A 115,343-nucleotide genomic window follows, 5' to 3' on the forward strand; every position below is an offset into this window, starting at 1 on the left:
CTTGATTCCTTCTTCTACATATGAAACAAATAATCAAACTGTAAGTTTATTTGATCATTTAAAACTTACAACAGCTATTGCAAGCTGTTTATCACAAAATAATTGTAATAACTTTTATATGTTAGAATTTGATGTCTCTGGTATTCAAAGTTTTATTTATAAAATTACCGAAGGATCTAAAACTAAAACTAATATTGCCAAATCTTTAAGAGGACGTTCAGCATTTGTTACTCTTATTACTAATGCCATTACATATACAATATTAGATAAATTTAAACTTACACAAGCTAATATCATTTTCAATACTGGTGGAGGAGCATTACTCTTATTACCTTATTTAGATGATACTGAAAAAATCATTCATAATACATTCAATACTATAACAAAAGAACTTTATAAAAGATTTAATACTTCATTATCTGTTGTTTACGCAATTGAGAAAGTTGATAAGTTTGAATTAAGTAATTTCAAAACAGAAAAGGCCCTTGCATTAAAAACAAAATTAGAGGAATATAAATTAAAAAAATTCTATCCTTTAATTAATAATGATTTCTGTGTTGAACATTTAGAAGATAAAGAAATTTGTGAATTATGTGGTCAAAATTATGTAAAAAAAGATCATAAATGTCAAAATTGCTTAGACATTCTAAATATATCTGATTATTACACAAAACACGATAAATTCACTATCCTATACTCTAATTTAGATTATAATAATTGTTTAATGGATTTAGGTTTTATAAAAATTTACTTTTTTGAAAAAATACCTCATGAATTAATTAATAAAAATGACTTTTATTATATAGATGCTGTTAATCATTTTGAAGCTGGAAATGTTAAACTTCTTGCTAACCTTGTTCCAAAAGAAAATAATACTATTTTAAATTTTGAAAATATTACAAAAACATTAGATAAATCTTATGGTGATGAAAAATTAGGAGTTCTTAAAATGGATGTCGATAATCTTGGAGCAATCTTTGCTTTTGGACTTAAACAAGGAAAAAATAATGATGTAACATTGCAACGTTCTTTATCAAAATATTTAACTTTAAGTAGATTTATAGAATTATTCTTTGGATACAAATTAAAACAAATTTGTCTTGATTTAAGTAAAAAACTACAAAATAAAAACGAAAACATCTTTTATATTAATTATGCTGGAGGAGATGATCTTGTTATTTTAGGACCAATTTATGGAATTCTACAATTAGCCAATAAAATACATATTGAATTTAAAGAATTTGTTCAAAATCCTAATATAACATTATCAGCTGGTATACATATTCAAAATCCTAAAAAACCTATACGTTTTGGAATTAAAATGGCAGATAATGCATTAGAAGCCTCAAAATCTTATGTAAAAGATAACCGCTCAAAAAATGCTATTACAATTATGAACAGTACTTTTTCATTCGAAGAATTACCAAATATTTTAAATAAAATAGAGACTTATCGTGGTTATTTAAATGATAAAACAAATCCATTATCTCGTACTGGATTTTATAACATTATGTCCCATATGGATAATAAAACACTAGATGAATACTATTCAACAATTCCTATTATTCAATATTCACTATATAGACAAATCGATAATAGCCATGAGACTTTAAGAAAAAAAATATTACAAGATTTAACAACTCTAAAAACAGACGAAGAAATTAACAAACAAGTAACTATTATGAAACTCGTTATCTTATTTACAAGGGAGGTTAATTAAATGAGTTATAACACTAAACAACATAGATTACCAAACAAACCACCAAAAGAAAGAAATAATATGCCCGAAAAAATAACTATCCCATTATCAGAAAAATACACTAATCCTGCTGAAATATTTCTTGATACTGGAATAGCCTACAAAATAGCAAATAAAATGGGAGATATAGCACCACATCAATTAAGAAAAATTCTAAATGTCTTAAAAGAATCTGTAACAATCGTAAAACGTAATCCAAATAAATTTATTGATGCTAGAAATAAACTTTATTACATTGTTCCCTTAACTGCTTATAACACAGGTAGAAATAAAGGACTTCAAGAATTATATAATTTTGTCTATCAACATATTAATGAAAAAGCTATTCAATCACCAAAAGATATTGAAATATTAGACCAAATTTTTACAAGTATTATTGCTTACCATAAAGTATTAAATCAAAATAAAAAGGAGAAATAAAAATGTTAAAAAAGACTCATAGAATACAACTAAAAATTGAATTATTGTCAGGAATGCATATAACTGGTGGAGATGATACTTTTGATATTGGAGGTGCAGATTCACAAGTTATTAAAAATCCTCTAACTGGTGAACCCTATATACCTGGCAGTACTTTAAAAGGAAAAATTCGCTCTCTTTTAGAATTTAAATATGGAACATTTATAAATAACGAATTAAAACCTGTACCTGAGCATAATCAATTATTAAGCTTATTTGAGCCAAATACAAATGACATTCCACAAATGACTAGAGCTATCTTTAGAGATGCTGTTTTAACAGAATCTAGTAAAATCGAATTACAAACATATTTAGGTGAGCATACATATACTGAAATTAAAGCTGAAAATAAAATTAATAGATTTAAAGGGACGGCTGATGCTCCACGATTTATTGAACGTGTTCCTGCTGGTAGTAAATTTATTGGTTACATAGATTTGCTTGAATTTGATAACGATGATTATCAAACACTTTATAAATATTTAGAAACTGGTGTAAATTTACTTAATTATAATTATATTGGTGGTAGTGGATCACGAGGATATGGGCGTATCCAAATAGAAATGGAAGAGTTGAATAACAATGAAGGAATATAAGTTAGTTTTTAAACCATTATCAACTATTACCAATATTCCAAATGCTCAAACTATTTTTGGAGCAATATGTAATATTATAGTAAATACACAAGGAGAAGAAGCTTTAAATAATTATATTAGTTCATTTAATAATCAACCTCTTTTTATACATTCATCCATGTTTCCATTGAATATGTTACCAATGGTTCACTATAACATTTTTGATATAGATTATATAAATCATAATATTTTAAAAGAAAAAAGTATTGATCAATTATCTTATTTACAAACATTAAAAAATTATAAAAAAATAAATTATACTACAGAATCTATTTTTAATGACTATATTATTAAATCTGATTTCAATAAAATGCGTAATGATTTACTTAATAAAAAAATAAACATTAAAAACTATTGTCTTCAAAAAGCTAGTGAAAATATATTATTTGAACAAACCAAACAACTCAATACACATGTAAGAAAAAAAGATTACTACAACACTTCTATAGGGGATGATAATGCTTTGTATTACGATGATACTATATATACTAATGGATTATTTTATATATTAGTTAAAACAAATGAAAATATTAAAAAAATAAAAGATATATTTTCTTATTCTCATTTTTTCGGTTTTGGACCTCGCCACTCTGTTGGAAAAAACAGTTTTAAATTAATTTCTATAGAAGAAATAAAAAGAAAACCTAATTTAAATAATAAACTTTTGCTTTCTCAATCAGTTTTCGATGAATGCATCAATTTAAGTGAATCAAACTATCAAATTATTTCTAAACAATATCATCCTTCTAAAACATATATAAATAAAGCAACTCATAAAATGAATTTATTTAATGAAGGAAGCTATTTAAAACTAACACAAGATAAAGAATGGATAGGTAAAATTCTATCATTCAATATTGATAAAAAACCATTATACTACTATGGCATTGGCTACATTATATAGGAGGTTAAAAACATGACTTATAAAATATCTATATTAACACCTGTTCATATATCATCAGGCAATAAAAATGCTTGTTTCTTATATCATCCTGATAAAAATGATCACTTTAATTGTTATAGAATAGAAGATTTATTACAATTTATTCCACCTCAAAAATTATTAGAATTACAACCAGATAATGCTAGTAATAATGGTAAAAAAGATATTATCAAGCTATTTAATAATTATGTAAATTATAATCAATTAAAACCTCAGTACTTCTTATTTTATAAATTTAAATCTTTTTCTAAAGATGTCACTGAGCAAGTCAAATCATTAAATAAACCCTATATACCAGGTAGCAGTATAAAGGGTGCAATTATGAATGCAATTATATTTAATCTATTAAATGATAATAAAGAAAAAATAAAAGAATTTCTTATTAATTTTAATAGAAATTTATCTAAAAACTTTGAAAAAGAACTATTGTCTTATCTTTTTGGAAAAGATTTTGAAGAGATATTTAAATTATTTTCTTCTTGTATTTGTTGTGAAGATATATTTTTTGAAACTATGATTCTTTGTGATAGTGATCGCTTAAATATGAAAAAAAGTAATCATAAAAAATCCCAAGAATTTAGTAAATTTGAATGTATTGATAACTTACAAGAAAAAGAAACAAAACTGTTTATGATAGATCAAACTAGACAAAAAGTATTTTTAAATAAATATAGCAACAAAGAAATAATTAAAAAGTTACGTATATTCTTTAATAAAAGAAATATAATTATTGCTTGTAGAAATTATTTTCGAACTATAATAAAAGATGATAAAAAATATTTTATTGAAGATCAATTTGATTATTTCAAAAAATCTGATTTTGAAGGAAGAGGTCAAATTATTGAATTTTTAAATAGTATATCTTTTGATAATAAAGATATATGTTACTTAAGAGTAGGAAATAGCACGAATTACTTTTATAAATCAATTTCTATATTTATTAAAAATAATTTTAATGAATTTTATGATAATAATTTCAGCTTATTCGCTCCAATTAGATTAGGGAAAAAGAATTCTCCTAAAGCAGATACTATGCCTAAAACAAGAATTATTTTTAAATATGATAGTGAATGTTATCTACCAGGATTTATTAAGGTTGAACCCTATGAAGAAAATTGAAATAGAGCTTATTTTACCACAAGGAGCACTTTTTTATCAAAATATTAATTTATTTATCTATAAACAATATATCAACTTTTTATATAAATTGAATTGTTTTGCAGTAGACCAAAAATGTTGCTCCTGTCCTCTTTCTAAAGAGTGTTATTATTATCATTGCACTGGGGAAAATTTTAAATATTATCCTAATATTTTAATAGAAAACCCTATTTTTACACAAGCTATTTTTCAAAAAGAAGAAGTATTAAAAATATCATTTTTTATAATTGGTGAAGATATTAAACATATGAATTATATTAAACTCTTTTTTCAATCCTATCTTAATCAAAAAATTCAAGGATATTTCTTTTATTTAAAAAATATAAACATGATAGATTGTAATCAAAAAAATATCAGTTTAAATCATATAATGATTTCTTCTTGCATTAAAACAACTCATTTTACTGATGAATATAATCAAATGATCAATTATTACAATAAACATTATTTAACTCAATACAATAATTTATCTAATTATATGGTAGATATTAAAAACATTAAACATAGTCAACAAGAAGGTATTCAATTTAAAACAAAGAAAATAGTACCTAGAGGATTTACATATCATATATCGTTTAATGAAGATATTAATATACCTTTAGATATTTTATATATTGGTATTGGACATTTCAATTTTATAGGAGGTGGAGAACTTGAGACTTAAAATACAACTATCTTATAATAATTTTACGGTTCCTATGAGTTATCAAAGCATTCTACAAGGTGTTATTTATTCATTATTATCTAAAGATGAATTAGGAGATTTTTACCATAATGATGGATATCATTATGATAAAAAAACATTTAAATGTTTTACATTTAGTCAACTATTTGGAAAATATAAAATTGAAAATAAACATTTAATTTTTGATGATGATTTTTATTTCTATATTAGTTCTTTAGATGAAAAATTTTTAAAACATATATATAAAACAATTCTTTTAAATAACTCATTATTAATTAATAAACAACAAGTAAAAATTAAAAATATATCTATTCTTAATTTACAACCTTTTATAGGAACAAAAAAAATATGTATTGAAACATTATCTCCTATGCTTATCTATTCAACAAAAGATAATTATTCAACATATTACAGACCTTCAGATAAAGAAAGTCTTAATTTTATTATTAACAATATTCAAGATAAGTGCCTTGCTTACCATTATCCAATAAAAGAATTAGTATTTAAAATTGATTATATAATATATGAAAAAAGAAGAATGATGAAATTTAAAAACTGCTTCTATGAATGTTTTATGACAAAATTAGAAATTGAAACAAATTTTGAAACATTATCACTTATTTATAACTGTGGGCTTTCAAGTAAAAATTCATGTGGTTTTGGCATGATAGATATTGCACATGAAAAAAGTAATATATCTTTATAAAAGTGGCCAATTATTATGTAAAGATTATTCCTTAATATTAAAAGATAAAAAAGATTATGTCTCTTACATTCCTATTGAACAAATAGATACGCTTATTTGTTTTGGAGAGATTTCAATAAATAAACGCACTTTGTCATTATTAAATAAACATAATATAGTTATTCTATTTTTTAATTTTTATGGTCAATATATTGGAAGATTTACACCTAAACAATATTTAGATGGCAAAATACTAATTAATCAAATTCACATCTTTGAAAATGAAACAATACGATACCATATAGCAAGAACTATGATTATCTCATCATTAAAAAATTGTTTGGCCCTGTTGAAATATTATAATAAAAAGCAATTTCCTTTATTAGACAATATTATTGAAATAGAATCTATTATCAAAGAATGTAATAATAAATCAGTAACTGAACTTCTATTATTAGAAGCTCAAGCAAAGAAAATATATTTTAATAGCTTTGATATTATTCTAGAAAAAGAAAAGTATCATTTTATAAAAAGAACAAAGAATCCTCCTCTAAATGAAATAAATGCTTTATTGAGCTATGGATATTCTTTACTTTACGCTAATTATATATCTGTTATAGATAGGAGTCGTCTTTACTCACAAATTTCATTTGTTCACAGTTTAACTAAATGTAGTGAGTCTTTACAATTTGATTTAGCCGATATATTAAAACCAGTATTGGTTGATAGACTTGTTCTTAGTCTTTGTAGACATAAATTATTAAAAGATGAATATTTTGATTACAAAAGTGATAGATGTTATCTCAACAAAGAAGGTGTTAAATTCTTTGTTGAAAAATATGAAAATTATCTTTTAAAAACAATTAAAATAAACAATAAATACTATTCATATAGAAATCTTATATCTCGTGAAGTTCACTTGCTTTCTAATTACATCGCTAATGAATCAAATGATTATAAATCATATATTATGAAGTGGTAAAATGTATATTATTTGTACTTATGATGTAAAAAGCAAGAACTGTCCGAAGTTTATGAAGTTATTAAGAAGATATCTTTTTCATGTTCAAGAATCTGTATTTGAAGGTGAACTTACACCAGCAGCATATAAAAAATTAACTAAAGAATTAGAAAAAATTATTACAGATGATGATCATGTAGCAATCTATTATTCATATAATTCTAAAATGATTAAGAAACAAGAAATCGGTAATTCTATTGATAAAACACGTTTCATAATAGATTAATATCGACTATCCCCTAATTACTATAAGAATTTCATTACAAAAAACTTATATTTTTGATAGATAGTCGATATTTTTAATCATTTTTCTTCTTATTTTTACATATTTTTAGTATATTAACAAATCAATTTATATTATTCATTAAATATGTTAATATTTCATTGTTAGATATCATACTTATTAAGGATTAACGCTCATCATATATAAGTTGTTCGTTAATTACCTTGTTTTCGTTAGATATCATACTTATTAAGGATTAACGCCATATAAAGCCCCTGCAAATCCTATACTTGCTAAAATTGTTAGATATCATACTTATTAAGGATTAACGCTTATGCCCCTTTCTCAATTCTTTCTTGATTTGTTCTAGTTAGATATCATACTTATTAAGGATTAACGCTGTTGCTAATAATATTTCCTTATTTAAGTTTGCTTCGTTAGATATCATACTTATTAAGGATTAACGCATTATCGGCGCTTGATTGTACTTTTCTTAATTTCTTTTGTTAGATATCATACTTATTAAGGATTAACGCTATTTTTACTTTTCATATATTCATACTCTTTTTCTTTGTTAGATATCATACTTATTAAGGATTGACGCAATTTCTATTGAGCCGTCGAATTCATCAATAACTTCAGTTAGATATCATACTTATTAAGGATTAACGCACTGGTTCAAGAGCTTGTTTTAATTTACTTATTGTTCGTTAGATATCATACTTATTAAGGATTAACGCCAATTTTATTTTCATCTCAGATGTTTCTCCTTACATTCGTTAGATATCATACTTATTAAGGATTAACGCTCACCATCATTGACTAGCTGCTTTACTTCTTCTAGCGGTTAGATATCATACTTATTAAGGCTTATTTTTATTTCTATCTAATAATGAAAAAACTATATTTTATGTTCTTCTTTTAGTACAATGAAGTTATAAGAAAAAGGAGAAAAGTATGAGTAAAATTGTATTTTTAGATGTTGATGGAACTTTAATTGACTATGAAACAAAGTTACCTGATTCAGCAAGAAAAGCTGTTGATCAAGCCAGAGCTCATGGACATAAAGTCTATATTTGTACAGGTTGTTCTAAAGATGAAATCTTACAAAGAAATCTATGCGAGCTAGATGGGATGATTTTAGGAAATGGAACATACGTGGAAGATCATGATCATGTTATTATGCATCAAGCGATGCCTTTAGAAGAAGTAAAAAAGGTGGTTCATTGGTGTCAAGAAAGAAATCTTGCTTTTTACTTAGAAACAAATAGTGGGGTTTATTGTAATGATCAAATGATTAAAGATGGACCAGCTGTCATGATTAAATACGGTCAAGGTAAAGGTGCAGATCTTTCAAATGCAACAGAAAAGGCAAAAAGCTTTATTGATTCTTTTACGTTAATTCATGGAGATGAATTTTATCGTGAAGATGTTAATAAAATAGACTTTATTATTCGTGATTATCAAGATCATTTAGATGCAATTACTGCCTTTCCTCATTTAGCACATAATACTTGGGGAGGAAAAGGGGAACTTGCATTATTTAGTGATTTGGGTCCTACAGGAATTAATAAAAAACATGCCATCGAAGTGTTGTTGGATTATTTAAAATTGGGTAAAGAAGATACGATTTCTTTTGGTGATGCTAAAGTTGATTTATCGATGTTTGAATGTTGTGGTTTCAATGTTGCTATGGGTAATGGTGGACCAGAGATCAAAGAGGCCGCTGATTATATTACCGATGATGTAAATGATGATGGTTTATATAATGCTTTTAAATATTTAAAATTAATTTAAGGAGAGAACTTATGAGTAAAATTGTATTTTTAGATGTCGATGGGACATTAATTGATTATGAAGCAAAATTACCTGCTTCAGCCGCAAAAGCTGTTGATCAAGCTAGAGCCAATGGACATAAAGTGTATATTTGTACAGGTTGTTCGAAAGCTGAAATTCTACAAAGAAATTTGTGTGATTTAGATGGTATGATTGGTGGAAATGGTGCTTATGTTGAAGATAACGGACATGTTGTTATGCATCAAGGATTATCTAAAGAAGATGTAAAAAATATTGTTGATTGGTGTAATGAAAGACATATTGGTTTTTATTTAGAAGCTAATAGTGGTATGTATTGTAATGATTATATGTTAGAACAAGGACCTGAAACCATGGTAAAATACGCTAAAGGCAAAGGGGCAAGCTTAGAGAATGCCAAAAGTTCTGCTCAACATTTTATTGATGGTTTCATTCATTTACAAGGGGATGAGTTATACCGTGACGATGTTAATAAAATCAGTTTCATTTTAAGAACATATCAAGATCATTTAGATTCTAAAGTAGACTTCCCTCATTTAGTTGCGAATACTTGGGGAGGTAAAGGAGAAGTTGCATTATTTGGTGATTTAGGACCTACAGGTATTACTAAAAGACATGCTATTGAAGTTCTATTAGATTATTTACATGCAGATGCTAAAGATACGATTTCTTTTGGTGATGCTAAAATTGACTTATCGATGTTTGAATGTTGCGCTTATAATGTTGCGATGGGTAATGGTGGCTTTGAAATTAAAGAAGCCGCTGATTATATTACTGATGATGTAAATGAAGATGGTTTATACAATGCCTTTAAATATTTAAAATTAATTTAAAGTTGCTTAAATTAATTTTATTTGATAGAATGACCTCATAAAAGGGAGTAGCTTGCCAAGCACTTGGTTCACTTCTTCGTCAGTACAGTTATAAAATTTATAACTCGGAAAGTGATTGAATAGCGAGACTTTTACTGCAATGCAGTAGGAGTCCGCTTTTTTTATACCTACTGCAAAATATAAGGAAGGAGTAATCGTTATGATTCAACAAGTTATTATTTTATTAGTAGGTTTTATTTTTCTAGTAAAAGGAGCTGATTGGTTTGTAGAAGGGGCGGCAAGCATTGCTAGAAAACTGGGTATTCCCCAACTAATCATCGGTCTTACAATTGTTGCTATGGGAACCAGTATGCCTGAAGCTGCTGTAAGTATTACGGCTGCCTTACAACAAAATGCAGGGATTACTATTGGGAATGTGGTAGGTAGTAATATCTTAAATATTTTTATTATTTTAGGAATTACAGCCTTGATCACCAATGTAAAAATACAAAAATCAACCATTCGTTATGAAATTCCCTTTATGATTTTTATAACAATCATTCTCATGATCTGTGGTATGACGGATATGAAAATTACTTTTATTGAAGGTATTTTCCTTTGGATTCTTTTTATTGCTTATCTTGTTTATTTATTTATCATGGCAAAAAATGGTGAAACTCAAGAAGAAGAAAAAGATATTCCTGTTTGGAAATGTCTTATATTCATCCTTATTGGAGGAATCTTAGCTGTTAAAGGAAGTGATTTTGCAGTAAGTGGAGCTAGTGCTATTGCTCGTTATTTTGGGATGAGTGAACGATTTATTGGTTTAACTATTGTTGCTTTTGGAACTTCACTGCCCGAACTTGTTACATCAGTCACTGCAGCAAAACGTGGTAATGCTGGAATTGCGATTGGTAATATTGTAGGAAGTAATATTTTTAATATTCTTTTTGTTATTGGGACAACTTCTCTAATTTGTAATGTTCCTTTTGAAAGTAAATTTTTGGTTGATACAATCATTGCAATTATTGCTGGTTTAATTCTATGGTTTGGTACAATGAAACATCAAGAATTAAGGAAACCTTGTGGTATTGTTATGCTTCTTTGTTATATGTTTTATTTCATTTACTTATGCCTTATGTAAATCTTATTTACAAAAAAATAAATTAAATATTTCTTAAATGTAAATGGTGCTCCATTTACATTTTTTTATATTTCAAAAACAAATAAAATCAATAAACTAGTAAACGAGGTGAGAAGTGATGAGTCAAAGAGAAGAAAAAGTATTATCTTTACATACGCATGGTTATAACTGTGCTCAAGCTTTAATTTGTAGCTATCAAGATATTTTACCCTTTGAAGAAAAAGAACTCTTCAAACTTACAGAAGGACTTGGAAGAGGCGTTGCTGGTTTAGAAGAAATGTGTTGTATTCCTATTTTAATTGCTATGATCTATTCTTGTTTGAAAACATGTGATGGAAATGTAGAAAATCCTCAGTCTAAACTTAAAAGTTATGCTTGTGGTAAATGTTTAGCTATGGATTTTAAAGAACAGGCAGGAAGTTTATGTTGCCATACTCTTTTAAAGGAAAATAAAGAGAAGAAAAGATGCTGTAGTGATTTATTAAAAATGGGAATTGCTATTTTGGATGATTGTTTGAAATAAAAAAGAAGAACTAATCTTCTTTAAGTTCTTCAATAATTTCATTATCTATTTTACGATTTGTTTCTACTCTTCTAGCAACCTTAATTTTATAGTCTAAATTTGCTTGATAATTCAAAGAAAACAAACATGAATAAAGAATATTTAAAACAATATTCATAGATTCCAAAGAAGTAAATCCTGCAATTTTAGAAAATGATTTTTCTCGAGTAGAAATATTTAAAGAAACATCCGCTAAATCAGAAAGTCTATTTTTACCAAGACTTGTAATAGCGATAATAGGTACATTATTCTCCTTTAAATATTGTGCAGTTTTTAAAAGAGTAGGGGTTTCTCCTGAATAAGATAAACAAATAGCACATTCATTACTGGTTGTCATAATAGCATCTTGAAATTGATTATCTTGAACAGGTTCAATATAGGCTCTTTTATGAATACGATTAAGTTTGAATACAAATTCTTCACCAATAAAATTTAAATTAGCTACCGCAAATACTTTAATAACATCTGCTTTTGCCATAATACGCAAAGCTTTTTGTAAAGTATCATGTTGAATAAGTGATGCCGTATCTTTAGCACTTTCAATATGTAATTGTGTTATTTTATGAGCAATTTGCATCATTGTATCTTGATTTGTAAAAGGAAAGTTAGGATCTATTTCTTGAAAATGATTATTTAAATAGATGACTTCATCTAAAAAAGATTCTTTAAAATCTGACCATCCTTGAAAACCTAGTTTATGGGCAATTCGAATGATGGTAGAAGGGGCTGTATAGGTTTCATCACCTATCATTTTAGTAGAATAGTCTTTTATTTGTTCTTGTTTTTCTAATATGAAATCAATGATTGTTTTTTCATTATACGAGAAAATATCTTGTTTCATTTGTTCTTGTAAAAGCATGTCATCACCTCTTTATTTATTATATAAAAAATTAAGGGAGGAAAAAATGGATTTATTAAAACATTATAAAAATAGTTATTTAAGTTATTTCTTAATGTATTTTTTCTTTTTTTTCAGTCTTGCTTTCTTTTCAGGATTTCTATCTGTTTATTTAATGGATCAAGGCTTTAGTGCTTCACAAGTAAGTTTTGTTGTTTCTTGTTCATTTATTTTATCTGTGATCGTTCAACCTTTTATTGGTAAATTAAATGATGTTTATGAATCAAAATATGTTAATGGTGTTTTATTATTAATTGCAGGCCTTTTAGGAATTGTCTTTATGTTCTTAAAAAATATTTATTTAATTGCACTTGTTTATAGTCTTGTTTTATCAATTACCAATGGAACAAATCCAATCATTGAAAGAATGGCTGTTCTATCAAGATTCAAATATGGTTCTATTCGTGTGTGGGCTACCATTGGCTATGCCGTTGCGACAATTATATCAGGATATATTTATAAAAACATTGGAGCTTATAGTCTTTATGTTTTCTTTGCGATAGGAGAACTTTTATGTGTTATAGGTCTATTAGGTACGCAAAGTATTCTACCTCCTGTTGAAAAGATAAATGAAAAGATTTCGATGTCATCCGTTTTTAAGATTAAACATATTCCTTATTATTTAATTATTGTTTGCTTATTTTATGGTATTACCAATGTTCATCATCTTTATTTACCAGCTATGTTAAAACAGAGTGGATTACCAATCAATAACGTCTCAAATGTTATCTTTGTTTCTACTTTATCAGAAGTTCCTGTAACCTTATTATCTCATTTTTATATGAATCGTTTTTCAAATAAACAATTATTAATGAGTGTTTTTATTTTACTATGCATTCAATTTTTTACTTTTAGTTTTCTATCATCACTTATTATCCAAATCATGATTGTTTTTCTTACAAAAACAGTTGCTACTATGGCTTTTGTAATGATTAATTTAAGAATTATTTCAACCATTGTTGATAATGCTAGACAAAACACCGCTTTGTCTCTTGTTTCAGCTTGTAAAAGCTTTGCATCTATTGTCTTTCAAATGCTTGCTGGTTATTTGATTGATTTTACAGGTTATCAAATGTTTTATTTTGTTTTATTTATTTGTAGTGTTATTGGTATTGTCCTTGTTTTCTTTTTTAAAGTACCAACCAATAAAGATTTAAAAGTATTTCATTAGGAGGATTTTATGTTAGAACGTTATAAAAATAGTTATTTATGTTATTTTCTCATGTATAATTTCTATTATTTATCATGGGCTATCTTCTCTGCTTTAATTTCTATTTATTTATTAGATAAAGGTTTTAAAGCAAGTGAAGTTTCTTTAGTTGTTTCTACTTCTTTTTTAACATCTATGATATTTCAACCAGTGATTGGTATGTTTAGTGATCGTTATGATGTTAAAAAAGTCAACTTTGTTTTATTTACTTTAGCAGGTATTGGTGGTCTTGCCTTTATGTTTGCTTCTTCTTTAATAACCATTACAATTGGTTATAGTTTTGTATTAACTTTAATTAATGGTACAAATCCTGTTATGGAAAAGATTGCATCCTCTTCTCCATATCAATATGGAAAAATAAGAATTTGGGGAACCATTGGATATGCTACTGGTTCATGGCTTGCAGGAATGATTTATCAACTTATTTCACCATCAGCCATCTTTATTTGTTTTATCATTACAATGATTCTTTGTATCATTGGCCTACTAGGTACCCAAACACCTAGTGAACTTGGTCAAAACAATGAAGAAAAAACAAAAACAAGTACACTCTTTCATAACTATAAATACCTATATTATTTAATCATTGCTGCTATTTTCCAAGGAATTACAAATATGGCTAATACTTATATTCCAGCTATGTTTCAAAATGATGGTTTAAAAGTAAGTCTTGTTTCTACTATTTTATCTTTTGCTGTCTTATGTGAAGCACCTCTAGTTTTATTTTCACATAAATTCATGGATAAACTTACTAACAAAAGATTACTTATCATTGCTTATAGTATGATTACTATTCAATTTTTATGTTATGCCTTAAATGTTTGGTTACCACTTAAAGTCATTATTACTTTAATTACAAAACATCCTTCAGGTATGTTATTTATTATGATTAATTTAAAAATTGTTAGTACACTTGTTCCTAAAGAACATCAAATTACAGCACTTGCTTTTGTACAAACTTTAAGAAATCTAAGTTCTATTATTTTTCAAAACATTGCAGGACAAATACTTGATATTTCTTCTTATCAAATCCTATTTGCTTTATCATTAATTGTTATTGTAGTAAGTTTTGTTCTTGTTATCCTCTTTAAAGTTCCTTCTGGAAAAGATCAAAAACTCTTTAATTAAAAATCGAGGACAATGCTTAGCATTGTCCCCTTTATTCAAATAATTTAATTCTTATTCTTTAAATCATTATTAAATACATCTTCTAATTCTAATTCTAATACTTCATCTTCAGGAATTTCTAAAAAAGCTATCGCTTCTTTAAAAGACATTTTGAGTTTTGTCATAATACTTTTGATATTTCTAACTCTCTCACTTTTTATTGCTTCTAATTCTAAAATTTCACCTAAATTACACATATCCACTCTCATAAAACATGCACTATGCTTGAAAATAAGGCATAATTTCTTGTCTTTCTTTTTCTGTTAGTTTTAAAATATCCATGGCTTTTTCAAGTGAACAATGAAATTCATCAATAATATTTCTTACATGTTCTACATCCTTTCTTTTGCTTTCTTCTTGTCTTGCTTCTAATTCCAATGCTTCTCCTAAATTACACATATCTCTCATCCTTTCTTTAAATTCTTCATCATCTAAGCCATATTCTTTTATTACTTCATTCTTTTCTTGATAATTCAATGTATTATTCAATAATGCACCTATAGGCATTAGTATTTCATCATAGCTTTCATACTTATCATTAGGACTATGCCCTTTGCTTAAGTATATCATAAGTTGTTCTTCTTTATCATAACTTTCTCTTTTTTCTTGATAATTTCCACTTAAATGATTTTCTGCTATTTTGAGTTGATTGATGCAGCCATCTTTACTCTTTGTAGCTTGTGGCATGATCCAAAATGAATACACTTTTTTTCATTCCATCATAGTTTTCGCTATCATATTCTCTTCCCCATTGACTGGAAATCATTCTTGAACTATAGGCAATGCTTCTTGTGACAAGATGATATTTTGTATAAGGATTGTTTTGGATTTCAATATTGATGTAGACTCTTTTGGTTGATTGATCTATTTGTGGTAAATCGATATAGAAATAAATATCATAGCACATTAAGCCCTCATCCTTGATAAAAGCTTCTTTATCCATTAAATAAAAATGAGGATTGCCGATTTTATCACCAATACGAACTCCTTTAATCAATTTTTTTATTTCATCTAATGAAAGATACTTTGCTTCTTCAACAAAATAAGAAATGATTCTTGCAAGCATATACGGATGTCCTATCAGCATTTTACAATACTGATCATACATGATTGTTTTATTAGAGCTTGTTATAAAATTTAATTGTTGCATAAGTAGTTCCTCCTACTATATATATCGTTTATTTTTTTACTTTTTTCTTCAAAAAAATAAAAAAACTTACGAATTTTTTATTTCGTAAGTTCTTCTTTAAGTTTTAATATTTTCTCTTCGATTTCATGAATCACTTTTATAAATTCTTGATCCTCTTTTCCCGTTGGATCATCAAGTTGCCAATTATCATCAAATTCTTTACCAACAAAAGGACAACCAACATTACATCCCATTGATATTAGCATATCTGCTTGAGGTATTTCATTGATCAACTTTGGATGTTGTGTCTTTTCCATATCTATTCCATACAAATTTTTCATTAAACGAACAGCGTCTAGATTTATTTGATTTTTGATTTCACTTCCTGCTGAATAGCTTTCAAAAACATCACTTGCAAGATGTTTTCCTAAAGCTTCAGCAATTTGACTTCTACAAGAATTGTGAACACATATAAATGCAACTTTTTTCATTACTTTAAATCCTCTTATTTAATACTTTTAACTAATTGAATAACTTCACCTAATTTTGAAGATTCTTTTATACTTCCTTTATCTTCCATATTAGGAACACAAATAATACCAAGATCTTCCCATTTTAAATAAGATGTCATGGCTTTATATTGACTTATCGCTGCATCAAAAACATGATCAGCTCCAGCATCTAATAATAAAGCTGTTTGGTGGAAATGAAACCCTGTGCTTCCACCTGCATACATACGATCAATGACAGTTTTTAATTGAGCAGTCATATCAAACCAATAGATGGTGATGCAAAAATCATAATATCTGCTTCTTTTAAATGTGTCCATACTTGTTCCATATCATCTTTTTGAACACATTCTCCTTGATGTGACCAACAATACTTACATCCTAAGCATCATTGATACAATATTTAATTTAACAACATCATGACCTTTAACATTTTCCATAAATGTATTAATCATAATTTCTGTATTTCCACCTCTACGTGGACTTACATTTAATAAAACAATTTTCACATTTACTTCTTCCTTTTCCTTAAATAATACTAACATAAATTGATTATCTTTCATTCATTTTTTATAATAAATTAAAGGAAAAGGAATGATCATTATGAATGAAGAATTAATTTATCAAGTATTAGAAACAGTAGGAGAAATACCTAAAGGATGTGTGGCAACATATAAACAAATTGCTTGTTTAATTGGTAGAGAAAAAAATAGTCGTTTAGTAGGTAAAATACTAGCAAATGCCTCATATTATGGACATTATCCTTGTCATCGTGTCGTTAATTTTCAAGGAAGACTTGTTCCTGGTTGGTTTGAACAAAAAGAATTATTAAAAAAAGAAGGAATTACTTTTAAAGATGATCATCATGTTGATTTAAAAAAACATCAATGGAAAATAAAATAAAAATCTAATATTTGATGAAATTCATCAAATATTAGATTTTTATATACAAAATTATTTTTAATCATATATAATTGTATTGCACCTTTTCTTTTAATTTAGCTTGAACAACTTTATTAAAAAAGGTGCTTTTTTTATACCCTAAATACTTTCCTTATATTCCTTTCCCCATTGTTCCATTACAGAAATCACAGGTCTCATTGATTCTCCTAAATCTGTTAAACTATATTCTACACGTGGTGGTACTTCAGGATAAGCCACACGTTCTACAATTCCATCATCAACCATTGATTTTAAAGACTCCGTCAATACCTTTTGAGAAATATCAGGTAATGATTTCTTTAACTGTCCAAAACGTTTTGTCCCCGTTAATAAATCTCTTAAAATCAACAATTTCCATTTACTTCCTATCAAAGAAACAGTTGTTGCTACAGGACATTCAGGTAAGTTTTCTTTCTTAATCATAAACTCATCTCCTCATCGCATTGTTAATGATTTACTACTTTTATTGTAACATAGATATACATTTCTAGAAAGTTTAGCAGTTTTAAATAAAATATTCTAGTAAGTTAACAATCGTAATCTATAGAAGTTAAGTAAAATGTAGGAATAACAAATTTAATGCTTTAATTATAATTAGAAAAAACAGATGATTCCATGTGTAGTCATCTGTTTTTAATATTCCTTACTTAATAAGAAATCTGTTATATGCATTGTTTTAATTCCTTGATAATTACCACCTGCAAAATCATCTGTTAAAACCACATATTTAGGATAATTATCTTTAATTTCTAATAATTGTTCATATTCCCTTTTTTGTGTTTTTTCAGATTTAATTTCTTGTGTCACTTGAACATAAATTTTCTCATTTTGTTTTGTTGCAACAAAATCAATTTCTTTATCTTTATACTTTCCAATACAAACATCATACCCTCTTCTTTTAAGTTCTAAATAAACAATATTTTCCAATGATGATGCTACGCTATCTATTGTATATCCTAAAACAGCATATCTTAAAGAAATATCAGCTAAATAAAATTTCTCTTGTGTTTTTAAAATAGATTTCCCTTGTAAATCATAACGTGAACATCTATGAAGAATATAAGCTTTTTGCAGTTTTTCTAAATATCTATAAACTGTTTCGTTATCTATTTTTCTTTGCTCAGACTTTAAATAATTTGAAATTGACTTAGCAGAAAAAGTATTACCAACGTTATTAAAAGTATATTTTACCACTCTTTCTAACTGATCTATTTTCTTTACCTGATTTCGACGAACGATATCTGAAAATATTGTGGAATTATAAATATCTCTAACAATCGTATAGACTTCATCTTGTGAGTATTCTTGTAAATGTGTCGCAGGGAAACCACCTAAACGTACATATTGATTAAACTCTTGTTTAATATCATAAATTGTTGAATAGCTTTTTTTAAACGTTAAATATTCATCAAAAGATAATGTATAAATATGAAATGTAACATACCTTCCTGTTAAATATGTTGATATTTCTGAAGACATCATTCTAGAATTTGAACCTGTTATATAAATATCAACATCATAATCAGAAGCGAGTGTATTTACTACTTTTTCCCAACCATTTATTTCTTGAATTTCATCTAAGAATAAATATGTTTTTTTAGTATTTAAAATCTTTGTTTTTAATTCTTGATAAAGCTCTTTTGATGTCATATCTTCATATTCCATTGAATCAAAACGATAACTCAAAATTTGTTCATCAGTAATATGGTGTTCTTCTTTTAATTTTTTTTGGATCATCTTTAATATTGTTGATTTACCACATCTTCTTACACCTGTTAATATCTTAACAAAAGGTGTATCAACAAAAGGCATTATTTTATTTAAATAAAGCGGTCTTTCTATCATATTATCACCTCATTTTATATAGATTTTATCGCAAAAATACATAGTGTTCAATGGTTTTGCGGTTTTAAACCGCAAAACTATATTATTTTATAAATTATTGCAGTTATATTATAGATTTTATTATTATGATTATTAAATTATTACTTATTTTTTTACAACTTTAATTTTCTATATGCATATATTTGATAAATATTCACAAATATCCAACCGATGCCACAACCTAAAGCCACAGAATTGATGAATAAGTAAATAAGATAAAATAACACGTAATGTAACATGCATCGTTGTTCCTTTAAAAGGGACATCTACTTTACCGATTCCTCGATAGAATCCTACAAAAGCATTTCCTATAAAGCAGAAAATATAGAAAAGACAAACTACAAACATATAATTAGTTAATGGATAATGCAAAGAAATATAATCACTATTCTTTAATAAAGTATCCAATGATACATAATGAATTCCATCATGATCTTCTCTAGACGTTCTTGTATACACCATAATATCCATATCTAACGCCTGAGCAATTTTTATCACATTTTTCCTATATGCCCAGCTCCTACCCAATATTAAAAGAAAGCAATTCCTTTTTTTTACGCCTATAATAAATTAATCCTATTAAATCTGCAAGTGCCCATCCAATAGGAACAGACCACCAAATACCAGTAACACCAATCGCTGGAATTGCGGATAAAACATAAGCTAACACAACACGTGTCCCTAAAGAAAATATTGTAAGAATGACACTCATACCAGGTTTACCTAAAGCACGATACAAACCATACAACAAAAACAAACAACCAATTCCACAATAAAAAGCACCTTCAATTTTTAAATACTTGACACCTTCCATAATAATTTCTGTTTCTTTTGCATCTATAAAAATAGTCATTAAATTTTTAGCAAAAATACATACAATAGTTGAAATAATTATGCAAAATCCCATAGAAAGACAAACTGCTGATTTTAATCCTGATTGAATACGCATTTTTTCTTTTGCACCATAGTTTTGAGCAATAAAAGTAGAAAATGCATTCCCAAAATCTTGTACTGGCATATATGCAAAAGCATCAATTTTAACAGCAGCAGCAAATGCTGCCATAACCACAGTTCCAAAACTATTTACTAACCCTTGTACCATTAAAATACCTAAATTCATTACTGATTGTTGAATACATGTAAGAACTGAAAATGAGATTACTTTATGAACCCTCTTTAAATGAAAATATTGTAATTTTGTAATTGCTCGTACCTGTATATTTTTTATAAGTGAGTAAATACTGATGCCAATACCTGAAAGATATTGGGAAATCACCGTAGCAATAGCTGCACCTTCAACTCCTAATTTTAATACAATGACAAAAAATAAATCTAATGCAATATTAAGTATTGCCGAAACAGCTAAAAATATAAGTGGCGTCATTGAATTACCAATAGCTCTTAAATAAGAAGCAAAATAGTTATATAAAAAAATAGCTGGTATTCCTATAAAAATAACAATAAGATAGCCTTTCATATCTTCCCACACTTCATATGGAACATGTAAAAAAACAGAAAGCTGATTAAGAAAAATATAAGATATTACTGTTAGTATAAACGTGATGAGTGCAATAAAGAAAAATGATGCACATACATCTTCCTGTAATCCTTTTTCATCTTTTTGTCCATATCTAATTGAAAACAACGCTCCACTTCCCATACATAAACCAAGGATTATAGATGTTATAAATGTCATTAAGGTAAACGATGAGCCAACACTTGCTAGAGCATTTTTTCCAAGAAATTGACCAACAATCAATGTATCAACAATGTTATAACATTGTTGAAGTAAATCACCTAAAATCATTGGAATTGAAAAAAGAAGCATAGACTTTAAAACTGAACCTTTTGTTAAATCTCTATTCATCTTTTATATTCCTTTCGTAATATTCATCTTACGTTTTGTAAGTATTATAATTAAATATTTATTTTCAGTCAATATCTCTAATTTTTAAAAGATTTACTTATAATAAGGAGCATGATAGTATTAAATAAATGATTAACGGGGGAATGATTATGTATTTAAATGGACTTGATGAAATAGATCAAAAAATTGTTCAATTATTAATAAAAAATGCACGTTTTTCTTACTCTGATATCGGAAAAGAGGTAGGGATTTCTAGAGTTGCTGTAAAAGCTAGAATTCAAGCATTAGAAAAAAAAGGGGTTATTGAAGAATATACGACAATTATCAATCCTCAAAAAATAAGTGGCGCTATATCTTGTTATTTTGAAATTGAAACATTGTCAAATTCGTTTACTGATGTTATAAAAATATTAAACCAAAATAATATTGTTACTCAAATTTATCGTGTTACAGGAAAAAACAAATTACATGTACACGCTGTTGCTGCTTCTAATAGTGAGATGGAGGATTTCTTACATACTACTATTGATACATTACCAGGGGTTATTAGTTGTAGTTGTAATATTATTCTTTCACGTATTAAAGATATTAAAGGATTACGTTTATAATTATATATCATCTTTTTTAATAAAGGAGTTATTTGAAAATCTATCAAGCTCTAGAAATAGTCATTTAGTAGGTTTTTCCAACACATCATATTATGTCAATCATCCATGTCATCGTATTATCAGAAAACTTGTGCCAATGCGAGAATAAAAAAAGCTGTAAAGAAATATCATTAAGTTAAGGATAGACATATTTCTATGTTCTGTTCTTTTTCACAAATATATGACACTGTTAATACATTTTTTGGTGAATTTAACGTTCTATCAATAAGTTCATATTTTTCTCTTACTGTTTGTTTTTCAATTGTTTTGTAATTTGTTTTCTGTTGATAGATCTCACTCTTTTTAAAAAATCATTCTCCTGTTGGAGAACTTTGTTCTTATTCCAGTTGTTCTTCTAAAGATAAGTCTTTGGTAGATGGTCTACTACAATTTTTGCTTCTTGTGTCTTTGAAGCCATCTTCTCTTACAACCTTTTTAACGATTCGTAAAATTATTTCGTCTTCTTAATCCCAAAGCATAGGGATCAAATCCATATTTTTTAAATATCTCTATTGGCTGCATCCTATTTTGATAATCAATCCAATTCAAGCAGAAGTTCTTTAAATTCTTCTGAATAGGTTATGCTTTTATTACATAGGGATTTTCTTCTGATAAACTAAGCTGTTCATCTGTCAAATAATTAACTCCCATAAATACACCACCATTTCTCTAATAATCATAATACACAAAATAAAAGCCCTGTAAAACAGGACTAAGTACCAAAGTACTTTTTTTCTTGTGTCCGTTTTACAGGGTCCATTTTAAAAATTTCTCTCTTTTTTTTAAAAGATTTGATTATATTAAACAATTAAAATGTTAATATATACAAGGAAGGAAAATCACATTTTCATCATGTTAATTAATAACAAATCCATATTTTAACGGATCATCTTCATCTATTAAAAATGTACTATATCCATCAATATAGGCTACTCCCGTAATACTTGGTATAATAGCTTTATATTTATCTATTTTAGTTTCTTCTATTACTCTTCCTTTAAAAGAAACCCCGGTAAAGCTTTGATTAATAAATGTTTCATTTAACTTTAATTTATTTGTGTTATACATATATGCAAGTTTTGCACAAGTTCCTGTACCACATGGGGAACGATCAATCATGCCTTCTTCACTAATAACAATATTTTTTTGTCCATCATCTGTCTTATGATAAAATTCTACATTAACCACTCGATTTATCGGTAAAGTAGGGTGTTTCACATCATATTTTTCGTTAATTTGTCTCAATAAATTTACTCCAAGTTCTTTAAATTTATTTGCATTATTAATATTGATTTCTATGCCTAATTGATCAGCATCTACCAAAGCAAAAAATGATCCTGAATAACTAATATCAAAGTGGATATTATTTACGAGACAATTTTCTTCAAATAAGAAAGAAGGAATATTTTCAAAAGAAACACTTTTTGTCTTTCCATCTTCAACTTCTACATCTACATGAATAAGTCCAGCTGGCATTTCTAAAGTTAAATGAGTTACAGGTTCTACAACTTTAACTAGATTTTCATTAACCAATGTCATAGATACTCCGATAGTAGCATGCCCACACATATTTATTCATCGATTAGCATCCATGTAAATGATACCTATATCCGCTTTTTTTTGAAATTGGTTCTACAAGAAGTGCTCCATCCATATCTTTATGACCTCTAGGTTCACACATGTGTGCTGAACGATATTGGTCATAATTATTTTCTAAATACTCTTTATATTCCATCATACTTTTTGCTGCATACTTAGGAAAGCCTTCAGTAACGATACGTGTAGGCTCTCCTAAAGTATGTGTTTCAATCGTCTTAAAACAAATTGCTTTTTTATTCATCAAAAACACACACTCCATTTGATTCAATTAATTTTTTATAATAATAAAATGAATCTTTTCTTTTTCTTTCTAACGTTCCATTTCCAGTATTATCCAAATCTACATAGATGAATCCGTAACGTTTTTTCATTTCTCCTGTTGAAGAACTTACTAAATCAATAGGTCCCCACCAAGTATAACCAAACAAATCTACTCCATTATCAATTGCACCTAAACCATTTTCTGCAATAAATAATGGAATATGGTAACGTCCATAGATTTCATTTAATACCCAACGTAGTCCATTAGGACAAAAGCCCAACCCCATTCTGATTTTTTTATTAATTAAATTCTATAACCACTTAAAAGCAAAACTCTAACGTTTTGCTTCTATTTTTCCTTCTTTAATTCTTAAAGACACATCACACATCTTTGCTAGAGTAGGTGAATGGGTTACCAAAATAACACATTTATGATGAATATGTGCTAAATCTAAGAAAGTATTCATGATCTCTATTGAATTCTTTTCATCAAGATTACCCGTGGGTTCATCACAAAGAATCAAATCGACTTCTCTTGCAATAGCACGTGCAATTGCAACTCTTTGTTGTTGTCCTCCTGATAATTGTCGAATATCTCTTTTACATTCATCTTTGGAAAGTCCAAGTTGTTCAAGAATAGATAAACAATATTCTTTTTTATCTTTTCTTTTGATTCCCGCAATTTCTAAAGCAGACATAACTTCTTTCATATAATAAATAAGATTATAAGATTGAAAGACAATTGAAATATCTTCTCGACGATATTTATTCAAACCTATTTCTTGAATATCTTTTCCTTTGAACAAAACTTTTCCATCATCAGGTTTATCTAAACCAGAGGCAAGAGAAAGAGTTGTTGTTTTCCCGCTTCCACTCGCACCAACAACTGCATAGATTTTACCTTTTTCAAACAAATAAGAAGCATGATCTAAAATTTGATTTTTTTCTTTGCCATCTTGATAACTATAGCTTACATTTTCTAATTCTAATAACTTTTCCATCTTAACCTTCCTTTCTAGATAAGATTTGTCTAGGTGTAAGTCTTAATACATAGGCTGCAGGTACAGCAATAGAAACAATACAGATTGCTGCTGTAACACCAGCAAGTTGAATGACAGTTTCACCTGTAATCGAAACATCTAATTCCTGATTTGATGGTCCTTGCATCATATTTCCTAAGAAATTTTCTTTTGTTTGTGTATTGTTTTTTTGTTGATTACTATCTGATTGATTTTGATTGTCATTTGGTTGATCTCCTTTTTGACCCATTTGCATGACATTTGAAGAAGGACTACTTTCTAACATATTTCCCATATAATGAGATGTTAATTGTCCTGTACCTAAAGAAATCACAAAAACAACTACTGCAATTAACCCTACTTCAATAAGTTGTTGAGCAATAATTTTAACTTTACTTTGTCCAAGTGATAAAAGAACACCAATTTCATAATATCTATTTCTAATTGTTAGAGCTAAGATTAAACAAAGAATTGCACTACCAGCAATCACTACGATCCATACAAACATCTTTGCAAATGATTGCATACTTTCAAGAGAAGAAGCATTTTGTTGATAAAGACGATTATTGGCATCTAATGAGAACGTATCAAAATCAATATCACTTTTCTTTTTCGCAAGTTCTACAAAAGCTTCTGCGTTTTCTGGATCATCTAAATAATAAATTGCTGATGTAATATTTTCACTACTTCCAGTAAGTGTTTGTCCAATTGATAAATCAGTATAAATTGTGTTTACTGGATTATTGAAATGAGCACTACCAATTTCATTTGTTGATTGAATTTCATAAATACCTACAATTGTAAGTTCTTGAGTAATTGTTTCATCATTAACCGTTGTTGTAATAGTAAAAGTATCACCAACACTTAAATCATTATCACTTGCAAGATTGGTTTCAATAACACAATTATTTGTATTTTGATCTTTTGTTGTAAGTAAACGCCCTTTTGTAAGTTTATAATTGTTATTGGTAAAAGAATCTAAATACTTCATTGTGGTGTTGGCACTGATTGTAAAATCAACTTGATTTGAAGCTTGTTCTGGTTGATTATTACTATTATCTGATGCAGTTTCTACCGCTGAAATAGAATTACTGTTAGCTGATGTAGATATTTGATAATTATAATTTTTTACATACTTTAAATCTTTTAAACTATCTGCCATGGTTGTTGTTAATGATGTCTCATTACTTACGGCTTCACTAGGTTTTCTGTTTTTTATCATATTTCTAAAATCAACAGAAAGAGTTACATCGTTTCCTAAACTACTACGAATTTGATCCATTGATTTTTTTGTTGCTGATTGAATAGATAAACCAGCAATAACGAGATTTGTAATTACAACAATAATTACAAATAATAAAATCGTTTTTCCTATATTTTTCTTTAAACTTAATAGTGCATTTTTTATCATACATTTCTACCTCCGACTTTAATATACCGAGATACTTTAACAATAAAATGGAATAATTATGTTAAAAAAAGTGTTTCATCATTGCAACTCTTTTATTAAAAAGTTATCCTTATAAAGGAAAGAAGGAAAATTATGAAATTAGAGGAATTGGCTATTGGAAAAAGTGCTGTTATTCTCTCTGTTGGAGGAGAAGGAGCATTAAGACAACACTTTTTAGATATGGGATTAATTCAAGGTACAGAGGTTACCATGGTAAAGTATGCACCGATGGGTGATCCTATGGAAATTAAAATACATGATTATGAGCTTACTTTAAGGAAAGAAGATGCTCATAAAATTGAAATTAAAGAAATAACTAAACAAACAGAAAATAAAAATGATTCATTCATTTTTCAACATAAAGATCACCCTGGCTATGGTGAATCTAGTTATCATAAAATGAATGATCATCAAATCTATCATGAAAGTGATTTACTCACATTTGCTTTAGTAGGAAATCAAAACTGTGGTAAAACCACACTATTCAATCAACTTACAGGTTCAAATCAACATGTTGGTAACTTTCCTGGAGTTACTGTTGATCGTAAAGATGGAAGAATTAAAGGGTATCAAAATACTCTGATTACTGATTTACCAGGTATTTATTCAATGTCACCTTATAGTAGTGAAGAAATCGTCACAAGAAACTTCTTATTAAGAGAAAGACCTAAAGCTATTATTAATATTGTAGATGCTACAAACATTGAAAGAAATCTTTATCTTACAATGCAACTTCTAGAACTTAATATGCCAATGGTTGTCGCTTTAAATATGATGGATGAAATGTTAGGTAATGGAGGAACTGTATTAATCAATGATTTAGAAGAATATCTCGGTGTTCCTGTTATTCCTATTTCTGCAGCAAAAGGAGAAGGGATTGATGAACTTGTCAGTCATGTTTTACATGTTGCTTATTATCAAGAAAGACCTCAATTCTATCAACATATAGACAATCAACAAAACAAAGCGATTGATCGTTGTTTAAATGCGATTGAACATTTAATTGAAGATCATGCCTCAAATGCAAAGATTCCATTACGTTTTGCAGCAAGTAAACTTGTTGAAAAAGATGAACTTTTATTAGAACAACTTGATCTAAGTCAAAATGAAAAAGAAACTTTAGAACACATTCGTATTCAATTAGAAGAAGAAAGTAGTCTTGATTGTTCAGCTGCTATAGCAAGTAATAGATTTCATTATATTACAGATATTTGTAAACAAACTGTAAAAAAACCACATGAAAGTAAAGAAAGATTAAGAAGTCAAAAAATTGATCAATTCTTAACAGGAAAATATACAGGAATTCCTGCTTTTATTGGAATCATGGGAATTGTTTTCTTTCTAACATTTAATGTTATTGGAGCTTTTTTACAAGGAGTTTTAAAAAGTGGGGTGACTGTTGTCACAAATTATGTTGACACTTTACTCACAAATGCTCAAATTAATGTTGCTTTGCATTCTTTGATTATAGATGGGATTTTTAATGGGGTAGGAACTGTTTTAAGTTTCTTACCAATTATCGTTACTTTATTTTTCTTTTTATCAATTCTAGAAGATAGTGGATATATGGCACGTGTGGCATTTATCATGGATAAACTGCTTAGAAAAATAGGACTTTCTGGACGAAGTATTGTCCCTATGTTGATTGGCTTTGGTTGTACAGTACCTGGCGTTATGGCAAGTCGTACACTTTCTTCAAGAAGAGATCGACAAATGACAATCATTCTAACACCATTTATGTCATGTTCAGCAAAACTTCCAATCTATGCTTTCTTTACCTCTGTCTTTTTCCCAGGTAAGGGCGCATTAGTCATGATTTTCTTATATGTTTTTGGTATTTTGACGGGTATTATTTTTGCTTTGATTTTAAAAGGATCCCTTTTTAAAGGTGAACCTGTTCCTTTTGTTATGGAACTTCCAAATTATCGTATGCCTGGTGCTAAAAATGTTTGTCAACTGTTATGGGAAAAAGCTAAAGATTTCTTACAAAGAGCTTTTACAGTTATCTTTGTTGCAACCATTGTTATTTGGTTCTTACAAACTTTTGATTTAAGATTTAATATTGTTACTGAATCAAAAGATAGTATTCTAGCTATTCTTGCTGGTTATATTGCTCCAATCTTTAATCCATTAGGATTTGGTGACTGGCGCATTTCAACAGCCCTTATTTCAGGATTTATGGCAAAGGAAAGTGTTGTTTCGACATTATCTATTCTTTATGGTTCAACCCAATCATTGTTGATGTCACTTACAACACCAGCTGCTTTATCTTTACTTATTTTTTGTTTACTTTATACACCTTGTATTGCTGCTATTGCAGCAATCAAAAGGGAACTTAATGGTAAATGGGCATTGATTGTTGTCTTTGGACAATGTCTTATTGCTTGGCTTGCTTCCTTTGTTGTTTATCATTTGATTTTATTGGTATTTTAGATTGTAACACAATTAATTTCATTGTAACAAAAGCATTGTTACAATGAAATTTTTTATGTTACAACAAAAAAAGAAGTTCGTTATAAACTTCTTATTATTTGTAGAATATCATTACCATACCACTCACATTTCTTTTGTCCAAAACCTTTTACTGTAAGGAGTTCATCAATTGTTTGGGGTTTAATACTTATGATTTCATTGAGTGTTTCATCATTAAAAACATAGTAGGGTGGTAAATTCTTTTCTTTGGCCTTTGTTAAACGATAATTTTTTAATTGTTCAATAAGTGAATCGTTTTTTTCTTCTATGACACTATTATTTTCTTTTTGAATTGATTGAATTTCTTTATCTTGATGATAAGAAAGAAATATATCAGCTAGTTCTATCATATCTTTTTGATTTCTAAAAGCACTTTGTTCATGTCTTTTTATATAATCAATTAGTTGATCAGCTTTAATCACTTTATCCTTTATCTCTTTTGGTGCATAACGACTTTTTAAAATAGACTTTGGATTAGCAAGAACAACTAGTGATTTAAAATTATTAGAAAAAGTTTTATCATAGATAAATTTCATGACTGTTCCTTGTCTTTTGGCACGTAATGACTTATAAAGATCCAAATGTCTTTGGGATTGTGTAATTGGTGAATAAATGCCTTCTTTAATTCTTTTTCCATTATATGTATACTCTCTTGTAAAATTTCCCATAGCATCAATCATAATTGTTCCTATTAAATTTTTACATTCAATAAAATAAACCATTGAAGGTGTAATAATGATGTAATCAATTTGTGCACTTAAATCATGATTGACCATGTAAACATCATGTAATACATACATTGGAAAATGACTATTTTTTAATTCAAACAAGATATTCTTTTCTCCATCTATTCCATATTGAATAAGTCTTGCTTTCTTTTCTAATTCTTTATCATTATGTTCTTTTAAATACTCTTGTATTTGATTTAATTCTTCTACCGCTTTATTACTTCCTTTATAAATAACAGGTTCTTTTAATTTATCTTTAAATGACATATTGTCTTACCTCTCTATTTTTAGAGTATCATTTCTTCTAATAAGAAACAACAAAAAACAGATCCAAGGGAAGGGAAAAGATCTGCTTTTTACTATTATCTATCAGTATTTTTTTAAAGGGAAAATTTATAATTAAGTTTTGAGTTTAAGTAAGTTCTTGTTCCTCCTTTCGTCTATTATCATAAGTTACAAATATGAACTTTATTTAACTTTTCCATGTTTCTTTCTTGTTTATTTTGTCAAAAATTATGGGATTAAAAAATACAATGTTACAAAAAACGAGTATTTAAAATAATCTGATATTTTAGTTTTAAACAAAAATAGTATTGGTAGTAACATTACCCATATATAAAATCCATGTGGTTTATGTGTTTAAAATAAATTTCATTATTTTCATCATTTTTTGATGTCATTAATGAATTTTTTTATTATGATTTACTTATAATCCTATAGAAAGAAAAAGGATAATAAACCATCCCGACCAAAGTTTGATTCATTATCCTGTCCATAAGAACACTATGATAATAATAGAATTTCACAAAAAAATCAATACAATTAATCAGAATATTTATTCTTCTGTCATTAGTTCCCTGGATTTTTCTTCTGTTCATTGTCCAAAGTGCAATGAATCCGGTCTAAAGGTTCATGCTTATTATTATAGAGCTTTTAAAAATAGTTCAATTAGAATCACCAGATTAATATGTCCTCACTGCGGTTCAACTCATGCAGTTCTTCTTTCTCCTATGATTCCTTTTATATCTTCTGTTTCATATGATGATATGATTAGTATTATTGTGCACAAAAATACCGATGCTGAAATTGATAATTCTCTCATTTCCTATTTCCACACCAGATTTGTAAACTGCTTTGGAGATTACTATCATATCTGTCTGTTCAATTCCAGAAATCTCTTTTTATCTTTCGTTACCACACATGATTTGTTTATTATTCCTCCCTTTTCATCTATTCTTGAATCATAAGGAGGACTTTCACTATGGAAAGCATTAATAACGACTATATTCTTAAACTATTTAACCTGGACAATAGAAAAATCAGCTCTATTGAAGTCCATCATCAGTTTGATGGCGTACATGTTCATGTGCTTTTGGCTGTCGAACCCTACAGGTGCCCTGTGTGTGGTACTGAAACATCAAAAACTCATTCATATACACACAAGAAGATTACGCATTCAATTCTTAGCGGGATACCTTGCTTCATCAATTATAAGGCCAGACGATATATCTGCCCCGAATGCTCAAAGACATTCTATGAGCACAATCCATTTACCACTGAAGGCATGAAGATTTCACTAACGACCGTATATAATGTCCTTAATGATCTAAAAAAGCCTAATGAAACATTTACTGCAGTCGCTCATAGATATCATATATCTCCAACTGCAGCCGCCTATATATTTGACAGACACGTCAATATATCAAGAAGAAAACTTCCTGAATGTATATGTATAGATGAAGTCTATGCATTTTCATCATCAAAAGGTGATTACGTATGCGTTCTTCTTGATTTTAATTCTCAGAATGTCATCGACCTGCTTCCTTCAAGAAGAAAGTATGATCTAATGAATTATCTTTCTCTTATTCCTCGTGAAGAAAGACTTAATGTTAAAGTCGTCTCTACTGACATGTGGGAAACATATAGAATAGTAACGAAACTCATGTTTCCTAATGCAGTCAATTCATTAGATAAATTCCACCTTGTCCAGGAATTCAACAGAAGACTTGAAAGAATCAGAATCGATGCAATGAACAGAGTCAAGCCTAATCCGAATTTCAAAGAAATAAACCACTCCTCCTGTGAAGTTACGAAGCACAGAGAAATGCAGAAGCAGTACTATGTATTGAAGAAATTCAACTGGCTTCTTCTCAAGAATGACGATAAGATATCTGATCCAGACATGGAGAAGAAATACAATCGTGTTCTTGAAGGATATTACAATTACTATGACCTTGTCGAGTATATGATCAAAACAGACAGTCAGCTCGAGGAGGCCCTATATCTTAAGGATGAACTTAAAAGATTCTTTGATAAATCCGATACAGATACCGCAAAGGACAATCTTAATGAACTTATTAGAGAATTCAAATCGAGCAGTATTCCAATCATGAATGAATTTGGGAATACAATGGTGAGATGGAAAAATGAGATTATAAACTCATTTATAAAAGTCAATCCTGAGAAGACAAAACGAGTTAATAATGGAATCATTGAAAACAGAAATAAAACCATCAAGAATATAAAGCATAATTCTAATGGCTATAGAAACTGGGAACGATTTAGAAATAGGGTTATGTATGTGTTAAATGATGACGCAACATATTATATGTATCCAAAAAAGAAGGACTAGATTTGCATCTAGTCCCTAATTGGTATTATAAACACCTTGTGATTAAGTTTTAAATTGTATGTGGTCATCTGAACCACAAATTGTCTTATTGGCCGAAACAATCTCAACCACAAGTTATTTTAAATTACCCAAAAAACTAACATTGTATTTTCTAAATTATATCTATTAATATTTTGGTGTTAATTCTACATACATATCTTTGTATTGTTTTGCGCTTTGTTGCCAAGAGACATCTTTATTCATATCACGAACAACCATTTCATCCCAATATTTTCTATTTTCAAAATAAAGTGTTTTAGCACGATTGATTGCATCATAAAGAAGTCCACTTTCATAGCGATCAAAGGTAAAACCATTACCTGTATTATCAAATAGATTATAAGGTTGAACAGTATCTTTAAGTCCACCCGTTTCTCTTACAATTGGGATAGAACCATATCTCATACTAATAAGTTGTGTAAGTCCACATGGTTCAAATCTTGATGGTACTAGTAAAGCATCACATCCTGCATAAATATTGTGAGCAACATTTTCATTGTAAGCAATATATGCACAGAAGTTTCCTTTATATTTATTTTCATAATAACGGAAAGCATCTTCATACATCGCATCTCCTGTACCTAAAACAACAACTTGTGTATGTTCATCCATAATACTTGGAATAACATCATTGACAAGATCAAGACCTTTTTGATTTGTAAGACGTGAAATAAGTCCAATGACAATTTTATGATCATCAACTTCTAATCCTAATGATTCTTGAAGTGCTTTTTTATTTGCTTTTTTATTCTTGATAACAGATTGACTATCATATTGAGCAGCTAAAAGTTTATCTGTTGCTGGATTCCAAATATCCGTATCAATACCATTAACAATTCCTAAAATCTTACTACTATGATATCTTAAATGTTCTTCAAGACCTTCACCATATTCTTCTGTTTGAATTTCTCCAGCATACGTATTACTTACTGTTGTTAATTTATTACAATAAGTGATACCACCTTTTAACATATTCGCATCTAACCAATTTTGTGTCATACAATCTTTATTGAAGACATAACCAGGAAGATCTGACCAATATTGAATTGTTTTTCGATCATAGATACCTTGGAATCTTAAGTTATGAATTGTAAGAACAGCACCCGCACGTCCTACATTTGTATCTTTAAAGCTTGTTCTTAAATAAAGAGGAACTAAAGCTGCTTGCCAATCATGACAATGTACAATATCTGGTGTCCAATTTAAATAATTAAGTGCCGCAAGGGCTGCTTTACTAAAATAACAGAACTTAGGAATATCATCGATAAGATTAGTATATGGATTACCCCATGAGAAGAATTCATCATTATCGATAAAATCATAAACAACACCATCTTCTTGATATTCCATAATACCTACATAATATTGTTTTCCATCTGCACATAGATCCATATAAAATGATCCTTTATATTCCATCTTTTCTTGGAACTTTTGAGGAATACATTTATATCTAGGAATAATAACTTTAACATCCATATTTAATTTAGCTAAACTCTTTGGAAGAGCTGACATAACATCCCCTAATCCACCCGTTTTTACAAATGGATAACATTCTGAACCAATAAAAGCAACACTTCTACGTGGTCCTAAATCAATTGATTGAGGTTTTTCAACAGGAACTTCTTGAATAACTTCTGTTGGTTTAGCCTCAACAGGTGTTTCACTTTTTACAGATTTTGGTTTAGCAGTAGTTGTTTTTTTACTTGTAGCTGTTGTTGATTTAGCAGTTGTTGTCTTTTTAGTAGTTGCTTTCTTAGTAGAAGCTGTTTTTTTAGTTGATGTTGTTTTGGCAGCAACTTTTTCAGTTGTTGTTTCTGATTTTGCAGTAGCTGCCTTTTTACTTGTAGCTGTTGTTGATTTAGCAGCTGTAGCCTTTTTAGTAGTTGCTTTCTTAGCAGGCGCTGTTTTTACAGCTGGTGCTGATTCAGCAGCAACAACTTTTTCACTTGTTTCTTTTGGTTCAACAGTAGTAGTTTTTTTAGGCACTTCTACTGGTTTAACATCAGTTGTCTTTTCACTTGTGATTGGTGTTGGTTCAACAACCGTATTGGCCTTTACACCTGATGTTCTTTTTTTATTCGTTCTTGTTGTTCTTTTTTTACTTTTTTGAACTGTTTTTTTACTCATAATTTTTTCTCCCATCTTGAAAATAATATCATGTTTAAAACTCTAACTTCATCATTTTCTCTTATTAACATTTCCTATTATAGTCATTAGAATTTGCAATTTTTGTATCTTTTTAATATTTTATACATACAAAAATTCTTTCATTTTAATTTACTTTCATATTCAAAATGTTCTTTTAATTATTGTATCATAATCAATGAATGTTGTTTATATATTCTGCACAAAAAACAGATTCAAAAGGGAGGGGGAGAATCTGTTTTTTAATCTATTATTATCTTTTTTTAAAAAGGGAAATTTATGATTAAGTTTTGTTTAAGTAAGTTCTTGTTCCTCCTTTCGTCTATTATCATAAAGAAGAAATATGAACTTTATTTTACTTTTTCATGTTTCTTTTTTGGTTGTTTTGTCGAAAATTATGTGATTAATAAGAAGTTTTTTACAAACTTCTTATTATGTCTAAAATATCTTCTCCATACCAATCACATTTCTTTGGTCCAAATCCTTTTATCGAAAGGAGTTCTTCTATTGTTGTTGGTTTATAAGCAACGATTTCATTTAAAGTAATATCATTAAATATATAATAAGGTGGTAAATTCTTTTCTTGCGCTTTATTCATACGATATTTTTTTAATGATTCAATTAAATGATCATCATTATTAATTGCTATACTTTCAAATGTATTTTCTTCTTGAATTGGTGGTATTTCTTGTTTTTGATGATAAGATAAAAGTCCATCAGCCATAGCAATCATATCTTTTTGATTTCTAAAAGCACTTTGTTCATGCTTCTTTATATAATCTATCAGTTGGTCTGCTTTAATAACTTTTTCTTTTATTTCTTTAGGAGCATAACGACTTTTTAAGATAGACTTTGGATTAGCAAGGACAACAAGTGATTTAAAACCACTTGAAAAGGTCTTATTATAAAGAAATTTCATTACTGATCCTTTATCCTTTTCACGTAACATTTTATATAACTCTAAATGTCTTTGATTTTGTGTTATGGGTGAATAAATACCTTCTTTAATTATTTTCCCATTATAATTATACTCTCTTGTAAAATTTCCCATAGAATCTATCGTGATTGTCCCTATAAGATTTTTACATTCTATAAAATAAACCATCGATGGCGTAATAATTATATAATCAATTTGCGCACTCAAATCATGATCTACCATATAAATATCATGTAAAACATACATTGGAAAATGACTATTCTTTAATTCAAATAGAACATTCTCTTCTCCTTCAATACCATACTGAATAAATCTTGCTTTCTTTTCTAATTCTTTACTTGTATGTGTTTTTAAATATTCTTGTATTTGATTTAGTTCATTTATTGCCTTATTACTCCCTTTATAAATAACAGGTTCTTTTAATTTATCTTTAAATAACATAGATTTGCACCTCTCTCTATCTACCTTATCATTTTCATTTTATAGAAACAACAAAAAAACAGATCAAATGGAAGGGAAAAGATCTGCTTTTTACTATTATCTATTATTATTTTTTTAAAAAGGGAAGTTTATAATTAAGTTTCGTTTAAGTAAGTTCCTGTTCCTCCTTTCGTGTATTATCATAAAGAAGAAATATGAACTTGATTTAACTTTTTGATGTTTCTTCTTTGGTTGTTTTGTCAAAAATTATGTGATACCATTATTTCAAGCAATGCACCTTTGGGTGTTTTTTATTATAGGGAGGGTAATCTATGAATAAAACACAAGATTTTACGAAAGGAGTTATTTGGAAACAATTACTTTTTTTCTTTTTTCCAATATTAATTGGGAGCTTTTTTCAACAACTATATAATACCGTTGATACCATTATTGTTGGTCAAGCTTGTGGGACAAATGCTCTTGCTGCTGTTGGTTCAACAGGGAATCTAACAAACTTAGTTGTTAACTTCTATGTTGGTTTATCTACAGGAGCTTCTGTTGTTATTGCTCAATATTATGGAGCTCATAATAAAGGTAAGATTCATCAAGCGGTTCATACTTCATATATGCTTGCTATTGTTAGTGGAATTATCATGATGCTTTTTGGTTTATTCTTTTCTTATCAATGTTTAGATGCGATAGGTGTTCCTCATGATATTTTAAATGATGCCAGTCTTTATATGAAACTTTACTTTTTAGGGATGATTCCTGGAGCTATTTATAATATTGGTTCAGGAATTTTAAGAGCTGTAGGAGATAGTAAAAGACCTCTTTATTATTTAATTATTTGTAGTATTGTTAATGTTGTTTTTGACTTTGTTTTTGTTGTTATTTTACATAAAGGTATTGCTGGGGCAGCGATTGCAACATTTATTGCCCAAACAGTATGTGCTATTTTAGTCACACTTCAATTGATATTTTCTAAAGATGTTTATCAACTTACATTATCAAAAATTAAATTTCATTTACCTGTATTAAAGAAAATTGTTAAAATTGGTGCTCCTGCTGGAATTCAATCAACAATGTATAGTATCGCTAATATCGTCTTACAAACACATATTAATTCTTTTGGAACACAAACGATTGCTTCATGGTCAGTCTATGTGAAAATCGATGCTTTATTTTGGATGGTCATGGCTGCTATTGGAGCCGCCATTACAACTTTTGTAGGACAAAACTATGGTGCTCATCTTTATGATCGTATCCAAAAAGGAGCAAGAACCGCTTTAACGATTGCCTTAACAATAGCAGTTTCTTTAAGTGTGATCTTATGTTTTGGGGGAAGTTATATTACAAAACTCTTTTCATCTGATCCAGCCATCGTTAATCAATGTCAAAGTTTAATACTCTTTTTAATGCCTTTCTATTTTTCATACTGTTGTGTAGAAATCTTTTCAGGGACAATGAGAGGGTGTGGGGAATCATTAAAACCAATGCTTTTAGTCTGTCTTGGAATTTGTGTTTTACGTGTAGCTTGGGTAACCTTTATTTCTCCTCATTATCCAACATTAAAAGGTGTTGTTATTTCTTATCCAATCACTTGGTTTACAACTTCCTTTCTCTTTATTATTTATTATAAACATTTTAAAAAAGATCATTTTGGAGCATAGTTATGCGACGAACAGAACGAGAAATTACAGATTTAAATAAAAGAAATCATTGAAAATAATTAATGTTGCTGTTTAGGTTTTATAGATCAAGGCAGTGTTTTGTTCATTTAAATTATTGTTATACTTATAATAATAAACATTCATGTTGCAAAAGTAGTAAAGAAACTCGATTTAATATATTTTGTTGAAAGAAGAACATTTTGTCAATATTCTATGAAATATCAAAATATTATGGGAAAAGGGCATATTGAATTGATAGAAGATAAGGAAAAAAGAAGTTAGAATTACAATTAATCATGAAAAATGTAGCGGATAAAGAAGTCGTATTTAATGATCAAAAGGTAAGTAATGTTGCTATTATGAAATTAATTGTAGATACACTAACTTGTATTCTGCTCTAGGAAGGGTAATGGCATACCCCTATCTTGCACTACAACCTATCAGAAATGAACTGGTCTGCCAACAATGTTGGCAAGTAACAATAATTCCCTGTCTTTAGACATGAGGAGAACATTCATATAATGATTAAAAAACAAATCAATTAAAAACCGCACATTGTGCGGTTTTGTACATATTATAAATCTACTCCATAATCACTCACAACAACTTGTCCTGTAAGTGGCGCTGCATCATCACTTGCAAGGAAAAGTGCTACTTTAGCAACATCTAAAGGACTACAAGGTTGAAGTGATAAATCACTATGAGCTGACATAGCACCCATCATTTTCATATCCATGGTATCAGGTGTTAATCCTGCAGCCATATCTGTTGTAATACTTCCTGGACAGATAACATTACATCTAATTTTTTCTTTAGCAAAACGCATAGCAGCATGTTTTGTTACCCCAATAATTGCTGCTTTAGTAGATACATAAACAGCACCACCTGCTCCATATTGACCAGCAACACTTGAGATATTAACGATAGAAGCTCCACTTTTCATCACTTTTAAAGCTTCTGACATACAATACATTGTTCCTTTTTGATTAATATCAATAACTCTATTTAAATCATCATAATCAATTTGATCAATGGCATTTAATCCTTTATCTAACACACCAGCATTATTAATTAAAATATCTAATTGACCAAAAGTTTCAACTGTTTTACTTACTAAGTTTTTAACATCATCCACTTTAGAAATATCAGTAGGAACACATAAAACAGTTCCTCCTGCTGCTTCAATTTCTTTTGCTGCTTCTTCCAAGACTTGTTGACGTCTTGCTGAAATAACAACTTTTGCTCCTTCACTCGCAAACAGTTTCGCAATTTCTTTACCAACGCCGGCATTCCCTCCTGTAATAATTGCCACTTTATTATCCAATTTTCCCATAAAAAATCCTCCTAGATATATAGTAACACATGTAAGCGCTTAACTCCATCTTTTTCATATCTCAAAATTGTATATGAGTTTACCATATTTTTACACACTACTCACACTCTTATATGTTAAAGAATGGGTACTATATAGGTGTCAAGAGGAGATAGACATGAAAAAGAAATTATCCGTTATAATCAGTGTAATTTGTATTATCGTTTCCTTAGGTTCGATTTCAGGAACTCTGTATTATGCTAAAAACCATAATACTTCATCTATGATGCAACAAGCAGAAGGAACACCTCCTTCAATGCCTAATCAAGGAGAAAATAGTCAAAATAATGAGTCTAATCAACAAGATTCATCTCAAAATAACAAAAGTAGCAATGATTAATCAAATTCACAAAACCAAGATTTAAATGATCAAACAAATGAAAATTCTACTGGACAAGCACCTAATAATCAACAAGATTCCCCAGGACAAAATCAACAAAACAACAATCAACCTGACCAAATGAATCAAGAAATGACTTCATCAAGTCAATCATTAACTGCTCTACAAATTGTCATTATTAGTATCAGTGTTTTAGTTTTTATGCTTGCAATAACTTATTTAATTATGAGTAAATTTGGAAGTAAAACACTTGTTGAAACATTTTATGGAGCTAAACCAACTGCAATCTATGCTGTTATTAATGTTGTAGGAACAATTTTACTTGTTTGTGCTCTTGTGTTATCAAGCAATGCTTTATTATCATCTATTTGATGTATTTCTATTCCTTCTATAATTAAATCAATTGATTCATAAAGTCTTTGAATACCACCTATTAAAAAATCATTATAAATAGCATCAATTTCATTAAATTGATTCGTAAGTGAAATCAAAGTATTTTCTTTAGATGACCATAATGCTTTAAAATCTTTTTCATTTTGTGTGTGTATTGCTTTAGCATAGTTATAGACAAGTTGTTTAATTTCTTCCATAATATCTCTCCTTTTTGATGTTAAACATCATTACTCTTAATAAAATTTCTTAGTGGGTATTTTTTTATCAAAATTTTAAAAAGATAATAAAGACAACAAAAGAACACTATGAAAAATAAAGTAAATGGAAAGGGATCCTCTCCAGCAAATATAAAAAATGAACGTATTGAATCAAAGTGATACCTATTAGACAATATGATTGATCCAATAAAGAAATTAGAAAAAAATACTAAAAAATAGACTTCATCTTTACTCAACAATCTTTTCTCTTCCATATGCTTTTCCTCCCTTGAATTTAGTTATATATAAATATTATACAGTATCTTACCCATTAAAGATATCTATAATCTAACTCATCTATACAAATGTACATATAGATTATTTTATGATACACTAAATGCGAAAAATTGTGTTTTTAAAGTATAAAATTCTATACTTTTTTATAAATGAAAGGGAAGAAAATGAAAAAGAAAATTTTTGGGGTTTTACAAAGAATAGGACGTAGTTTTATGTTACCTATTGCTGTACTACCAATTGCGGGAATGTTTTTAGGTATTGGGAGTTCTCTTACTAACGAAGCAACGATTGCTTCTCTTGGTTTAGAAGGTATTTTAGGTACAGGAACAACTTTAAATCATATATTGATTTTATTAATGTCTGTAGGGCAAACAATTTTTGATAATCTGCCTTTGATTTTTGCAGCCTCTGTTGCTTTAGGAATGGCAAAGAAATCAAAAGAAGTAGCAGTGTTATCTTCTATAATTGCTTTTTTTGTGATGCATTCAACGATTCATAGTTTGCTTATTTTTGATGGAGTTATTAAAGGAAATGAGATTGTTAAAAAAGTTGTTGAAGGAACCCTTACAAATGTATGTGGGCAAGTATCCTTACAAATGGGGGTATTTGGAGGAATTATTGTTGGTTTAGGTGTGAGTTATTTACATAATCGCTTTTATCAAATTCAATTACCTGATTTTTTATCTTTCTTTGAAGGAGAAAGATTTATTCCTATTATTTCTACCATTGTCTATATTTTGGTAGGATTTTTGATGTTTTATATTTGGCCTACTTTCCAAGACGGGATTTTTAAATTTGGACAATGGATTGCTAGTAGTGGCTATGGGGGAACTTTTGTTTATGGAATTGTTAAAAGAGCCCTTGTTCCTTTTGGCTTACATCATGTTTTCTATATGCCTTTTTATCAAACTGCTATTGGTGGTACTTTGGAAGTCAATGGGGTTTTAATTGATGGTGCCCAAAATATTTTCTTTGCTCAACTTGCTGATCCAAATTTAAAGCACTTTAGTGTTGAAGCAACTAAGTATTTCTCTGGTGAATATATGATTATGATGTTTGGTTTACCAGGAGCAGCTTTAGCGATGTATCGCAGTGCTAAAGATGAATCTAAAAAAGTTATAAGAAGTCTTTTTTTATCAGCAGCCCTTACGAGTATGCTTACAGGAATTACAGAACCCATTGAATTTGCTTTTATTTTTGTGGCTCCTATGTTATTTGTCGTTGATGTTTTTTTAGCGGGTACAGCTTTTGTTTTAGCTCATGTTTTAAAGGTGACGATTGGGTTTACTTTTTCTTGTGGTTTAATAGATTTTCTTGTTTTTGGTGTATTACAAGGTAATAGTAAAACTCATTGGGTTTTTATTATTGTTGGTGGAGTTATGTATTTCTTCTTATATTATTTTTCATTCCGTTTTTTAATTAAGAAATTTGATTTAAAAACACCAGGAAGAGAAGATGATAATAAATTAACGATTTTTAATAAAAAGAAAATGGATTACTCTTTTGACCAATCATTACTTGATCCTCAAGTACAAATGATTATTAAAGGACTAGGTGGAAGATATAACTTTAGTGATCTTGATTGTTGTATTACACGATTACGTGCTTCTTTACAAGATCCAAGTCTTGTAAGCGAAGGTTCTTTAAAACAAGCAGGGGCAGCTGCTGTTTTATTACAGGGCAATGCTATTCAAATCATCTTTGGGCCAAAAGCTTCTTCTTTAAAAACAAAGATTGATGATTATTTAAATAATGTTCCTGCTTCTTATGATGAAGAAAAAACAATTGTGTATCATACAACAGATGTAGAAATAGGAAATATCGTTGATGGTGAGGTTTTACCTATTGAAGATTGTTGTGATGATATCTTTGCTCATAAGTTATTAGGAGATGGTCTCATGATTCGACCAATACATGGTTTGGTTGTTGCTCCTTGTGATGGAACGATTTCTATGATTTATCCTACAAAACATGCTTTAGGGATTGAATTAGAAAATGGTGTGGAAATATTGATTCATTTTGGTATTAATACTGTAAAATTAAATGGACAAGGGTTTGAACTTCTTGTTAAAATGAATCAGAAGGTTAAAAAAGGAGATCTGTTATGGAATGCAGATTTGAATTATATTAAAGAAAATGCCATCGATGATTGTCTTTTAATGATTATCACTAAAGGTCAAGGACCTTTAGAAAAGAACTATGGTCATAAAAAAAGTGGAGAAACGATTTTAAAAATAAAGAGGTGAACAAAATGTATCAAGTCTTAAAAGTATTAAATAATAATACCATTCTAGCTAAAGAAGATGATAATGAAATAATAGTTATGGCAAAAGGAATTGGTTTTGGTAAAAAAGTAAATGAACATTTTGAAATTCCACCTCACGCCAAGAAATACATGATGCAAAAGAACTATCAAGCTAAAGATAAACAAAAGAAAGTCATTGACTATATCAATCCTGTTTATCTTGAAATCGCAGCTGAAATCATTAAAGAAGCAACAAATAAATTTGAACAAGTCAATCATGATATTTTAATTCCACTGGCTGATCATATTTATTTTGCGATTAAACGTATGGATGAAAACATCATGCCTACAAATCCCTTTACTTATGATATTAGACTTTTATTCCCCGATGAATATGAAGTTGCTTTAAAATCAAAAGAAATCATAAAAAGCTTTATCAATAAAGAAATCAATAATGATGAAGTAGGTTTTATTACTCTACATATTCACTCAGCAATTTCTTCTAATAAAGTAGGGGAATCTATGGAAGCAGCACGTGTTGTTCATGAAAGTATTATTAAATTACAAACTGATTTAAATATGAAAATTGATGTTGAATCAATTTCTTATGCCCGTTTAATGAATCATATTAAATTCCTAATCATTCGTTTAAATACTAATGAACAATTGCAAATGGATATTAGTGAATTTACCAAAAATAAATTTCCTTTTGCTTATGAACAAGCAATAAGGATGTGTGATAATTTATCAAAGATACTTCATAAAGAATTACCAGAATCAGAAATTGGCTATCTTGCTTTACATTTGGAAAGAATTTTATCAAGTGCATTTCAAAATTAGGGGATCACCCCTTTTTTATTTATTGATAAATTGTGATTGTTTTATATTATATATTATCTTTTTCATTATTTTTTATATCAAAAAATAATGAAAGAACATAAAAACGTAAAAAAAATGATTGACGCTTACATTTTTTGATGTTAGTATATCACTGTAATTAAATTGAATATTCAATAGTGTGTAACTTTAAGTAGGCATTAACTATTTTAAAAAAGAGCAATAGCTTTATTGTATCTTCTTTTAAATAGTTGGCCTACTTTTTTTGTTATTCAATGTTAATTAAAGAGAGGGAGGAAAAATATGGTAGGAATTATTCTTGCAAGTCATGGTGAATTCGCTAATGGAATTTTACAATCTGGTTCTATGATTTTCGGTGAACAAAAAGATGTAAAAGCTGTGACTTTACAACCAAGTGAAGGTCCTGATGATTTAAGAGCAAAAATGGAAGAAGCTATTTCCACTTTTGAAAATCAAGACGAAGTTCTTTTCTTAGTTGATTTATGGAGTGGAACTCCATTTAATCAAGCTAACTTATTACTTAACGGTCATGAAGATCATTGGGCTATCGTTACTGGGTTAAATTTACCAATGCTTATTGAAGCATATGCAATGCGTATGTCTACTGACAGCGCACATGAAATCGCAACTCATATCTGTGAAGTTGCTAGAGACGGAGTTAACATTCGTCCAGAAGAATTAGAACCTAAAAAGGAAGAAACAGTAAAAGCTGAAAACCCAGCACCTGCTGGGGCTATTCCTGAAGGAACTGTTCTTGGAGATGGACATATTAAATATGTCTTAGCTCGTGTTGATACACGTTTATTACATGGTCAAGTAGCTACTACTTGGACAAAATCAACTCAACCAACTCGTATCATTGTTGTATCTGATGCAGTATCTCAAGATGCATTACGTAAACAAATGATTGAACAAGCTGCACCACCAGGTGTTAAAGCAAACGTTGTACCAATCAAAAAGATGATCGAAGTCGCTAAAGATCCTCGTTTTGGTGCTACTAAAGCTTTATTGTTATTTGAAACTCCTCAAGATGCTTTAAGAGCTATTGAAGGTGGCGTTGATATTAAAGAATTAAATATTGGTTCTATGGCTCACTCAGTTGGTAAAGTGGTTGTTAATAAAGCCATTGCTATGAATCAAGATGATGTTGAAACTTTAGAAAAATTAAAAGAAATGGGTGTTACTTTCGATGTTCGTAAAGTACCTGCTGATTCTAAAGAAAATATGGACAGTCTTCTTAAAAAAGCAAAGACTGAACTTCAAAATATGAAATAGGGGGAAAATTTAATGTCTGCAATTACTATTATGTTAATTATTTTAGTAGCATTATTAGCAGGTATGGAAGGGATTTTAGATGAATTCCAATTCCATCAACCACTAGTAGCGTGTACTTTAATTGGTTTAGTTTCAGGACATCTAAGTGAAGGTATTATCTTAGGTGGTTCTTTACAAATGATTGCCTTAGGATGGGCAAACGTTGGTGCTGCTGTTGCTCCAGATGCTGCTTTAGCTTCTGTTGCTTCTGCAATTATCATGGTTTTAGGTTTAAATGGTGGTACTGTTAATACACAAACAGCTATCTCTACTTCAATTGCTGTTGCAATTCCTTTATCAGTAGCTGGTTTATTCTTAACTATGATTTGTCGTACAATCGCTATCCCATTAGTTCACTTAATGGATGGTGCTGCTGAAAAAGGAGATTTCCGTAAAATTGAAATCTATCAAATTTTAGGTATCTTATTACAAGGTGTCAGAATCGCAGTTCCTGCTGCTGCACTATGTATCGTTCCTGCTGAAGCAGTAACTAGTGTTTTAAATCAAATGCCTGCTTGGTTATCAGGTGGTATGACTGTTGGTGGTGGAATGGTTGCCGCTGTAGGTTATGCAATGGTTATTAATATGATGTCAACTAAAGAAACTTGGCCATTCTTTGCTATCGGTTTCGTATTAGCTGCATTAAGCGAATTAACATTAATCGCTTTAGGTGCTTTAGGTGTTGCTATTGCTTTAATTTACTTAGGATTAAAAGAAAACGGTGGTTCAGGTAATGGTGGTTCTACTGGTTCTGGTGATCCATTAGGTGATATTTTAAATGACTATTAATCTTGAAGGAGGAAAGAAATATGGCAGAAAAAATTCAATTAACTAAAAAAGATCGTTTATCAGTTGCTTGGCGTCATCAGTTCCTTCAAGGATCATGGAACTATGAACGTATGCAAAATGGTGGTTGGTGTTATTCAATTATCCCAGCTATCAAAAAATTATACAAAGATCCACAAGATAGAGCAGATGCTTTAAAAAGACATCTAGAATTCTATAATACACATCCTTATGTTTCAGCTCCAGTTATGGGTGTTACATTAGCCTTAGAAGAAGAAAGAGCTAATGGTGCGGAAATCAATAATCAAGCTATTCAAGGGGTTAAAGTTGGTATGATGGGACCTCTTGCAGGGGTTGGAGATCCAGTATTCTGGTTCACTTTAAGACCAATCTTAGGTGCTTTAGGTGCTTCTCTTGCTTTAGGTGGAAGTATTGTTGGTCCATTATTATTCTTCTTTGCTTGGAATATTATCCGTATGGCATTTATTTGGTATACTCAAGAATTTGGATATAAAGTCGGTACTTCTATCGCAAAAGATTTATCTGGTGGTTTATTAGGTAAAATTACTCAAGGTGCTTCTATTTTAGGTATGTTCATTATCGGTTCTTTAGTTCAACGTTGGGTAAGTATTTCATTTACTCCTGTTGTTTCTAGAGTTACTCAATCTGAAGGTGCTTATATTGATTGGAGTCAAATCAAAGGTGGAGCTGAAGGTATTAAATCAGCTTTATCTCAATATGCTTCCCTTGGAGCTAATGGATTAGATAAAATTAAAGTTACTACTTTACAACAAAACTTAGATCAATTAATTCCTGGACTTGCAGCATTATTACTTACATTACTTTGCTGCTGGTTATTAAAGAAAAAAGTTTCACCAATCGTTATTATCGTTGCATTATTTATCGTTGGTATCTTAGCTCGTTTAGCTGGAATTATGTAATTTAAAAAGTTCAATATTTATGGAGGGAATATATGGTACAATCATTAAATAAAAAAGTCGATTTAACAATTAATGCTACTTCTTATTTAGGAATGGCAAACTATGGTAAAGTGTTAGTCGGGGATGAAGCTTTTGAATATTACAATGATAAAAACGTCAATGATTATATTCAAATTCCTTGGTCTGAAGTAACAGAAATCATGGCAAGTGTCATGTTTAAAGGAAAATGGATTCCTCGTTTTGCAGTTGTTACGAAAAACAACGGAAACTTTATCTTTTCGACAAGAGATAATAAAAAGACATTAAGAGCTGTTAGAAATTATGTTGATCCAAATAATATGGTTCGTTCTCTTAGTTTCTTTCAAGTAATCTCTCGTGGTTTAAAATCATTATTCAAACGTAAATAAATATTGAGCAAAGGAGCTTCATTGCTCCTTTTTTTGTTATAATGAAAGAGGTGATAATATGGATCTAAATAGAATACATTATTTCTTTAAAGCTGTTGAATATAAAAACTTTACGCAAGCAGCTAACGCTTGTCATATTGGACAAACAACCATGTCTAAATACATTGCTGTCTTAGAGCAAGAACTCCAAACACAGCTATTTATAAGAGAACATAGAACATTAACTCTTACTAAACAAGGAAAACAGTTCTATGAAGGAATGAAAAACATTTATGCTTCTTATCAAACTTTATGTCAAAATATTCAACAAACGAATACTTTACATATAGGCATGAAAACAACAGATTTTACAGACTTTGAAATTCTTGAAAGCTTTGAAAAGAAATACCCACATCTTTCTATTTCTTATTCTTATCTTGAAGAAAATGAATTGATGGAAGGCCTAAAAGCGCATCAACTCGATGCGTTAATTTCTCCAAGTATGCTCTCTTTCTACAAAAATAATCCAATTGAAACAACAACCTTATCTAAAGAAAACGTTTCTCTTGTTTGTTCAAAAGAACTGATCCATAAATATCATACAATAGAAAAGGTCATGCAATCTGTTCCCTATATTACAAAAGCAACAGATCAAAACTATCATCAATTATGTAAAGATGAACTTTATAAAATTTATCATACAACTTTTAATAAAGTAGAATACGTTAAAGAATTTCCCAAACAACTTCTTTTACTTAATCTATCTAGAGGTTTTTCAATCCTTCCTACAAAAGAAGTAGAAAACAGAGATCAGTTCTATTTAGAGGATATTAGTAAATACTTTGCTGATCTTGAAAAAATAGATCTTGTTTATTTAAAACAAAATAAATCAGAGAACTTAAATCTATTATTGCAACATATTCATGAAAAAAAGTGCTAGATTAAGCATTTTTTTTCGTTTTATCTTTTAACATTTATTCTATATAATACAAAGCAAGGAGTTGATGTTATGCAAAAAGATTTAACAAAAGGCAGTGCCTTAAAAAATATTATTACTTTCTCATTACCATTTTTACTTGCTAATTTCTTACAAACATTCTATGGCATGGCTGATTTATTTATTGTCGGTCAATACAATGGAGCCGCTTCTTTATCAGGGGTTTCTATTGGAAGTCAGGTCATGCATATGATTACTGTTATGCTTGTAGGAATTGCAATGGGTTCAACGGTCATGATTGGTCGTTATGTTGGTGAAAGAAAAGAAGAAGAAAAAAGGATGACTGTAGGAAATACAATCATTATCTTTATGATTTTATCTCTGATTGTTACTTTGATTTTATTATTCTTTATTAATCCGATTGTTTCTATTATGTCTACACCTGTAGAAGCAATTCAAGAAACAACACTTTATTTAAAAATATGTTTTATTGGAATTCCTTTTATTACTGCTTACAATATTATTAGTTCTATTTTTAGAGGATTAGGGGATTCTAAAAGTCCTATGTATTTTGTGGCAGTTGCTTGTTTTTTTAATATCGTGTTAGATTTTATTTTCATTGGTTATTTCAATATGCATGCCGTTGGAGCAGCATTTGGGACAGTGATTTCACAACTTATTAGTGTAATTGTTGCTTTATTTGCAATCATTAAAAGAAAATTGATTGTCATCCATAGATACCATTTGAAATTACATAAAAAAATTATTAAAGATATCTTTAAAATCGGTTTTCCTATTTCTATGCAAGATGGTCTTATTCAAGTATCATTCATTATTATTACGATTATCGCAAACATGCGTGGTGTTGATATTGCCGCAGCAGTTGGTGTTGTAGAAAAAATCATTAGCTTTTTATTCTTAGTACCATCAAGTATGCTTTCAGCAATCTCTGCTATATGTGCCCAATGTGTAGGAACAAAACAACATCAACGTGCTCGCCAAACATTACGTTATGGAATGATGATTGCTTTAGGATTTGGAATTTTCTTTGCGATTACTTGTCAATTTATTTCCAAGGAAATTCTTTCGTTATTCACAAGTGAAGCTGCAGTTATTGTGTATGGTAGTCAATATTTAAAAGGATATGTTTTAGATTGTGTCTTTGCTTCTATTCATTTTTGTTTTAGTGGTTTCTTTACAGCTTATGGTTATTCTATGATTTCATTTATTCATAATGTAATTTCCATAGCCCTTATAAGAGTTCCAGGAGCTTATATTACTTCTAAGCTTTTCCCTGATACTTTGCTTCCTATGGGTCTTACACCAGCATTAGGTTCTATTTTATCAGCAATGATTTGTGTAAGTATTTTTATCATTATGAAGAAAAAGAATAAATTTGATTATTAAAACGTCATCCAAGTGATGACGTTTTTACTTAAACTTAATTGAAAGAATACATGTATAATCATTCTTTATCTTTTTGTTTGTTTCTAACTCTTTTATAGGAAGAGATGTGACATGATTTTTTCCATAAGATAATGCCACTAACATTTGTTTTTTACTATATTTAATAGATGTTTTTTCTTCAATTTGATTATAATCCCAAACATCATAGTTACTAATGTTTTCTATAAATGAAATATCTTTAGCTACATAATACCCATCTTCAAAAGCATCTATAATCTTCAAAGTAGATGCTTCTCGATCTATTACTAAAGCAATATTTCCGGTATTTGTTCCTTTTGAAGGATTATTATAAAATGTACAGATTTCTTTATCAGATATCTTTTTACCTTTTTGATATTGGGTTAAATACATAGTTAATGAATCAAAATCTTTTTTTGAATTATAATGAAATAACAAAATATCACCTGGATGATTAGAAAGCATATTTGCTGTTTGCATTTCTGTGCTTTTTTCTAAATAAGGTTCTATATAGTTTTGTGGTTGTGTTAATTTTTTGTAGATAAATATGCTTGTAATAAATATGAAAACAACAAGCATAACTATTAATAATTTTATAATTTTCTTTAGATACTTTTGTTTGTTTTTATTATCTTTTGTAATCTGAATAATATTTTCTTCTGCTTTTTGTTCAATTGTTTCTTTAGGTATATCTTCTCCAGCAAGAAACTCATTAATACTTATATCTAGTATTTTACATAATTCTAGATAAACAGAGACATCCGGTAAACAGATACCTCTTTCCCATTTAGAGACTGATTTATCAGACATATTTAACTTTTCAGCAAGCTGTTTTTGTGTTAAGCCTTGTTCTTTTCTTTTAAAAGCTATATATTTACCTATTTTGATAAGATCCATATGACCACTTCCTTTAATCAAATCATATCATTTTAAATAGAAAACAACACCTCTTATAAGTAGAATTGGTTTTTATATTATGAAAAAACAAACAAATATTCAATAATATCGATATAATGAATTTAATAATAAAAAATAAGGAGAAATATAATATGAAACAATTTCCAGAAGGATTTTTATGGGGTGGAGCTACTGCCGCTAATCAATATGAAGGTGGTTGGAAAGAAGGAGGAAAAGGAGTAAGTTGTAGTGATGTGCAATTATTTACTGATCCTAAATCAATGAATGATTTATTAAATACTCATGGTTTATGCGATATTTCTGATGAAATGATTGAAAAAGCTTTAAGTACTGATGATGAAGTTTACTATCCAAAACGTCATGGGATTGATTTTTATCATCATTATAAAGAAGATATTGCTTTACTTGCAGGAATGGGGTTTAAGGTTTATAGAATGTCTATTGCTTGGTCTCGTATTTTCCCTAGAGGGGATGAATTAGAACCTAATGAAGAAGGTTTAAAATTCTATGATGCTGTTTTTGATGAATGTTTAAAATATGGAATGCAACCTTTAGTTACAATGTCTCATTATGAACCACCACTAGCATTCTGTATGGATTATAATGGTTGGTATAATCGTCGTTCCATTGAATTCTTTACACGTTATGTGGATGTTATTACTAAAAGATATAAAGATAAAGTTAAATTATGGCTTACATTTAATGAAATTGATTCAATCATTAGACATCCATTTATGACAGGTGGATTAATTGAATCAAGATTTAAACCTGAAGAATTTGAAGAAGTAGAATATCAAGCAATGCATCATCAATTTGTGGCAAGTGCTTTAGCGGTAAAAATTACACATGAAAACATTCCTGATGCTAAAGTAGGGTGTATGCTTACTAAATTAACTTATTATCCATATACTTGTAAACCAGAAGATCTTTTAGAACAACAACAAAGAATGAGACAAATCTATTGTTATAGTGATACACAAGTTCATGGTGAATATCCTAAATATTTATTACAAATGTATAAAAATAAAGGATTCAATATTAAAATGACTGATGAAGATCTAGAAATTATGAAAAAATATCCTGTTGATTTTATTTCATTTAGTTATTATTCATCAAGTTGTGTTGCTGCTGATACAAAAGGCTTAGAAATGAGTGCAGGTAATACAGAAACAGCTATTAAAAATCCATATATTCCAAGTTCTGATTGGGGATGGCAAATTGATCCTATCGGTTTAAGAATTTCTTGTGTAGATTTATATGATCGTTATAGAAAACCATTATTTATTGTGGAAAATGGTTTAGGAGCAAAAGATACTGTGGAAGCTGATGGTTCTATTAATGATGATTATCGTATTGATTATTTAAGAGAACATATTAGACAAATGTATAAAGCTATTGAAGAAGATGGTGTTGAATTAATGGGTTATACAACTTGGGCACCAATTGATTTATTATCTAACTCTACAAATCAAATGTCTAAACGTTATGGATTTATTTATGTAGATGTTGATGATTATGGTAATGGAACTTATAAACGCTCTAAAAAGAAATCTTATGATTGGTATAAAGAAGTTATTGCGACTAATGGATCTTCTATTTTAGATGACTAGTTAAGGAATCGAAAGATTCCTTTTTTCATACGTATTATCTTGCGTACTATCATACATACTTTTTATATTTTCTTTTATTGAAAATCATAGAAAGGGACTTTGTGATATAATTAGATAAAGGAGATTTTTTATGAAAGAGAAAGTATTATTTTTTGATATAGATGGGACATTAGTATGCTCACAAATGGGAATTTATGAAATACCTTTAGGTGTAAAACAACAATTAAATAGATTAAAGAAACAAGGACATAAACTCTTTATTTGTAGTGGAAGACCCAAAGCCATGTTAGATGAAAAATGGCTCGATGGAACTTTTGACGGTTATATTTTAAATAATGGTGGTTATGTAGAAATTGATGGAAAATCTATTTATGAAAATAGAATGGATTATGAGTTATGTTTAAAGACAGCAAATATGTTAGAAGAACTTCATTGTGATTATATGATTGCGACAGCGAATCATTTATACATTGATCCTTCTTATAAAGAACTTTATAACTTCTTTGTTCAAAAGGGACATTTTGAAGATCTATTTACAATAAAGTTTGATCGTAATGAGGTATTAAAAAGAGCGATTAAAATAGAAGCAAATGTCACAAATAAAGATCGTGAAAAAATAGAAAAGTATATCCAAAATGATTTTGGTTATGTTATTAATTTTGATGAACATGGCAGTGACAATGCATTTGAATTCTATTCACCAACAATTTCAAAAGCAACAGGTATTCAAAAAGTTCTTGATCATTATCATTTAGATCAAGATGACACATACGCTTTTGGTGATGGAGAAAATGATTTAGAAATGATTGAATTTTGTCGTGTAGGGGTTGCTATGGGAAATGCCTGTGATTTATTAAAAGCTAAAGCAAATATTATTTGTAAATCGGTTGTTGATGATGGTTTAGAAGATATTTTAAAAATACTATTTAATGATTAAGGAGAAATCTATGATTGTATTTCATGAAGAAAGTAAAACTTTTCATTTGTATAATAATGAAATTAGTTATGTGTTTAAAATCTTAGAAAATAATCAATTAGGACAACTCTATTATGGAAAAAGAATTCATGATCGTAAAGACTTTGATCATTTATTAGAACTTTTTCCCCGTCCTATGTCATCTTGTAGCTATAAAGGGGATTTAAGTTTTTCATTAGAACATATTAAACAAGAATATCCTGTTTATGGTTCAGGTGATTTACGTCATCCTGCTATCGATATTTTACAAGAAAATGGGAGTCATATTTTAAACTTTGAATATGTAAGTCATGAAATCATACAAGGAAAACCAAAATTAAAAGATCTTCCTGCTACCTATGTAGAAAATGAAAACGAAGCTCAAACTCTTATCATTACCTTATATGATGAAATCATTGAAACAAAACTACAATTAAGTTATACCATTTATCAAGATTTTCCTGTAATTACAAGAAATGCTTTTATTGTTAATGAGGGGAAACAAAAATTAAGACTTAATCAAATGATGTCTATGTCTTTAGACTTACCTGATCAAGATTATGAAATGATTGAACTTACAGGATCATGGGCAAGAGAACGTTCTATTAAAACAAGAAAACTTACAGAAGGTATTCAAAGTATTTATTCTTTAAGAGGATGTTCTTCACATCAATTTAATCCTTTTATTGCTTTAAAAAGAGAAAATTGTAAAGAAACAAGTGGTGAAGTTTTAGGTTTTAGTTTGGTTTATAGTGGTAACTTTTTAGCCCAAGTAGAAGTTGATAATTATCATGTCTCACGTGTCTCTATGGGAATTCATCCTCATTGTTTTGAATATCTATTAGATCATTTAGATTCGTTTCAAAGTCCTGAAGTTGTGATGGTTTATAGTGATCAAGGATTGAATAAGATGTCACAAACATATCATCAACTTTATCAAAAAAGACTTGCTAGAGGAAAGTATCGAGATCAAGTAAGACCTATTTTGGTGAATAATTGGGAAGGAACTTATTTTGATTTTAATGAAGATAAGATTGTTTCAATGGCTAATACAGCAAAAGAATTAGGAATTGAGTTATTTGTGTTAGATGATGGTTGGTTTGGTAATAGAAATAATGATCATCAAGGATTAGGAGATTGGTTCCCTAATTTAGATAAATTGCCTCATGGAATTAGTGGGCTATCAAAGAGAATTCATGATTTAGGTTTAAAATTTGGATTATGGTTTGAACCAGAGATGGTCAATGAAGATTCTAACTTATATAGAAATCATCCTGAATGGGTATTAAAAACACCTCATAGAAAGAGTTGTCATGGGAGAAATCAATATATTTTAGATTTTTCTAATCCTGAGGTTATCAACTATATTGCCCAGGCAATGATGAATGTGATTGATGATTCCTATATTTCATATATTAAATGGGACATGAATCGTTGTATGTCAGAAGTCTATTCAAGCATTCATGATGTTTCATCACAAGGAAGAGTCATGCATGAATATATCCTAGGTGTTTATCATTTATACGAAGTTTTAACCAATAAATACCCTGATATACTCTTTGAATCCTGTGCAAGTGGAGGCGCACGCTTTGATCCAGGAATGCTTTATTATGCCCCTCAATGTTGGACCAGTGATGATACTGATGCCATAGAAAGATTAAAGATTCAATATGGAACTTCTCTTGTTTACCCACTTTCTTCAATGGGATCACATGTTTCAGCAATTCCTAATCATCAAACATTTAGAAATACACCACTTGAAACACGTGCTAATGTAGCTTATTTTGGTACTTTTGGTTATGAATTAGATGTTAATCAATTAACCTTTGAAGAAAAAGAAATTATTAAAAAACAAATTAATTTTATGAAACAATATCGTTCTTTATTTCAATTTGGAACATTTTATCGTTTAAAAAGTCCATTTACATCAAACGAAACAGCTTGGATGGTTGTCTCTCATGATAAAACACAAGCAATTGTTGGTTACTATCGACCTTTACAAGAAGTTAATGTAGGTTATCGTCGTTTACCTTTATTAGGTTTAGATGAAAATAAGGTTTATCATGTAAATGATTTAGATTTATATGGTGATGAGTTGATGAATGTGGGTTTGATTATAAGTGATGGTTCAAGTGGTGAGAATAAGGATGGTATTGGAGATTATTATTCTAAATTATATATTTTAAAGGAGAGAAAAGAAAATGAGTAATGAATGGTGGAAGAAAGAGATAGCTTATCAAATTTATCCTAAGAGTTTTAAGGACTCTAATGGAGATGGAATTGGTGATTTAAGAGGGATTATTGAAAAGCTTGATTATTTAAAGGATTTAGGAGTGACTTTGTTATGGTTATGTCCTATTTATAAATCACCTATGGATGATAATGGATATGATATTTCTGATTATTATGATATTAATCCTGAATTTGGAACAATGGCTGATTTAGAAGAATTGATTGAAAAAGCTAAAAATAAAGGAATTAAGATTATTATGGATCTCGTTATCAATCATAGTTCAGATGAACATGCTTGGTTTCAAGAAGCACTAAAAGATCCAAATAGTCCTTATCATGATTATTATATCTTTAAATCCTCTAAAGATGGTAAAGAACCAAACAACTGGAGATCTGTTTTTGGAGGTTCAGTATGGCAAAAGGTAGAAGGTAGAGATGAATATTATTTCCATGCTTTTTCTAAAAAACAGCCTGATTTAAATTGGGAAAATCCAGCTTTAAGACAAGAACTTTATAAAATGATTAATTGGTGGTTAGATAAAGGAATTGCGGGATTTAGAGTTGATGCAATTAACTTTATTAAAAAGGATCAAAGATATTTAGATGGTCCTGTTGATGGACAAGATGGTTTAAGTGCTTGTTTTGCTTATTCTAGAAATCAACCAGGAATTGAAGTCTTTTTTGATGAATTGAAGAAAGAAACATTTGAAAAACATAATTGTATGACAGTAGCTGAAGCTGTTGGGGTTCAATATAAGGATTTAGGTATTTTTATTGGTAAAGATGGATGTTTTTCAATGATGTTTGATTTTAATTATTGTAATTTTGATATTAATGAAGATGAAGAATGGTTTAAAAGACAAGATTGGACAACTAAACAATTTAAAGAACTCTTATTTACAAGTCAAAGAGAAGTTCAAAAACTTGGATGGATTGCGAGTTTCTTGGAAAATCATGATCAACCTAGAGCAATCGATAAATTTGTGTTAGATAAGAAAAACCATAATTATTATTCTCAAACAATGCTTGCTGGTATGTTCTTTAATTTAAGAGGAACACCATTTATCTATCAAGGTGAAGAAATTGGTATGGAAAACTTTGAAAGAGAAAGCATTGATGAATTTGATGATATTGGAAGTCATGGTCAATACCAAAGAGCCTTAGAAGAAGGTTTTACTAAAGAAGAAGCCATGCATTTCCTTAACCTTAGAAGTAGAGATAATACCAGAACACCAATGCAATGGGATAGTAGTGAATATGCTGGATTCAGTAATCACAAACCTTGGTTAAAAATGACAGGTAGCCAAGATAAAATCAATGTTGAAAGTCAATTCAATGATCCAAATTCAATCTATAGCTTCTATAAAAAAATGATTTCTATTAGAAAACAAGAAGATACTCTTGTTTATGGAGATTTTGCAGAAGTAAATACTGTAGATGATGTTATTGGTTATAAACGTACTTATCAAGGACAAGAAATTATTTGTTTATGTAACTTTACAAACACTGAACAATCAATTCCTGACATTCAAGGAAACATTTTGTTAGATAACTACAACAATTACAACCCAACAACCTTAAAACCTTATCAATTCGTTATGATCAAAAAATAATAACAGCCCTTTAGTGATAAACTAGAGGGCTTTTTATTGCCGTTATCGGCAAAAACTATATATTTTAACAACGTATAAATTTATGTTTTTTGCCGATAATTTTTATTATTTACTTTATTTATTCAAATACGATGTTTTTTAACATAATTTCTAACTTGTTCTTTTGCTTGATAATATGTCTTTAAAGCATCTTCCCTATATTCTGGGCTATCTGGTGTATCGCCAAAATAGCTTATATACCATTGATCTACTACTTTTAAAAACCACTTTGTTTGAGGTAATTGCCCTTGAGCAATTACAAAAGTATCAAAGTCTTTTCTAACACCTTTATAAACACCTTTTGATACAATTTCTACACCACGTGATTTAAAATACTTATCTATCTTTTGATAACATTCATCCAAATCAATATTATTCTTTTTAGCTTTTCCCTCATTTAAATAGATTTCCATTAACATATATTAAATACCTCATATCATCAATCAAAAACATCTAATGGTTGAATATAACTTTTCATACTATATTCATCACTTACAATTGTTACATCAAATTCTTTAACACAATATTTTAGCCATGTATAATTTGAAGATAATTTTTTAATTATTTGTACTACTTCAGCCATTGAAATAGGATATAAAGAAACATAACCTGAATATTGTCTATGTTTAAATCCATTATTAATAAAATACTTTTTAAGATCACTCCATCCTTTTTTATAATTTTTTGAAGGGTAATATTTTCTTAATAGAGAATCATTTAAATCAAAGTTGAGCGCTTTTTTGCTTTCTAAAGAATCCATTATTGCGTTTTTCTACTTCATAATAACATCTTAAAGCATCTTCTCTATATTCAGGACTTTCTGGTCCATCTCCAAAATAACTTATATACCATTGATCAACTACTTTTAAAAACCATTTTGTATCAGGTAATGATCCTTGTGCAATAGCAAAAGTATCAAAATCTTTTCTAACACCTTTATAAATACCTTTTGATACTATTTCTACACCACGTGATTTAAAATACTTATCTATCTTTTGATAACATTCATTCAAATTAATATTATTCTTCTTTGCTTTTTCTTCACTTAAATAGATTTCCATCAACATATATATCCACCTCTTATCTTTATCATACATTACTACAATCAATAGTATATCCCTTCACTAATATATACGCCATCTATTTCTATTTTTCTTTTATTATTTTTAATTTTTTATCTAATCGTGATTTGATAAATCACGATTAGATAAATTTCTTTGGACTATTTGTCCATTGTTTCAACAATTTAAACCAATATAATAAACTCAAAGAAATAATTTTATTATGAGGAAAACAAACGAGGGATATTGTGCTAATGGTAATGAAAAAATTTTTTTAAAAGATAGAATAAATATCAAAGAATTAAAAAATAAAAATAGAACTTATTATCTATATAATTTAAATTCTATTTCCACTTTCCACTATTTACTTTCCAAACATTCTTTGATAGCAATTGCTATTTCATATGCTAAGTTTACAGGTACAGCATTTCCTATCATCTTATATCCAACATCAACATTTTTATATATAAATTTGAAATCATCTGGAAATCCTTGAACTCTTGCTACTTCTCTTACTGTCATTCTTCTATATAATGTTTCTTTTCCTTCTACAAATTGACATACATTTTTTTTAACTTTTTCCATTTTTGGCGCTTGTGGATGTAATTGACATTGCCTACCACTAGCTTGCACTGTATATCCTTGCTCATTCCATGATTTCACTCTATTTCTACTCATAAATATTGTAGAATATGACCCTATAAAATATTCGTTATTATTTATTGCTTTTGGATTATGATGATTTTTTTCCAAAGCTGGTACAGCTGTATCTTTTAAATCCCAAATTACATCTTTTAAAGTTAATTTTTTTTCGTTATTTCTTGTTGAACCCTTTGGAAATTTAAATTCAATATTTAAATCTTTTCTAAATCCTATGTAAAATACTCTTTTTCTTTCTTGAGCAACACCATAATCTTTAGCATTAACAAGTGTCAAAGAAACCTCGTATCCTGCCTTATCAAACATATTTAAAATATTTTGCACAGCTTCACTATGTCTATTTGCTAACATGCCACTAACATTTTCTGCTAAAAAAAACTTAGGACTTTTATCTTTTAAAATTCTAATATAATCAAAAAATAGTTTTCCTCGATTATCATCAATTCCTCTTAAAGATCCTGCCTCACTCCATGACTGACAAGGTGGTCCGCCAATTATTCCATCAAATTCATCATTAAAAACTTTGCTATCTATATTTCTAATATCTCCTTCTATTAATTTCGTTTTTGGATGATTGATTTTAAAAGTTTCAAAAATTGTTTTGTCATATTCATTTGCATAGGGTATTTCAAAACCCGCTCTTTCAAATCCTAAATCTAAACCACCACAACCACTAAATAATGATAATATTTTCATTCTAACAATTCTCCTTTCTATTTATCATATGTAATCAATTTTGCTTTTCTTAATTGTGCAGGATTATCAGGATTTTTAATTTTTATATCTTTAATCATAAATTTTTCATCATTTATATTTTTAAGTAAATTTTTATTATCAAATGTATTCCATTTATCTTCATTAATTATACACATAAAATTGAAATTTGCATTTTTATTTCTTTCATACACATAATTAAATACATTCCAAGGGTTTTCAATTCCCCACATTCCTCTTACTCTTAAATATGTTATTCCTAATGGGTCAACTTTATTAACTCTCCCCAACTCTTTGGTTTCTGAAAATTCAACACCTTGTATTGTTTCAACACCATTCTTGATAGTTCCTTTAATTCTAGTATAACACTCTTCGCTCGCGCAATAATCCAATCCATAAACCATACATAAATCCTTTATATCATTTGTTTTTTTATCAATAACCCCAACCACATAAATCATATCTTTCACATTCCATTTTTCGGCATCTCTGCATGCTTTAGAAATCATAGTTGAAGACGAATACAATTTATGCTTTGGATAAGAGGAATTTAAAGCTAAAGTAGAAGTGCTAGTTTCTATTTTTTTAACTTCAATAGCATCTCCATTTCTTAACATTGCATCCGGTGGATTTGAATTATTTCCTAAATATGAAAAATATTTTCCAATTTTTTCTAATCTCTTACTCACATCACTTTCATCAAACGTATTGCAAAATAAATCTTTAACATATTCTTCTAATGCATCACCTGCATTATTTGCTCTATTTCTTCCTTGGTTGTATTCTGTCAAATGATTAATTGGATTATTAACTAAATTATAAATTGCATTAATAATATTCATAAACTTTCCCCCTTTATTATGCATTTATTATAACCGATTTATTAAAATACATGAACACCTAGAAATAAAAAACATTCAATCTTTTAATGCTACAATACGATATTTTCATGTTTCTTCATATATTTAGCTGCTATTGATAAATTGTAAAAAAAAGTTTATTTATTATTTTTTTTATATAGCTGCTATTGACTTTTCAAACTATTATTTCTATAGTATAGTTATAGCATAGAAGGGAGATAGAGTTATTAATATGAGAATAAATAAAAAATTATTAGAGGCTGTAAAATATAATCCAACGAAAAAAAGTTTTCAAATGTCGGTACAACAAATGTGTGAGAGAATTGATGAAAATAAATTGACTTTGCCACTATATCAAAGAGATGTAAGTTGGACCTTGCAAAAATCTGTTGATCTTTTAAATTATCAATTATTTGGTAAAGCACCTGTGGCCCCGATTTCAATAAATCAAATTGAAGATGTAGAAACTTCTGTTCCTCAAGTTTCATTTATTGATAGAAATTTAATTGATAAAAATAGTATTTTAAATGCACATTTATCTGTAGTAGATGGTCAACAACGTTTAACAACAAATTATAAAGCATTTAAAAATTCCAATGATTTTAGAAATATTGTTTTAGATGTTTCAAGTGCAAACTTTAAAATTATAAAAGGAGAGATAAAGAAATATCAAATTCCTGTAGGGATTTTATTAAATCAAAATAGGGAAATTCTTCAAAATTATTTAATTGATAATAATACTTTTAAAGATTTATATGCTCCTTGTATTGATATCAGAAGTAAACTTATGGATTATAATTATACTATTAATCAAGCTGATAATCTAACTGAGGATGAACAAATTGAATGGTTTGAAGTATTAAATAATGCCGGTAGTAAAGTTACTGCTTTACAAATGTCTTTCTCAAAATTAAAACTTCACGATTTTGATATATATATAGACTATATAAATCCATTTAAAGACTTAATTCAATCATATGGTTTTGACGAATTATTTTCTCCATTTACAACAAATGTTTCATATCCTATTTCTTCTCTGAATCCAGCGTATGAAGTAGTAATATGTAACAAAAAACATAAATTAAATTTTGCACCAATACCTTCTGATACTAGAGAAAATCAATTAACTAACTTACAAGTGGATTCTCTTAGAAAAATTGTATCTTTATCTTTAGAAGGATTAGATAATGCACTAAAATTTATTGATAAAAATGAATTAAATAATTTCATCAAAAGGATGGACTATATATTATATCTAACTGGTTACTTTATTTTCTTTGATGAAATACATGATACTCAAGAAGTAAAACTTATAGAATGGGTAAAAAACATTGAGTTCACAAATAAAAGTAATGGAGAAAGACGAAAAATATTTGATGAATTATTAAATATTATCAATTAAAATATTATAAGTAAGGAGGATAAATATTTTGTTAAGTAGAAAAGATATTGAAAATGAATTAGGTAAAGGAATAAATATTTATCCTTTACATAATAAAAATATTAAAGGTAATTCTATTAATTTTACTATTGGAAAAAATGCTTGGAGCTTAGGAAGTGGAAAAATTATTAAGAATACAAATGGAAAATGGATTATGGCTCCAGAAATAGATAATGGAAGAAAAATAGTAGATATTAAACCTGGAAAATCAGCAATTATTCATGATGGAAAAAATTATAACAAACTTATATTATTACCACATACAACAACAATAGTTGAGACGGTATGTTTGTTGTCCCACAAATCACCAGATAGCCATATAATGTAACGGTTGAATTTGGAGAAGGCGAGGGAAAAGTGCCACTGGATAAGATTGTGGAGCGAGCAAAACAACATCAGCCTGCTCCAAAAGCTACATATAAATTGATACAAGAGTATGTGGAAATGAAATATGGGTTTAAAGTACATAACGCATATATCGCAAAGGTAAAAAGAGAATTGGGATTGCCGATGTATGATGCACCTAATGCGGCAGAGGGATTAAAGCAAACAAGGAAGCATCCGACACAGGAAAAGGTAAATGCAATTAAAGACGCATTAAATTATTATAATTTGATCTAATTTTTAAAAGAGAGAAAGGAGAAAAACGAATGGGAAGTAAACCAAAAGTGTTTGTTATTACACCATTTAATGAAGACTTTCTGGCATTGTATGATGAATTGAAAAGAATTTTTAAAGAAGATTTTGATTTTACAAATGCAGGAGATTTGGATAACCAACAGAATATATTACAGGATATAGTGGAAGGAATTCATCAAGCTGATGTCATTATTGCTGATTTGACAGGACTCAATGCCAATGTGTTTTATGAATTAGGACTAGCTCATGCTATGAATAAAAAGGTAATTATTATTACACAAGATCTTGGAGAATTACCATTTGATATAAAATCATATCGTGCAAACGAATACAGTTTGCAATTTAATAAATTGCCCAAACTAATAGAAGAACTGAAAAAATTGTTATTTGGTGCAATTGACAATAGTGTGAAATATGGAAATCCTGTTTCAGATTATATACCTGATTTCTACAAATGTGAGAATAGTATTTCTCCTATTAATAACCCGAAAGATATGGCTGATGAAGGCAATGGTGGTATTCAAGTTACAATTGATGATGAAGGTGAAAAAGGTTTCCTTGATTATATTGCAGATATTGAAGAAAACTCAACAAAAATGACAAATGAAATTACATCCATGGGGAATGAAATGGATGAAATGGATATATCTATTAATGCTGCTACAAATGAGATTAATCGTGTAAAATCTCAAAGCGGTAATGTGGATGCAAGTTTTGTAAGAAATATTTGTCGAAAACTTTCTAGTCCCATAGATATATTTGCAGGAAAATTAAAAAGTCATGTAAATGAAGTGTCCAAATATTGGGATATAGTTGAAAATAGCTATCTTTCATTATTAGACAATCAATATGCTCAGAATGTGAACAATATTGAAGATCTATGTGAGTCTATGACTGCATTGGAGAATATGCAAAATGCAATTTATGGCTCCAATGAGAATATTGAAGGTTTTATCGGTGTATTACGTGGATGTTTGGGAATTGAGCGAAGATTAAACAAAGCAATTTCTTCACTTATATCTGAACTTGAAGAATATTTACAAATGACAGACACTATGTCTTCATCCATTGATAGGATACTCAGTAAAGGCGAGATTGTTATAGATACTTTGAAGAAATAGTCGTTAATGTAACTATAATAAATTTTGGATAGATTGTTTGAGAAGGATGTGCGGTGCAATGGGAAAAGTTATTAAAGATACGCCTCATGCAAATGGAATAGATATTTGCATTTATACGCAAGACTTTGAAAATGAATTCATTTCATTGACTGATATAGCCAGATATAAAAGCGAAGATCCGGCCGCAGTAATACAAAATTGGATGAGAAATTGAGATGTTATAGAATTTCTGGGATTATGGGAAAGACTTCATAATCCTGATTTTAAACCCCTCGAATTCGAGGGGTTTAGAAAGCAAGCGGGAGCAAATGCATTTACAATGTCACCTAAGAAGTGGATAGAAGCAACTGCTGCAATTGGTATTGTTTCAAAAGCAGGGCGTTATGGTGGTACCTATGCTCACAGCGATATTGCCATGTCGTTTGCTACGTGGATTTCACCGGAATTCCAGTTGTATATTATGAAAGATTATCGAAGATTAAAGACTGATGAAAATAGCCGATTATCTTTGAATTGGAATCTAAATAGAGAAATTTCTAAGCTAAATTATAGGATACATACAGATGCAATTAAAGAGAACTTGCTTCCGCCAGAATTAACACCAGCTCAGATTTCTTTTACATATGCGAACGAAGCAGACATGTTGAATGTTGCCCTTTTTGGAAAAACAGCAAAACAATTGAAAGATGAACATCCGTCTGTGAAAGGAAACATGAGGGATGTAGCAACACTGAATCAACTACTAGTACTTGCGAATTTGGAAAGTTATAATGCTATTTTGATTAATCAGGGGAAAAGCCAGAAAGAACGAATGGAATTACTGCGTCAATTAACAGTACAGCAGTTGCAGATTTTGGAGACAGTGAGTTTAAATAATCTCCCGAGATTGGGAACAATCTCACAGAAAGATTAGGTTACAATAGGGTGTCTTGTGGGAAAAAGGTAATACCGTTGAGACAAGTGAAGTAATTGGTGTCAATAATTATATAGGAGGAACACTTCATTCAAAAGTTGGAATTGTTGCTAAAGGAATAGGCGACATAGGAACAATGCTAGGGCCGAATTTTTGTGGTCATTTAATGATATCGTTACACAATATTTCTGATAAAATAATTGAATTACCAGTTGGAGAAACATTTGTATCATTGGTGTTCTTTTATTTAAAAACTCCAGATAATACTATAAATACAAATATGTCTGGACATGTTGATAAACTAGCTGAATTAGGCATTAATATTGATCAAAAAACCAGGGAATATTTAACAGAAGATTGGAAAATGTCATTAGATGGCATTAAATATAAAATGACTAGAAGTAGTGAATATAAAGAGCTTGTTTCTAAAATAAAACAAGAAAAATATTCAAAACTCAAGTCATATTTCAATTGGCAAAATGCGTTATTAATATTCGCGTACATTGCTCTATCCATTATTATGGTCGTTTTTGCAAAGCATTTTGATAATAAATATAACACTACTGTATGGTCAGAAAGAGCTTATACTATTATTATTTCAGGAATTATTCTTCCTTTAATTGTTGCAAGCGGTAAACTATTTAAACATCGTTAAAATAGTTAAAATATTATCAGACACTAAAAAACCTGCATCTCGTGCAGGTTTTTCAATATTATATATTATTTAAATAGTTTAGAGAAATAGTTTTTAACAACATGATTTTTAATTCTTGATAATGTTGTGTTGCTTGAATCGAATCTGTCTTTCTTAGCCCATCCTGGTTGTACATCTGCTTGGTTAGTTGTTAAATATGAATAGTAATTTACACACATGATTTTGTTCCTCCTTAATATTTTGTATCCCTTTTGTTACTTATATTATATGTAAGAAAGTTTAAAAATTATATGTGTTGAAGTCATGAGAATACTGTATACATTTGTGCATGATGCACAAATATTGATATAGTTTAAAACTATATCTAACTGATGCTTATTTGTATTTTTAAATTAGCTATTTGATTGATAAAATAATATCATAGCTTGAAAGGAATGAATGATATGAGTCAATTAAATAGATATGAATTTGTAGGAAGTTTTTTACGTCCTGAAAGATTAAAAGAAGCTAGAAAGAATTATGAATTAAATAATATAACTAAAGAAGAACTTACAAAGATAGAAGATGAATGTATTGTAGAACTTGTAAATAAACTTAAAGAATTAGGTTATCATACCATCACAGATGGTGAATTTAGACGTTCTACGTGGCATTTAGACTTTATGTGGGGATTTAATGGGGTTGAACATAAAAAGACTGTAGATGGCAATCAAACGTTTGATGGAGAAGCTGCTATGATTGATGATACTTATATGACAGGAAAGGTATCATGTAAAGATCATCCTTTTGTAGAACATTTTAAATTTGTTAAAGCATTAGAAGATGAAAATACTGTAGCTAAACAAACAATCCCTTCACCTGGTCAATTCTATGCTTTCTTTACAGGAGCTGATTTATTAGATAAAACATTAGGTTTCTATGGTAGTGAAGAAGCTTTTGCTGACGATGTTGTTAAAGCATACAATGAATTTGTTCAAGAAATTTATCACGCTGGATGCCGTCAATTACAATTTGATGATTGTGTATGGGGTGGTATGGTTAATCCTGAACTTGCTGTTAGCTTAACTGGTAGAAAAGGAGAAGCATTAGAAAAATATAAACAATTACTTTTATCTTTAAATAATAAAGTTGTCGCAAGTGCTCCAGAAGATCTAACAATTAACACTCATGTATGTAGAGGAAATTATCATTCTACTTACTTTAGTTCAGGAGCTTATGATGGTGTAGCTGATTTACTCTTTGGTGAAGAAAATGTAGATGCGTATTTCTTAGAATATGATGACCATCGTTCTGGTGGATTTGCTCCATTAAAGAAAGTATCAGGAGATAAGAAAGTTGTTTTAGGTCTCATTACAACAAAGAAACCTGATTTAGAAGATAAAGAACTTGTTAAAAGAAGAATCTATGAAGCTACTAAATATATTCCTCTAGAACGTCTTTATTTAAGTCCTCAATGTGGTTTTGCTTCATGTGAAATTGGTAATAAATTAACGGAAGAACAACAATGGGCTAAACTTAAACTTGTTAAAGAAATTGCTGAAGAAGTATGGGGATAATCAAAGAAATTGTTAATTTGTAACAAATACTGTTCACAAAATTAATAATAATTTATATCCACAAATAAGGATACAAAACAGGTAATACGAGAACCTGTCTTGTGTCCTTTTTTTGTTGAAAAATAAGGGCTGTTTACAGATTATTAACAAGATAGGTAAGAGATATGGAGAGAGTATTAATAGGATAATAAATTCTACTAAAAAAATGGATAACAGGATTTATAAATAAACAAATTAATATTAAAAAAATGAGATTGATATTTTTTAAATAAATGCATATAATATATATGAACAAAGATATTTGTTCGATTTAAGTGCGTTGCTACTTTGAGTGCAAACCTTTGATTTAAGTGCTTCACTACTTTAAATGTGAACCTTTAATTTAAGTGCTTCGCAGCTTAAAATGCGAATTCTTTAATTTACAGGAAGATTAGTTTTATCTTCCTGTTTTGTTATACTTGGGAGGATAAAAATAGATTTCTATCGCATAGATGAAAAATATATAAAATTTCTTCAACAATATGAAAAACAAAAAAGAGGAATTACAAAGGTACCAAATATTAAGTATTCTGATCATAATAAATTTGCCTTTGGAGCCGTAATGAAAATTAATGATATCCATTATTATGTTTCTGTATCATCATTTTCAAAAAAACAAGAAGCAAATATTTTAATAAAAGTACCTAGTGATAAAAAAGTAATTAAAGGTTCTTTAAGATTTAATTATATGATTCCAGTTTCTGAAACGTGTCTTAATAAATTGGTGATTAAAGATATTTCCGATGAGAAATATAAAATATTACTTAATAAAGAGTTTAGATTTTGTATAGATAACGCAAAACGAATTCAAAAAAAAGCACATAAAATATACGAAATGGTTATAAACAATCATAAACAAATTTTAACTGATAACAGTTGTGATTTTAAAATTCTAGAAGACGGCTACAGAAAGTACATAGAAAAGTATTTAAAATAAAATATCTTCTTGAAATTTTAATATATTTATATTTTATTCTATACCATTTTTCTGTATATTATAAATACTTTAACAGTTCTTATAAAAAGAAAAGGAGAATAATATTGATAATATCAATGTTTTCTCCTTTTTACACTATTTAACAATATGCATATGAGGGTAAGGTATTTCAATACCTTCCTTTTTAAATTCAGTGACTAAATCTTTACGAATATCTGCCAGCATTTGAAAACCTTGTACATTATCTTCACTAGTGATTGTTGCTCTTAATTGAATACTGCTATCTTTTAAGTCAGAAACAATCACAGGGACTAATGAATCCTTTTTATCTTTTCTTCCATCAATGAATAAAGGATGTTTTACAACAAGATCTTGAATCACTTTGATTGCTTGATCTATATCACTTTCATAAGAAATATCGATATAAAGATAATTTGCTTTAACATGTTCAATTTGTGAAATATTTTCAATAATTGCTTTATTCATAATATCATTAGGAACAATCATTTGCGTCTTTTCTAATGTTTCAATAACACTATGTCTAAGTGAAATATCAATAACAGTTCCTCTAACATTATGTCCTGTAACAACAATAAAATCACCAATCTTATATGGCTTATAAGCCATAATCATGGCCCCATTAATTAAATTACCTGCTGCTTCTTGACTGGCAAGCCCAATGACAACAGCAACGATTCCTCCAGATGCAAGTAGGGCAGTCGCAAATGATTTTAAAAACTTCACTTCACCACATATAATTGCTAAAAAGATTGTAATGAGAATAATCTTTTTAATTCTTTTTTGTAAAACATAATTATCAGGCCATTTCTTTTTAATAAACTTATTTAATAATTTATTGATTGCAATTAAAACAATCCCTGCAATAACAATTGAAATAATGCCATTAATAACCCCATTTACAAACAAATTATCAATTTGTTCAAATATTTTTTCCATTCAAATTACCTCTTTTTATAATACTTTGAAAGAACATACAACAAAACTGATTGCATTGCTCCTACAATAGAAACCATTAAACATCCATAACAAATCCAATATAAAATACTATTTCCTGTATTAATTGCATTTAATATAAAGAAAACAATAAACGCAATTAATGCTACATTCCTTGTATACTTAAAAAAACGATAAAATCTTTGTGCTAATATTTCATTTGTATTCATCTTATTTACCGATGCAAAAGCGTTTAAATAATTCATCTAATAAATCTTCTTTTGCTTGTTCTCCTAATATTTCTTTTAAACAAGACCAACTATCATATAAATCTTCTACAATTAAATCAGCAGGAATAGACATCTTCATAGCATCAATTGCTATTTGTAAAGAAGAAGCTGCTTTTTCTAATAATTGTGTTTGTCTTGCATTTGTAAGATAATATTCTTCTTGATTACTCATAAATCCTAAATTAAATTTCTTTTTAATTTCTTTAGTAAGCGCTAAAATATCTTGTTCTTTAGCCGATATTTCAATTCCTTCTAAATCAACTTTCTTACCTAAATCTGCTTTATTAATAATAATAATACGATTTGTATCTTCTGTAAGTTCAAGTAACTTTTGATCTTCTTGATCAAGTTCTTTACTTCCATCAATAACTAATAAAACAAGATCTGCTTTTTTAATCATTTCTTTTGATTTTTCAACCCCAAGACTTTCTACAATATTATCTGTTTCTCTAATTCCTGCTGTATCGATCATATTTAATAAAATATCATCTACTGTCACTGATCCTTCAACGACATCTCTTGTTGTTCCAGCAATATTTGTGACAATCGCTTTTTCTTCTTTTAACATGGCATTTAATAAACTTGATTTACCAACATTTGGTTTACCAATGATCGCTGTTTGAATACCATCTTTTAATAATTTAATATTTTTAGAATCTTCTATGATCTTATTCATCTTTTCAATTAAAGAAGTAGACATTGGTAATAACTTATCAGCTGTTAATTCTTCTACATCTTCATATTCGGGATAATCAATATTTACTTCTATTTGCGTAATAATTTGAATCAAATCTTCTTTTAAATCTTTAATAAAATGACTAATACTTCCTTGAATACCTTTTAAAGCAAGAGAAGAAGCGTAACTATTTTTAGCCGTAATAATATCACTAATAGCTTCTGCTTGAGATAAATCAATACGACCATTTAAAAATGCTCTTTTACTAAATTCTCCTCTTTCAGCAAGTCTTGCCCCATGATGTAAACAAATATCTACAACTCTATTTGTAATATAAACACCACCATGACAGTTAATTTCTACCATTTCTTCTCCTGTAAAAGTTCTTTTACCACGATAGATATTAACTAATACTTCATCTACTTTTTCACCATTATCTTTTATATAACCATAAGTAATGGTATGACTCTCTTTATTTAATATTTTTCCTGTAAAAAACTGTTGAACAAAAGCAATTACATCTTCTCCTGATAAACGGATAATTGAAATTGCTGCTTCTAGTCTTGATGTTGCTACTGCAACAATGATATCATCATTCATTTTCATACCACCTTTCTTCTTTTTACTGTTGCCCTTAACAGTTAAGAACTCCCTCATTATAACAAATATTTTTTATTTTTAACATATGATTTTTTTCGATTGATTTCTATTATTTTATCATATATCATTATGTACAAATAGGGGTGAAAAAATGAAAAAGCTGAATAAAAAAGTTCCTATAATCGGAGGTGCTGTTATAGGAGTGATATTGGTTATTTATATCATTTTATGTTTTCTAGCATCAGGTAAAGGGTTTATTAAGAATATGACAATTAATGGCATAAAGGTTAATAATATGTCTAAAGAAGAGGTCATTTCTAAACTTGAAAATAAGTATCAAAAAGATCAAGATCAATTATTATTAAATCTTGAAATGAATGGTCAAAAATATCAAATTGATATGAAAGATAATGTTAAAGTTAACATTAAAGATCAAGTTAATGATATTCAAAAGAAATATAATAATTTCTTTACTAAAGGTTATCATTATTTATTAAAACATAATGAAAATATTTCTATAGATATTAAAGATCAAAAAAAACTTAATAAAAAAATTAAAAAATCAGGTATTTTAGATTATTCAACTTTAGTACCTACTACTTATAAAGTTGAAAAAACAAAAGTTATCTTTACTAAAGGAAAAAGTGGTAAAGCTGTTAAACAAAAAAATGTTTATAACACAATTGAAGAAGCTTTAAATCAATATGATTTTAATAAAACATTAAAAATCAATCCATCTTCTGTTTCAGAAGATGAAAGTGTTATGAAAACAATTTATAAGACTTTATCTAAGGAAGGTAAAAATGCGACTTTAGATAAAAATAATGATTATAAAATTGTAGCTGAACAATATGGTGCTAAATATGATTTAGATGATTCAATTAGTGCTTTTAATAAAGCTAAAGAAGGAAAAGAATTTGAAGTTAAAGCTAAAGCTATTATTCCTAGTATTACAAAAGAAGATTTAGAAAAGAACTTATTTAAAGATGTTTTAGGTGAGTATACAACATCAGTAAGTGGTTCTTCTGTAAGAAGAAATAATGTTAGACTTGCTGGTGAAAAGTGTAATGTGATTTTACTTCCTGGTGAAGAATTTTCTTACAATAAAACAGTAGGAAAAAGAACTAAAGAAAATGGTTTTGGTGAAGCGGGAGCATATTTAAATGGTGAAACTGTTCAAGAAGTTGGGGGTGGCGTTTGTCAAACTTCTTCAACATTATACAATGCTGTTGTTTTATCTAATTTAGAAGTGACTGAAAGAACAAATCATACTTATATTTCTAGTTATGTACCTATTGGTAGAGATGCTACTGTTTCTTGGGGTGGTCCTGATTTTAAGTTTAAAAATAATAGAGATTACCCTATTAAGATTGAAGCAAGTTATGCTAATAGTAAATTAACATGTAAAATTATTGGAACTAATGTTGATGGAAGTTACGTGAAGTTTACAAGTGAAAGAACAGGGGATGTTGCTTATAATACTAAATATGAAAATGATGCAACTATTCCTGAAGGACAACAAGTAACTAAACAAGCTGGATCAAATGGGGGAAGAGCTGTTTCTTATCGTTTGGTTTATGATAAAGATGGTAAATTGCTTTCAAAGAAAAAAGAAGCTAAGAGTTATTATAAAGGTCATGAAGCAATTATTGCTGTTGGTACAATGAAAGTGGAACAAGTTCCAGAAACAACCCCTGAAACGACTCCAAATACTGAACCAACTCAACCTGAAACAACGATTGAACCCTCAGAAACGACAGCACAATAAAAAAACGAGCAATGCTCGTTTTTTTATACATTTTCAATGATTTCTAAAATTTGTTCGATATTCTTTTTTCCAAAAACGACTTTTTGATCATTAATAACCATGCATGGTACTGACATGATTTGATATTGATCTTTAAGTTGTTTAAAGTGTTGAATATCATAGACCTCCGTTGTTATTTGTTTATTTAACGAAGCTATTCTTTGAGCTGAAGTAACGAGTTCTGGACACATCGTACAAGATAAAGAAACTATAATTTTTATATTAATCTCTTTATTTATTTTATCTATTCTTTCTAAATAAGTTTGTTCTATCTTTTGTCCTGGTCCTGCAACATTATAAATTCCTAGAATGAAAGAGGTGAATTCATGTCCACCAGGTACACCATGGAAAGTTAAGCCACTCCATGTACCATCTTCTAAACAAATATTGACAGAAGGAATCTCTTGATTTGTTTTTTCTATAGCTATTTTTATTTTATCGGTTTGTAATGCTAATGCTTCCATATATCCTTTTAATTCATTGGATAACGTACTTTCATTGAGTAATAATTTAAGAATAATTGGATTTTCCATACGTGAAAAAACAGCTTGTAATTGTGAAAGCATGTGTTCATCAAGTAATGAATCGTTATTAACAGTTACCTGTTCTTCCTTTTTTACTGGAGGAATTTTTGGTATTATTCCCGTTTTTTGATGCATTTTTTCAACATATTTTTCTAATGATGTGGCTGCTTTTGCACCATCACTTACCGCTGTAACGACTTGACGCAATTCTTTAATACAAACATCACCAGCTCCATAGATACCTTCTTTATTTGTTTTTTGATTTTGATCAGTAACGATATAACCAGATTCATTGAGTTCTACAATATCTTTTACAAGAGATGTATTCGGTTGATAACCCGCAAAGACAAAAACACCAAAAGTATCATTTTCATTTGCATGATATTCAATCACTTCATTTGTTTTTTTATTATGATACTTTAAAGATTCTAAATACGTATGACCACTGACTTCAAGTACTTCAACATTTGTATAAACAGTTATCTTTTCATGATTTTTTGCTAACGAAGCAATAGAAGAAGCACAACTAAAGTCATCTTCTCTTATTAAAATAGTGACATGTTTTGCATATCTGGTAAGAAAAACACTTTCTTCTGCAGCAGCATAGCCACCACCTACAACAAATATTTCTTTTCCTTCAAAAAATGAACCATCACACGTTGCACAGTAGGCAATACCATGCCCTTTAAATTCTTCTTCACCAATAAAACCTGCTTTTCTTGGGTGAGCACCTGTCGCTATAACAATACCAAAACACTTAAATGTTCCTCTTGTCGTTTTTACTTGTTTAAAATCCCCATCATCTTCAATCTTTTGAACCTCAGCTAACACAAAATCAGCTCCAAAATCTTGAGCTTGTTGTCTCATTGATTCTGTCAATTCTTTTCCACTTGTTTTTAAAATACCAGGATAATTAACAACATCAGATGTAATAGTAATTTGTCCACCAAATGTTTCTTTTTCAATAACAAGAACACGATTATTTGCTCTTGCTAAATAAAGAGCTGCAGTTAAACCTGCAGGCCCTCCACCTATAACAATGGCATCATAAATTGTTTGTTCCATAAACTATAATTGTCCTACAAGATCTAAACTTGGTTTTAATGTTTCTTTACCTGGTTCCCATTTTGCTGGACATACTTCATCTCCATGAGTATAAACAAATTGGCAAGCTTGCACTTTTCTCAATAACTCGTCTGCATTACGACCAACATTACCAGCATTGACTTCATAAGCCACAATTTTACCTTCAGGATTAACAACAAATGTACCTCTTTCAGCTAAACCGTCTTCTTCAATTAATACTTCAAAATCTTTTGATAAGGCATGAGTAGGATCTGCTAACATAGGGTATTCAATTTTAGAAATACGTTTTGAACTATCATGCCATGCTTTATGAACAAAATGAGTATCAGTAGATACTGAATAGATTTCACAATCTACTTTTTTAAATTCTTCATATTTGTTTGATAAATCTTCTAATTCAGTAGGGCAAACAAACGTAAAATCTGCTGGATAAAAGAAAAATACACTCCATTTTCCTAAAATATCTTCTTTTTTAACTGTTTTAAATTCATCATTTTGAAATGCTTGAACTTCAAAATCATTTACTTCTTTATTAATTAATGACATATAATCTCCTCCTTAGTTAGCTCTTGCTAACTTATGTGTTTATCATAACGCTAAAAACTAGAATCGTCAATATAAATAGTAATAATTATTGTTATTATTTATTAATACATATATATTATGTCCATTTATTGCAAAAATAAAAGAGACTGTAACGAAATAATTTTTAAGAAGTTAATTTCGTTTCGTTTGGCTTCTTTTTCTTTGTTTTTCGTATAAAAAAACATCTTCAGCTATTTTAGCGAGATGTAACCTGATTTTTATATACTTTTTATTTATTTGAAAGTACATACTTTTTAGTTAAGAAGACCTTTTGATTGTGTTGATTTTTCTTTCTTCAATCTATATTTATGATATTTTCTCAAATTATAACCCAAATATACAACGAGAAATTCCATTTTTGTATTTTTCAATCCTCTTCTTGTGAAGTCTGTTCGTACGCTCAAAGGAATCACTACATCACTTCCTTTATCCTTATCATCACTGACAACAACTTGTGGTTCATTACACTTAGCGGTAAATACCTGTGGTTGGTTTATCTAGTGCCATGCCCGGCACACTACAAAAAAAGACAATGTACATCAGTATAATACTGGCAACATTGTCTTTTTTGCTGGACTTTATCAATATTTTATTTCGTTACAGCCTCTAAAGAAGTCCCATTCCTTTTAAAATATAAAGCCACATTGTTATAGAAAATCCACTAAAAATGGTTGTTAACATCACGACTGTGCTGGTAAGTATTCCTGTATGTCCCATGTTTTTAGCCATTACAAAGCATGAAACTGTAGTTGCTGATCCAAGCATTACAAGGATGGCTATGAGCTGTTCTCCTTGGAACCCTAAATAGATGGCAAGTGGTAGAAACATTGCACAGAAGCCAAATAATTTAATGAATGAGGCACATAAAGCAGGTTTTAAATCCCCAAGGGCTTCTTTATAATTAAAAGTTGCTCCCATTGCCATAAGTCCTAGAGGTGTCGCTACATTTCCAATCGAAGTCACGGTCTTATCTAACATCGTTGGCATTGGTAAATGAAGTAAGGACCATAAAATACCAACAACGATACCAATAAGTATTGGGTTTGTTAAAATTCCTTTGATTGTTTTAAGCCAAACTTCTTTACTTAATCCTTTTCTTTCTGGTGAAAAGAAAGAAAGGACGACAACGGCCATAATATTATATAAAGGGACACTCCCAATAATCATTAAAGGCGCCATGGTTGCTTTTCCATAGACGTTTTGAATCAAGGCAATACCGAGTAAAGCTGCCGAACTACGATAACTTGCTTGAATAAATTCCCCTTGATTTTGTTTATTCTTTAATAAAAAAGAAAGTAAAGTAACAATTAAAATACTTAAAATTGTAATGAAAAAACAAAATAGAACAAACTTCGTATCCCAAATTGTCTTAAAATCTAAAGTTGCTAGATCTTTAAATAATAAGACAGGTAAAGGAATTAAAAATACAAACTTATTCATCTTTGATGCAAAAACATCATCAATAATATCTATCTTCTTAAAAAACATTCCTAATATGATCATCGCAAAAACAGGCACGGTCGCATTTAAACTAAAAATTAAATTTTCCATTATTTCCTCCCTAAAGAAAAAACCGCATTCGCGGCTTAATCTACATATGAGATTGTCATATATCTATTTTTTCCTTCACCTTTAGATTCAGTCTTTAAATGATCCATCTTTGCAATTTCTTGATGCATCACTTTTCTTTCATCTGCAGGCATAGGATCCAATTTTAAATCAGCTTTTGTTCTTAATACTGTTTTACCAAAACGTCTTGCCATACTTGCAACTTTTTTATAACGTTCTTCTTTATAACCATTGATATCAACACTTACTTCTAAACGTTTTTTAAATGTTGTACTCACAGCATTTTTCACAATTAAGTTAATAGCTCTTAAAATAACTCCAGCTTTACCAATCAAAATAGAATTATTACTTGTATTAATATTACAATAAATTCTTCCATCTTGAACATAAGAAATTGTTTCAACTTCAAATTCCATATCAGTTAAAATCTTTCTAATAAAGCTTTCAATATATTCTTGAACCATTTCTACTGTCCAACAAGAAATTTCAGCTTTCTTACTAAATAAACCTTTAGTTTCTAAAGTAACTTCATAATTTAATTGATCAACTGTAACACCTAAATCAAGGCATGCTTTATTAACAGCATCTTCAACTGTTTTTGCAGTATATGTTTTCATATTTATACCTCTATTTATTCTTATTTTGTCTCTTTGTTAAATAATTTGTATTTGCTTGATCAACTTCTTTTTGTGCTTTTTCAACATGGTAAATATAAATATACCATGTTCTAACAATTGTAATAATGTTTGTTGTCATCCAATAAAGTGACATTGCTGCAGGCATAATTGCTGCAAAGTAAATGATAAATAATGTCATGAAATTATTCATCATGTTCATTGATTGCATTTGTGATGTTTCTCTATATTTTGGATTTCTTTTTGACATGATTGTGTTGATTTTCATCGCAAAATATTGAGTTAAAGCAACAATGGCAAGTAATACAATATAAGCTATTTCAAACTTAAATACGTGATCAATAGGTTTAGCACCTAAGTTGATTCCAAACATATTTGTTTGATATAAAATTTCAATACGTTGAACCGCTTGCCACATTGCAAACATAATAGGTAATGTTAAGAATGTTGTAAACGAAGCCAACATACTAATATCATTTTTCTTATATAAAGCTTGAATTTCAGCAGACATTCTCATTTGAGAAGTTTGATCTTTTCTTCCTTTATATTTATTTTGAATTCTTTCCATTTCTGGTTGAATCAATTGCATCTTTTGTTGAGAAACAGTTGATTTAATCATAATTGGTAAAATAATGATATTAATTAAAATAGTAATTAAGATAACACCTAAAGCAATATTATTTAATAAAACGTCTCCTAAATAAATAATACTCTTTGAAATAGGGATAACTAATAAGAAATCAAAAATCCCTGATTTCATAGTCCAAGGTGTATTTAAGTTAATTGCTCTTTTCGCAATTAATTTACCACTTGAATCTAAGTTTGCTGTACATCCAGTTAAGGCTACAACAAATAAAACTAAACAAATAATTTTTAAATATTTTTTAGTTTTGTTATCTAAGATCATTTGCTGATCTCCTTTCTCTTCACTTTTTTATACAAGTACTCTAATTCTTTTTTATTTTCTATATATGTATGATTTAAGAAATTTTTTCTTACAATTACAATATAGTCAACTTCTTCATCAAAATGAAAACATTCTTGAATCATCATACGTAACTGTCTTTTTATTTTATTTCTAGTAACAGCGTTTCCTAATTTTTTGCTTACCGAAATACCAACACGTCCATGCCCAATTTGATTTTCATCTTTATAAATAATAAAACAAGAATTCGCAAAACTCTTTTTTCTAGCAATAATCTTGCTAAAATCTTCATTTCTTTTTACTCTAAATTCTTTTTTCATAAAATTTTAGAAAAAAATCCACCGAAAAAGTGGATTTTACATTAAGCAGTTAATACTTTTCTTCCTCTTTTACGGCGACGTGCGATTACTTTTCTTCCTCCAACAGTTGCCATTCTAGCTCTAAAACCATGAGTTTTTGCTCTTTTTCTTTTATTTGGTTGATATGTTCTTTTCATATTTTACACCTCCAAAATTTTTATCTTTTTATACAAATAACATATGCTCCTATATCTTATAGGAATTATTGTGACAAGTCAATTCTAAATTCTATATTTCTACTCTTAAATTCATTATTTTTAATGATGACAAATAATAAGAATAACAATATCTAATGATTATTTGCACATTTTTTTGTGAACTTTTTTAATTTAGAAAAATTCTCTTTATTGTGAATTTAAATTTATTATTCACATCTTGTGATATATCGAAATAGATAGAAAATTGTATAAAAATAATTACTTTTATCAAAAAAAGTAACATCACTAAGCATAACTCTTATTAAATGCACATTATTTGTGAACATTTTTCAATCAAGTACGTACGACAACATGTAAATTTCTTTAAAACTCATAAAAAACTTATTCACATTTTCCTCCAACTCCTTATAAATCCTTGTTTTTCCCCTAAAATCAAGTGTGCACTTCTAAGTATTTACGTACTTTTGTATCAATATTTATACAATATATTCAAAATAATCACTAATCTAATGTGAATAAACTCTTTATTTTAGATATTCACATCCTAAAGTGAATATTATTTCATCTTAACCTTTATTTTACAATTCTTCTATTTTTCTAGGAAAAATCGCAATTTTTCTTAAAATTCACATTGTGAATATTCATTTTTTGTTAAATTTTATATTTCGACAAGTTTTGCACATGCTTATTCACGTGGTGAACTGAGTTATTCATATGTGTGAATTAGTAAAAAATGCATTGATATCAGCGTATTTTTTATTGTGAACACCTATGTGCACATTGTTTTTTATTCTATACAATATGCACTAAGTTCACATTTAATAAAATTCATAGCGAAAAATGAAGTTGTGAATAATGTGAATAAGTACTCTAAATGATTGATATTTCACACTTTTTTTGTGAATAAAATTGTGAAGCTATTGTGCAGACAGTATTTTTCCTTTAAAAGAGTTCACATCTTTTATATAATTGAGTCGAAAGGGAGTTGAAAATTGTGCAAGATTTAAACAAAATCTGGTCATCTTGTGTAGAAACTTTAGAAAAAAATAAAATAGTTGATGATAAGATCATCTTGGACTCACTATTTAAACCTGCAACTCTAGAAGAAATTGAAGATAATCAAGTTATTATCACCACTGAATTAAAATGGAATATTGATGCTATTTTAGAAAAACGAGCAGAAATAGAATCTATTCTTTCTAATTCTTTTTCTAAACCAATAAAAATCAAAGTATTAGAAGTAGAAGAATATAAAAAATCTAAACAAAAAAAGGTTCCTAAAATCGATAGTCATCTTCATCCTGATATGACATTTGCTAATTTTATCGTAGGAAATTCAAACCGTATGGCACAAAATGCTGCTTTACTTGTATCAACTAAACCTGGTATGAACTTTAATCCTTTATTTTTATATAGTCATCCAGGGCTTGGAAAAACACATTTATTAAATGCTATTGGAAATAAAGCAAAAGAAACAAATCCTAATTTATTAGTAAGATATATTACTTCTAAGGATTTTGTGGATGAAATTATTAATTCTATAAAAACAAATACAACAGATGAGATTTATAGTTATTATAGAAATCTTGATATTTTATTAATTGATGATATTCAATTTTTATTTGGAAAAGAAAAAAGTAGTGAGATGTTCTTCCATATATTTAATGAAATCATTAATAACAATCATCAAATTGTTATTACAAGTGATAAAATGCCTGATGAACTTCAAGGAATTGAAGAACGTTTAATTAGTCGTTTTAAATCAGGTCTATCTTTTGGAATAGATCCACCTGAATTTGAAACAGCAAAGGCAATTTTAGAGAAGAAAATAGAAAATCTAGGTAATACAGATTTAGTTATTACAGATGATGTTTTAGACTTCATGGTTATGAATTATTGTAATGATATTCGTTCTTTAGAAGGTCAATTAAAACGACTATTCTTCTGTAGTATCATGGAATCAACTAATTACATAGATATGAATTTTGCATCTGAAGTCTTTAAAGATCAAAAAACTATAAAAAAAGCACAAGAACCACTAACAAAAGAATTCATTTTAAAAACAACTGCTGAATTCTATTATTTAACCATTAGTCAAATTATTTCTAAAAATAGAACGAGAAACTTGGTAACACCTCGTGAAATATGTATGTATTTAATGAGGGAACTTTTGGATATTACTTTTAGTGAAATTGGAACAACTTTTTCCAATCGAGACCATTCTACAGTTATGAAAGCTTGTAAAAGAGTAGAAACAAAAATCAAAAAAGATCCAGATTATAAACTCGCTGTAGATAAGCTTAAACAAAAGTTAGGCACAATGTAGTGACTAATATCAACAATATGTGCACATTGATATTCATATAAAAAACATTGATAAAATCAACATATTTTACATTTATTCACATTGTTCACATGCTAATAGTAATAATGACTTATTTTTAAATATATAAATAACAGGAGGCAAATATGCATTTTAGAATTAAAAGAATAAAATTATTAAACGCACTTGCTAAAGCAACAAGAGCTGTATCTGTTCGTAGTCCTTTACCTGTTTTAACAGGTATTAAATTTGATTTACAAGCTCATCAACTTATCTTAACAGGAAGTGATAGTGATATCACTATTCAAACAATTATTGATGAAGATGATGATTTAGTAATCCTTAAAGAAGGAGCAGTTGTTTTAAATAGTCGTTATATCTTTGATATTGTAAGAAAGATCAATAGTGACGATATTGAAATTGAAATTATTGATGGTTTACTTACTCGTATTAAAGGAAGTCAAATTGAATACAGCTTAAATGGTACTGATGCTATTGAATATCCACGTATTGATTTAAGTAAAACAGGAACTCATTTTATAATGAATGCTCTTGTATTAAAAGATATTATTGGAGAAACAAAGTTTGCTGCTAGTGATAAAGAAACAAGACCTATTTTAACTGGTATCAATTTTAAAGCACATGATCATGTTTTAGAAGTTGTTGCTACTGATAGTTATCGTTTAGCTAAAAAGATTATTTCTATTGATGAAGATGTGACTTTTAATATTACGATTCCTAAATTAAGTTTAGATGAAATTAGTAAGATTATTGAAAAAGATGAACTTATTGAATTATATGTATCTGAACGTAAAGTATTATTTGTGTTTGATAAAAATATTATTCAAACACGTTTGATTGATGGATCTTATCCTGATACAGCTCGATTGATTCCTTTAGAATTTGATTATGAATTAGATATTAATAGAGCTGATTTATTAAATGCGATTGACCGTGTTTCATTATTATTAAATGAACAAAATAATATTGTGAAATTAGATATGTCTAATGAACAAGTTATTTTATCTTCATATCAACAAGAAATTGGTTCAGTAGAAGAAAATTTAGCTTCTTCTTTCTATAAAGGAGAACCACTTACTATTTCATTTAGTTGTAAATATGCAAGTGATGCTATTAAATCATTTAGTGGTGATAAAATAAAAATATTATTCACTGGAGAAATGAAACCATTCATCGTTAAAGATTTTGATTCTGATGAATTATTACAACTTGTTTTACCAGTTAGAACATATTAAGAAGCGAAAGCTTCTTTTTTTTGTAAATTTTCCTTTTAATTGTTTATTTGGGGAGTAATTTTTATTTTAAGAGCTTTTTTATCAAAAAAGTATTTTTCTATTCGTAAATAAAAATAGCGAATATAGCGCAATATTTTGAATTTTTATGATTTTTATGATATACTAACTTAGTACAATTATAGAGAAAAGAAGGTTAAGTATGAAAGAAATACCAATTAAAGATGAATATATTAAATTAGATCAATTTTTAAAATTTGTTAATCTTGTATCTAGTGGGATTGAAGCAAAAATGATTATTAAAGATGGTCAAGTAAAGGTCAATGGTGAAGTGGAACTTAGAAGAGGAAAAAAGCTTCATGATGGTGACCAAGTTGAATTTGAAGGAAATTTTTATTGTATAAATGCGCATCAATAATTTAGAACTGACTGATTTTAGAAATTATAATCATTTTTTTATTGAGTTTGATCAAGGAATTAATATTTTAATTGGTGGGAATGCTCAAGGGAAAACGAATATTATTGAAGCAATCTATTTATTATCTGTCTGTAAATCTTTTAGAACACATATCAATGATCAAATGATTCGATTTGATCATGACTTTGCAAAAGTAAAAGGAAATGTTTTTTCTAATGAAAGAATGCATCAATTAGAACTTATTTTATCTAAGGAATCAAAAAAAGCAAAAGTGGATGGAAAAGATATTTTAAAGATTTCAGATTATGTAGGTTATTTAAATGCGGTTGTTTTTGTACCAGATGATTTATCATTGGTTAAAGGTTCTCCGAGTATTAGAAGAAAGTTTTTAGATTTGGAGTTATCTAAAATCTCACCAATTTATGTTTTTTATCTTACTAAGTATAATCGATTATTAAAGGAAAGAAATCAGTATCTTAAATTATTGAATCAAAGAAGAGGTAAATATGATGAATATCTAGAAACTTTAGATGAGCAATTAGCTGAAGTTCAAATTAAGATTATTGAAAAAAGAAATAATTTTATCGAACGTTTATCTTTAAAAGTAAAAGATATTTATTTAAATATTGCAAATTGTCATGAGATCGTTGAATTGCAGTATGAATGTTTTATTAAAAATGTTAATAAAGAAGATATTTTAAAACTTTATCAAAAAGGATTTGAAAGAGATTTAAGATATTTAAGTACTTATTATGGAATTCATAAGGAAGATATGAAGATCTTTATTGATAATAAGAGTGCACATCAGTTTGCTTCTCAAGGTCAACAAAGAACAATCGTTTTAAGTATGAAAATAGCTTTAATAGAATTAATAAAAGAAGAAATTGGAGAATATCCTATTCTTTTATTAGATGATGTTTTATCAGAATTAGATGATCAAAGAAAAACAAAACTTTTAGATATTTTAAATAATCGTATTCAAACGTTTATTACAACAACATCAATAGATGGAATAGAACATCATGTTATTAAAGAAGCTAAGAAAATTAATATTAATCATAGGGAGGAAAAATGATGGCAGAAGAAAATAAAGTACAACATAGCTATGATGAGTCAGATATCCAAGTATTAGAAGGATTAGAAGCTGTTAGAAAAAGACCAGGTATGTATATTGGTACAACATCATCTAGAGGGTTACATCATTTGGTTTGGGAAATTGTTGATAACTCAATCGATGAAGCTTTAGCAGGGTATGCAAGTCATATTAAAGTAATTTTGAAAGATGACGATGTAGTTGAAGTTATTGATGATGGTCGTGGAATGCCAACTGGAAAACACGCTAAGACAGGTAAATCAACAGTTGAAACAATTTTTACTGTTTTACATGCTGGTGGTAAATTTGGTGGCGGAGGCTACAAAGTTTCCGGTGGATTGCATGGTGTAGGTGCTTCTGTTGTTAATGCCTTATCTTCATGGCTAGAAGTCAATGTTTATCGTGATGGAAAAGAATACTATCAAAGATTTGAAAATGGTGGGACACCAGTTGCACCATTAAAAGAATTAGGACCTACTGATAAGCAAGGAACAAAAGTTACTTTTAAAGCAGATGCTGAAATCTTTAAAGAAACAACAACTTATGATTATGAAGTTTTAAGACAAAGAATTAGAGAACTTGCTTTCTTAAATAAGGGATTAAGAATTAGTTTAACTGATTTAAGAGATGGACAAAATCGTGAACATGATTATATGTATGAAGGTGGTATTAAGGAATATGTTGCTTATATCAACAAAAATAAAACACCAATTCATGATGAAATCATTTATGTAGAAGATATGCAAAATGATATTAAGATTGAAGTTTCAATGCAATATAATGATGGTTATCAAGAAAATATTTACTCTTTCTGTAATAATATTAATACACATGAAGGAGGAACACATGAAGAAGGTTTCCGTTTAGCTCTTACAAGGGTTATTAATAACTATGCAAGAAAAGGAAACTTCTTAAAAGAAAAAGATGATGCTTTATCAGGAGAAGATTGTCGTGAAGGTTTAACAGCGATTATTTCTGTTAAACATCCTGATCCTCAATATGAAGGACAAACAAAAACAAAATTAGGAAATGCAGAAGTAAGAAAAATTGCTTCAAATATTATTTCTAAATCATTGGATCAATTTTTATTAGAAAATCCTGATACTGCCAAAATTATTGTTGAAAAAGCAATCGTTGCTTCTCATGCACGTTTAGCTGCGAAAAAAGCACGTGAAATGACAAGAAGAAAAACAGGAATGGAAATTACATCATTGCCTGGGAAATTAGCTGACTGCTCATCAAGAGATGCTAGTGAATGTGAAATCTTCATTGTCGAAGGGGATTCTGCCGGGGGTAGTGCTAAGATGGGTAGAGATCGTCGTATTCAAGCTATCTTACCGCTTCGTGGTAAAATCTTAAATGTTGAAAAAGCGCGATTAGATCGTGTTTTATCAAGTGATACGATTCGTAGTATGATTACTGCTTTTGGTACAGGAATTGGTGAAGATTTTGATATTAATAAATTACGTTATCATAAAATCGTTATTATGACCGACGCCGATGTCGATGGAGGACATATTCGTATTTTAATGTTAACTTTCTTATATCGTTATTTAAAACCTTTAATTGAAGGTGGCTTTGTTTATGCGGCTCAACCTCCACTTTATTTATTAAAACATGGAAAAGAAGAACACTATTTATATAGTGATGAAGAATTAGATGATTTAAGAACAAAGTTAGGTGAAGGTGCAAAATATTCTATCCAAAGATATAAAGGGTTAGGAGAAATGAATGCGGATCAATTATGGGAAACAACAATGGATCCTGAACATCGTATTTTAAATCGTATTGAATTAGATGAAGCGATGGAAGCTGATATGATTTTTGATGTTTTAATGGGAGAAAAAGTTGAACCTCGTAGAGAATTTATTCAAGAAAACGCAAAATATGTAACTGATTTAGATATTTAGAAGGAGTAGAAAATGGATAATCAAGAAAAAGGAATTAGAAAAATTCAATTAACATCAGAAATGAAAACTTCTTTCATGAATTATGCCATGTCAGTTATCGTAGCACGTGCATTACCTGATGTAAGAGATGGAATGAAACCAGTTCAAAGACGTATTGTTTATGGTATGAATGAACTTGGTTGTTATAGTGATAAAGCGTATAAGAAATCTGCGCGTATCGTTGGGGAAGTTATGGGGAAATATCACCCTCATGGAGATTCTTCAATTTATGAAGCCTTAGTGAGAATGGCACAAGATTTCTCATATCGTTATATGCTTGTAGATGGTCATGGAAACTTTGGTTCAATTGACGGTGACGGCGCTGCCGCCATGCGTTATACTGAAGCGAGAATGTCTAAAATTTCAATGGAATTAATGAGAGATATCAACAAAGATACGATTGATTTTATTCCAAACTATGATGGTGAAGAAAGAGAACCATCGGTATTACCTTGTCGTATTCCTAACTTATTGGTCAATGGGACAACAGGAATCGCTGTTGGGATGGCTACAAATATGCCACCTCATAATATTGGTGAAGTGATTGATGCCGTTATTGCGGTAAGTAAAAATCCTGATATTACTGTTTTAGAATTAATGGAAAATTATATTCAAGGACCTGATTTTCCTACAGGAGGATATATTTTAGGAAAGAGTGCGATTAAAAAATCCTATGAAACAGGTAATGGTTTAATCGTTATGCGTGCAAAAACAGAAATTGAAGAACATAAGGGAAGACAAAGAATCGTTGCTTATGAAATTCCTTATCAAGTAAATAAAGCAAGATTAGTCGAAAAGATTGCGCATTTAGCACGTGATAAAGTTGTTGAAGGTATTAGTGATGTTCGTGATGAATCAAACCGTGAAGGAATTCGAATTGTCATTGAATTAAAGAGAGATGTTCAAGCAGAAGTTATTTTAAATCAATTATATAAATTAACTTCTTTACAAACAACATTTGGTGTCAATAATATTGCTTTAGTTAATAATGAACCTAAAACTTTAACACTTAAAGAATTAATTCAATATTATTTACAACATCAAGAAGAAGTTATTCGTCGTAGAACACAATTTGAATTAAATAAAGCAGAAGCAAGAGCACATATTTTAGAAGGTTTAAAGAAAGCCTTAGATCATATCGATGAAATTATTCAATTAATTCGTACAAGTAGAACAACTGAAATCATTCAACAAAGATTAATGGATGAATTTGGAATGTCTGATAAACAAGCTAAAGCTGTAAGAGAAATGCAATTACAACGTTTAGCTGGTTTGGAAAGAGAAAAGATTGAAGAAGAATTAAATAATTTATTAATTACAATTGCTGATTTAAAAGATATTCTTGCTAATGAAGAACGTATCTTAGAAATCATTAGAAATGAATTATTAGAAATGAAAGAAAAATATGGTGATAAACGTCGTACTGAAATTATTCAAGGAACATTTGATATTGAAGATGAAGACTTAATTCCAGTAGAAGATGTTATCATCTCACTTACAAATAATGGTTATGTAAAACGTATGCCAGTAGATACTTATAAATCTCAAAACAGAGGTGGACGTGGTGTTAAAGGTATGTCAACAACACAAGATGATGTGATTAGTTCACTTATTCATATGTCAACACATGATGATTTATTGATCTTTACAAATAAAGGAAAGGTATACCGTTTGAAAGGATATAATATTCCTGAATTTGGTAGAACTGCTAAGGGATTACCAATTGTTAATATTTTAAATCTTGATAAAGATGAAAGTGTTAAATCATTAATTAATATTAATAAGAAAATGATTGAAGAAGATAAACATTGGTATTTATTCTTTGCTACTGAACAAGGTTTAGTTAAACGTGTTGATATTTCAGAATTTGAAAACATTAGACAAACAGGTAAGATTGCTATTAAGTTAAAAGAAGATGATTCTTTAGTTGGTGTTAAATTAACTAAAGGGGATGATGAAATCTTAATTGCTGCTAGTAATGGTAAACTTGTAAGATTCTCTGAAGGTCATGTTAGACCAATGGGAAGAAGTGCAAGTGGTGTAAAAGGTATTAATGTTGATGGTTCTAAAGTTATTGGTATGACAACAAACCGTGAAGGACAATTAATTATGGTTGTTACGGAAAAAGGTTATGGTAAGATGTCACCAATTGATGAATATCGTGTTTCTAATCGTGGTGGAAAAGGTGTTAAGACAATTAATGTTACTGAACGTAATGGACAAATTGTGGCTATTAGAGCAGTAGAAGGTAATGAAGATTTATTAATTATTACTGATGATGGTATTGTGATTCGTTTACCTATGGAACAAGTTAAAACAGCAGGACGTGCGACTCAAGGTGTAAGACTTATTAAAGTACATGATAGCAAGGTTTCTTCTGTGGAAGTTGTTGCTAAAAATGAAGAAGAAGTTGTAGAAGAAGGTGAAGAAGAGTCAGAGTAATCTGACTCTTTTAGAAATGAATGGGGAAGAATTAAAAAGATTGTTTAATCGTTTAGATCATTCAAAGTTTAGAAGTTCTTTTCATCTTGCTAAAAAGTATAAAGATTATTGTAATGAAAAAGGCTTAGATGTTATAGAACAACACGCCAGAGATTTTATTTCTAAAAGAATAGCACCGGCTGTGATTTTAAATGATGGAAAGCAAACACCGATGAAAAATCATCCTGTGTTTATTGCTCAACATGCCACGGCTTCATGTTGTCGAGGGTGTTTATATAAGTGGTATCATATTAAGCCACATACACAGTTAAATGACAGTCAACAAGAGATGATTGTTCAAGTGATTATGGCTTGGATTAAAAGAGAATTGCAAAGAAAATAGCCTTGATGTATAATCAAGGCAGTTATTAATAATATAAGGGGAAAGAAAATGATTGATATTAATTTAATTAGAGAAAATCCTACTTTAGTCAAAGAAAATATGAAGAAAAAATTTCAAGATGAAAAAGTTGGATTAGTAGATGAAGCTTATAAATTAGATAAAGATTATCGTGAAGTTGTCACAAGAGCCAGTGAAATTAGAAGTTTAAGAAATAAATATTCTAAAGAAATTGGTGCTTTAATGAGAGAAGGCAAAAGAGATGAAGCTGAAGAAATTAAAGCAAAAGTAACTTCTATGGCAGAAGAATTAAAAGATTTAGAAGTTAAAGAAGAAGAATATGGTAAAGAATTAAAAGAAATCATGATGAAAATACCAAATATCATTCATGATTCAGTACCTATTGGAAAAGATGATTCAGAAAACGTAGAAATTCAAAAATACGGAGATCCAGTTGTACCTGAGTATGAAATTCCATACCATGCTGATATCATTGCTCGTTTTAATGGTTTAGATAAAGAAGCTTCAGGTAGAACAAGTGGAAATGGTTTCTATTATTTAATGGGAGATATCGCTCGTTTATCATCAGCAATGCTTTCATACGCTAGAGATTTCATGATTGATAAAGGATTTACTTATTGTATTCCACCATTCATGATTCGTAGTGATGTTGTTACAGGTGTTATGTCATTTGATGAAATGGATGCCATGATGTATAAAATTGAAGGTGAAGATTTATACTTAATTGGAACTTCTGAACATAGTATGATTGGTAAATTTAAAGATCAAATCGTTAAAGAAGAAGAATTACCAATTACAATGACTTCTTATTCACCATGTTTTAGAAAAGAAGTAGGTGCTCATGGTATTGAAGAACGTGGTATTTATCGTGTTCATCAATTTGAAAAACAAGAAATGGTTGTTTTATGTAAACCAGAAGAAGCTATGGAATGGTATGACAAAATGTGGTCATATACAGTTGAATTATTTAGAAGTTTAGATATTCCAGTAAGAACATTAGAATGTTGTTCTGGAGATTTAGCTGATTTAAAAGTTAAATCATGTGATGTTGAAGCTTGGTCACCAAGACAACAAAAATATTTTGAAGTTGGTTCTTGTTCAACATTAGGAGATGCACAAGCTAGACGTTTAGGTATTCGTGCTAAAGGTGAAAATGGAAATTATTATGTTTCTACTTTAAATAATACAGTTTTAGCTTCAACAAGAGCAGTTATTGCTTTTATTGAAAATAACTATAATGAAGATGGATCTATTAATATTCCAGAAGCGTTACGTCCTTATATGGGTGGTAAAGACATTATTATTCCTAAAAAATAGTCACTTCGGTGACTCTTTTTTATAGAAAGGTAAGAAAAAGATGGAATTATTTATAAGTGAAGCAGAAATTGAGGATGCTTCAATGATTATTGATTATTTAAATCAGGTTGGTGGAGAAAGTGATAACTTAACTTATGGTTTAAATGAATGTTATTTAAATGAATTTGAAGAAATGGAAGTTATTCAAGATTTTATTGATCAAGAAAATAGCTTACTTTTATGTGGTTTTATTGATGATGAACTTGTTTCTTTATTATCTATTCAAGGTGAACAAAAAGAAAGATTAAAACATATTGGTCATTTTGCAATCACTGTTAAAAAAGAATATTGGAATATGGGGATTGCTTCAATGATGATGGAAGAAGCTTTAGAAATGATCAAAGAAACATCTTTAAAAGTTCTTGATTTGGAAGTGAAAGAGGATAATTTATCAGCTATTAATCTTTATAAAAAGTTTAATTTTCAAGAAATAGGGAGATATCCTCAAATGTTTAATGTCAACCAAAAGTATTATGATGCACTTTTAATGAATTTATATATTGATTAAAAAACTAAAATACGTTATAATCATATTTGCCATTACAATAGGCGGCTTCGAACCATGTCAGGACCGGAAGGTAGCAGCATTAAGAAGTACCGTCTATGTGTGATGGTCTTTATTTTTAGAGGAAAAAAAGATGAATGATGAAGAATATATGGAAATAGCTTATCAAGAAGCTTTAAAAGCATTAAAACATGATGATGTGCCAATTGGATGTATCATTGTAAAAGATGATCAAATTATTGCCCGTGCATATAATCAAAGAGAGTATTTAAATCAAACTTATGGTCATGCAGAAATGTTAGCTATTGAAGAAGCTTGTAAAAAAATAGGAAGATGGCGCTTAGATGAATGTACACTTTATACAACTTTAGAACCTTGTTTAATGTGTTCGGGAGCTATTATTCAAAGTCATATTCAAAGAGTTGTTTATGGTGCAAGTGATACAAGATGGATGTCTTTAGATAAATTGATTCATTTACCAGATCCTAAACTTAATTATATTCCCATGATTCAATCAGATATTTTAAAAGATAAATGTTCAAAGTTAATAAAAGACTATTTTAAAAAGAAACGTCAAAAGATATGATTACTCATATCTTTTTTTCGTGTATAATGTAGGAGATAGGAGTTGAGAATATGTCATATAAAGCCTTGTATCGTACTTATCGTCCGCAAACATTTGAAGATGTCGCTGGACAAAGTCATGTTACAATTACATTAAAAAATGCAATTAAAGAAAATAGAATAGCGCATGCTTATTTATTTGCTGGACCACGTGGAACAGGGAAAACAACGATTGCTAAAATATTAGCTAAAGCTATTAACTGTACAGGAGATCATCCTCCATGTAATGAATGTCCTAACTGTAAAGCAATTACTCAAGGGGATCATCCTGATGTTATTGAAATTGATGCGGCAAGTAATAATGGAGTCAATGAAGTTAGAGATTTGATAGATAAAGTAAAATATGCCCCTATTAATGCTAAATATAAAGTTTATATTATTGATGAAGTTCATATGATGACACCTGAAGCATTCAATGCTTTATTAAAAACATTAGAAGAACCACCAGCACATATCGTATTTATTCTAGCAACAACAGAACCACATAAAATTTTGCCAACTATTATTTCACGTTGTCAAAGATTTGATTTCAAACGTGTGGATGAACATGATATTATTAGTCGTTTGGAATATGTATTAAAAGAAGAAAATGTAGAATATGATGAAGAATCTCTTGAAATTATTTCTAAGTTGGCTGATGGGGGAATGAGGGATGCTTTAAGTATTTTAGAACAATGTTTAGCGTATGATAGACATTTAACAGTAGAAAATATTAATAAAGTTTATGGTTTATTAGCAAATGATGAAAAAATACGTTTAATTAAATTATTACTGACAAAGGATATGAAGAATGTTTTAAAAACATTAGATCATATGATGTCTTTAAGTATTGATTTAAAGAGATTGACACAAGATTTAATAGATGTTTTAAAAGATGTTATTATTTTTAAAAACACGCAAGATTTATCTTTATTATTTGTTTTGCATAAAAACGATATCCAACAAATTGTTCCTTATATATTAGTAGAAGAAGCATTTCAAATGATTGATATTTTTATGGATGCAAGTAGTCATTATGGACAGGCTGTAGATTCATCAACATATTTTGAATTAGCTTTATTAAAGATATGTAATCAAATTGAAAATGAACATAAAGAAGTTGTTGTAGAAGAACCAAAAGTTATTGAAAATGTTTCACATGAAACATTGGTTGAAGTTCAACAAGAAGAAGTGGTTGAAAAACCAGTAGAAAAGATACAAGAACCAGTAATTGAACCTCAAGAATATTTACAAGAAAAGGTAGAAGAAAAGAAAGAACCGAAAGTTGAACAAGTAGAAACTCCTGTGGAAGAATCTAAAGAAGAGGTAAAAGAAGTAAAAACAACAGCTCAAATTGAAGTAGACTTTAATGACATTTTAAATATTTTAGTACAGGCAAAAAGAACAGTTTTAAATGATATTCAAGATAAATGGCCAGTTATTAGAAGATATTGTTATAATCTTAATACTGCTAAATATGCAAATATGCTATGTGATGCTAAACCTGTAGCTGCTGGTGAAAAAGGTTTTATTTTGACATTGAAATATCAACCAGAAGTGAATAGTATTAACTATACAGAAAATTATTATCCATTAAAAAATTTCTTAAAGGAAGTTTTAGGATCAGAATACGATTTTATTGCAGTAATGGAAGCAGATTGGCCAAATATGAGACAAAAATTTATTCAACTTAGTAAAGAAAAAAAATTACCACAACCACAACCAATTGTTTTACATCATATTGATGAATATCATGAACCGGTTGTAGAACTTACAGAAGCTCAACAATATGCGATTGATATGTTTGGTGATGAGATTGTTGAATTTGAAGAATAGGAGTGTATTATGAATTATCCAAAGTCATTTACAGATTTAGTTGAATGTTTTAAAAGACTACCAGGAATAGGTGGTAAATCTGCAGAAAGATTAGCTTATCATGTTTTATCAATGGATAAAGAATATGTCCAAGAGTTTGCAAATGTGTTATCTCATTTTCAAGATAATATCCATTACTGTAAAAAATGTGGACATATTTGTGAAGGTGAACTTTGTGAAATTTGTAAAGATGAAACAAGGGATCAATCAGTTATTTGTGTTGTAGAAAGTCCTAAAGATGTTTTTGCTATGGAAAAGGTAAGAGAATATCATGGATTATATCATGTTTTACATGGGACGATTTCTATGATTGATGGTAAAACGATAGATGATTTAAATATTAATTCTTTATTTGAAAGACTTGATGGAGTTAAAGAAGTGATTATTGCAACGAATCCAACAAGAGAAGGTGAAACAACAGCATTGTTTCTAGCTAAGTTGTTAGCGAAAAAAGGAATAGAAACAAGTAGAATTGCTAATGGATTACCAATAGGAAGTAATATTGATTATGCAGATGAATTAACATTATTAAAATCTTTAGAAGGAAGAAAGAAAATATAAGACCTTGCAAGAGGTATTTTCTTGTTTAAATAGAAAAATCAGTTATAATAATGAAGAAAGAGGAGAGAAGTATTATGACAGGAAAGTTTATTACATTAGAAGGACCAGAAGGTAGTGGAAAAACAACAGTTTCTAAAGAACTTGTAAAAATATTAAATGAAGCAGGATATAAAGTCTTACTTACAAGAGAACCAGGTGGGGTTGATATTGCTGAACAAATAAGAAATGTTATTTTAGATAAGAAAAATACAAAAATGGATGCACGTACAGAAGCTTTATTATATGCAGCAGCAAGAAGACAACATCTTGTAGAAAAAGTATTACCAGCTTTAAAAGAAGGGTATATTGTATTATGTGATCGTTTTGTAGATAGTTCACTTGCTTATCAAGGTGTTGCTAGAAATCTAGGAATTGATGAAGTTTATAATATGAATTTATTTGCGATAAACGATGTTATGCCAGATAAAACTTTATTTTTTGATATTGATTATAAAAAAGGATTAGAAAGAATTAAAGTTAATCAAAGAGAAACAAACCGATTAGATTTAGAAAAAAGTGATTTTCATAAAAATGTTTATGAAGGTTATTTAACAATTTGTAAACAATATAGTGATCGTATTGTAAAAATCAATGCAGATCAAAAGGTTGAAGATGTTGTACAAGATGCCTTAAAGGAAATTAAGAAAATATTATGATCAAAGATTATTTAAAAGAAAATCAACCTTTATTCTATAGAATTATTGAAAATGAATTTAACTTAAAAAAAATACCACATGCATTCTTACTTGTTGGAAATAATACTGATCAACCTTTACAGTTTCTAACAATGTCACTTATATGTAATGAAACCTTAGCTTGTGAACAATGTATAGATTGTCAAAAAGTATTAAACCATCAATATGCAGATATTATAGAAATTGATGGAGAAGAGGAAAGTATTAAAAAGAAACACATTGAAAATATACAAGAAACTTTCAAAAAGTCTTCTCTTGAAGGTAAGGCAAAAGTTTATATTTTAAAGAATGTTGAAAAAACAACCAAAGAAGCTATGAATGCTTTACTTAAAATATTAGAAGAACCAACAGAAGGTATTTATGCAATTTTTACAACTAAAAATATCAATCGTATTTTACCAACGATTATATCTAGATGTCAGGTTATAGAATTAAAACCAGATAATAAAGAAGTACTTAAAGAAAAATTGATTGCTAAAGGATATGAAGAAGAAAAAGCAAGTGTCTTATCTTATATTATTAAAGATGAAGATGATTTAGAAAATTTAAATCAGGATGATTTTGATGATATTATGTTACAAGCAATCAATTTTGTTGAGGATTTATTTTTATATAGAGAAAATCTTATCATAAACACACAAATTCATATGCTTAAAGATCATAAAGAAAAGGAAAATATTAAATTATTTATTAACTTTATTATTCTTGCACTTAAGGATATGTTTCACGTGAAACAAAATGAAAAAGCTGTTTTTTGTAATCACGTAAAATTTTTTAATTCACTAACATATGATAACAATGATATAATAAAGAAAATTGAATTATTATTAGAAACATCATACTTATTAGATACAAATGCTAATATTCCATTACTTATGGATAGTATGATGTATAGAATATAGAAAGGAATTTATATGGAAGAAATTAAACTTGCAAGTGTAAAATTTAAAAGTGCTGGTAAGATCTATTATTTTTCCACAAATTTAAAATTAAAAAAAGATGACCGAGTAGTTGTAGAAACTGCTAGAGGATTAGAACTTGGAGAAATATCACAGGAATTAAAAGATATATCAGAATTTAATTTAGATACAGAATTAAAAAAGATAGTTAGAAAAGCTACAAAAAAAGATATAGAAAATTATCAAAAAAATGTTAAGGATGCAAAACAAGCATTAGTAACATGTAAAGAAATTGTTTCAAGATATGATGTTAATATGCAACTTACTAATTGTGAATATACATTAGATAAAGCAAAAGTTATTTTTATGTATACTTCCGATGATCGTGTTGATTTTAGGGAACTATTAAAGGAATTAGCTGTTGTTTTCAAATGTAGAATAGAGTTAAGACAAATTGGTCCAAGAGATAAAGCAAAAGTAATTGGTGGAATTGGAACATGTGGTTTACCATTATGTTGTTCAACTCTTTTAGGAGAATTTAATGGAGTTTCTATTAATATGGCTAAAAATCAAATGTTAGCAATTAATATAGAAAAAATATCAGGTGCATGTGGAAGATTAATGTGTTGTTTAAAATATGAAGATGAAATTTATTCTTTAGAAAAAGAACGTTTTCCTAAAATAGGATCGCGTGTAAAATATCAAGATAAAGATGTAAAAGTAACAGGATTAAATGTTATTAATGATCTTGTTAAAATTGAAACAAATAATGGAATTGTATTCGTTGGTTTAGACGAAATTAAATTTGATAAAAATAATCATGCAGGAAAGAAAAATGGAAAACCAAGAAGTCATTAATTATTTATTAGCACATAATGATTTGAAAATTATCCAAAGAAAAGATATGTTTAACTTTTCTTTGGATACTGTTTTATTATCACAGTTTTGTACAATCAATAAAGATGTAAAAAATATTGTTGATTTTGGTACAAATAATGCGGCTATTCCATTATTGCTTTCAAAAAGAACACCTAAAAAAATTATAGGTATAGAAATTCAAGATGAAGCGGTTGATCTTGCTAGAAGAAATGTTGAGATGAATGATTTAAATGACCAAATTGAAGTCGTTCATGGAGATATTAAAGATGTTATCAAAGAGTTACCAAAAGCACAGCTGATTGTTTGCAATCCACCATTTTTTAAAGTAGGGGAAAATAGTAATTTAAATGATAATGAATATTTAACAATAGCACGTCATGAAATAAAAATTGATTTAGAAGGTATTATTTCAGCGGCAGCTTATTTATTAGACAACAAAGGAAGATTTGCAATTGTTCATCGACCTGATCGTATGATTGATATTTTAAATATTATGCAAAAATATGATGTTGAACCTAAAAGAATACGTTTTGTATATCCTAAAATGAATAGAGATTCACATGTCTTATTAGTAGAAGGAATGTATAAAGGAAAAAAAGGATTAAAAATCGAACCACCATTATATGCACATAATGATGATGGAAGTTACAGTAATGAAGTAAGAAGAATGTTTGGAGAGAAGATAGATGAATAGACAAAAGAGTTTTGAAAATGAAAGACCAACATTATATTTAGTAGCAACACCTATTGGTAATTTAGATGAAATGACATATCGATCTATTAATACTTTAAAAAATGTAAAATATATTGCTGCAGAAGATACAAGAAATACTGTTAAGCTTTTAAATCATTTTGAAATTTCAACAAAACTTATTTCTCATCATGAACATAACATAAAACAATCAATTCCTAAACTTATACAATTATTAGAAGAAGGAAATGATATTGCTTTAGTAAGTGATGCTGGTTATCCTGCTATTTCTGATCCTGGATATGAATTAGTTAAAGAAGCAATAGAACATGAAATAAATGTTGTTCCTATTTCAGGATGTAATGCTTGTTTAGATGCTTTAGTTGTTTCAGGAATTGCTCCACAACCATTTATGTTTTATGGTTTTTTAGATCATTTAGATAAGAAAAAGAAAAAAGAATTAATTGATTTAAAGAAATATAAAGAAACAATTGTTTTTTATGAATCACCACATAGAATTAAAAAAACATTAAATTTAATGTTAGATATTCTAGGAGATAGAAATATTGCTTTATGTAGAGAAATTACTAAAAAACATGAAGAAATCATTAGAGGTCATATTTCTGAAATTATTTCTATTGTAGAAGAATTAAAAGGAGAAATGGTTATTGTTGTTGAAGGTAGTCAAGAAGTAGAAGAAGAAATAACTTTTGAAACAACAATCAAGGAAGACGTAGATATGTATATTGAAAAAGGAATGTCTACTAAAGATGCAATTAAAGAAGTTGCTAAACAAAGAAATCTTAATAAAAATAGTGTTTATCAAGAATACCATTCTAAATAATGGTATTTTTTTGTTTCACGTGAAACAAAATTAAAAGCTATAAAAGATATATCATTTGTGGTATATTATAAAAAAGGAGGAAGTGGTAATATGTATAGCAAAGATAGCTACAATTATGGTAGACATGGAAGAAAAAGAAGATTAAAATCAATACCTGTAATTATTACATTATTGGTTGTGATATTAATATTAGGAGGTATTTATTTTTTACTATTTAATGAGAAAAATAAATATGAAGATTATAATACTTATAATGAAACAAATAAACAATATGGAACAGTACAACACTATGAAAAAGAAAATGATGATTTTTACATTTCATTATACTATCCTAAATTAAAAGAAAAGAATTTAAATAAAATTATTAAAGAATCATATAGCACATATTTAAAATCAGAAAAAAAGAAAAAGGATCAAAAAGATATATTATATCTAGATTACTCTTGTAAAAAGATTTATAAACAATATGTTGTTGTTGAATTAGATTATAAGCGTATTAATGAAGATGAGACAAAAACAAAAGCAACAAAATCTATAATGACATATGATTGTAAAACAAATCAATTAGTTGCTTTAAAAGATTGTTTACATGGTAAATATGGAGATTTATTAAATACATTGGGTGTAAATGAATATAACAAAGAATCAACATTAATAAAAGTTGATAAAGATAGTTTTACATATTATACAGATGATACATTAAAAAATAAAATTGTTGTTAATTATAAAGAATATAAAGATTACATAAAATTAGCAAATAAAAATATTCCATCTAATGCACCATTAGGTGTCAAAGCACCTAAGTTAATGAAAGTAGATCCAAAGAAAAAAATGGTTGCTATTACATTGGATGATGGACCACATAAAACATTAACAGAAAGAGCAATGAATGCATTTGAAAAATATAATGGTCGAGGAACATTCTTCGAATTAGGTCAAAACATGAATCTTTATCCAGATATTGTTAAATCAGTTTATGAAAGAGGACATGAGATAGCAAGTCATACATATCAACATGCACAACTTACAAAATTAGATGCTACTGCTTTAGATGAAGAAATTAAGAAAACACAAGATGCTTGTTTCAAAGCAACAGGTACTGAACAGACACTTGTTAGACCTCCATATGGAGCAAAAAACGATGCAGTTAAATCAGCCTTCAACACATATGGTTTAAGTATGATTTTATGGGATGGAGATACAGAAGATTGGCGTTATAGTAAAGCAACAGATGGTGCACAAATAGTATGTAATAATATTATAAGAGATGCTAAAGCAAAAACTGGTGATGGTAATATTGTCTTGATTCATGATATTCATGAAAATTCTGTTGCTGGATTAGAAATGGCTTTAGATCAATTAAGTAAAGAAGGTTATCAATTCGTTACTGTATCAGATTTATTAAAATATAAAGGACATTCTGAATATAAATAGTATAGTTTAGGCTATACTATTTTTGTTTCACGTGAAACATATTTTCTTTCAATGAAACTCATTGACATTGATTTAAGGGTTTGATAAAGTTAATAAGGATACAATAAATACGAAGAATGGAAGATGTTAAAGCAAAACATTTAGAGAGCTGATGGCTGGTGAAAATCAGTATGTTAAACTTTAAGAGATGGCCCAGGAGTAGTTATTTCAAATAGTTAGAAATAATCGTTAACTGCGTTAAAGTTTTGAGTGACACAGCAATGTGTAAAAAAGGTGGTACCGCGATTATTCGTCCTTTTATAAGGGCGTTTTTTATTTTTATAAAGGAGATTAGAAGATGAAAGACGAAAAAGATTATTATCTTACAACAGCAATTACTTATACTTCAGGTAAACCTCATATTGGAAATACTTATGAAATTATTTTAGCTGATGCAATTGCTCGTTTTAAAAGACAAGAAGGGTACAATGTTCGATTCCAAACAGGAACAGATGAACATGGACAAAAAATTGAAATTAAAGCTAAAGAAGCAGGAATTGAACCAAAGCAATATGTAGATCAAGTTGCAGGTGTAGTTAAAAATATTTGGGATATGATGGATACATCGTATGATCGATTCATGAGAACAACTGATGAATATCATGAAAAACAAGTACAAAAAATCTTTAAAAAATTATATGACAAAGGTGATATTTATTTAGGTCATTATGAAGGTAAATATTGTACAGCATGCGAATCATTCTTTACTGAATCACAATTAGTTGATGGTAAATGTCCTGATTGTGGGGGAGATGTACATGATGCCAAAGAAGAAGCATACTTCTTTAAATTATCTAAATATCAAGATCGTTTAATTAAACATATCGAAGATCATCCAGAATTTATTCAACCAGTTTCAAGAAAAAATGAAATGATGAATAACTTCTTAAAACCAGGATTACAAGATTTATGCGTTTCTAGAACATCATTTAAATGGTCTATTCCAGTTGATTTTGATCCTAAACATGTTGTTTATGTATGGATTGATGCCTTAACAAACTATATTACAGGACTTGGATATGATGCAGATGGAAATCATGGTGAATTATATAAAAAATACTGGCCTGCTGATTTACATTTAATTGGTAAAGATATCGTTAGATTTCATACAATTTATTGGCCAATTATGTTAATGGCATTAGATATTCCATTACCTAAACAAGTATTTGGACATCCATGGTTATTACAAGGTGAAAGTAAAATGTCCAAATCAAAAGGAAATGTTATCTATGCAGATGATTTAGTAGATATCTTTGGTGTTGATGCAGTAAGATATTTCGTATTACATGAAATTCCATATGATAATGATGGAAGTATTACATGGGATTTATTAGTAGAAAGAATTAATAGTGATCTTGCTAACGTTTTAGGAAACTTAGTTAATAGAACAATTGCTATGTCTAATAAATACTTTGGTGGTATTGTAGAAAACAAAAACGTATGTGAAGACGTAGATCAAGAATTAAAAGATTTAGCGTTAGCTATGCCAGCTAAATCTATTGCTAAAATGGATGAATTCAAAGCATCAAATGCATTAGATGAAATCTTCAACTTATTAAGAAGAACAAACAAATATATTGATGAAACAATGCCATGGGCATTAGCTAAAGATGAAACTAAAAAAGATCGTTTAGCTACAGTATTATATAACTTAATTGAAGCAATCAGATTCTCAGCAGTTATGCTATATCCATATATGCCTTCAACAGCTACAAAAATCTTAGATCAAATTAATACAGATCAACGTGATTTTGAAAGCTTAAAAGAATTTGGAAACTATGCATCAGGAACAAAAGTAGTTGAAAAACCAGAAATGTTATTTGCTAGATTAGATCCAAAAGAAGTTGCTAAAAAAGTAGAAGTTATTGAAGCAAAACAAAAAGCTTCTATCAAAGCTGTAAAAGAAAAGAAAGAAAAAGAAGCTAAAGAAACAAAAGAAGAAATTACAATTGATGACTTTTCTAAAATTCAATTAAAAGTAGGAAAAGTTATTAAATGTGAAAAACATCCAAATGCTGATAAATTATTAGTAAGCCAAATTGATGTTGGTGAAGAAACACCAAGACAAATCGTAAGTGGTATTGCTGATGTTTATTCACCAGAAAAATTTACTGGTAAAAAAGTTATTGTTGTAACAAACTTAAAACCAGCTAAATTAAGAGGCGTAGAATCACAAGGTATGGTTCTTGCCGGTGGAGATAAAAAAGTATTAGGTGTTGTAGATGCAGGAGAATTACCAGTAGGTACAACAATCAGATAATCTAAAATCGCATGATTTCATGCGATTTTTTTTCTATTTCATCTATATTTTTTTATTTAACTATAATATAATATCCAAGTACAAAGTAAAATTGAATAATATTTATAGGTTTTAAATATTTAATATTTAAATTAAAAAGGAATCAGGTGAAATACCTGAACGGTCCCGCCGCCGTAATGTGGAGAATAAGCATCAAAGTCACTGGGAAACTGGGAAGACGCTTAAACAATGAAACAGAGTCGGAATACTTGCCTATATCTAAGGATACACTTTACGGAGTATAAAGTAGTTCTTCTAGATAAACTAGGATAACTATGCCTAGTTTTTATTTAGGAGTTATTTAATTTGAAGGGGGAAAGAATATGAAAATGAAAAAAATTGTATGCAGTCTTATGATTTCAGTATTATGTTTTATGACTGCTATTTCTGGTGTATCGGCAGCTTCTTATGATACATCAAAAATTAATGATGCTTATTCTAAAGTTGTTGAATATTATAAAAATAACAATACTTTAAATAATGCAGATAAAATTCTTGCTGTAGAATCTTTAGGGTTAGAAGCAGAAAGTAATCAATTTGATATTTCTTCAGTAGATTTTAGTAAAACATCACTTTCTAAAAAAATTGTAACAGAAGTTTTATTAGGAATTGATCCTACAAAAGACAAAGAAACATTAGAAAGCCAAATTGATGAAAATGGTAATGTTGAAGGTAGCTGGGGAGCTTCTTCAGATATTTGGACATTATATGCTTTATATGCTACATCATCAGAAAAAACAAATTTACTTGCTGATAAGTTAAATACAGATTTAGCATCATCTAGTGTTTGTGGTTATGAATGGGGTGGAGTTTACTATGCTGACTATGATACTACAGGATGGGTTATCGAAGGTTTAGCAGTTGTTAATAAAGAAAAATATGCCACTACTATTAATAAAGCAATTGATTATATAAAAAGTAATACAACTGTAAAAACAACAGGATGGATTACTACTGATAATGTAGATACTCAATCTCAAGTATTAGAAGGAATGTTTGCTTATGATGCAAATGCTTTATTAAATGATAATTATACTATTCATCCAGTTGATTGCCTTTTAAATACACAATTAAGCGATGGTTCATTCCCAAGTAGTTATAATGCTGAATATACTACTGCAGAAGTAGCAAAAACATTAGGTACATATAAAAATGGATCAGTAATTATTAAGGCAAAAAAAGCATATGATAAAATATTAAATCCAGAAGAACCTGATAATAAACAACCAACAAATGCTAATAGTACAGTTCAGTCAACACAACCAACTGAAAATTCAAATAAAAAATCTACTTCAGTAAAAACTGGAGATGAAACTAACATTGTTATCTTTGTTTCATTATCAATGGTATCTGGTGGATTATTCTTAGTATTAAGAAAAGAATATGAAAGAGTTCATTAATAAAATAAAAAATATGGATAAAACAAAAAGAATTGTAATATTATTTATTACAATTTCTTTTGTTTTTATTGGTGGTTTTTCAATTTATAATGGAGTTACTGGAAATTATCAAGATAATTCAGTAGCTCAAGTAAGTTCTATAAAAGAAAAAAATACTAAGGAAAAGAAAGAAGAAAAAAAATCAAAATCAGAAGAAGTTAATCAAACAGAAAAAAAGAAAGAAACTACACAAAAAGAAGAACAATCATCTTCTCAAGAAAACAATAAACAAACATCTTCTGAAGAAAAAAAAGAGTCAACAAATAATGAAAAAAAATCTACAAATACTACTGTACAAAGCAGCAGTAAGAACAGTAATGTAAATCATTCACAAAGTTCTACTAGTAATTCTCAAACAAATAGTGGACAATCAAGTAACAATCAATCTCAAAATTCTTCTAGTAATACCAATCAACAACCAAATACGGAAAAAATAAATGTAAGTATTCAAGTTATTGGGATGGGAAATACAATGATGTCTGGAACATTAAATGTTGATAAAAATAGTAATGCATTAAGTGTTTTAAAAACTTTAGCAGCTAAGAATGGAAAAGAAGTAGCTGGAAGTGATTACTATGTTTCAGGAATAGGTGGTTTATATGAAAAACAACATGGACCAATGTCAGGATGGATGTATAGTGTTAATGGTGTTGCACCTAATAAAGCAGCCATAAAATATGATTTAAATGACGGTGACCAAGTTGTTTGGTATTATGTAAATTATAATTAAGGAAATAAATTATGCATTCAAATAAAGTAAAAGAAATAAGTTTAATAGGAATATTAGCGGCAGTTAATATTGCTTCACGTATATATTTACAATTCTTACCCAATATTAAACCTGTAACATCTATTATTATTATATCAGTTATGTTATTTGGTTTAGGATTTGGTGTTAAGTTAAGTGTTGTTACAACAGTAGTTTCTAATTTATTTTTAGGAATGGGAACATGGACGTTCTTTCAAATATTAGCTTGGGTTGTTATTTGTTTAATTACTCAGTTTTTGATGGATTTTTTAAAGAAGATAAATAAGGAACCAAAACTGTTTCCTATGGCTTCCTTTTCCTTTTTTATGGGATATGTCTTTGGTATTGTTGTGTCACTTGAACAATTAATGTTAGGTGGTCCTTCTTTATATATTGTTTATTATATGGCAGGATTGTTATTTGATACTTTTCATGCAGTAGGAAACTTTTGTTTTTATTTAATATGTGCACCTATTTTAATGAAAGTATTAAAAAAGGAATCAGAAAGAATAAGATTAAAACAAGACTAAGTTCTTGTTTTTCTTTTTGATTGAATTATAATTAAATAAGAATTTATCATGAAAGGAAGAGTTTTATGATTGTAAATGAAGAAGCAGTTAAAAAGATATTAGAAGAAGTAAAACCAGCAAAATTAGTTGCAGCTACAAAATATGTAGATGTTAAAGAAATTGAAAAATTAGAAAAATTAGGAGTTACTTGTTTTGGTGAAAACAGAGTACAAGCCTTTTTAGAAAAGTATGAAAATTATCATGGTAATGGTGAGTTTCAATTTATTGGAACTCTACAACCAAATAAAGTGAAATATATTATTGATAAGGTGACATTGATTCATGCAGTAGATCGTTATTCTTTATTAAAAGAAATTGAAAAACAAGCCGCTAAAAGAGATTTAGAAATGCCTGTTTTAATTCAAGTAAATATTGCTAAAGAAGAAAGTAAACATGGTTTTGAAGTAGAAGAAATTGATGAAGTATTTAATAGTTTAAAAGATTATCCTCATGTCAAAGTAAGAGGACTTATGATGATGGCACCACATATTGAAAGTAGTGAAACTGAAAGGTATTTTAAAATGACACAAGAGCTTTTACAAAGACTTCAAAAAGATTATCCAATGTATCAATTGGATCAGTTATCAATGGGAATGTCTAATGATTATCATGAAGCTTTAAAACATGGATCAACAATGATTAGAATTGGAAGTGCTTTATTTAAATAGATATGAAAATATTTATTTTTTTGTTTAAATAATAAAATTTCAAATAATTTGACATAGTGTGACAAAAGCGTATAATGTTAGCAGCCGAACAAAAAAGGAGACATTTATGGAACATCGAATAGGAATGGAAATACGTGTTTTGTCTAAATATATGGGACGTTATTTAGATGATATTCATGGTATTGATTGTATGTTATCAGGACCGCAGGGGCTAATTCTTATTTATTTATGTGAAAATGATGAAGAAGTTTATCAAAAAGACATAGAAAAATATTTTAATATTAGAAGATCAACTGCAACAGGTCTTTTAAATTCTTTAGAAAAGAACGGATATATCACAAAAGAACCTGTTGAAAATGATAAACGTATGAAAAAAATCAAAGCAACTGAACATGCGTATAGTACAGTAGAAAAGATTGATAATCATGTTATTCAATTAGAAAAAATTATGTTAGATGGAATTGATGAAAAAGAAGTGAAACAATTTAGAAATACGATTTCTAAAATGACACTTAATTTAGTAAAGGAGTCAAAAAATGGATAAATTATATTACATGGGAATTGATGTAGGATCAACAACAGTAAAATTATATGTGGAAGATCAAGAACATCAATGTATCTATTCAAAATATCAAAGACACTACTCTGATGTTAAACCAGCAATAGAAAGTCTAATTAAAGAAGTTCAAGAACACCATGGAAACTTACCAGTTAAAGTAGTTATGACTGGATCAGGTGGGCTTTCTTTATCAAAACACTTAAATGTAGAATTCGTTCAAGAAGTGATTGCTTGTACAAAGACAGTAGAAACATATATTCCTGAATGTGATGTCGCAATCGAATTAGGTGGAGAAGATGCAAAAATCACTTATTTTGAATCAACTCTTGAACAAAGAATGAACGGAACTTGTGCAGGTGGTACAGGAGCTTTTATTGATCAAATGGCTTCTTTATTACAAACAGATGCTGCAGGATTAAATGAACTAGCTAAAAACTATGAAACAATTTATCCAATTGCTTCTCGTTGTGGTGTTTTCGCAAAAACAGATATCCAACCATTAATTAATGAAGGTGCAGCAAGAGAAGATATTGCTATTTCTATTTTCCAAGCAGTTGTTAATCAAACAATTAGTGGTCTTGCTTGTGGTAAACCTATTCGTGGTAAAGTTGCTTTCTTAGGTGGTCCTCTTTATTTCTTAGATCAATTACGTGCACGTTTTATTGAATCATTAAATTTAAAAGATGAAGATGTTATTTTCCCTCAAAACTCTCAATTATTCGTTGCTATGGGAGCTTGTTTACTTGCTAGAGAAGATAAAATTAAACAAACAAGTATAGATGAATTAGTGAATATTTTAGATTCATTAAAAGATGGTATTTCTGATGAAACAGATACTTTGAAACCATTATTTGAAACAGAAGAAGATCGTATTGAATTTAGAAATAGACACTACCGTACAAAAGTAAAGAAAAGAGATTTAAATACATATCAAGGAAAAGCTTTCTTAGGTGTAGATGTTGGTTCGACAACATCTAAAGCTGTACTAGTTGATGAAGATGGTTCTGTATTATACACATTCTATTCATCTAATGAAGGAAATCCTATTGAAGTCGTACGTAAAATCTTAAAAGAAATCTATGAAATCTTACCTAAAGGAGTAGAACTTGTTCATGCTGGGTCAACTGGATATGGTGAAGCTTTAATTAAATCTGCATTTAAAATGGATGTCAGTGAAGTAGAAACAATCTCTCACTTTACAGCCGCTAAATATTTTAAAGATGATGTTTCATTTATCTTAGACATCGGTGGACAAGATATGAAAGCTATCAAGATCGAAGATGGTATTATTCAAGATATCTTATTAAATGAAGCTTGTTCATCAGGATGTGGATCATTTATTGAAACATTCGCAAAATCATTAGGATACAATGTTGCTGATTTCGCTAATCTAGCTTTACAATCAACAGCACCAATTGATTTAGGATCACGTTGTACTGTATTTATGAACTCTAAAGTAAAACAAGCACAAAAAGAAGGAGCTAAGATTGAAGATATTTCTGCAGGTCTTGCTTATTCTGTTATTAAAAATGCTTTATATAAAGTTATTAAATTACGTTCGCCTGAAAGTATTGGTAAATCAGTATTAGTACAAGGTGGAACATTCTATAATGAATCTGTTTTAAGAGCTTTTGAACAAGAAACAGGAATCAAAGCGATTCGTCCAGATATCGCTGGATTAATGGGTGCTTTTGGTATTGCTTTAATTGCTAGAGAAAGATATCAAGGACAAGGAACAACATTACTTAATAAGGAACAAGTTGATGCTTTCGGTTATGAAAGTACAATTCGTTATTGTCAAAAATGTACAAATCATTGTATGTTAACAGTTTCTTCATTTAATGATGGTAGTGAACATATCAGTGGAAACAGATGTGAAAGAGGAGCAAACTTACCTCCTAAATCAAAACAATTACCAAACTTATATGATTATAAATATCGTCGAGTTTTCAATTATCGTTCATTAACGGCTAAAGAAGCAAAACGTGGAACAGTAGGTATTCCTCGTGTCTTGAATATGTATGAAAATTATCCTTTCTGGCATACATTATTTACTGATTTAAAATTCAGAGTAGTCTTATCACCACGTTCAAGTAAAAAAATCTATGAAAAAGGAATTGAATCTATTCCATCAGAAAGTGTATGTTATCCAGCTAAATTATCACATGGACATATTGAAAGTTTAATTGAAAAAGGAATTAAATATATTTTCTATCCTTCAGTAGCTTATGAAAGAAAAGAAAATGTTACTCAAGGAAATCATTACAACTGTCCAGTCGTAACTTCTTATCCAGAAGTTATTAGAAATAACGTAGATAACTTAGAAACAAATGAAATCATCTTTAGAAATCCATTCATGGATTTAAGTAACCGAAAAACAATGTTTACAAACTTAAAAGATGAATTTAAATCATTTGGAATTAGTGATAAAGAATTAAAAGCAGCAATTGAACATGCTTATGAAGAACTACAACAATGCCGTTTAGATATTCAAGGAGAAGGGGAAACAGTCCTTGCATATTTAAAAGAAAATAATATGACAGGTGTTGTTTTATCAGGTAGACCATACCATGTTGATCCAGAAATCAACCATGGATTGGCTGATTTAATTACTGGTGAAGGCATGGCTGTTTTAACAGAAGACAGTGTTTGTCATTTAGATAAAGAATTAGAAGAATTACGTGTTGTGGATCAATGGACATATCACTCAAGAATGTATCATGCAGCATCTTTTGTATCATCACAACCTAATTTACAATTAATTCAATTAACATCATTTGGTTGTGGGTTAGATGCTGTAACATCAGATCAAGTAGCTGAAATCTTAAATGCGAGAAATAAAATCTATACACTTATTAAAATTGATGAAGGAAGTAACTTAGGTGCTATTCGTATCCGTATCCGTTCCTTAAAAGCAACAATTGATAAACAAGAAAATAAAGAAATTGATTTATCTAAAAAATATAAACCAGTGAAAGTACCATTCACTAAAGAAATGAAAGATGATCGTTGGACAATTCTATGTCCACAAATGTCACCAATCCATTTCCAATTTGTTGAAAAGGCAATGCAAGAAAGTGGTTATAACTTAAAAGTTTTACCATCAGTAGATAAAGGAGCTACTGAAGCAGGATTAAAATATGTCAACAATGATGCCTGCTATCCAAGTATCCTTGTTGCTGGACAAATGATGGAAGCTTTAACAAGCGGTGAATATGATGTCAACAAAACAGCCTTGATCATTTCTCAAACAGGTGGTGGATGTCGTGCGACAAACTATATCGGATTTATCCGTAAAGCTTTAAAAGATGCTGGTTTAGAACAAGTACCAGTTATCAGTGCCAACTTACAAGGTATCGAATCAAACCCAGGATTTAAAATTACTTATCCTCTTGCTAAGAAAGTTATTATCGGTGCAATGTATGGAGATTTATTCATGAGAGTCCTTTATCGTGTAAGACCATATGAAAAAGAAAAAGGAAGTGCTAATAGACTTTATCAATCATGGGTAGAAAAATGTATGAAAAATATTGAAACAGGTAGCATGAAAGAATTTAAGAAAAATGTTTATCAAATCGTAAAAGATTTTGATGAATTACCTTTATTGGATATCAAGAAACCAAGAGTTGGTTTAGTAGGAGAAATCCTTGTTAAATTCCATCCAACTGCTAATAATCAAATTGTTGATATTATTGAAAGAGAAGGTGGAGAAGCAGTTATGCCTGATTTAATTGATTTCTTCCAATATTGTTTCTATTCAACAACATTTGAAAGAAAACATTTCAATGCGACAGCTAAAGCTGCTAAGCTATGTGAATTCGCAGTTAAAGCCGTTGATTTCTTAAGAAAAGATATGATCAAAGCTTTAGAAAAATCAAAACGTTTTGCTCCACCAGCTTCTATTGAACATCTTGCTGATAAAGCTAAAGAAGTTGTTTCAATTGGTAACCAAACGGGTGAAGGTTGGTTCTTAACTGGTGAAATGATTGAACTTATTGAAAGTGGAGCACCAAATATTGTATGTATGCAACCATTTGGATGTTTACCTAACCATGTTACTGGTAAAGGAGCAATCAAAGCTTTAAGAAAGAAATATCCTCAAAGTAATATTGTTGCTGTAGATTATGATCCAGGAGCAAGTGAAGTTAACCAATTAAATCGTATTAAATTAATGTTATCGACAGCATTTAAAAACTTAAATAAATAGAAAAATAGTGGTTCATTTTTGAACCACTATTTATATTTTGATAAGATTGCAGGTTGATAACATCATATTTGTTTTATTAATTGAATAATGATTTTTAATAGCACAAATGATTAAACTATCTCTACTTTCTTTATAGGATAATGTTTCACATTCAGCAAGAGAAAGCATAAAGTTTGTTTTCTTTAAATCAATATTTAAAACTAAACTCATTTGAATAAGATCATCTCTTTGAGGTGGAATTTTTCCATTAAGAATACCATTCAAAGTGTTTTCATCAATTCTTGTTTCATTATATAACTTGATTGTAGGAATACAGTAATATCCTAATAAAGCATAAAAATAAGTTAAAAAATCTAAATTTGGAAATTCGTGTTTTACTTCATCAATATTGGCACATGTATCAACAAGCATAAATAATCTATCGGCATTCATCATATCACCTACTTATTATAATTCTAACCCCTTTTAAATCATTGAACAAGTTTAAAAATATTTATTTTACTAATAATATTTTATAATAATAGTTTTAAAAAGATTGTAGAAAAAAAGAAGTTAAAAAAGGATATAAAATCTAAATAATTTGCATAAAATAGTATAAAAGAGTATGATATGAATAAGAAGGGGATGTTTATTATGTGCTTAGGATTATTAATGATGCTCTTGGCAGGTAGTGTAGTTTATTTTGGTAAGAGTTATTTTGAATATAAATTGAGGGAAGAGTAATCTAGCATTCGCTAGATTATTTTTTTTAAAATGAAAAAACTGATTAGTCTACTTGTATTATTTTTATTATGTGGATGTTTTCCACAATCTTACCAAAATATAGAAAATAAATTTAAACAAGATCAATGTTTTAAATATCATTATCAGCTTTTAAATAAAAAACAAAAACAACTCTATCAAATAATTTATAATATTGCTCATACAAGAAAACAAAATATTTATATTAAAGAAAAACAGATAGATAAAGTAAGTAAAATTGTTAATGCAGTTTTAAAGGATCACCCAGAGTTATTTTATATTAAGGAATGGTCTCTTAATACAAATGGTCTTTTTAATTTTGAATATAGTATGAAAGAAAAAGAAATTCTTAAAGATCAAAAAAGGATAAAGAAAATTGTCAAACAACTAAAAGAGGATACACAAGATTTAAAATCCTATCAAAAAATAAAATATATTTATGATGATGTTATTACTCATTGTAAGTATAATGAACAAGCAAAATATAACCAAGAAATAATCAGTGTTCTTATTAATCATCAATCAGTTTGTAGTGGTTATGCAAAAACAATGCAATATCTACTCAATCAATTGCATTTTAAAGCAACATTTTTAACAGGGAAAACAATAAAAGGAAGAAAAGACAAACATGCAATAAATATGATAAAATATGACAATGATTATTATTATATAGATGCAACCTGGGGTGATTTAGTATTAGATGATGAGGAAATCATCAATAATAATTATTTGATGTTTGATAGTCAAACAATGAAACAAATGTATGATTTAGATGATCATTATAAAATAACTAAAAATGATAAACATACTTATTTTAAAGAAGAAGGGTTGTATTTTGATTTATATCAATTAAATACTTTAAAAGCTAAAATAAATAAAAATCAAAGAGAATGTTATTTTCAATTTTCAAATGAAGTATATAATGATGCTAAAGAAAGATTAACAAAAAAAGGAGATGCCTATCGTTTAATAGAAGGGGTAGATCATATTCAATATATCACGAATGATCAATTGAAGACGATTTATTTAAAATGGTAAAGTTATGAAAAGAATTAATGAAATTGTTGTTGTTGAAGGAAAAACAGATAGCCAATTATTAAAAGAATTATATGATGTAGATACTATTGAAACACATGGACTAGGATTAGATGATAAAACATTAGAGCTTATTAAAGAGGCTAGTAAGACAAGAGGTGTTATTGTTTTAACAGATCCAGATTATCCAGGTTTAAGGATTAGAAACCAAGTGGAGAAATATGTACAAAATTGTAAACATGCTTTTGTTGATAGAAAAGATGCAATTGGTAAAAAGAAACTAGGTATTGCTGAAGCAAATAAAGAAGCTGTAAAGAAAGCAATTGAAAATGTTGTTACATTTTCAAATCAAGAAGAAAGTATTTCTTGGAAAGAGTTTTTAGAATTAGATATTATTGGAGATAAAAAGAAAAGATTAAAGGTTTATGATTTATTTCATTTAGGATATGGCAATGCAAAAACTTTGTTTAAAAGATTAAATATGGTGGGTATTTCCAGGGAAATGATAGAGAAGGAGTTAGAGAATGAAGGATATAGCGACTAAAAGTACAACTCAATATATATTAGATAAATATGATTTATATCCTAAAAAGAAATATGGGCAAAACTTTTTAATTGATCCTCATGTCGTAGAAAAAATCGTTCGTTGTTCAAGTGTTAATGAAAAATGTGCAGTGATTGAAGTAGGACCTGGAATTGGTGCTTTAACTCAAGTATTAGCACGTTATGCAGGATATGTAAGAAGCTATGAAATAGATACACGTTTTAAAGGAGTCTATGAAGAGTTTTTAAATCAGGAAAATATTGAGATTGTTTTTGAAGATTTTTTAAAAGTAAATTTAGAGGATTTAATGACTTTAAAGGATAAGTATGAAAAAGTTATTTTAGTAGCCAATTTGCCTTATTATATTACAACTCAAATTATTGAAAAGGTTTTAACTGAAAGTAAAGTTATTGATGAAATTGTCGTGATGGTACAAAAAGAAGTGGCTTTAAAATATACAAGCGATTATAAAAGTCCACTGATGTATATGATTGAAGATATGGGTAAAATTGAATATATGTTTACAGTAAGTCAAAATGTTTTTATTCCTGCACCTCATATTGATAGTGCTATTTTAAAGATTACAATTAATAAGGAAGCTAATTTAGATTTATATAAAGTATTAAATAGTGCTTTTAAACAAAGAAGAAAAACGATTTATAATAATTTAAAACAAGAATATCAAAATGCATTAGATGTTTTAAATGAAAATCAAATAGATCAAAAATTAAGATGTGAACAACTTACATTAGAAGATTATCAGGCTATCACAAAATCATTATATAAACATACTATATAATGGTGATAGAATGAAGATAGGTGATATTGTAAGTAGAAAAAAATATCATCAAGATATTATTTTTGAAGTCATTGATATACAAGAAAATATTTGTTATTTAAGAGGAATAGAGTATCGTCTTATTGCGGATAGTGAAATAGATGATTTAGAGCTTGTTCAAGAGAAAAGAGTAATAGAAGATGTGCATTTACCACAAGAAAAATGTTTAAAGGGAAGTGTTTTACATTTAGATGGAGATCCTTCTTATTTAAAGATGTGTATGAAAAAATATCAAGAATATGGTATTAGAGCATATGGTTATTATTTTAAAGAAGAAGAGTTTGCTAGTAAAATAACCAACCTATTAAAAAAACATAATCCACATCTTTTAGTCATTACAGGACATGATGCCTTGAAAAAAAATGGACATAAAAGAAATAGTCAAGATTATTTGCACAGTTTAGATTTTGTAGAAGCAATCAAAAAGGCTAGAGAATATCAACCCGACAAAGATGCATTAGTAATCTTTGCAGGAGCGTGTCAGTCATACTATGAACTTCTAGTAGCGAGTGGTGCTAACTTTGCATCAAGTCCTTCAAGAAAAAATATTCATGCGTTAGATCCTGTTATTATCACAACTCAAATCGCAAGTACAAATATTAAAGAGTATGTTGATTTAGAAAAAGTTATAGAGAAAACCTCTTTTAAACAATTAGGCGTTGGTGGAATTGATACAAGAGGGGTTGCCAGAAATTTGTATCCGAGGTAATGAAAAATGAAAGTAAGAGCATATGCAAAAGTAAATTTAGCGTTAGATGTTGTAAGAAAAAGAGAAGATGGATATCATGATTTAGAAATGATCATGGCACCTATTACTTTACATGATCTCATTTATATTAATGTCATTGATGAAGGAATTGAAATTGAGTCAAATAGTAAGATCGTTCCTACCAATCAAAGAAATATTATGTATAAAGTTGCTAAGTTGATGCAAGAAAGATACGGATTAAAAAAAGGTGTTAAGATCTTTGTCTATAAGCATATTCCAACGCAAGCAGGATTAGCTGGTGGAAGTGCTGATGGAGCAGCAGTTATTAAAGCTATGAATAAATTATTTCATTTAAATTTATCTTATGAAGAAATGGCTGCTTTAGGAAAAGAAGTAGGAGCAGATATTCCATTTTGTATTTATGAAAAAACAGCTTTTGTTGAAGGTGTTGGTGAAAAATTACAATTTATTGATGAACCTTTTGAAGCTTATTTATTACTTGTAAAACCTAAAAAAGGTGTTTCAACTCAAAAAGCATTTACTTCATTAGATTTATCTAAGGTAAAACATCAAGATTGCAGAAAGATGAAAAAAGGAATTGAAATGAATGATTATCAAGCAGTTATTGATAATCTACAAAATACATTAGAACTTCCTTCTATTAAAATGGTGCCACAAATTAAAGAAATCAAAAAAGAAATGATGAAGTTAGGTTTTGATGGAGCTTTAATGTCAGGAAGTGGTTCATGTGTATTTGGTATTACTAGAAATCAAGAAATTATGAATAAAGGATATGAATTCTTTAGAAAACGTTATTTTTTTGTTAGAAAATCGAAAATTTTAAACAAGGAAGAAAATCTGTGATAAGATTTTCTTTTTTTGAAAAGATGTAGGAATTTGCAATAAATTGTCTTATTCATCTTTAATTATGAGTTATATTTTGTTAGAATGACGTCGTAGAGGGGTGTGACGATGAAAACTTACGCAGTAGTAATGGCTGCCGGAAAAGGTACAAGAATGAAATCCGACAAGCCTAAAGTAGTACATGAAGTTTTATATAAACCTATGGTTTGTCATATCGTTGATGAATTAAAAGGTTTAGGTGTTGATGGTATTTATGTTATTGTTGGACATAAAGCTGAAGAAGTCATGAAACTTGTTGATGGTGTTGAGTTCGTAATGCAAAAAGAACAATTAGGAACTGGACATGCATTGATGCAAGCAAAAGATGTTTTAGGAGATAAAGAAGGAACAACTATTGTTTTAAATGGTGATGCACCATTAATTACTAAAGAAACATTACAAGGGTTAATTCAATATCATAATGAACATCAAATGAAAGGAACAGTCATGACATGTGATTGTGACTTAAATAAGAAATTTGGTCGTATTATTAGAGAAAATGATCAAGTCAAAGGTATTGTTGAGTATAAAGATTGTACAGATGAACAAAGAAATATTTCTGAAATGAATGTTGGAGAATATTGCTTTGATAATGCTGCTTTATTTAAAGCATTAGAATCAGTAACAAATAACAATGCTCAAAATGAATACTATATTACAGATGTAATTGAAATTATGAATCATCAAAATTTAAATGTTGGTGGTTATAAAATTGATGACTTATCAGAAGTTGGTGGAATTAATGATAAGTTTGAATTACAAGAAGCAACAAAACAATTACAATATCGTATTAATAAAAAACATCTATTAGATGGTGTAAACATTGTAGATATGACAAATACTTATATTGGTAGAGATGTAGTTATTGGTCATGATACTACAATTGAACCAGGATGTATTATTAAGGGAAAAACAGTGATTGGTAATGGTTGTCATATTGGACCTTATTGTGAATTTGATAATGTAGAAATCAAAGATAACGTAGAAATTAAATTCTCTGTTATTGCTGATTCGATTATTGAAAACGGTGTTGATATCGGACCATATGCAAGACTTAGAAATCATTGTCATATCTTAGAAAATGTCCACATGGGTAACTTTGTGGAAATGAAAAAAGCGACTTTTGGTAAAGGAAGTAAAGCTGCGCACTTAAGCTATATTGGAGATGCGACAGTTGGTGAAAACGTAAATATTGGCTGCGGTACTATTACTAGCAACTATGATGGAAAAAATAAATTCCAAACAGTAATTGAAGACAACGTTTTCGTTGGCTGCAATTCTAATTTAGTTGCTCCTGTAACTGTTGGTAAAAATGCATTTATTGCTGCTGGATCAACAATTACAGATGAAGTTCATGAAGATGCTTTTGCAATTGCTAGAAGTAGACAAGTGAACAAAGAAGGTTATAGTAAAGTATTAGAAGAAAAAAGAAATAAAATAGGAAAATAGGGGTAAAAGAAAAAATGAAAAACAAAATTACAGTATTTGCTTTATCATCATCAGTAGAATTAGCACAAGATATTTGTGATAATTTAGGTTGTGAAATGGGAAAATCAAAAGTTCACCATTTCGCTGATGGAGAAATCTTAGTTGAAATTGATGAATCAGTTCGTGGAAAAGATGTTTTCATTGTCCAATCAACATCTAATCCTGTTACTGAAAACTTAATGGAAATCTTAGTTTTAGCAGATGCCTTAAAAAGAGCATCAGCTGGAGAAATTACAGCTATCATGCCATACTTTGGATATGCTAGACAAGATAGAAAAGCAAAGCCTAGACAACCAATTACATCTAAATTAGTTGCTGATTTATTAACAACTGCTGGTGTTAATCGTGTTGTAACAATTGATTTACATGCTGCACAAATCCAAGGATTCTTCAATATTCCTGTAGATGATATGCAAGCATTACCATTAATCTGTAATTATTTCAAAAATAAAAACTTAGATGATATCTGTGTTGTTTCACCAGATCATGGTGGAGCTACTCGTGCTCGTAAAATGGCAGTTGCTTTAGATTGTCCAGTAGCTATCATTGATAAAAGAAGACCAAAACCTAACGTTGCTGAAATCATGGGTGTATTAGGTGATGTTGAAGGTAAAAACTGTATCATGATTGATGATATGATCGATACAGGTGGAACTATTGTAGCAGGTATTGATATGTTACTTGAAAAAGGTGCTAAAAATGTATTTGTTGCATGTACACACCCAGTATTCTCAGGACCTGCTGTTGAAAGATTGAAAAACTGTTCAGCTAAAGAAGTAGTTGTAACTGATACAATTATCTTACCTGAAGAAAAGAAATTCGATAAATTAAAAGTTGTTTCAGTAGCTTCATTACTTGCTAAAACAATTGAAAGTATTGAAAATAATTTACCAGTAAGTGATGTTTTCCAAGAATTTGATTTCGAAAAATAATATAAAAAATAAAAGTCTTCCTTTGATGGAAGGCTTTTTTGTTTCACATGTAAAACATCTATAAAAGTGTAGTTATATCAACAAATAATCATAAAATAGTATCTTTTATGTTACACACCTGAAACAAAATAAAATATTGAAAAATGGGAAAAAAATGCTAAACTCTCTTTAGTTAGTTTAAGCTAACTTACAAAAGGGAGGTCAACATGAAAAAATTA

General features: G+C 28.7%; 114 protein-coding genes, 1 other RNA gene, 1 pseudogene, 1 CRISPR repeat array, 1 riboswitch and 1 other annotated feature (2 of these 119 running past the window's edge). Of the genes and pseudogenes, 77 read left to right on the forward strand and 39 right to left on the reverse strand.

The features are described 5' to 3' along the window. The 13 genes from cas10 to C7U54_RS02515 all read left to right on the forward strand — a co-directional run. A protein-coding gene (cas10, locus tag C7U54_RS02455; protein ID WP_022002448.1) for a type III-A CRISPR-associated protein Cas10/Csm1 crosses the window boundary here: on the forward strand, positions 1 to 1,720 show its 3' portion. It extends 608 nt beyond the left edge of the window; 1,720 of the gene's 2,328 nt are visible here — the last part of the coding sequence; its start codon lies beyond the left edge, outside the window; the stop codon is at positions 1,718 to 1,720. Then, positions 1,721 to 2,179: a type III-A CRISPR-associated protein Csm2 gene (gene csm2 / locus C7U54_RS02460; RefSeq protein WP_022002449.1), complete on the forward strand. Its 459-nt coding sequence runs from the start codon at positions 1,721 to 1,723 to the stop codon at positions 2,177 to 2,179. It abuts the gene before it with no gap. A 2-nt stretch (positions 2,180 to 2,181) separates the two neighbouring features. Next, positions 2,182 to 2,814, forward strand: a complete 633-nt coding sequence (gene csm3 / locus C7U54_RS02465; RefSeq protein WP_022002450.1) for a type III-A CRISPR-associated RAMP protein Csm3 — start codon at positions 2,182 to 2,184, stop codon at positions 2,812 to 2,814. Then, the gene (gene csm4, locus C7U54_RS02470; protein WP_107029183.1) at positions 2,801 to 3,757 is read left to right on the forward strand and encodes a type III-A CRISPR-associated RAMP protein Csm4; all 957 of its coding nucleotides are present in this window, start codon (positions 2,801 to 2,803) and stop codon (positions 3,755 to 3,757) included. The genes csm3 and csm4 overlap by 14 nt, the downstream gene beginning before the upstream one ends. A gap of 12 nt (positions 3,758 to 3,769) precedes the next feature. After that, entirely contained in the window at positions 3,770 to 4,915 is a 1,146-nt protein-coding gene (gene csm5, locus C7U54_RS02475; RefSeq protein WP_107029184.1) for a type III-A CRISPR-associated RAMP protein Csm5, read from the forward strand. Next, positions 4,902 to 5,618, forward strand: a complete 717-nt coding sequence (locus C7U54_RS02480) for a hypothetical protein (RefSeq protein ID WP_107029185.1) — start codon at positions 4,902 to 4,904, stop codon at positions 5,616 to 5,618. Before csm5 ends, C7U54_RS02480 begins: the two co-directional genes overlap by 14 nt. Next, positions 5,608 to 6,345 (forward strand): CRISPR-associated endoribonuclease Cas6, encoded by a 738-nt coding sequence (gene cas6 / locus C7U54_RS02485; RefSeq protein ID WP_022002454.1) that lies wholly within the window; start codon positions 5,608 to 5,610, stop codon positions 6,343 to 6,345. Before C7U54_RS02480 ends, cas6 begins: the two co-directional genes overlap by 11 nt. Next, positions 6,320 to 7,306: a CRISPR-associated endonuclease Cas1 gene (cas1, locus tag C7U54_RS02490; protein WP_107029186.1), complete on the forward strand. Its 987-nt coding sequence runs from the start codon at positions 6,320 to 6,322 to the stop codon at positions 7,304 to 7,306. The genes cas6 and cas1 overlap by 26 nt, the downstream gene beginning before the upstream one ends. A gap of 1 nt (position 7,307) precedes the next feature. Next, complete coding sequence (gene cas2 / locus C7U54_RS02495) at positions 7,308 to 7,571, forward strand: CRISPR-associated endonuclease Cas2 (protein WP_107029187.1); 264 nt, start codon at positions 7,308 to 7,310, stop codon at positions 7,569 to 7,571. Positions 7,572 to 7,731: 160 nt separating this feature from the next. Then, positions 7,732 to 8,445: a CRISPR direct-repeat array (repeat unit 31 nt; unit sequence GTTAGATATCATACTTATTAAGGATTAACGC). 80 nt (positions 8,446 to 8,525) lie between these two features. Next, positions 8,526 to 9,365, forward strand: coding sequence for an HAD family hydrolase (locus C7U54_RS02500; protein ID WP_107029188.1), 840 nt, complete (start codon positions 8,526 to 8,528; stop codon positions 9,363 to 9,365). A gap of 11 nt (positions 9,366 to 9,376) precedes the next feature. Beyond that, positions 9,377 to 10,216, forward strand: coding sequence for an HAD family hydrolase (locus C7U54_RS02505; protein ID WP_107029189.1), 840 nt, complete (start codon positions 9,377 to 9,379; stop codon positions 10,214 to 10,216). Between the two features lie 199 nt (positions 10,217 to 10,415). Then, positions 10,416 to 11,339, forward strand: coding sequence for a calcium/sodium antiporter (locus C7U54_RS02510; RefSeq protein WP_107029190.1), 924 nt, complete (start codon positions 10,416 to 10,418; stop codon positions 11,337 to 11,339). Between the two features lie 118 nt (positions 11,340 to 11,457). Continuing rightward, positions 11,458 to 11,862, forward strand: a complete 405-nt coding sequence (locus C7U54_RS02515) for a C-GCAxxG-C-C family protein (RefSeq protein WP_107029191.1) — start codon at positions 11,458 to 11,460, stop codon at positions 11,860 to 11,862. A 10-nt stretch (positions 11,863 to 11,872) separates the two neighbouring features. On the opposite strand, the gene C7U54_RS02520 is transcribed toward C7U54_RS02515, so the two are convergent. Next, positions 11,873 to 12,760 (reverse strand): MurR/RpiR family transcriptional regulator, encoded by an 888-nt coding sequence (locus C7U54_RS02520; protein ID WP_107029192.1) that lies wholly within the window; start codon positions 12,758 to 12,760, stop codon positions 11,873 to 11,875. A gap of 46 nt (positions 12,761 to 12,806) precedes the next feature. Here C7U54_RS02520 and C7U54_RS02525 point away from each other — a divergent pair, with 46 nt between their 5' ends. Further along, on the forward strand, positions 12,807 to 13,970 hold the full coding sequence (locus C7U54_RS02525) for an MFS transporter (RefSeq protein WP_162297482.1): 1,164 nt from the start codon (positions 12,807 to 12,809) through the stop codon (positions 13,968 to 13,970). Positions 13,971 to 13,979: 9 nt separating this feature from the next. After that, entirely contained in the window at positions 13,980 to 15,137 is a 1,158-nt protein-coding gene (locus C7U54_RS02530; RefSeq protein ID WP_107029194.1) for an MFS transporter, read from the forward strand. A gap of 44 nt (positions 15,138 to 15,181) precedes the next feature. Here C7U54_RS02530 and C7U54_RS02535 read toward each other — a convergent pair whose 3' ends face one another. From C7U54_RS02535 to C7U54_RS14830, 6 genes are all read right to left on the reverse strand, one after another. Then, positions 15,182 to 15,373, reverse strand: coding sequence for a hypothetical protein (locus tag C7U54_RS02535; RefSeq protein ID WP_107029195.1), 192 nt, complete (start codon positions 15,371 to 15,373; stop codon positions 15,182 to 15,184). A gap of 22 nt (positions 15,374 to 15,395) precedes the next feature. Beyond that, positions 15,396 to 15,863 (reverse strand): hypothetical protein, encoded by a 468-nt coding sequence (locus tag C7U54_RS02540; protein WP_107029196.1) that lies wholly within the window; start codon positions 15,861 to 15,863, stop codon positions 15,396 to 15,398. Next, positions 15,841 to 16,326, reverse strand: coding sequence for a hypothetical protein (locus C7U54_RS02545; protein ID WP_107029197.1), 486 nt, complete (start codon positions 16,324 to 16,326; stop codon positions 15,841 to 15,843). Before C7U54_RS02545 ends, C7U54_RS02540 begins: the two co-directional genes overlap by 23 nt. A gap of 77 nt (positions 16,327 to 16,403) precedes the next feature. Further along, a complete protein-coding gene (locus C7U54_RS02550; RefSeq protein ID WP_107029198.1) occupies positions 16,404 to 16,796 on the reverse strand; it encodes an arsenate reductase/protein-tyrosine-phosphatase family protein in 393 nt (130 codons plus the stop codon). Positions 16,797 to 16,810: 14 nt separating this feature from the next. After that, positions 16,811 to 17,134, reverse strand: coding sequence for a hypothetical protein (locus tag C7U54_RS14825; RefSeq protein ID WP_206603575.1), 324 nt, complete (start codon positions 17,132 to 17,134; stop codon positions 16,811 to 16,813). Between the two features lie 54 nt (positions 17,135 to 17,188). Next, complete coding sequence (locus C7U54_RS14830) at positions 17,189 to 17,359, reverse strand: hypothetical protein (protein WP_158562957.1); 171 nt, start codon at positions 17,357 to 17,359, stop codon at positions 17,189 to 17,191. A gap of 58 nt (positions 17,360 to 17,417) precedes the next feature. Between C7U54_RS14830 and C7U54_RS02560 the strand changes: the two genes are divergently transcribed. Beyond that, positions 17,418 to 17,717, forward strand: coding sequence for an MGMT family protein (locus tag C7U54_RS02560; RefSeq protein WP_206603576.1), 300 nt, complete (start codon positions 17,418 to 17,420; stop codon positions 17,715 to 17,717). A gap of 138 nt (positions 17,718 to 17,855) precedes the next feature. Here the strand turns inward: C7U54_RS02560 and C7U54_RS02565 are convergent, their stop codons facing one another. From C7U54_RS02565 to C7U54_RS02580, 4 genes are all read right to left on the reverse strand, one after another. Continuing rightward, positions 17,856 to 18,179 carry a winged helix-turn-helix transcriptional regulator gene (locus tag C7U54_RS02565; RefSeq protein ID WP_022002620.1) on the reverse strand — a complete coding sequence of 108 codons (324 nt, stop codon included), beginning with the start codon at positions 18,177 to 18,179 and terminating at the stop codon, positions 17,856 to 17,858. A gap of 210 nt (positions 18,180 to 18,389) precedes the next feature. Beyond that, entirely contained in the window at positions 18,390 to 19,601 is a 1,212-nt protein-coding gene (locus C7U54_RS02570; protein ID WP_107029200.1) for an ATP-binding protein, read from the reverse strand. A gap of 168 nt (positions 19,602 to 19,769) precedes the next feature. Continuing rightward, positions 19,770 to 20,138 (reverse strand): NAD(P)-dependent oxidoreductase, encoded by a 369-nt coding sequence (locus C7U54_RS02575; RefSeq protein ID WP_277737960.1) that lies wholly within the window; start codon positions 20,136 to 20,138, stop codon positions 19,770 to 19,772. 22 nt (positions 20,139 to 20,160) lie between these two features. Further along, positions 20,161 to 21,507, reverse strand: coding sequence for an MATE family efflux transporter (locus C7U54_RS02580; RefSeq protein WP_107029202.1), 1,347 nt, complete (start codon positions 21,505 to 21,507; stop codon positions 20,161 to 20,163). Between the two features lie 143 nt (positions 21,508 to 21,650). On the opposite strand from C7U54_RS02580, the gene C7U54_RS02585 reads away from it, so the two are divergent. Then, complete coding sequence (locus C7U54_RS02585; protein ID WP_241522557.1) at positions 21,651 to 22,115, forward strand: Lrp/AsnC family transcriptional regulator; 465 nt, start codon at positions 21,651 to 21,653, stop codon at positions 22,113 to 22,115. 894 nt (positions 22,116 to 23,009) lie between these two features. Here C7U54_RS02585 and C7U54_RS02590 read toward each other — a convergent pair. From C7U54_RS02590 to C7U54_RS02605, 5 genes and pseudogenes are all read right to left on the reverse strand, one after another. Beyond that, positions 23,010 to 23,723: a proline racemase family protein gene (locus C7U54_RS02590; protein ID WP_455737471.1), complete on the reverse strand. Its 714-nt coding sequence runs from the start codon at positions 23,721 to 23,723 to the stop codon at positions 23,010 to 23,012. Positions 23,724 to 23,736: 13 nt separating this feature from the next. Continuing rightward, a complete protein-coding gene (locus tag C7U54_RS15360) occupies positions 23,737 to 23,994 on the reverse strand; it encodes a proline racemase family protein (protein WP_277737965.1) in 258 nt (85 codons plus the stop codon). Next, positions 23,987 to 24,315: pseudogene (locus tag C7U54_RS02595) on the reverse strand (family 1 glycosylhydrolase); the annotation flags it as partial. The gene C7U54_RS15360 and the pseudogene C7U54_RS02595, both read right to left, overlap by 8 nt. Positions 24,316 to 24,349: 34 nt before the next feature. After that, positions 24,350 to 25,015, reverse strand: coding sequence for an ABC transporter ATP-binding protein (locus tag C7U54_RS02600; RefSeq protein ID WP_107029204.1), 666 nt, complete (start codon positions 25,013 to 25,015; stop codon positions 24,350 to 24,352). A 1-nt stretch (position 25,016) separates the two neighbouring features. Continuing rightward, positions 25,017 to 26,444, reverse strand: a complete 1,428-nt coding sequence (locus C7U54_RS02605; protein WP_107029205.1) for an ABC transporter permease — start codon at positions 26,442 to 26,444, stop codon at positions 25,017 to 25,019. A 132-nt stretch (positions 26,445 to 26,576) separates the two neighbouring features. Here C7U54_RS02605 and feoB point away from each other — a divergent pair, with 132 nt between their 5' ends. Then, the gene (gene feoB / locus C7U54_RS02610; RefSeq protein WP_107029206.1) at positions 26,577 to 28,916 is read left to right on the forward strand and encodes a ferrous iron transport protein B; all 2,340 of its coding nucleotides are present in this window, start codon (positions 26,577 to 26,579) and stop codon (positions 28,914 to 28,916) included. An 80-nt stretch (positions 28,917 to 28,996) separates the two neighbouring features. On the opposite strand, the gene C7U54_RS02615 is transcribed toward feoB, so the two are convergent. After that, entirely contained in the window at positions 28,997 to 29,950 is a 954-nt protein-coding gene (locus C7U54_RS02615; protein WP_107029207.1) for an HRDC domain-containing protein, read from the reverse strand. Between the two features lie 994 nt (positions 29,951 to 30,944). Between C7U54_RS02615 and C7U54_RS02620 the strand changes: the two genes are divergently transcribed. Beyond that, on the forward strand, positions 30,945 to 32,315 hold the full coding sequence (locus tag C7U54_RS02620; RefSeq protein ID WP_191492211.1) for an ISL3 family transposase: 1,371 nt from the start codon (positions 30,945 to 30,947) through the stop codon (positions 32,313 to 32,315). 165 nt (positions 32,316 to 32,480) lie between these two features. Here the strand turns inward: C7U54_RS02620 and C7U54_RS02625 are convergent, their stop codons facing one another. Continuing rightward, a complete protein-coding gene (locus tag C7U54_RS02625; RefSeq protein ID WP_206603577.1) occupies positions 32,481 to 34,481 on the reverse strand; it encodes a glycogen synthase in 2,001 nt (666 codons plus the stop codon). Between the two features lie 436 nt (positions 34,482 to 34,917). Further along, positions 34,918 to 35,877 carry an HRDC domain-containing protein gene (locus tag C7U54_RS02630; protein ID WP_107029208.1) on the reverse strand — a complete coding sequence of 320 codons (960 nt, stop codon included), beginning with the start codon at positions 35,875 to 35,877 and terminating at the stop codon, positions 34,918 to 34,920. 311 nt (positions 35,878 to 36,188) lie between these two features. On the opposite strand from C7U54_RS02630, the gene C7U54_RS02635 reads away from it, so the two are divergent. Beyond that, complete coding sequence (locus tag C7U54_RS02635) at positions 36,189 to 37,526, forward strand: MATE family efflux transporter (RefSeq protein ID WP_107029209.1); 1,338 nt, start codon at positions 36,189 to 36,191, stop codon at positions 37,524 to 37,526. Positions 37,527 to 38,100: 574 nt separating this feature from the next. On the opposite strand, the gene C7U54_RS02640 is transcribed toward C7U54_RS02635, so the two are convergent. Continuing rightward, positions 38,101 to 38,859 (reverse strand): SDR family NAD(P)-dependent oxidoreductase, encoded by a 759-nt coding sequence (locus tag C7U54_RS02640; protein WP_107029210.1) that lies wholly within the window; start codon positions 38,857 to 38,859, stop codon positions 38,101 to 38,103. A gap of 157 nt (positions 38,860 to 39,016) precedes the next feature. On the opposite strand from C7U54_RS02640, the gene C7U54_RS02645 reads away from it, so the two are divergent. Further along, positions 39,017 to 39,238, forward strand: coding sequence for a hypothetical protein (locus C7U54_RS02645; protein WP_022002083.1), 222 nt, complete (start codon positions 39,017 to 39,019; stop codon positions 39,236 to 39,238). Between the two features lie 287 nt (positions 39,239 to 39,525). Here C7U54_RS02645 and C7U54_RS02650 read toward each other — a convergent pair whose 3' ends face one another. Continuing rightward, positions 39,526 to 39,828: a hypothetical protein gene (locus tag C7U54_RS02650; RefSeq protein ID WP_022002081.1), complete on the reverse strand. Its 303-nt coding sequence runs from the start codon at positions 39,826 to 39,828 to the stop codon at positions 39,526 to 39,528. A 461-nt stretch (positions 39,829 to 40,289) separates the two neighbouring features. Here C7U54_RS02650 and C7U54_RS02660 point away from each other — a divergent pair, with 461 nt between their 5' ends. The 8 genes from C7U54_RS02660 (at position 40,290) to C7U54_RS02695 (ending at position 48,999) form a co-directional block, all read left to right on the forward strand. Continuing rightward, complete coding sequence (locus C7U54_RS02660; protein WP_107029212.1) at positions 40,290 to 42,371, forward strand: PTS transporter subunit IIABC; 2,082 nt, start codon at positions 40,290 to 40,292, stop codon at positions 42,369 to 42,371. A gap of 5 nt (positions 42,372 to 42,376) precedes the next feature. Beyond that, complete coding sequence (locus C7U54_RS02665) at positions 42,377 to 43,210, forward strand: PRD domain-containing protein (RefSeq protein ID WP_107029213.1); 834 nt, start codon at positions 42,377 to 42,379, stop codon at positions 43,208 to 43,210. 300 nt (positions 43,211 to 43,510) lie between these two features. Continuing rightward, positions 43,511 to 44,503, forward strand: coding sequence for a PTS sugar transporter subunit IIB (locus tag C7U54_RS02670; RefSeq protein ID WP_107029214.1), 993 nt, complete (start codon positions 43,511 to 43,513; stop codon positions 44,501 to 44,503). A 12-nt stretch (positions 44,504 to 44,515) separates the two neighbouring features. After that, positions 44,516 to 45,331, forward strand: coding sequence for a PTS mannose/fructose/sorbose transporter subunit IIC (locus C7U54_RS02675; protein ID WP_022002077.1), 816 nt, complete (start codon positions 44,516 to 44,518; stop codon positions 45,329 to 45,331). Positions 45,332 to 45,351: 20 nt separating this feature from the next. Beyond that, positions 45,352 to 46,269, forward strand: coding sequence for a PTS system mannose/fructose/sorbose family transporter subunit IID (locus C7U54_RS02680; protein ID WP_107029215.1), 918 nt, complete (start codon positions 45,352 to 45,354; stop codon positions 46,267 to 46,269). A 32-nt stretch (positions 46,270 to 46,301) separates the two neighbouring features. Continuing rightward, positions 46,302 to 46,676, forward strand: a complete 375-nt coding sequence (locus C7U54_RS02685; RefSeq protein WP_022002075.1) for a DUF956 family protein — start codon at positions 46,302 to 46,304, stop codon at positions 46,674 to 46,676. A gap of 58 nt (positions 46,677 to 46,734) precedes the next feature. Then, the gene (locus C7U54_RS02690; protein ID WP_107029216.1) at positions 46,735 to 47,595 is read left to right on the forward strand and encodes a LysR family transcriptional regulator; all 861 of its coding nucleotides are present in this window, start codon (positions 46,735 to 46,737) and stop codon (positions 47,593 to 47,595) included. 69 nt (positions 47,596 to 47,664) lie between these two features. Beyond that, entirely contained in the window at positions 47,665 to 48,999 is a 1,335-nt protein-coding gene (locus C7U54_RS02695) for an MATE family efflux transporter (RefSeq protein WP_107029217.1), read from the forward strand. Positions 49,000 to 49,023: 24 nt separating this feature from the next. Here the strand turns inward: C7U54_RS02695 and C7U54_RS02700 are convergent, their stop codons facing one another. Beyond that, positions 49,024 to 49,914, reverse strand: a complete 891-nt coding sequence (locus C7U54_RS02700) for a helix-turn-helix domain-containing protein (RefSeq protein WP_107029218.1) — start codon at positions 49,912 to 49,914, stop codon at positions 49,024 to 49,026. Positions 49,915 to 50,066: 152 nt separating this feature from the next. On the opposite strand from C7U54_RS02700, the gene C7U54_RS02705 reads away from it, so the two are divergent. From C7U54_RS02705 to C7U54_RS02720, 4 genes are all read left to right on the forward strand, one after another. Beyond that, positions 50,067 to 51,545 carry a 6-phospho-beta-glucosidase gene (locus tag C7U54_RS02705; protein ID WP_107029219.1) on the forward strand — a complete coding sequence of 493 codons (1,479 nt, stop codon included), beginning with the start codon at positions 50,067 to 50,069 and terminating at the stop codon, positions 51,543 to 51,545. A 130-nt stretch (positions 51,546 to 51,675) separates the two neighbouring features. Continuing rightward, positions 51,676 to 52,482, forward strand: coding sequence for an HAD family hydrolase (locus C7U54_RS02710; RefSeq protein WP_107029220.1), 807 nt, complete (start codon positions 51,676 to 51,678; stop codon positions 52,480 to 52,482). 10 nt (positions 52,483 to 52,492) lie between these two features. Beyond that, positions 52,493 to 54,709 (forward strand): alpha-galactosidase, encoded by a 2,217-nt coding sequence (locus C7U54_RS02715; protein ID WP_107029221.1) that lies wholly within the window; start codon positions 52,493 to 52,495, stop codon positions 54,707 to 54,709. Further along, positions 54,702 to 56,345 (forward strand): glycoside hydrolase family 13 protein, encoded by a 1,644-nt coding sequence (locus C7U54_RS02720; protein ID WP_107029222.1) that lies wholly within the window; start codon positions 54,702 to 54,704, stop codon positions 56,343 to 56,345. Before C7U54_RS02715 ends, C7U54_RS02720 begins: the two co-directional genes overlap by 8 nt. A 122-nt stretch (positions 56,346 to 56,467) precedes the next feature. On the opposite strand, the gene C7U54_RS02725 is transcribed toward C7U54_RS02720, so the two are convergent. From C7U54_RS02725 to C7U54_RS02745, 5 genes are all read right to left on the reverse strand, one after another. Further along, a complete protein-coding gene (locus C7U54_RS02725) occupies positions 56,468 to 56,803 on the reverse strand; it encodes a hypothetical protein (protein ID WP_107029223.1) in 336 nt (111 codons plus the stop codon). A 20-nt stretch (positions 56,804 to 56,823) separates the two neighbouring features. Next, positions 56,824 to 57,144 carry a VapD family protein gene (gene vapD / locus C7U54_RS02730; RefSeq protein ID WP_107029224.1) on the reverse strand — a complete coding sequence of 107 codons (321 nt, stop codon included), beginning with the start codon at positions 57,142 to 57,144 and terminating at the stop codon, positions 56,824 to 56,826. Further along, positions 57,107 to 57,451 (reverse strand): hypothetical protein, encoded by a 345-nt coding sequence (locus tag C7U54_RS02735; protein WP_107029225.1) that lies wholly within the window; start codon positions 57,449 to 57,451, stop codon positions 57,107 to 57,109. Before C7U54_RS02735 ends, vapD begins: the two co-directional genes overlap by 38 nt. 354 nt (positions 57,452 to 57,805) lie before the next feature. Next, positions 57,806 to 58,801: a DNA cytosine methyltransferase gene (locus tag C7U54_RS02740; protein WP_107029226.1), complete on the reverse strand. Its 996-nt coding sequence runs from the start codon at positions 58,799 to 58,801 to the stop codon at positions 57,806 to 57,808. Positions 58,802 to 58,818: 17 nt separating this feature from the next. Then, on the reverse strand, positions 58,819 to 59,661 hold the full coding sequence (locus C7U54_RS02745; protein WP_107029227.1) for an NgoPII family restriction endonuclease: 843 nt from the start codon (positions 59,659 to 59,661) through the stop codon (positions 58,819 to 58,821). Between the two features lie 250 nt (positions 59,662 to 59,911). On the opposite strand from C7U54_RS02745, the gene C7U54_RS02750 reads away from it, so the two are divergent. From C7U54_RS02750 to C7U54_RS02770, 7 genes are read left to right on the forward strand one after another with little or no spacing between them, the layout of a single operon-like run. Further along, entirely contained in the window at positions 59,912 to 61,081 is a 1,170-nt protein-coding gene (locus C7U54_RS02750) for a GmrSD restriction endonuclease domain-containing protein (RefSeq protein ID WP_107029228.1), read from the forward strand. A 28-nt stretch (positions 61,082 to 61,109) separates the two neighbouring features. Then, the gene (locus tag C7U54_RS14835; protein WP_206603578.1) at positions 61,110 to 61,448 is read left to right on the forward strand and encodes a hypothetical protein; all 339 of its coding nucleotides are present in this window, start codon (positions 61,110 to 61,112) and stop codon (positions 61,446 to 61,448) included. Positions 61,449 to 61,477: 29 nt separating this feature from the next. After that, positions 61,478 to 61,741 (forward strand): hypothetical protein, encoded by a 264-nt coding sequence (locus C7U54_RS02755; protein WP_206603579.1) that lies wholly within the window; start codon positions 61,478 to 61,480, stop codon positions 61,739 to 61,741. 29 nt (positions 61,742 to 61,770) lie between these two features. Beyond that, the gene (locus C7U54_RS02760) at positions 61,771 to 62,880 is read left to right on the forward strand and encodes a nucleoside 2-deoxyribosyltransferase (protein ID WP_107029229.1); all 1,110 of its coding nucleotides are present in this window, start codon (positions 61,771 to 61,773) and stop codon (positions 62,878 to 62,880) included. Between the two features lie 58 nt (positions 62,881 to 62,938). Next, the gene (locus C7U54_RS15070; protein ID WP_241522558.1) at positions 62,939 to 63,094 is read left to right on the forward strand and encodes a hypothetical protein; all 156 of its coding nucleotides are present in this window, start codon (positions 62,939 to 62,941) and stop codon (positions 63,092 to 63,094) included. A 15-nt stretch (positions 63,095 to 63,109) separates the two neighbouring features. After that, entirely contained in the window at positions 63,110 to 63,793 is a 684-nt protein-coding gene (locus C7U54_RS02765; RefSeq protein WP_241522560.1) for a KilA-N domain-containing protein, read from the forward strand. Between the two features lie 16 nt (positions 63,794 to 63,809). Further along, positions 63,810 to 64,448, forward strand: a complete 639-nt coding sequence (locus C7U54_RS02770; protein WP_107029230.1) for a dCTP deaminase/dUTPase family protein — start codon at positions 63,810 to 63,812, stop codon at positions 64,446 to 64,448. Positions 64,449 to 64,513: 65 nt separating this feature from the next. On the opposite strand, the gene C7U54_RS14540 is transcribed toward C7U54_RS02770, so the two are convergent. Continuing rightward, positions 64,514 to 64,666, reverse strand: coding sequence for a hypothetical protein (locus C7U54_RS14540; protein WP_155522443.1), 153 nt, complete (start codon positions 64,664 to 64,666; stop codon positions 64,514 to 64,516). A 225-nt stretch (positions 64,667 to 64,891) separates the two neighbouring features. On the opposite strand from C7U54_RS14540, the gene C7U54_RS02775 reads away from it, so the two are divergent. Next, a complete protein-coding gene (locus tag C7U54_RS02775) occupies positions 64,892 to 66,004 on the forward strand; it encodes a 5-methyltetrahydropteroyltriglutamate--homocysteine S-methyltransferase (protein ID WP_193448600.1) in 1,113 nt (370 codons plus the stop codon). Between the two features lie 487 nt (positions 66,005 to 66,491). Further along, entirely contained in the window at positions 66,492 to 66,980 is a 489-nt protein-coding gene (locus C7U54_RS02780; RefSeq protein WP_277738008.1) for a type III toxin-antitoxin system ToxN/AbiQ family toxin, read from the forward strand. A gap of 135 nt (positions 66,981 to 67,115) precedes the next feature. Here C7U54_RS02780 and C7U54_RS02785 read toward each other — a convergent pair whose 3' ends face one another. The 3 genes from C7U54_RS02785 to mnmE are packed head-to-tail and all read right to left on the reverse strand — an operon-like array spanning position 67,116 to position 69,500. Continuing rightward, a complete protein-coding gene (locus C7U54_RS02785) occupies positions 67,116 to 67,937 on the reverse strand; it encodes a mechanosensitive ion channel family protein (RefSeq protein WP_107029233.1) in 822 nt (273 codons plus the stop codon). A 5-nt stretch (positions 67,938 to 67,942) separates the two neighbouring features. Next, complete coding sequence (locus C7U54_RS02790) at positions 67,943 to 68,200, reverse strand: hypothetical protein (RefSeq protein ID WP_227279114.1); 258 nt, start codon at positions 68,198 to 68,200, stop codon at positions 67,943 to 67,945. After that, positions 68,166 to 69,500 (reverse strand): tRNA uridine-5-carboxymethylaminomethyl(34) synthesis GTPase MnmE, encoded by a 1,335-nt coding sequence (gene mnmE / locus C7U54_RS02795; RefSeq protein ID WP_107029234.1) that lies wholly within the window; start codon positions 69,498 to 69,500, stop codon positions 68,166 to 68,168. Before mnmE ends, C7U54_RS02790 begins: the two co-directional genes overlap by 35 nt. A gap of 151 nt (positions 69,501 to 69,651) precedes the next feature. Here mnmE and C7U54_RS02800 point away from each other — a divergent pair, with 151 nt between their 5' ends. Next, positions 69,652 to 71,268, forward strand: coding sequence for a VanW family protein (locus C7U54_RS02800; RefSeq protein ID WP_107029235.1), 1,617 nt, complete (start codon positions 69,652 to 69,654; stop codon positions 71,266 to 71,268). A gap of 23 nt (positions 71,269 to 71,291) precedes the next feature. Here C7U54_RS02800 and C7U54_RS02805 read toward each other — a convergent pair whose 3' ends face one another. From C7U54_RS02805 to rpmH, 7 genes are all read right to left on the reverse strand, one after another. After that, the gene (locus C7U54_RS02805) at positions 71,292 to 72,896 is read right to left on the reverse strand and encodes an FAD-dependent oxidoreductase (protein WP_107029236.1); all 1,605 of its coding nucleotides are present in this window, start codon (positions 72,894 to 72,896) and stop codon (positions 71,292 to 71,294) included. A 3-nt stretch (positions 72,897 to 72,899) separates the two neighbouring features. Next, on the reverse strand, positions 72,900 to 73,463 hold the full coding sequence (gene ahpC / locus C7U54_RS02810; protein WP_022002050.1) for an alkyl hydroperoxide reductase subunit C: 564 nt from the start codon (positions 73,461 to 73,463) through the stop codon (positions 72,900 to 72,902). Positions 73,464 to 74,108: 645 nt separating this feature from the next. Beyond that, the gene (locus tag C7U54_RS02815) at positions 74,109 to 75,053 is read right to left on the reverse strand and encodes an AEC family transporter (RefSeq protein ID WP_107029237.1); all 945 of its coding nucleotides are present in this window, start codon (positions 75,051 to 75,053) and stop codon (positions 74,109 to 74,111) included. A gap of 35 nt (positions 75,054 to 75,088) precedes the next feature. Continuing rightward, positions 75,089 to 75,688, reverse strand: coding sequence for a Jag family protein (locus C7U54_RS02820; RefSeq protein WP_022002048.1), 600 nt, complete (start codon positions 75,686 to 75,688; stop codon positions 75,089 to 75,091). Between the two features lie 10 nt (positions 75,689 to 75,698). After that, a complete protein-coding gene (locus tag C7U54_RS02825; protein ID WP_107029238.1) occupies positions 75,699 to 76,613 on the reverse strand; it encodes a YidC/Oxa1 family membrane protein insertase in 915 nt (304 codons plus the stop codon). Next, positions 76,610 to 76,951, reverse strand: a complete 342-nt coding sequence (rnpA, locus tag C7U54_RS02830) for a ribonuclease P protein component (protein WP_022002046.1) — start codon at positions 76,949 to 76,951, stop codon at positions 76,610 to 76,612. Before rnpA ends, C7U54_RS02825 begins: the two co-directional genes overlap by 4 nt. Positions 76,952 to 76,992: 41 nt before the next feature. After that, entirely contained in the window at positions 76,993 to 77,127 is a 135-nt protein-coding gene (rpmH, locus tag C7U54_RS02835; RefSeq protein WP_022002045.1) for a 50S ribosomal protein L34, read from the reverse strand. A 1,015-nt stretch (positions 77,128 to 78,142) separates the two neighbouring features. Between rpmH and dnaA the strand changes: the two genes are divergently transcribed. The 26 genes from dnaA to C7U54_RS02965 all read left to right on the forward strand — a co-directional run bounded on the left by dnaA (position 78,143) and on the right by C7U54_RS02965 (position 107,935). Then, positions 78,143 to 79,474, forward strand: a complete 1,332-nt coding sequence (dnaA, locus tag C7U54_RS02840) for a chromosomal replication initiator protein DnaA (protein WP_022002044.1) — start codon at positions 78,143 to 78,145, stop codon at positions 79,472 to 79,474. Positions 79,475 to 79,617: 143 nt separating this feature from the next. Then, positions 79,618 to 80,727 carry a DNA polymerase III subunit beta gene (gene dnaN / locus C7U54_RS02845; RefSeq protein ID WP_107029239.1) on the forward strand — a complete coding sequence of 370 codons (1,110 nt, stop codon included), beginning with the start codon at positions 79,618 to 79,620 and terminating at the stop codon, positions 80,725 to 80,727. 199 nt (positions 80,728 to 80,926) lie between these two features. Beyond that, a complete protein-coding gene (yaaA, locus tag C7U54_RS02850) occupies positions 80,927 to 81,142 on the forward strand; it encodes a S4 domain-containing protein YaaA (RefSeq protein WP_022002042.1) in 216 nt (71 codons plus the stop codon). Then, positions 81,129 to 82,217, forward strand: a complete 1,089-nt coding sequence (gene recF / locus C7U54_RS02855) for a DNA replication/repair protein RecF (RefSeq protein ID WP_107029240.1) — start codon at positions 81,129 to 81,131, stop codon at positions 82,215 to 82,217. Before yaaA ends, recF begins: the two co-directional genes overlap by 14 nt. Continuing rightward, a complete protein-coding gene (gene gyrB / locus C7U54_RS02860) occupies positions 82,217 to 84,145 on the forward strand; it encodes a DNA topoisomerase (ATP-hydrolyzing) subunit B (protein ID WP_022002040.1) in 1,929 nt (642 codons plus the stop codon). The genes recF and gyrB overlap by 1 nt, the downstream gene beginning before the upstream one ends. Before the next feature lie 12 nt (positions 84,146 to 84,157). After that, the gene (gene gyrA / locus C7U54_RS02865; protein WP_107029241.1) at positions 84,158 to 86,626 is read left to right on the forward strand and encodes a DNA gyrase subunit A; all 2,469 of its coding nucleotides are present in this window, start codon (positions 84,158 to 84,160) and stop codon (positions 86,624 to 86,626) included. Further along, complete coding sequence (locus tag C7U54_RS02870; RefSeq protein ID WP_227351971.1) at positions 86,607 to 87,008, forward strand: DUF4186 domain-containing protein; 402 nt, start codon at positions 86,607 to 86,609, stop codon at positions 87,006 to 87,008. The genes gyrA and C7U54_RS02870 overlap by 20 nt, the downstream gene beginning before the upstream one ends. A gap of 48 nt (positions 87,009 to 87,056) precedes the next feature. Further along, complete coding sequence (gene serS / locus C7U54_RS02875; RefSeq protein WP_022002037.1) at positions 87,057 to 88,343, forward strand: serine--tRNA ligase; 1,287 nt, start codon at positions 87,057 to 87,059, stop codon at positions 88,341 to 88,343. 40 nt (positions 88,344 to 88,383) lie between these two features. Next, positions 88,384 to 88,890, forward strand: a complete 507-nt coding sequence (locus C7U54_RS02880) for a GNAT family N-acetyltransferase (RefSeq protein ID WP_032091113.1) — start codon at positions 88,384 to 88,386, stop codon at positions 88,888 to 88,890. 25 nt (positions 88,891 to 88,915) lie between these two features. Beyond that, an RNA gene (ffs, locus tag C7U54_RS02885) (signal recognition particle sRNA small type) lies at positions 88,916 to 89,004 on the forward strand. A gap of 16 nt (positions 89,005 to 89,020) precedes the next feature. Then, positions 89,021 to 89,473, forward strand: a complete 453-nt coding sequence (locus C7U54_RS02890) for a nucleoside deaminase (protein ID WP_022002035.1) — start codon at positions 89,021 to 89,023, stop codon at positions 89,471 to 89,473. A gap of 50 nt (positions 89,474 to 89,523) precedes the next feature. Then, positions 89,524 to 91,326, forward strand: a complete 1,803-nt coding sequence (gene dnaX / locus C7U54_RS02895; protein WP_107029242.1) for a DNA polymerase III subunit gamma/tau — start codon at positions 89,524 to 89,526, stop codon at positions 91,324 to 91,326. A gap of 9 nt (positions 91,327 to 91,335) precedes the next feature. Then, entirely contained in the window at positions 91,336 to 91,926 is a 591-nt protein-coding gene (gene recR, locus C7U54_RS02900; RefSeq protein WP_107029243.1) for a recombination mediator RecR, read from the forward strand. 74 nt (positions 91,927 to 92,000) lie between these two features. Continuing rightward, positions 92,001 to 92,621 carry a dTMP kinase gene (gene tmk / locus C7U54_RS02905; protein ID WP_107029244.1) on the forward strand — a complete coding sequence of 207 codons (621 nt, stop codon included), beginning with the start codon at positions 92,001 to 92,003 and terminating at the stop codon, positions 92,619 to 92,621. Then, a complete protein-coding gene (locus C7U54_RS02910) occupies positions 92,618 to 93,562 on the forward strand; it encodes an AAA family ATPase (RefSeq protein WP_227351972.1) in 945 nt (314 codons plus the stop codon). The genes tmk and C7U54_RS02910 overlap by 4 nt, the downstream gene beginning before the upstream one ends. Before the next feature lie 12 nt (positions 93,563 to 93,574). After that, positions 93,575 to 94,417 (forward strand): PSP1 domain-containing protein, encoded by an 843-nt coding sequence (locus C7U54_RS02915; RefSeq protein ID WP_107029245.1) that lies wholly within the window; start codon positions 93,575 to 93,577, stop codon positions 94,415 to 94,417. Further along, the gene (locus C7U54_RS02920; RefSeq protein WP_107029246.1) at positions 94,395 to 95,132 is read left to right on the forward strand and encodes a tRNA1(Val) (adenine(37)-N6)-methyltransferase; all 738 of its coding nucleotides are present in this window, start codon (positions 94,395 to 94,397) and stop codon (positions 95,130 to 95,132) included. Before C7U54_RS02915 ends, C7U54_RS02920 begins: the two co-directional genes overlap by 23 nt. Then, entirely contained in the window at positions 95,125 to 95,973 is an 849-nt protein-coding gene (rsmI, locus tag C7U54_RS02925) for a 16S rRNA (cytidine(1402)-2'-O)-methyltransferase (protein ID WP_022002028.1), read from the forward strand. Before C7U54_RS02920 ends, rsmI begins: the two co-directional genes overlap by 8 nt. Positions 95,974 to 96,063: 90 nt before the next feature. Then, positions 96,064 to 97,407 carry a polysaccharide deacetylase family protein gene (locus C7U54_RS02930; RefSeq protein ID WP_107029247.1) on the forward strand — a complete coding sequence of 448 codons (1,344 nt, stop codon included), beginning with the start codon at positions 96,064 to 96,066 and terminating at the stop codon, positions 97,405 to 97,407. Between the two features lie 103 nt (positions 97,408 to 97,510). After that, positions 97,511 to 97,707, forward strand: a binding site (T-box leader). Positions 97,708 to 97,744: 37 nt separating this feature from the next. Continuing rightward, a complete protein-coding gene (gene metG, locus C7U54_RS02935; RefSeq protein ID WP_107029248.1) occupies positions 97,745 to 99,706 on the forward strand; it encodes a methionine--tRNA ligase in 1,962 nt (653 codons plus the stop codon). 89 nt (positions 99,707 to 99,795) lie between these two features. Beyond that, positions 99,796 to 99,976, forward strand: a riboswitch (cobalamin riboswitch). 92 nt (positions 99,977 to 100,068) lie between these two features. Beyond that, positions 100,069 to 101,145, forward strand: coding sequence for a hypothetical protein (locus tag C7U54_RS02940; protein ID WP_107029249.1), 1,077 nt, complete (start codon positions 100,069 to 100,071; stop codon positions 101,143 to 101,145). Then, positions 101,129 to 101,914, forward strand: coding sequence for a DUF4430 domain-containing protein (locus C7U54_RS02945; protein ID WP_107029250.1), 786 nt, complete (start codon positions 101,129 to 101,131; stop codon positions 101,912 to 101,914). Before C7U54_RS02940 ends, C7U54_RS02945 begins: the two co-directional genes overlap by 17 nt. An 11-nt stretch (positions 101,915 to 101,925) precedes the next feature. After that, complete coding sequence (locus C7U54_RS02950; protein ID WP_241522559.1) at positions 101,926 to 102,462, forward strand: ECF transporter S component; 537 nt, start codon at positions 101,926 to 101,928, stop codon at positions 102,460 to 102,462. A gap of 65 nt (positions 102,463 to 102,527) precedes the next feature. Beyond that, a complete protein-coding gene (locus C7U54_RS02955) occupies positions 102,528 to 103,169 on the forward strand; it encodes a YggS family pyridoxal phosphate-dependent enzyme (protein ID WP_107029252.1) in 642 nt (213 codons plus the stop codon). A gap of 106 nt (positions 103,170 to 103,275) precedes the next feature. Further along, entirely contained in the window at positions 103,276 to 103,713 is a 438-nt protein-coding gene (locus C7U54_RS02960) for a MarR family winged helix-turn-helix transcriptional regulator (protein ID WP_022001094.1), read from the forward strand. Continuing rightward, on the forward strand, positions 103,706 to 107,935 hold the full coding sequence (locus tag C7U54_RS02965; protein ID WP_107029253.1) for a 2-hydroxyacyl-CoA dehydratase: 4,230 nt from the start codon (positions 103,706 to 103,708) through the stop codon (positions 107,933 to 107,935). Before C7U54_RS02960 ends, C7U54_RS02965 begins: the two co-directional genes overlap by 8 nt. Positions 107,936 to 107,965: 30 nt before the next feature. On the opposite strand, the gene C7U54_RS02970 is transcribed toward C7U54_RS02965, so the two are convergent. Then, positions 107,966 to 108,367 (reverse strand): hypothetical protein, encoded by a 402-nt coding sequence (locus C7U54_RS02970; protein WP_107029254.1) that lies wholly within the window; start codon positions 108,365 to 108,367, stop codon positions 107,966 to 107,968. Positions 108,368 to 108,688: 321 nt separating this feature from the next. On the opposite strand from C7U54_RS02970, the gene C7U54_RS02975 reads away from it, so the two are divergent. The 8 genes from C7U54_RS02975 to C7U54_RS03010 all read left to right on the forward strand — a co-directional run. Next, the gene (locus C7U54_RS02975; RefSeq protein WP_107029255.1) at positions 108,689 to 109,714 is read left to right on the forward strand and encodes a transglutaminase domain-containing protein; all 1,026 of its coding nucleotides are present in this window, start codon (positions 108,689 to 108,691) and stop codon (positions 109,712 to 109,714) included. A 4-nt stretch (positions 109,715 to 109,718) separates the two neighbouring features. After that, a complete protein-coding gene (gene rnmV, locus C7U54_RS02980; protein WP_107029256.1) occupies positions 109,719 to 110,255 on the forward strand; it encodes a ribonuclease M5 in 537 nt (178 codons plus the stop codon). Then, positions 110,236 to 111,054, forward strand: coding sequence for a 16S rRNA (adenine(1518)-N(6)/adenine(1519)-N(6))-dimethyltransferase RsmA (gene rsmA / locus C7U54_RS02985; RefSeq protein ID WP_022001672.1), 819 nt, complete (start codon positions 110,236 to 110,238; stop codon positions 111,052 to 111,054). The genes rnmV and rsmA overlap by 20 nt, the downstream gene beginning before the upstream one ends. Positions 111,055 to 111,064: 10 nt before the next feature. Further along, positions 111,065 to 111,802: a sporulation peptidase YabG gene (locus C7U54_RS02990; RefSeq protein WP_032091131.1), complete on the forward strand. Its 738-nt coding sequence runs from the start codon at positions 111,065 to 111,067 to the stop codon at positions 111,800 to 111,802. 6 nt (positions 111,803 to 111,808) lie between these two features. Continuing rightward, entirely contained in the window at positions 111,809 to 112,666 is an 858-nt protein-coding gene (gene ispE, locus C7U54_RS02995) for a 4-(cytidine 5'-diphospho)-2-C-methyl-D-erythritol kinase (RefSeq protein ID WP_107029257.1), read from the forward strand. Positions 112,667 to 112,774: 108 nt separating this feature from the next. After that, positions 112,775 to 114,154, forward strand: a complete 1,380-nt coding sequence (gene glmU / locus C7U54_RS03000; RefSeq protein ID WP_032091132.1) for a bifunctional UDP-N-acetylglucosamine diphosphorylase/glucosamine-1-phosphate N-acetyltransferase GlmU — start codon at positions 112,775 to 112,777, stop codon at positions 114,152 to 114,154. 14 nt (positions 114,155 to 114,168) lie between these two features. Continuing rightward, positions 114,169 to 115,125 carry a ribose-phosphate diphosphokinase gene (locus tag C7U54_RS03005; RefSeq protein ID WP_107029258.1) on the forward strand — a complete coding sequence of 319 codons (957 nt, stop codon included), beginning with the start codon at positions 114,169 to 114,171 and terminating at the stop codon, positions 115,123 to 115,125. A 206-nt stretch (positions 115,126 to 115,331) separates the two neighbouring features. Next, positions 115,332 to 115,343: the 5' portion of an NEAT domain-containing protein gene (locus C7U54_RS03010; RefSeq protein WP_107029259.1), read on the forward strand. It continues 1,542 nt past the right edge of the window; 12 of the gene's 1,554 nt are visible here — the first part of the coding sequence; it begins with the start codon at positions 115,332 to 115,334; its stop codon lies beyond the right edge, outside the window.

The sequence above is a fragment of the Faecalibacillus intestinalis genome (genome assembly GCF_003024685.1).
In the GTDB taxonomy this organism is placed as follows: Bacteria; Bacillota_I; Bacilli_A; order Erysipelotrichales; family Coprobacillaceae; genus Faecalibacillus; species Faecalibacillus intestinalis.

What these genes read in the sequence shown, in the direction of transcription:
- rsmA (WP_022001672.1), top strand. Translation starts at nt 110,236, where the DNA reads ATGAAGGATATAGCGACTAAAAGTACAACTCAATATATATTAGATAAA.
- C7U54_RS02700 (WP_107029218.1), bottom strand. Translation starts at nt 49,914, where the DNA reads ATGGATCTTATCAAAATAGGTAAATATATAGCTTTTAAAAGAAAAGAA.
- rsmI (WP_022002028.1), top strand. Translation starts at nt 95,125, where the DNA reads ATGAATAGACAAAAGAGTTTTGAAAATGAAAGACCAACATTATATTTA.
- C7U54_RS02955 (WP_107029252.1), top strand. Translation starts at nt 102,528, where the DNA reads ATGATTGTAAATGAAGAAGCAGTTAAAAAGATATTAGAAGAAGTAAAA.
- recF (WP_107029240.1), top strand. Translation starts at nt 81,129, where the DNA reads ATGCGCATCAATAATTTAGAACTGACTGATTTTAGAAATTATAATCAT.
- C7U54_RS02975 (WP_107029255.1), top strand. Translation starts at nt 108,689, where the DNA reads ATGAAAAAACTGATTAGTCTACTTGTATTATTTTTATTATGTGGATGT.
- metG (WP_107029248.1), top strand. Translation starts at nt 97,745, where the DNA reads ATGAAAGACGAAAAAGATTATTATCTTACAACAGCAATTACTTATACT.
- rnmV (WP_107029256.1), top strand. Translation starts at nt 109,719, where the DNA reads ATGAAAAGAATTAATGAAATTGTTGTTGTTGAAGGAAAAACAGATAGC.
- tmk (WP_107029244.1), top strand. Translation starts at nt 92,001, where the DNA reads ATGACAGGAAAGTTTATTACATTAGAAGGACCAGAAGGTAGTGGAAAA.
- C7U54_RS02570 (WP_107029200.1), bottom strand. Translation starts at nt 19,601, where the DNA reads ATGATAGAAAGACCGCTTTATTTAAATAAAATAATGCCTTTTGTTGAT.
- C7U54_RS02750 (WP_107029228.1), top strand. Translation starts at nt 59,912, where the DNA reads ATGAGAATAAATAAAAAATTATTAGAGGCTGTAAAATATAATCCAACG.
- C7U54_RS02915 (WP_107029245.1), top strand. Translation starts at nt 93,575, where the DNA reads ATGGAAGAAATTAAACTTGCAAGTGTAAAATTTAAAAGTGCTGGTAAG.
- C7U54_RS02740 (WP_107029226.1), bottom strand. Translation starts at nt 58,801, where the DNA reads ATGAAAATATTATCATTATTTAGTGGTTGTGGTGGTTTAGATTTAGGA.
- C7U54_RS02940 (WP_107029249.1), top strand. Translation starts at nt 100,069, where the DNA reads ATGAAAATGAAAAAAATTGTATGCAGTCTTATGATTTCAGTATTATGT.
- C7U54_RS02790 (WP_227279114.1), bottom strand. Translation starts at nt 68,200, where the DNA reads ATGAATTATTTAAACGCTTTTGCATCGGTAAATAAGATGAATACAAAT.
- C7U54_RS02500 (WP_107029188.1), top strand. Translation starts at nt 8,526, where the DNA reads ATGAGTAAAATTGTATTTTTAGATGTTGATGGAACTTTAATTGACTAT.
- C7U54_RS02945 (WP_107029250.1), top strand. Translation starts at nt 101,129, where the DNA reads ATGAAAGAGTTCATTAATAAAATAAAAAATATGGATAAAACAAAAAGA.
- C7U54_RS02605 (WP_107029205.1), bottom strand. Translation starts at nt 26,444, where the DNA reads ATGATAAAAAATGCACTATTAAGTTTAAAGAAAAATATAGGAAAAACG.
- C7U54_RS02675 (WP_022002077.1), top strand. Translation starts at nt 44,516, where the DNA reads ATGTCTGCAATTACTATTATGTTAATTATTTTAGTAGCATTATTAGCA.
- C7U54_RS02735 (WP_107029225.1), bottom strand. Translation starts at nt 57,451, where the DNA reads ATGTTGATGGAAATCTATTTAAGTGAAGAAAAAGCAAAGAAGAATAAT.
- C7U54_RS02510 (WP_107029190.1), top strand. Translation starts at nt 10,416, where the DNA reads ATGATTCAACAAGTTATTATTTTATTAGTAGGTTTTATTTTTCTAGTA.
- cas2 (WP_107029187.1), top strand. Translation starts at nt 7,308, where the DNA reads ATGTATATTATTTGTACTTATGATGTAAAAAGCAAGAACTGTCCGAAG.
- dnaN (WP_107029239.1), top strand. Translation starts at nt 79,618, where the DNA reads ATGCATTTTAGAATTAAAAGAATAAAATTATTAAACGCACTTGCTAAA.
- vapD (WP_107029224.1), bottom strand. Translation starts at nt 57,144, where the DNA reads ATGGATTCTTTAGAAAGCAAAAAAGCGCTCAACTTTGATTTAAATGAT.
- C7U54_RS02635 (WP_107029209.1), top strand. Translation starts at nt 36,189, where the DNA reads ATGAATAAAACACAAGATTTTACGAAAGGAGTTATTTGGAAACAATTA.
- csm3 (WP_022002450.1), top strand. Translation starts at nt 2,182, where the DNA reads ATGTTAAAAAAGACTCATAGAATACAACTAAAAATTGAATTATTGTCA.
- C7U54_RS02505 (WP_107029189.1), top strand. Translation starts at nt 9,377, where the DNA reads ATGAGTAAAATTGTATTTTTAGATGTCGATGGGACATTAATTGATTAT.
- C7U54_RS02515 (WP_107029191.1), top strand. Translation starts at nt 11,458, where the DNA reads ATGAGTCAAAGAGAAGAAAAAGTATTATCTTTACATACGCATGGTTAT.
- C7U54_RS02540 (WP_107029196.1), bottom strand. Translation starts at nt 15,863, where the DNA reads ATGCCACAAGCTACAAAGAGTAAAGATGGCTGCATCAATCAACTCAAA.
- C7U54_RS02960 (WP_022001094.1), top strand. Translation starts at nt 103,276, where the DNA reads ATGGAACATCGAATAGGAATGGAAATACGTGTTTTGTCTAAATATATG.
- C7U54_RS02820 (WP_022002048.1), bottom strand. Translation starts at nt 75,688, where the DNA reads ATGAAAACATATACTGCAAAAACAGTTGAAGATGCTGTTAATAAAGCA.
- C7U54_RS02600 (WP_107029204.1), bottom strand. Translation starts at nt 25,015, where the DNA reads ATGGAAAAGTTATTAGAATTAGAAAATGTAAGCTATAGTTATCAAGAT.
- C7U54_RS02910 (WP_227351972.1), top strand. Translation starts at nt 92,618, where the DNA reads ATGATCAAAGATTATTTAAAAGAAAATCAACCTTTATTCTATAGAATT.
- C7U54_RS02815 (WP_107029237.1), bottom strand. Translation starts at nt 75,053, where the DNA reads ATGGAAAATTTAATTTTTAGTTTAAATGCGACCGTGCCTGTTTTTGCG.
- C7U54_RS02930 (WP_107029247.1), top strand. Translation starts at nt 96,064, where the DNA reads ATGTATAGCAAAGATAGCTACAATTATGGTAGACATGGAAGAAAAAGA.
- dnaX (WP_107029242.1), top strand. Translation starts at nt 89,524, where the DNA reads ATGTCATATAAAGCCTTGTATCGTACTTATCGTCCGCAAACATTTGAA.
- C7U54_RS02520 (WP_107029192.1), bottom strand. Translation starts at nt 12,760, where the DNA reads ATGCTTTTACAAGAACAAATGAAACAAGATATTTTCTCGTATAATGAA.
- mnmE (WP_107029234.1), bottom strand. Translation starts at nt 69,500, where the DNA reads ATGAATGATGATATCATTGTTGCAGTAGCAACATCAAGACTAGAAGCA.
- C7U54_RS02585 (WP_241522557.1), top strand. Translation starts at nt 21,651, where the DNA reads ATGATTATGTATTTAAATGGACTTGATGAAATAGATCAAAAAATTGTT.
- C7U54_RS02805 (WP_107029236.1), bottom strand. Translation starts at nt 72,896, where the DNA reads ATGGAACAAACAATTTATGATGCCATTGTTATAGGTGGAGGGCCTGCA.
- feoB (WP_107029206.1), top strand. Translation starts at nt 26,577, where the DNA reads ATGAAATTAGAGGAATTGGCTATTGGAAAAAGTGCTGTTATTCTCTCT.
- rnpA (WP_022002046.1), bottom strand. Translation starts at nt 76,951, where the DNA reads ATGAAAAAAGAATTTAGAGTAAAAAGAAATGAAGATTTTAGCAAGATT.
- C7U54_RS02620 (WP_191492211.1), top strand. Translation starts at nt 30,945, where the DNA reads ATGGAAAGCATTAATAACGACTATATTCTTAAACTATTTAACCTGGAC.
- C7U54_RS02785 (WP_107029233.1), bottom strand. Translation starts at nt 67,937, where the DNA reads ATGGAAAAAATATTTGAACAAATTGATAATTTGTTTGTAAATGGGGTT.
- C7U54_RS02890 (WP_022002035.1), top strand. Translation starts at nt 89,021, where the DNA reads ATGAATGATGAAGAATATATGGAAATAGCTTATCAAGAAGCTTTAAAA.
- gyrA (WP_107029241.1), top strand. Translation starts at nt 84,158, where the DNA reads ATGGATAATCAAGAAAAAGGAATTAGAAAAATTCAATTAACATCAGAA.
- C7U54_RS02615 (WP_107029207.1), bottom strand. Translation starts at nt 29,950, where the DNA reads ATGTCATTTAAAGATAAATTAAAAGAACCTGTTATTTATAAAGGAAGT.
- C7U54_RS02705 (WP_107029219.1), top strand. Translation starts at nt 50,067, where the DNA reads ATGAAACAATTTCCAGAAGGATTTTTATGGGGTGGAGCTACTGCCGCT.
- C7U54_RS02565 (WP_022002620.1), bottom strand. Translation starts at nt 18,179, where the DNA reads ATGATTAAGAAAGAAAACTTACCTGAATGTCCTGTAGCAACAACTGTT.
- C7U54_RS02680 (WP_107029215.1), top strand. Translation starts at nt 45,352, where the DNA reads ATGGCAGAAAAAATTCAATTAACTAAAAAAGATCGTTTATCAGTTGCT.
- C7U54_RS02525 (WP_162297482.1), top strand. Translation starts at nt 12,807, where the DNA reads ATGGATTTATTAAAACATTATAAAAATAGTTATTTAAGTTATTTCTTA.
- C7U54_RS02800 (WP_107029235.1), top strand. Translation starts at nt 69,652, where the DNA reads ATGAAAAAGCTGAATAAAAAAGTTCCTATAATCGGAGGTGCTGTTATA.
- C7U54_RS14825 (WP_206603575.1), bottom strand. Translation starts at nt 17,134, where the DNA reads ATGGACACATTTAAAAGAAGCAGATATTATGATTTTTGCATCACCATC.
- C7U54_RS02630 (WP_107029208.1), bottom strand. Translation starts at nt 35,877, where the DNA reads ATGTTATTTAAAGATAAATTAAAAGAACCTGTTATTTATAAAGGGAGT.
- cas1 (WP_107029186.1), top strand. Translation starts at nt 6,320, where the DNA reads ATGAAAAAAGTAATATATCTTTATAAAAGTGGCCAATTATTATGTAAA.
- C7U54_RS02690 (WP_107029216.1), top strand. Translation starts at nt 46,735, where the DNA reads ATGGATCTAAATAGAATACATTATTTCTTTAAAGCTGTTGAATATAAA.
- C7U54_RS02590 (WP_455737471.1), bottom strand. Translation starts at nt 23,723, where the DNA reads ATGTGTGGGCATGCTACTATCGGAGTATCTATGACATTGGTTAATGAA.
- C7U54_RS03005 (WP_107029258.1), top strand. Translation starts at nt 114,169, where the DNA reads ATGAAAAACAAAATTACAGTATTTGCTTTATCATCATCAGTAGAATTA.
- C7U54_RS02825 (WP_107029238.1), bottom strand. Translation starts at nt 76,613, where the DNA reads ATGATCTTAGATAACAAAACTAAAAAATATTTAAAAATTATTTGTTTA.
- glmU (WP_032091132.1), top strand. Translation starts at nt 112,775, where the DNA reads ATGAAAACTTACGCAGTAGTAATGGCTGCCGGAAAAGGTACAAGAATG.
- C7U54_RS02880 (WP_032091113.1), top strand. Translation starts at nt 88,384, where the DNA reads ATGGAATTATTTATAAGTGAAGCAGAAATTGAGGATGCTTCAATGATT.
- C7U54_RS02545 (WP_107029197.1), bottom strand. Translation starts at nt 16,326, where the DNA reads ATGCAACAATTAAATTTTATAACAAGCTCTAATAAAACAATCATGTAT.
- csm4 (WP_107029183.1), top strand. Translation starts at nt 2,801, where the DNA reads ATGAAGGAATATAAGTTAGTTTTTAAACCATTATCAACTATTACCAAT.
- yaaA (WP_022002042.1), top strand. Translation starts at nt 80,927, where the DNA reads ATGAAAGAAATACCAATTAAAGATGAATATATTAAATTAGATCAATTT.
- C7U54_RS02775 (WP_193448600.1), top strand. Translation starts at nt 64,892, where the DNA reads ATGAGTCAATTAAATAGATATGAATTTGTAGGAAGTTTTTTACGTCCT.
- C7U54_RS02560 (WP_206603576.1), top strand. Translation starts at nt 17,418, where the DNA reads ATGAATGAAGAATTAATTTATCAAGTATTAGAAACAGTAGGAGAAATA.
- C7U54_RS02695 (WP_107029217.1), top strand. Translation starts at nt 47,665, where the DNA reads ATGCAAAAAGATTTAACAAAAGGCAGTGCCTTAAAAAATATTATTACT.
- serS (WP_022002037.1), top strand. Translation starts at nt 87,057, where the DNA reads ATGATTGATATTAATTTAATTAGAGAAAATCCTACTTTAGTCAAAGAA.
- C7U54_RS02530 (WP_107029194.1), top strand. Translation starts at nt 13,980, where the DNA reads ATGTTAGAACGTTATAAAAATAGTTATTTATGTTATTTTCTCATGTAT.
- C7U54_RS02990 (WP_032091131.1), top strand. Translation starts at nt 111,065, where the DNA reads ATGAAGATAGGTGATATTGTAAGTAGAAAAAAATATCATCAAGATATT.
- C7U54_RS02650 (WP_022002081.1), bottom strand. Translation starts at nt 39,828, where the DNA reads ATGGAAGAAATTAAACAACTTGTCTATAACTATGCTAAAGCAATACAC.
- C7U54_RS02950 (WP_241522559.1), top strand. Translation starts at nt 101,926, where the DNA reads ATGCATTCAAATAAAGTAAAAGAAATAAGTTTAATAGGAATATTAGCG.
- C7U54_RS02580 (WP_107029202.1), bottom strand. Translation starts at nt 21,507, where the DNA reads ATGAATAGAGATTTAACAAAAGGTTCAGTTTTAAAGTCTATGCTTCTT.
- csm5 (WP_107029184.1), top strand. Translation starts at nt 3,770, where the DNA reads ATGACTTATAAAATATCTATATTAACACCTGTTCATATATCATCAGGC.
- C7U54_RS02685 (WP_022002075.1), top strand. Translation starts at nt 46,302, where the DNA reads ATGGTACAATCATTAAATAAAAAAGTCGATTTAACAATTAATGCTACT.
- C7U54_RS02965 (WP_107029253.1), top strand. Translation starts at nt 103,706, where the DNA reads ATGGATAAATTATATTACATGGGAATTGATGTAGGATCAACAACAGTA.
- C7U54_RS02715 (WP_107029221.1), top strand. Translation starts at nt 52,493, where the DNA reads ATGATTGTATTTCATGAAGAAAGTAAAACTTTTCATTTGTATAATAAT.
- C7U54_RS02625 (WP_206603577.1), bottom strand. Translation starts at nt 34,481, where the DNA reads ATGAGTAAAAAAACAGTTCAAAAAAGTAAAAAAAGAACAACAAGAACG.
- gyrB (WP_022002040.1), top strand. Translation starts at nt 82,217, where the DNA reads ATGGCAGAAGAAAATAAAGTACAACATAGCTATGATGAGTCAGATATC.
- ispE (WP_107029257.1), top strand. Translation starts at nt 111,809, where the DNA reads ATGAAAGTAAGAGCATATGCAAAAGTAAATTTAGCGTTAGATGTTGTA.
- C7U54_RS15360 (WP_277737965.1), bottom strand. Translation starts at nt 23,994, where the DNA reads ATGAATAAAAAAGCAATTTGTTTTAAGACGATTGAAACACATACTTTA.
- ahpC (WP_022002050.1), bottom strand. Translation starts at nt 73,463, where the DNA reads ATGTCATTAATTAATAAAGAAGTAAATGATTTTGAAGTTCAAGCATTT.
- C7U54_RS02710 (WP_107029220.1), top strand. Translation starts at nt 51,676, where the DNA reads ATGAAAGAGAAAGTATTATTTTTTGATATAGATGGGACATTAGTATGC.
- C7U54_RS02480 (WP_107029185.1), top strand. Translation starts at nt 4,902, where the DNA reads ATGAAGAAAATTGAAATAGAGCTTATTTTACCACAAGGAGCACTTTTT.
- C7U54_RS02745 (WP_107029227.1), bottom strand. Translation starts at nt 59,661, where the DNA reads ATGAATATTATTAATGCAATTTATAATTTAGTTAATAATCCAATTAAT.
- C7U54_RS02725 (WP_107029223.1), bottom strand. Translation starts at nt 56,803, where the DNA reads ATGTTAATGGAAATCTATTTAAATGAGGGAAAAGCTAAAAAGAATAAT.
- C7U54_RS02645 (WP_022002083.1), top strand. Translation starts at nt 39,017, where the DNA reads ATGAAAAAGAAATTATCCGTTATAATCAGTGTAATTTGTATTATCGTT.
- C7U54_RS02535 (WP_107029195.1), bottom strand. Translation starts at nt 15,373, where the DNA reads ATGTGTAATTTAGGTGAAATTTTAGAATTAGAAGCAATAAAAAGTGAG.
- recR (WP_107029243.1), top strand. Translation starts at nt 91,336, where the DNA reads ATGAATTATCCAAAGTCATTTACAGATTTAGTTGAATGTTTTAAAAGA.
- csm2 (WP_022002449.1), top strand. Translation starts at nt 1,721, where the DNA reads ATGAGTTATAACACTAAACAACATAGATTACCAAACAAACCACCAAAA.
- C7U54_RS14830 (WP_158562957.1), bottom strand. Translation starts at nt 17,359, where the DNA reads ATGTTAGTATTATTTAAGGAAAAGGAAGAAGTAAATGTGAAAATTGTT.
- C7U54_RS15070 (WP_241522558.1), top strand. Translation starts at nt 62,939, where the DNA reads ATGGGAAAAGTTATTAAAGATACGCCTCATGCAAATGGAATAGATATT.
- C7U54_RS02970 (WP_107029254.1), bottom strand. Translation starts at nt 108,367, where the DNA reads ATGAATGCCGATAGATTATTTATGCTTGTTGATACATGTGCCAATATT.
- C7U54_RS02550 (WP_107029198.1), bottom strand. Translation starts at nt 16,796, where the DNA reads ATGAAAAAAGTTGCATTTATATGTGTTCACAATTCTTGTAGAAGTCAA.
- C7U54_RS02670 (WP_107029214.1), top strand. Translation starts at nt 43,511, where the DNA reads ATGGTAGGAATTATTCTTGCAAGTCATGGTGAATTCGCTAATGGAATT.
- C7U54_RS02720 (WP_107029222.1), top strand. Translation starts at nt 54,702, where the DNA reads ATGAGTAATGAATGGTGGAAGAAAGAGATAGCTTATCAAATTTATCCT.
- C7U54_RS02640 (WP_107029210.1), bottom strand. Translation starts at nt 38,859, where the DNA reads ATGGGAAAATTGGATAATAAAGTGGCAATTATTACAGGAGGGAATGCC.
- C7U54_RS02660 (WP_107029212.1), top strand. Translation starts at nt 40,290, where the DNA reads ATGAAAAAGAAAATTTTTGGGGTTTTACAAAGAATAGGACGTAGTTTT.
- C7U54_RS14540 (WP_155522443.1), bottom strand. Translation starts at nt 64,666, where the DNA reads ATGTGTGTAAATTACTATTCATATTTAACAACTAACCAAGCAGATGTA.
- C7U54_RS02920 (WP_107029246.1), top strand. Translation starts at nt 94,395, where the DNA reads ATGGAAAACCAAGAAGTCATTAATTATTTATTAGCACATAATGATTTG.
- C7U54_RS02760 (WP_107029229.1), top strand. Translation starts at nt 61,771, where the DNA reads ATGGGAAGTAAACCAAAAGTGTTTGTTATTACACCATTTAATGAAGAC.
- C7U54_RS02665 (WP_107029213.1), top strand. Translation starts at nt 42,377, where the DNA reads ATGTATCAAGTCTTAAAAGTATTAAATAATAATACCATTCTAGCTAAA.
- rpmH (WP_022002045.1), bottom strand. Translation starts at nt 77,127, where the DNA reads ATGAAAAGAACATATCAACCAAATAAAAGAAAAAGAGCAAAAACTCAT.